Origin of the sequence: Psychroserpens jangbogonensis (assembly GCF_000797465.1) — a bacterium.
In the GTDB taxonomy this organism is placed as follows: Bacteria; Bacteroidota; Bacteroidia; order Flavobacteriales; family Flavobacteriaceae; genus Psychroserpens; species Psychroserpens jangbogonensis.
This window is the reverse complement of sequence record NZ_JSWG01000004.1, coordinates 1-115343: the sequence shown is the minus strand read 5'-3', so window position 1 is coordinate 115343 and position 115343 is coordinate 1. Positions and strand designations below refer to the sequence as shown.

Below are 115343 nucleotides of genomic sequence, written 5' to 3'. Positions count from 1 at the left end.
AGAATATGATAAACTACGTAAACGAGTGGTCAAGGTATTACGTGTTATACATCTGTTTAGAACCGAAAAAGACAATGAATCCTATCACAACACTCTAAAACGTTTAAAGCAACAAGCTCGTGACCATAAAGATGTTAGTAATTCTAATTTAGACAAACTCATTAGAGAAGATTTAATTACAGTTGACATGGCGTCTTCCCTAGTTAATGATACCGATAATGTCAATGATATTATAAAAAACTTAATTGATACTGCAGATCTATTATACGGTAAAAAAGACACCTTACTCGATAATGGAAATTAGCTATTTATATTACTTTTCTAAAGTATCTGTCGCCAAATAAGCATCATCTTTGTTATAATACCACGCTCTTTCTTTTGGTATTTTTATTTGATTGATGGTTTCAGTATCAGACAACATAATATACTCTCCACTTTCTGGCTTTAGTTTCCCATTCTCATCAGTTTTAAAAAACTGATAGATTTCCATGGCAAAGGTTTCAGGGTCAAAATAAAAATACCAAACATCACTACCTACAGCTTCATCATAGGTCGCTTTTAACACCAAGTATTCTTTTCCTTTAAATATTTTACGCTTTACTGTTTCAGAAATATTTGTGCCTTTATCTTTAAGTTTCATAGGCAAGCCATACAAATAAGTGTAATAATCTTTATACATATTGGCGCGTTCACAACTTAAATTATTTGAAAACAATTCAGCTTTACTTAAATCTGTTTTTCCGTTTAATGAAATCGTACACTTTCCTTTATCAACAGTATATTCAGTAACCAGAGTATCGCGAGACGCTTTAACTTTAAAATATTCTTCAGGAAGTTTGATAGTTATATGACTTATTCTTTTGGGATTGTCAGGCATTTCCATCACGATATCAAACTCACCTGCAAACGTGCTCCATTGATTATTTGGATCATGATAAGCTATTGATTTTTTTAAAAGTAATGAGCTGCTAATGCTTTGGGCAGTTATCAATTGAAAATTGAAAACCAAAACGACCAAGAGTGTGAGTAATTTCATGCCTGTTATTTTTTTAGAATCACTAATTTAAACTATTTGGTTTTAAATGAAGAATACTTGATTTGAAACACAAAAAATTAACCCAATAATCTTAATAAAAAAAGCCATCATTTAAATAATGATGGCTTAAATTAATTTATAAAATATGTATTATTCTTGTTCCGAAGGTTCAGAAGGTTCTTCAGGCTTTGAGGGCTCTGAGCTTTCAATGATTTCGTCTACAACTGTAATGGTTGCAGGTTCAACAGAACTGTCAAAAGAATTATGATACTCTTCTAATAAATTCATTGCTGCTTTAATTAAATCTTTAGTTTCTAACAACACACTAAAATATAAAGTGGTGTTTTTAGGACTAGATTCTTCTGTTCTTGTACGAGCAACTTGTTTCTTTATTTTCTCTTTTACGAGTTTGTAGACTTCAGTTCGTTCATCTAAAATAGCACCAATCTGTTCGAAAGATTCAGAATTAAAAGCAACTCTAGTGTCTTCAAATAAATTTTCTAGCTTATCATCAATTTCTTTCAATTCCTTTATTTGACTGAATTTTAGTTTCTTATGATTGTTATTTACATGCTTGTAACTTATTTTAGAAATATATTCTAATGACTGTGTCATATCCTGAAGGTATCCTAAAATATTAATATAGAAATCACTTGCGCCTACACTAGATTCGTCTAAATTTTTAATAAAATAAAACACATTATCACGTAAATCATCTACTTCATCGGCAAGTTTTAAAACTTGTTTCTTACTCTTTTTAAGTAACGCTAAATCTTGTCTTGCAAGACCAACAATTGAGTTTGAGTAAATTCGATTAGTACGTTTCACTACATTAGCAATATTATTTGCACTCTCATGAATAACACCTTGAACAGAGCTACTTTCTGCTCTAACCAAACTATCTTCAGCTTTAACTTCTTTAGATTTTTTATTATGAGAAATATAATTTCTTATTAGTAATGCAAATGCTACCACCAATAACAATGGGAACATTATAGGCAAGTTTAAATTTAATAAGTATGCCACTAATGCAGCAGCTGCAAATGCGCTAAAAGCAGTAAAGAACCAACCACCAATAACATTTAGAACTCCAGCAACTCTATATACAGCACTTTCTGCTCCCCAAGCTCTATCAGCAAGCGATGTACCCATAGCTACCATAAATGTAACATAAGTGGTTGAAAGTGGTAATTTATATGATGTTGCAATTGAGATTAGAACAGCGGCAACCATTAAATTCACTGCAGCTCTTACTAAATCGAAAGAAGGTAATTCGTGTACTTTATCTCTTGATAATTTAATGACTGGCGCTTCAAATTGTTTTTCAATTTTTGCTTGCCATGATTCTGGTAAAATATAAGATGACATTTGAGACATTCCCATCGCTGATCTTACAAATCCACGAGATAAGAAATTAGGCTGAAAACGCTCTTTAGTTTCACTTTGACTTGATAAATCTAAGGAAGTCTTTACAACACCTTTTGCTTTAGTAGAAAACCATAAGGTAAGGACCATGATCATTCCTGCACCAAATAATAACCAATTGTTAGTTGGAACTTTTTCAGCTAATACATCCATTGGAAAACTAGTAGCAGACACTCCAGAAGCTGTCCATTCTGTAAATGCATTAAAAGCGGCAACAGGAACACCAATAAAATTCACTAAATCATTACCAGCAAAGGCCAATGCTAAGGCAAAGGTTCCAATTATTATAATAAGCTTATAAATATTAGTCTTTAAAAAGGCTATGATTGCATATGATAATAATGACCAAAACACTGAACTCACTAGTACTATTGGTAAAACCTGAGCTTCTAGAAAGTCCTTCATTGTCCCACCATTTAAAATATCAAAGGATTGTTTGGCATATGATGTCCCTTTTAAACCTTTCATAAATATAAAGTAAGTGATCGCTGTTAGCGCTACTCCTCCAAATAAAGCACCAACCCAAGCTGCTTTCTTTTCAAAATTATAAGACAAAAGCAATCTTGAAACCCACTGAACAAGCGCGCCTATTGAAAAGGCGACGACGACCGAAAGCAGTATCCCGAATATAATTTGTGAGGCTTTAGATGTATTTATATAATTAATAACATCACTAAAATCTCCTCCATCATGACCAATTTTTATTAAAGCCATAGCAACAGCAGCTCCTAATAATTCGAAAACAATTGAGACTGTTGTTGACGTTGGCATACCAATGGTATTGAAAAAATCCAGCAATAAAATATCAGTAATCATTACTGCCATAAAGATGATCATGATTTCATTAAACATGAATTCACTTGGATTAAAAATACCTTTACGAGCAACTTCCATCATTCCACTAGAAAACACAGCTCCAACGGCAACACCAACACTGGCAACAATCATAATTGTTCTAAATGAAATTGCTTTAGATCCAATTGCAGAGTTCAGAAAGTTTACTGCATCATTACTAACACCTACTACCAAATCAGCAACTGCTAAAAGGGCAAGAGCAATAATCATATATAAATAAATATTATCCATAGTTTTTAATTAAAATAAGTTAGCAAATATCATTAGTCTATTTAATTGTTACGTTACCTAATTGTTATTTCTTTATTGTTTAAAAGTGAATATCGAAACCAAGTCTAAAAGTAATATTATTCTCATTACCATCAAGAGTAGTATAACTTATATCTGACTGCACTTTTAATTTATGACCAACAATAAATTTATTGACACCAAGTGTGTACTGTTCCGTTGGTAATTCTCCTGTTACGTTCTCATATTCTACTGTGGTAAAACGAGCAGCTATTTCATAGTTACTTTTAAATAAATAACCAGCCTGTAAATTAATTGCATTACCGGTTAAAACAACATCTCCTGTAGGTGTAGTTCCATCTATTTCTGTTGCAATTTCATCATTTGCAGTACGCTGAGCATACTCTCCCATAAATGAAAATCCATTGTATTTAAACATGGCATCCGCAAAAATTGTAGTTTGGTCTGTTTCGTAAAGGGAACCATCTGTTCTTATCATATAATCACCTGAAACACCTCTTTCTCTAACTGCATCTTCGTTATAGTTATATGTAAAACCTAACATCAATTTCGGTTTTTCTTCACGTTTTAAATCAGATTGGGAGTAATCTCCTTTAGATTTAAATGTTCCTAAAGGCAAGAATTCTAAACGAGCTGTATACTGAAGTCCACCTTCATTTCCTTCTGAAACATTTCGCCCTTCACCTTGAGAAATCGATACTTTTTCTCGCATTAAAAAATTATCACCTAAGTTCGTCTTGTGACGTATTTGAATTCCTAAATCACGATCAATATTAAATCGACTATTTAATTGAGAACGATCAATTAATTGAAGATTTGCGGAAGACACCACTCGCTCAACATTACCTGGTAATTTAGTCTGCCCTGCCCAAAGCTCCCAGTTTTCTGCAAAATCCCACATGATGACTGCATCCAAAATATAACGTGGTGTATTTCTGTTATAATCATTTGCTCCTGAGATGTCTCTACTAGATAACCCAAGCTCTATTTTGTACTTAAGCTTTGGGCTGTAAGCAAAACCACTGAATTTTAATCGTGCACGACGTAAAATAAAATTGTGCTCAGGACTACCATATTGATTTCCGTCATGCTTCCAAAAAGAAACTGATCGTACTTGAAAACGAGGTGCGAATTTTACACTGAAAGAACTGTCTTTAGCTACGAAGTTTATCATTCCTTTACCAAATGAAGTATCGCTTATTTCTTGGGCTTGAGCTGAATTGAAAGTTATAATGGCAATAAGAGCCAGTATGCTTAGTCGTAATTTCATTATAAGTATTAGTTTTTGTCAATGCAAATAACCTACTTATTTAAATTACGAATGTTTCCTTATTGTTAAATTTTCGCATAAAAAAACTGCCTTGGCCAAAGGCAGTCATTAGAATACATGATAATTAGTCGACAAAAACTAATAGATTATACGAAACTAATTTGTCTCATGAGACAGAACAAATGTAAACCAGCAGTTTAATTACATTGTAATCTAAGTATTAACTAATTATTAAGCTTTTCTGATAAATAAAAATATATAAAATACTACCATACAACAACTTATGGTTTTAATGTAAAATTAATGTTAATTAATTGTTGCCTGAATGTTAAGTAATCTTTATATTGAAGTATTAAGTAAATTTTAAACCCATAATTATGAACAAAAAAATTTTGCTTTTATTCGGTTTATTAATCAGTGTGGTTTCTCTTGCTCAACAAGAGAGAAAATTAAAACTCAACAATGACACCAATTTAATTGAAGTAACTTATTATCACGACAATGGAGTTATAAGCCAAACAGGCTCATATACTTTAGATGGTAAATTACAAGGTGAATGGTTAAGTTATGATACTGATGGTAAAAAGAGTGTTTCGGCGAATTATGATAATGGGAAAAAAGTCGGCAAGTGGTTTTATTGGAATAATACCACTTTAAAAGAAGTAGATTATATAAACAACGCTATAACTAGCGTTACTGATTGGAACAACAAAACACCTGTTGCAATTGGTAATTAGGAATTAATTTTTTACAAAAAAAGCATCCAAATTGGATGCTTTTTTTATACTCGAGAATCATTATTTACTGGATTGTCCAACCAGCTCCCCAAGTTACATAATCTGTAGGAATACCATTACCTAAGCCAGATATAAAATCTGCTTCAGTAAACGTCACACCTGTATCATTTTTTAAATTTAAAGTGACATCAACAAAAGTGACATCTGTAACAGTTAAATCTCCATTAAGAACTCCTGTTCCTGTAGGATTTGAACTCATTGCACCAGCGTCTCCATCTAAATCAAATGCTTCCTCAAATCCTTCGATATAAACATTTGTAAAAACACCTTGAGTTCCTGCTCTTAAACGCACAGCTTCATTGCCAGTTCCTGATCCATTTCCATAGATAGCAAGATTAGTTACAGTTGGTTTTGAGAAAAATATTGGATTTGAATTGTTTCCAATATCCGTGTTATATCCATCAGCTTCAACACCTTTATCGTGTTCTGAACCATGCTTTACATATGCATTAGTGATTGTTCCACTAAATCCTTCAGTCCAGTCAATAGAATCATCTTGAGCATTAACAACTGAAACAAAACTAGCATTTACAGTTCCACCAAAGAATTCAATACCATCATCTTTCCCTTCGTAAGCTTGAATATATTCAACTAAAGTTCCGTTTCCAACACCATAAAATGAGAATCCATTGTTTTCAGATTGTCCATCTGCAGCACCACCAGAATAATCTACTCTAACATACCTTAAAACACCTGAATCATCAGAAGCATCAGAACCTCCATAAGGTAAACTAGCAATTTCAGATGTAGATGTAGCTGTTCCAGACACTGAATTTATAGGAGCTCTTCCCAACAATATTAATCCTCCCCAATCTCCGGCAGCAGGAGAAGCCGCATCAGAAGTCAAGATAATTGGATTACCTGCTGTTCCATTAGCAACTATTCTAGCGCCTTGAGAAATTGCAATATATACATTTGCTCCATCAGCTAAGGCTTCAATAGTCATGCCTGCAGGAATAGTTAATGTTGTACCCGAAGCCATAATTAATGGTCCATTTACAACATAGCTGTTGTTTGCATCTAAATCTAAATCTGTAGTGTAAGTACCAGATAAGAAAATTGATTGTGATCCATTGTTACCTCCATTGTTATTATTTGTAACAGTATTATCATTAATGATAATATCTGCAGTATCATCTGAAGTACATGCGGTAACAAGCATTGCGATAATTGCGAATCCTAATATTAAATTTCTTTTCATTGTTTTTTGTGTGTTTAATTAAAGTTCTGATTTACGTTTATAGTTTATGTTTAAAATTTGTATTTAAGTTGTATTGACAAATCGATACCTCTTTCATAATTAGTAACATCTTTACCATTTGGAGAGGTTACTAATACATCGCCTACTGAAGTTCCTTGTCTGAAATATTGTACTGTTGGATTTAAAAGGTTTCTAGCTGCTAGATTGATTTCAAATTTTTTTGAAATTTTATTCTGAAGAACGAAGTCTAAATTTGGTAATCCTGTTTCAATTACATTACCTAATTGTCCTGAACCTAAAGCATCTATTCTGTCTGAGAAATAAGAAAACATTAAATTGGCAGAAGGTTTATAATTTCCAAAAGTTGGAGAATAATTAATATCTGCATTTATAATGAATGGAGAGGCACCTTGTAATTCCTCGCTATCATCTCTAAAACTAACATCGAATAATGAACCATCAATAGATTCATACAAATCCTGTTCAGTATGAATATATGTTGCATTTAAACCTACCGAAAGTTTAGCAGTATCATCATCTTCACCCGTGTTCAAAATGATGTTTTTTCTAACCTCTGCTTCAAACCCTATAACCTGAGCCTGATTTCCAGTTCTAAAAAAACGCTGTGTTCCAGTAGCATCAAATGCTACAACTTGGTTAATTGGGTCATTAATTTGTTTGTAGAATACTGCAGCAGATAGAATTTCAGATTTACTCATAAACCACTCATATTTCAAGTCTAAGTTTAAAATTTCTGAATAGCCTAAAACGTCTGGATTACCACCTATACGTTGTGAAACACCTTCATATACAAATGGTGCTACTTCTTTAAATTCTGGAAGGGAAATTGTTTGACTTGCAGAAAAACGCAAGTTTTGATCTTCAGTTAAGCTGTATTTAATATTTAAACTTGGCAAGTAAACAACATCAGAAAAAGATCTGCTTCCAATACCTTCATTACCTTGGTTAATAACATCATAATCTATGTTTTGTATAAAAGATTCTACACGAATACCAGGAACAAATAACCATTTATCACCTGCTTTTATTTCTGCATTAAAATACCCTGCATAAACATCTAAACTTCCATTGTATGTGTTTTCATTTAATCCAGGTCTGTTTGTTGTACCTAGAGTTTGATTCCCATCAGGAGAAATAGGTATTGGTCTAAATACTTTTATTGTATATAATCCATTTCCACTGGGATTTACTTGTAGATTATCTAAAGTAAAAAAGCTATTTAAACTATTAGGATTTCCTGCTTGCGTTTGAGAACTAAGAATATCATAACCATATCGATTATTATCGAAGCTACGCTCTTTACTTTTGCCGTTATAACCAAGGTTAAACTTTAATTTTTCAGAAACTGAATAGGCTAAATTCAAAGTACTATTAAGTTCATTATCCTCGATATTCTGAAAATAACGTTGGTTATCAAAATCTACGTTACTATAAAATATTGGATTAGTTGAAGGATCATTATCAAACACCGTATCATAATTTTCTAAAGTGATACGTTTTCTATCTGGTTCATGAGCGTTAACAACATTATATCCTATTGCCCAATCCAAATTTAATTTTTCAAAATTATGCTTACCCATTATTTGATTTACATAGATAAGGTTTTGATTAAATTGAACATTCATTTGGTAAAATCCCTTGTCTGTATCTGCTATGGCATCTCTGTTTCTTCCTAAGCCATCGATACCAAAATACCCAACCTTGTCTGATGAACTGTTAATGAATAAAGAATTAAAGCGGAATGAATGTTCACTATCTATTTTGAAATTTAATCCAAGCATACCTGTTGTTTGGGTTGAATATTCATACTCTTCAGAATCCTCAAATGATTTCTTTTCTACGTTGGTGTAGTCTGTTGTAACACCCCTTCTATACTCGAATCCATTATTAAAAGATCCTGTACCATAAATACTTAATCGACTTCCATTTTCGAAATCAAAAGATTTCCCAAACGAACCACCAAAATTAACTGCTATTGGAGTATAACCTTCAACAGGATCAATGCCATGAGACAACACTACAGCAAAAGGATTATTGTCATATCTATTGTAGTATCCAAAGTAACTAGTACCTTCACTCTTAACAAAATTTTCTCCTGCAGCATTGGTATTTATAGAAGATCCAATTTCAAAATCGAAAAAGCCTTTGCCTTTATAATCTTTAGAAGAAATATCTACATTACCAGCAGAGAAATCACCATAAAAACTTATTGAATATGCTTTACTGATTGAAACATTTTCAATAATATCAGATGTAAACAAATCTAAATCAATATTCTTTTTATTGATGTCATTTGAAGGTAAAGACAATCCATTGAAGGTTGTATTTTGGTAACGATCACCTAAACCTCGAACATATACATTACTAGAGCCTTCTTGTTTAGATACACCAGATATTTTAGCAACAGCTCCTGCTGCGTTACTAACACCTTTTCTTGATAATTCTTCAGCACCAATACTTTGTTTTATTGCAACAGCTTTCTTTTGATCAAGCAACAGAGCTGATTCACTTACTTTACGCTTAGTCGTTGTAATGACAACCTCATCTAAAGTCGCCGCACTTGCTGACATAAAAACATTAACTTCAGTTATACTTCCCGTAGTTACTTCAACTGAAATTTCTTGAGTTTCATAACCCACAAAACTAAATACAAGAACATAAGTCCCAGGAGATAAATTATCCACACCGAATAATCCATCAAAATCAGATGTTGTACCAGTTGTTGTTCCTTTAATTAATACATTACCAAAAGCTAAGGGCTCATCATTATATTCTTTATCAATTAATTTCCCAGCAATTGTTCCAGTATTTTGAGCAAACCCTAGGGTCGTATAAAACAGTATCGTAAGTAATACAAATATTCTCATTAGTCGTTTTAATTTGTTGATGCAAAGAAACTGTCATAGTGTAAAGTCAAGGTTAATATGAGGTTAAACCTAAGTCATAAAAAAGTTACCTCAATGTTACGAACGCTTCATTTTTTTTGTACTTAGGAAACGATAATTTAACATTGATGTGTTATCTTGCACATGCCTAAAAAATTTACTATGAATTGGGAACAACTTTTATCTCTTAAACGTTTTGGTGATACGCATAAAAGACTACGAAAAGAACAAGATGAAACACGCTTAGGTTTTGAGGTTGATTATGACAGAATTATCTTTTCTTCAGAGTTTAGAAGTCTTCAAGACAAAACCCAGGTTATCCCTTTATCAGAAACAGATTTTGTACACACGAGATTAACACATAGTTTAGAAGTTAGTGTTGTAGGAAGATCCCTTGGAAGAAAAGTAGGGCAAAAACTTTTAGAAAAACATCCGCATTTAAAAGACACTTTAGGCTATCGAGCCAACGATTTCGGTACTATTGTGGCTGCTGCATCTTTAGCTCACGATATTGGGAATCCACCTTTTGGTCACAGTGGAGAGAAATCAATTGGTGAATTTTTTAAGTCAGGTGAAGGCATGCGTTTTAAAAATGAATTAACCGCTAAGCAATACCAAGACCTTTGTGATTTTGAAGGGAATGCTAATGGTTTTAAAATTTTAACAGAAAGCAGACAAGGACGCGAAGGTGGTTTAAGACTTAGTTATACAACGCTTGGTGCTTTTATGAAATATCCTAAGGAATCACTTCCTAAAAAACCAACATCACATATAGCAGATAAAAAATATGGATTCTTCCAGAGTGAAACAGAAGCATTTACAGATGTGGCTAATGAACTCGGTTTAGTCAAAAGAGGAGCAGAAGATGATATCAGTTTTTGTAGGCATCCTTTAGCTTTTTTAGTTGAAGCGGCAGATGACATTTGTTATACTATTATTGATTTTGAAGATGGAATAAATCTTGGTCTCATACAAGAAGAATATGCTCTCGAATATTTAATCAATCTTGTAAGGGACACTATAAACACAAATAAATACAACTTATTATCTACTACTCAAGATAGAGTGAGTTACTTAAGGGCTTTAGCAATAAACACTTTAATTAATGAAGCTGTTGAATTGTTTATGAATAATGAAGACGACATTCTTAATGGAACATACTCTAAAGCTTTGTTAGACCAAAGTAAGTATGAAGCTCAAATAAAGGATATCATTAAACTCAGCATTGAAAACATTTATCAATCTAAAGATGTTATTGATAAGGAAATCGCAGGATTTAAGGTTATTAATGAGCTTTTGAATATCTTTACAACTGCTGTTTCAAATAATTTTGTAGGGAAACCATCCAATTTTGATAACCTAATTTTGAAAGTTTTCCCGAAAAACATAGACATAAAACAAGATACGTTGTACCAAAACTTATTGTCAGTGTGTTTTTACATTTCAAAATTATCTGATAGAAATGCCATATTAACATTTAATAAATTAAAAGGAAACCATTTATAATTAAAAAAAAAATTGAAAAAGATGAAAAACAAATTACTAATTTTTGCTTCAGTTTTGATAGTGTCTTCTATTGCAATATTCTTACTTAACAATAAGAATGAAGAGGAGAATGCTATTGCAAAATTGCAACAGCAACACGAAGAGTTTTTAGAAAACAGTCCCTTTAAAGAGACAAAAATGCTTCCTAGAGCAGAAAGAAAAGCTTTAGGCTTGCCTCCAAATGCTTTTAATGAGCAAATGTGGGAATTATCTATGGATCCTTCAACAGGAAAACCAATGCCTGAACGTGTTATGGAAGTTCAAGCAGAATTAAAAGCACAAAGGTCAGCTCTAAATAGAGGTGTTGGAGGCGATGCCAACAACCCATGGATTGATAGAGGACCAAACAATCAAGGTGGTCGTACAAGAGGTATTATGTTTGATCCTAATGATGTAGGTAATGCAAATCCAGCTGATGATTATACACGTGTGTTCGCAGGTGGAGTTTCTGGTGGTTTATGGGTGAATGATGATATCACAAATCAAAATTCATCATGGACTCAGCTAAACATTCAAGCTAACATTTCGGTAACTGCAATAATTTATGATCCTAATAACACCAATACATTTTATATAGGTTCAGGTGAATCTTTTACAACTGGAGATGCTGTAGGAAGAGGTATTTGGAGATCTACTGATGCTGGTATCAATTGGACTAATGTCCTTGGAGGTTATGATAGTTTTAATGTAGGGAATGGAGTTGTTAATGGTATTTTCTATGTGAATGACATTGTAGCAAGAGACAATGGTGGAGTTACTGAAATTTATGCAGGTATTGCTAGTGCAGGATATGGTTCTGCAAATAGCCCAAATAATTTCCATGGTACAGAAGAAATGGGATTATATAAATCTGATGATGGTGGTGACAACTGGAATCGCTTTGATATAACCCATACTAATGGTAATTTCAAGAATCCTTGTGATTTAGAATTAGATATCAATAACAATGTTTGGATGACTACAACAAGAAATCCTTTTGGAGATCCAGGTGGAGATATTTACAAATCTACTGATGGTGTAAACTTTACTCTAGAAGCAACCATTTCTGGTGCTGGTAGAACAGAATTAGAACCTTCTAGTACGAATGCTAACCTTTTCTGGGTAGCTGCAAATAGAGGTACGGCAGATTTGTTTTTCACTAACAATGGTTTTACAAGTGTAAGCTCTTTATCTTCAGAACCAGATGACGTAGGTACTGATACTCCAGCAAACGATTATACTAGAGGACAATCTTTTTATGATTTACCAATTGAAGCCGATGGAAACAACAGATTATATGTTGGTGGTATCAATTTACATAGATCTGATGATTTCGGAATTTCATGGGATCAAATCTCTAAATGGACAAATGGTTTTAATTTAGGATCATTACAAGTTCCTTTCGTTCATGCAGATCAACATGCTATTGTGTTTAGACCTGGAACGAATGATACTGAAGCTGTTTTCGGAAATGATGGAGGTGTGTTCTATTCTCCAGATATTTTAGCGGCAAATCCTAACCCAGGAAATACCAATGCTATCGTAGAAAGAAATAGAGATTTTAATACAGTTCAGTTTTACTATGGTGACATTAACCAAGTTGATGTGCCAGATGGAGATGACTTAGTTGCAGGAGCTCAAGATAATGGTAGTCAAATGGTATTTGATGCAGGTGCAGGTGCCAATTCATTTGTTGACCCTAGAGGTGGTGATGGTGCTTATACTGAGATTAGTAAAGATGGTACATATTTAATTACTTCATATTTTGGTCAAAATCATATTTATTCAGACTATCCAAATGTAAATTCAAACGCTTATACTATTGTCAATAATCAAAACGGAGATTTTATAAATCAAGCAGAACTTGACGACAACAGAAACGTATTATATACAAATGCTACTTCTGGAGGAAATCGTAGAATTGGAAGATATGTTAATGTTAATATTGAAGCGATACTAAATACTTCATTATTGACTAACGCTCTTCTTACTGCAGAGCCATCAGCATTTAAGTTAAATCCTCATGCTACTGGTGGAGTACTTCCTACAAATACAGCAACATTGTTAGTAGGATTAAAAAACGGAAATCTTGTTAAAGTTGTTAATGCAGATACTTCTCCTGGATGGAGTGAAATAAGTGGGCCATTTATTGGTAGTGTTTCTGATATAGAATATGGAGATGACGAAGATGAAATTTTTGTAACTATGCATAACTATGGTGTACAAAGTATTTGGTATACTGATGATGGAGGTACTTCATGGAGAAGTCTTGAAGGTAACTTACCAGATTTACCAGTTAAATGTATTTTAAGAAACCCTCTACTTCCTAATGAGTTAATTATAGGAACAGAATTAGGGGTTTGGGCAACAGGTAATTTCACTGTAGCTAATCCTAATTGGATTCAGGCCTACAATGGCATGAGCGATGTTACTGTATTAGACCTTGACTTAAGATCTTCTGATAACACTATTTTGGCAACAACTTATGGTAGAGGATTATTTACAAGTCAATTTACTGCTGCTCCTTTGAGTGTACTTGAAAGTCAGTTAGAATCTAACTTGATTTCAATATTCCCAACAATATCTAATGGACAAATTACGGTGGCTTCAAAAAATAATCTTGGAGATGCTGACATGAATATTTATAACATTAGCGGACAAAAAGTATATACTTCTAAAATCAATATTTCTAATTCAAGAAATGAGATTAATTTAAATCTTAATTCAGGAATTTACTTTGTGAATATTAGCGTTGGAAATGTTACTGAAACAAAAAAGATTATTATCAAATAAAGCATAATCTTAATGCTAAAAAAGGGGAACTGTCATAGTTCTCCTTTTTTTATTTAATGCATTTCGTCGATTAAATTTGCATTTTACCTTTATTATTGCATATATTGATAAGCCCAAATCATATAAACCTACTATCATGAGAAAAAATGTCGAGTTTATTGTTGTTATCTTTTTTGTGACCTTAGCCTTTTTAGTTATGCTAAATGATGTCACGAAAAACAGGAATCCAGAGTTTCAAAATTCTGTTGAATTATATAACTCTAGTGACCAGTCAGAATTAGCAACTACAGATTTAGAAAACGAAGAGTAGAATTTAAAACGTTACAAATACTTGATTCATCAATTTTCAAATGTGTTTGTAATTGTTCTTTACTGCCATGTTCAACAAATTCATCAGGAATCCCTAATACCTGTATAGTGTTTTTGTAGTTGTGTGCAGATGCAAACTCAAGAATAGCACTTCCAAAACCTCCGGAAATTGTTCCATCTTCTATGGTGACAATACTTGTGAATTTTTCAAAAACATTGTGTAATAAATGCTCGTCTAAAGGTTTCACAAACCTCATATCGTAATGAGCAATAGCGTCACTATTACTAACCTTTTTAAGTGCTTGAGTAATTATATCTGAAACAGTTCCAATACTCAAAACGGCTAAACCATTACCTTCTTTTAGTTGTTCTCCTTTTCCTATTTCAATTTTTGAGAAAGGTTGTTTCCAATCTAAAATATGACCTCTACCTCTTGGATACCTAATAACAATAGGCTTTTTTAATCCCAATTGAGCAGTATACATAATATTCCGTAACTCTATTTCATTCCTTGGAGCAAATAGAATTAGATTTGGTATACATCTGAGATACGCTAAATCAAAAACACCATGATGTGTTGCACCATCCTCACCAACCAAGCCAGCACGATCTAAACAAAAAATTACTGGAAGCTTCTGAATAGCCACATCATGAATTACTTGATCGTAAGCACGCTGTAAAAAGGTAGAATAGATATTACAAAACGGAATTAATCCTTGTGTAGCCATTCCTGCAGCTAAAGTGACTGCATGTTGCTCAGCGATACCAACATCAAAAGCACGATCTGGTAATTGCTCCATCATAAACTTTAAAGAACTACCTGTTGGCATTGCTGGTGTAATACCTACAATTTTTTTGTTTGCCTTTGCCAATTCAACAATTGTATGTCCAAAAACATCTTGAAATTTAGGTGGTTGTTTCGTAGTAGATTTAACGTGAACATCTCCAGTTGTTGCATCAAACTTTCCTGGTGCATGATATTTAACTTGGTCTGCTTCAGCTTGTCTTAATCCTTTTCCTTTAGTTGTGATAACATGTAAAAACTTAGGACCTTTAACCGTTTTTAAGCGTTCCAATTCTGAAATCAAAGTTGGTAAGTCATGGCCATCAATTGGTCCAGAATAATCAAAATTTAGAGCTTCAAAGATATTATCTTGTTTCTCTTTTCCTTTTTTTACGTTTGTCAAGTATTGTTTTAATGCGCCAACGCTCGGATCAATTCCAATTGCATTATCATTTAAAATCACCAATAAATTAGCATCAGTAACACCTGCATGGTTTAACCCTTCAAAGGCCATTCCACTAGCAATAGATGCATCACCAATAATTGCAATATGTTGTTTGTTTTCCCCTTTAAGTTTTGATGCAATAGCCATTCCTAATGCAGCAGAAATTGAGGTCGATGAATGTCCAACGCCAAACGTATCATAATCACTTTCATCACGTTTTGGAAATCCGCTAATACCTCCAAACTGTCTGTTAGTATGAAATACATTCTTTCTTCCTGTTAGTATTTTATGACCATATGCTTGATGCCCAACATCCCAAACCAAAAGATCATCAGGCGTATTAAACACATAGTGTAGCGCTAGCGTCAATTCTACAACGCCAAGGCTTGCTCCTAAATGTCCTTCTTTAGTAGCGACAATATTGATAATAAACTCACGCAACTCTTTAGCAAGTTGTGGCAACTCATCTTGATTTAATTGTTTTAAATCTGAAGGGAAATTGATATGGTCTAATAATTTTTTCATTCCATTACAAATGTACCATTTGAAATTGTATTTTTGATTACGAATTCTCTTCATAAATGGAAAACCCTTTTGACGATACTTACTTTATGAAAAAAGCCTTGCAAGAGGCTCAAGATGCTTTTGAAAAAGGCGAAATTCCTGTTGGTGCTGTAGTGGTTATTAAAGATAGAATTATTGCTAGATCACATAATCTTACCGAATTATTAAATGACGTAACTGCTCATGCCGAAATGCAAGCAATAACTGCTGCTGCAAACTTTTTGGGCGGAAAGTATTTAACCAATTGTACTCTCTACGTTACATTAGAACCTTGCCAAATGTGTGCAGGCGCTTTGTATTGGAGTCAGATTTCAAAAATTGTTTATGGTGCCAGCGATGACAAACGTGGATTTAAAACACTAGGCACAAAACTTCATCCTAAAACTGAAGTTGTAAGCGGTGTTCTTGCTGAAGAAGCCTCAGAATTAATGAAACGTTTCTTTGTTGAAAAAAGGAATTTAAATTAGGAACAAAAAAAACGCCTAACTTTCGTTAGACGTTGAAACTGTAATAAAGTATATCTCTTAGAGAACTTGCACGTTAGCGGCAACCACTCCCTTTCTTCCTTCTTCTTCGTTGTACTCTACACTATCGCCTTCACGTAACTCAACACCATTAAGGTTTGATACGTGTGCGAAAATGTCTTTTCCTGTTTCGTCGTTGGTAATGAATCCAAATCCTTTAGAATCATTGAAAAATTTAACTGTTCCAGTCATTGTAATAAAAATATATGTTAATAAAGTTGCAAATGTACGTCCTAAATTAATTCCCTTGTTAATAAATTGTAATTTTTTAAATTACTGACAGTCAGTACGTTTACTTTTTCTGATTTTCTCGCATCTTATCTAGATTCTCTTTAGTCAACATATAATCCTTAACATCCTTATCTTTCCATCGATAGTAAGAAAATAGAGGAAAAACAATTAGGAAAAGTCCTAATACACCAAAACCGATAAGTTTTTGAGAATATTCTACATCTAATAAAAAGCCACAAATAATGCTTCCTAAGGATGCTAAAAACGCGATAAGAATAATATATTTCATTGAAAATATCAGTTTTGTCAAATACTCCTTATGAGTCTAAGATGTAAAATTAATCAATTCACGTCGGTAAGCCGTTAACAACTTAGATTTAGAAACAAAACCATAGTAAATTCCATCTTTGATTACTGGAAGATTCCAAGCTCCTGTATCTTGAAACTTTTTCATCACAATTTTCATGGAGTCGGTTTCATAATAAATATGTTCTGGTGGATTATGCATAAAGGTTTCAACAGTTGTAGATTCATAAAGCGTTTGATCAAACATAACGTCTCTAATATTATCTAATAAAATAATCCCAACCATTTGTCGCTGTTCATCAACAACAGGAAATAAATTTCGACTCGACTTAGCTACTCCTTGATGCAACATGTCACCTAAAGACATTTCAGGATAAAGCACTGTAAAGTCTTGTTCTATAACATTATCTAAGCGCATTAAAGTTAAAACCGATTGATCTTTATTATGGGTAAGTAACTCGCCTTTTTCAGCCAATTCCTTTGTGTAAATTGTATGATCTATTGCGCTTTTAGTAATAATGAAAGACATTGAAACTGTAATCATTAACGGAACAAAAAGTTGATAACCTCCTGTGATTTCTGCTATTAAGAAAATTGCGGTTAGCGGTGCATGAAGCACACCTGCAATCAAACCAGCCATACCAATTAGCGTAAAACTCGATTCAGATACCTGAAATCCTAGTCCGATATTATTTATGATTTTAGCAACAACATTACCTAAGGCGCTTCCCATTACCATAGTTGGTATGATAATTCCACCTGCTCCACCTGCTGCAAAAGTCGTCGACATAGCAACGGCTTTAAAAATTGTAATTCCTATAAGCAATGCAATGACTACCCAAATATTATCTAAATAATTATCAAATGGTGTTTCTCCTAATGCGTGTAAATGATTTCCCTCGAGAAGATCATTTATAAACCCAAAACCTTCACCATAAAGTGGTGGAATAAAATATAGCATTACGCCAATTGCCAAACCTCCTACAACGAGTTTTTGTCCGTTAGATTTAAAACGTTCGAAAAATTTATAAACAGCAAAATATATTTTGGAGAAATAAATAGAGGCAATTCCAGTACCAATACCTAAAATAATGAAAAACAAAGTATCTCTTAATGCAAATGGTGTGGAAACACTATAGGTAAAAAGCACGCTGTTTCCAACGAAAAAATAGGATGTTAAAACTGAAGATACTGAGGCAATTAATAATGGGAGTAAGGAAGCAAAAGTTAGATCTAGACTAAAGACTTCTATAGCAAAAATGATAGCAGCAATAGGCGATTGAAAAATGGATGCAATAGCTCCAGCAGCGGCACAACCAATTAACAAAGTTCTTGTTTTTCTATCTACATGGAACAATTGACTAATATTAGAACTTACAGCTGATGCGGAAGCAATTGCTGGACCAAGTAATCCAACTGAACCTCCAAAACCTGCAGTTAATGGCGCAGTGATTAGTGGCAAATAGATTTTACTACGCTTAAGTAATCCATTCTTTTTTGAAAGTGAAAATAGTATGCTAGGTATTGCATGTTCAATTTTTTGTTTTGACACATATTTTACAAATAAATAGACTAACCAAAGTCCGACTATAGGTAGAATAAAATAAATACCATTTTTAGACACAATGGCTAATTGATCTAAAATCCATTCAATACCATACGTGATATTTTTAATAGTTACAGAAACCAAACCAGATAACAAACCAATAAGCATGGCTAATAAAAACACAAAGTTTTTCTGTGATATGTATTTATACCTCAGTACTAGTATACGTCTTATGATGGACTGTATTCGCATTGATTAAATCTACTAAAAAATCCTGCATGAAGCAGGATTTTTAATTTATGATTTTAGGTTAAGCTTTAAACTTAACTCTTTTAGTTGGTCATCATCAATTGGAGCAGGCGCATCAATCATGACGTCACGACCATTATTGTTTTTTGGAAAAGCAATAAAATCTCGAATTGTTTCTTGTCCGCCAAGTATAGCTACCAATCTATCCAATCCAAATGCTAGTCCACCATGTGGAGGCGCTCCATATTCGAAAGCATCCATAAGGAATCCAAATTGTGCTTTAGCTTCTTCAGGAGTAAATCCTAAATAATCAAACATTAAGGCTTGAGTTTCTTTATCATGAATACGAATAGAACCTCCACCTATTTCATTTCCGTTAAGAACTAAATCATATGCATTCGCTTTTACATCGCCTGGATTTGTTTTCAATAATTCTAACTGTCCGGGTTTTGGAGATGTAAATGGATGGTGCATCGCATGGAAACGTTCTGAGTCTTCATCCCATTCTAAAAGAGGGAAATCCATAACCCAAAGAGGTGCGAATGTTTTAGGGTTTCTTAGCCCTAAACGTTCTGCAATTTCCATCCGTAAAGCACTTAATTGTGCTCTTACTTTATTAGTATCTCCTGATAATACACAGACTAAATCACCAGGTTTTGCTCCTGTTACTTCTGCCCATTTTGCTAAATCATCCTGATCATAGAATTTATCTACTGAAGATTTATAACTTCCATCATCATTACATCTGGAGTATACCATTCCTAAAGCGCCAACTTGCGGACGTCTTACCCAATCGATTAGTTTATCAATTTCTTTTCTAGTATAACTATTTCCACCTGGAACAGCAATTCCAACGACTAATTCAGCAGAATTAAAAACATTAAATTCTTTATGCTGAGCGACTTCATTTAACTCTCCGAATTCCATTCCAAAACGAATGTCTGGTTTGTCATTTCCATAGATACGCATCGCATCATCATAGAGCATTCTTGGGAATTTTTCTACCTCAACCCCATTAATTTCTTTAAGTAAGTAACGTGTTAACCCTTCAAAAGCGTTTAAAATATCTTCTTGATCAATAAATGCCATTTCACAATCTATCTGTGTGAATTCTGGCTGTCTATCCGCACGTAAATCTTCGTCTCTAAAACATTTTACAATTTGAAAATACTTATCCATTCCACCAACCATAAGCAATTGTTTAAAGGTTTGAGGCGATTGTGGTAAAGCATAAAATTGTCCTTCATTCATACGAGAAGGCACAACAAAATCACGAGCACCTTCAGGAGTCGATTTTATTAAGTAAGGGGTTTCAACTTCAATGAATCCTTCTTTTGACAAGTAATTTCTAACCTCTTGAGTCACTTTATGTCTGAAAATCAAACTGTCTTTTACAGGATTACGACGAATATCTAAATAACGATATTTCATCCGCAGCTCTTCTCCACCATCAGTTTCATCTTCAATTGTAAATGGCGGTAACTTCGCTTCATTTAAAATGGTTAATTCAGAAACCAAAATCTCGATATCACCTGTTGGCATATTTGGATTCTTGGATGCACGCTCGATGACTTTCCCTTTCACTTGAATTACAAACTCACGTCCTAAATCTTGAGCTTGCTTCATCATTTCTTTTGAAGTACGCTCTTCATCAAACACTAATTGTGTCATGCCGTAGCGATCACGTAAATCTACCCAAACGATAAATCCTTTATCACGTGATTTTTGAACCCAACCTGCAAGGGTAATTTCTGTATTGATATGTGATGCTCTTAATTCACCACAATTATGACTTCTGTACATAGTAAAAAATTGAACTGCAAATTTAATGAAGTTAACGGACTATAAAAATGAAAAAGCCATAACATTACGTTATGACTTTTTCTGCTATTAATCAAACCTTTTTCATTCCAATAAAAGGTCCTTCCACATTGAAAAACTATCAAATGTGTCTCTTTAGAATTGAGTTTCAATTCTTTTATCCATATTAAATGCTTCTTTTGGTGCTGCTTCAGTAGTAGATTTAGCGCCTTTAGTCCACATTTTAAATCTAGTTACTAAGAAAAACAATATTGGTACCACTATTAAAGTTAAGAAGGTCGCAACGAACAATCCGTAAATTACGGTCCATGCTAATGGTCCCCAAAAGATCACGTTATCTCCACCTACATAAATATTTGGATCAAATTCACTAAATAAAGTAAAGAAGTTAATATTTAATCCTGTTGCTAATGGTATTAATCCCAAAATAGTAGTAATGGCAGTAAGTAATACAGGACGCAAACGCGCCTTTCCTCCTTTTACAATAGCCTCTAGTAAATCATCTTTTTCTAAATACTGATCTTCTTCAAGGTTTCGAGTTATTTTCTTTCTATCGACTAATAATTGTGTGTAATCTAATAGCACAACTCCATTATTTACTACGATTCCTGCAAGTGAAATAATACCCATCATGGTCATCATAATTACAAATGCACTACCAGTAATAATTAAACCTCCGAAAACTCCAATAAGGCTTAAGAAAATTGCAAGCATTATGATTCCTGGTTTTGAAATTGAATTAAATTGGAATATCAATAAGAAGAATATTAAACCAAGACCGATAAAAAAAGCAGACATCAAAAAGGCCATTTGCTTGTTTTGTTCTTCAATCTGACCAGTGAAATCAATTTTCACACCCTCTGGTTTACCTTCAAAGGATTTCATCTCATTCTGAATTTCAGATACAATAGCTCCTGCATCTGTAAATCCAGCTGCTAATGCAGAATATACAGTTACTACACGCTCTACATCTTTGTGTTTTATAGCACTAAATCCTGAAGAGTTACTTTGACTAGCAACTGCTGAAACTGGAATTTCTTTAATTTGACCAGAAGCCATATCTCTAAAGGTGATCTTCTGATTAAAAATGGCACTTTTATTATAACGATTAGCCTCATTAAAGCGAACATAAATGTCATAGTCGTCGCCATCTTCTTTATAAACACCTGCTTTAGCTCCAAAAATGGAGTTACGTAATTGCTGTCCTACTTGCCCAGAAGAAATACCTAATTCTCCAGCTTTTTTTCGATCAACATTAACTTGCATTGATGGTTTTGAGCGGTTAACATCAATTTTTAATTCTTCAATCCCTCTTACATTTTTGGTGTTTATAAAATCACGCATCAACTCTGCAGTAGCAATTAATTCTTCATAATTCTTCCCTTCTAGTTCAATATTAATTGGATATCCAGCGGGTGGACCAACAGCATCTTTTTCTACAGAAATAGCGACACCTGGATACACACCATCTAAATCATCTTGAACTTTTTTCAAAAGGGCATTACTATCTGCTCCTTCACGATATTTATACTCACGCATTGTTGCCGTAATCTTTGCTCGATGTGGCATTTCAGCTGCTGAACCTCCATCGGTTTGAGGATTACCAGCACCTTCACCTACTTGAGACACTGCACTTTCCATTAAGAAATTATAGTCTCCATTTTTATAAGAATCATCATTAATGATTTTATATAGACGTTGTTCAATATCTTTAGTAATTGCATTCGTTTTCTGAATATCTGTTCCTTCTGGATACTCTATGTAAGCTATAATTTGATTAGGTGTATTGTCAGGAAAAAATTCAACTTTGGTACGTTGACTTCCTATAGATGCTCCAAAACCTCCAAAAGCAATAAATAACAAGATTACTGTTGCTATGGTAATAATTATTGGACGTTTTCCTGATAATGAAGCCCTTAATGTTCTTTCATAAAAATTCTCCCATTTAGGTAAGGTTTTAGTTTGAAAATTATTTGCCCACTTTCTAAGAAATAAGCGATAAGCCCAAAGCAAGATAGAAGTCACAATCATCAAACTTCCTAAGCCTCTGTATTCACCTCCAAAAACCATAATTAAACCACCAATAATGGCAATAATACTCGTTATTTTTACAATTTCTTTCAATGGCATTTTATTATCTTCAATAGTCATATATCTTGACACCAATACCGAATTAAAGAAAATAGCAACAAATAAAGATGATCCTAAAACAACTGATAATGTTATCGGAAAGTATTGCATAAATTGTCCCATTACTCCAGGCCATAAGCCAAGAGGAACAAAGGCAGCAACAGTTGTTAAAGTCGAAATAATAATTGGAAATGCTATTTCTCCAATACCTTTTTTGGCAGCTTCAATTCGGCTCAATCCTTCTTTTTCCATTAAACGATATACGTTTTCAACTACAACAATACCGTTATCTACTAACATCCCAAGACCCATAATTAACCCGAAAAGAATCATCGTGTTCATGGTATAACCCATAAGGTTCAGAATCATTAATGACATAAACATAGACATCGGAATCGCAAATCCAACAAACAAAGCATTTTTAAAGCCTAAGAAAAACATCAAAACGGTTACGACTAAAATAATTCCGAAGATGATATTATTAACTAAATCATCTACTTGACCAATTGTTTTAGCAGATTGATCATTGGCTATGGTTATGGTTAAGTCTGGAGGGAATTTATTAGCTATCGCATCATCAACGATAATTTGAATTTTTTCAGCAGCTGCAACCATATTTTCTCCTGCTCGCTTTTTTACATCAAGCATTACAACAGGTGCTCCATACTCTCTAGCATATGTAGTTCTATCTTCATCTTTGAAGGTTACATCAGCAATATCTTTTAAATAAATAGGATTGTTTTTTTCACTTTTAACCACAAAGTTTTCTAGTTCTTTTGGATCTTTAATTTCTCCAAGAACTCTAATGGTTCGTCGTTGTCCGCTCGAAATGAAATTTCCAGCCGACATCGTCATATTTTCGTTATTAATGGTATTAATGATGTCATTAAAACTCACTTGAGCAGCCATCATTTTATAGATATCTACGGCAACCTCAACTTCTTTTTCTTGAGCGCCTCTAATATCTACTTGTTTAATTTCTAAAAGCCCTTCAATTTCATCTTCTAAATATTCACCATATTCTTTAAGCTTATCAACTGGATAATCACCAGAGATGTTTATGTTTAAAATTGGTATTTCCTCAGACATACTCAAGTCAAACACATTCGGCTCAACTTTAGCACCATTAAATGTTGGCCAATCTTCACTTGCTGTTTCAGAATCTATTTCGTCCTTAACCTTTTGTTTTGCTGCTTCAACTGAAATATTTTCATCAAACTCTACAATAACAATAGAGTAATCTTCTTGAGATGTAGAGATAATTTCAACAACGTTACTAACCGTCTTTAGTTTATCTTCAATAGGATCAGTAATCAGTTTCTCAACATCTTCAGCTGTATTTCCTGGGTATACCGAACTGATATAAATTTTTGTTTCCTTGATTTCAGGAAAGTTCTCTCGTGGCATACTAAAATATGCACCAGTACCTAATATTAAGATTAGGGTAATTAGGACATACATCGTGGTTTTGTTATTAATTGCCCACGACGATAGTATAAATTCTTTATCTACTTTTTTCTTCTTCTTCATCAGATGCTAAATTTATTTGGTAGATTGGTTAGATTCCATTTTAAGAATTTTTACGTCTTGTCCGTCTTTTACACTTCGTGCACCTTCTTGAATAATTTCATCGTTATTAGTTAAACCTGAAAGCACTTCGATATCGTCACCTTGGGTTTTTCCGGTTGTAATAATGGTACGTTTAGCAGTGGCTAGACTATCAGTTTTATTTATAATTGTATACACATACTGCTCGCCTTTAGCATTTTCTGAAATGATACTTAACGGAATTAAAATAGCTTTTTCGTTAGTATAATCGTTAATTCTTAATTTAGCCGTTAAGTTTGGCTTTATGTTTTTGTCTTTATTTGGAATTGCAACTTCAACCTTAAACGTACGGTTTGCAGGATTAATAAAACTACCTGCTTGACGAATTTTAGCGTCCATAGTAGTCCCTAAAACAGGAAAATCTACTTGTACAGTTTTCCCAACTGACACAGAAGTAATATAACTTTCAGGCACATCAGTTTCAATGTACATGTCATCAAGATTTACAATACGAAATAATGCAGTTTGACCTGGAGCCACAACACTTCCTTGTTCTGTTATCACATCATCTATAGTCCCAGAAAAAGGTGCTTTTACAATCGTCTTTGCAACTTGTTGTTGTATTTGATGTACAGCTTTTTGTTGAGCCTCATAGCTAGATTTAGCTTGCAAATATTGTATTTCACTACCAATATTTTGATCCCAGAGTCGTTTCTGACGTTCAAAAGTTGTTTTTGCTAAATCAGCTTGGATTTGCAATTGTATTACTTGCTGACTCAATCCGCCATCATCAATCTTAGCTAAAGTTTGTCCTTTAGTAACTTTTTGACCTTCATTAACATATACTCTAGTCATAATACCCGAATACTCTGGGTAAATCACTAAATTTTTCTTTGTATCTACATTACCTTGTAATTCTACGTAATGAATAAACTCACCTTCCTTTGCTGGGAATGTTGTTATTAATGGAATTTTTTCTTGAGGATCTAGCTCTTTAATTTTTAAACCTAATTGCTTCAACTGGTTTTCTAATTCCAGTTTTTGAGCATCAAGTTCTGATTTCTTTTCTCTGATTTGCTCCAAATCGCTTGAAGCGATTATATCTTCAACGCTTTTATTTTTATCACCTCCACAAGAGAGAATAAAAAGAGCTATAAATGTTAATGCTATGATTTGTTTCATTTGATTTTTTTTAATTGATTGGTGTATTTAGGACAGTTTCTAAGGCTGCTTTAGAATTAATAACATCTAACATCGCTTGCAGAAATTCTTGTTGCGCTGCATATAATTGTGTTTGTGCTTGTCTAAGTTCAAAACTAGAAGCAATACCTTCGAAGAACTTCGTTTGGTTTTTAGTTTCAATGCGCTCAGCTAAGCCTAAGTTTTCTTTTTTGTTTTGATAATCTTCAATAGAAAATTGATAATCACTTTTAGAAGATGCTATTTGAAACTTTAATTGTTGTTCGGTTTCAGTTAAATCATCTTTTGCTTTTTCTAAATTTATAGCCGCTCTTTGTGTCGATGCGCTTCGCATTCCTGAACTAAAAATTGGAATATTCATACTCAATCCGAGAATTGAAGAACCAAACCAAGGCTCACTGCTATTTGTGAAATTAAAAGATTCTCTATTGGCGGCATATCCTCCGTTTACAAAAGCATTTAGTGTTGGTAAGGCTTTACTTTTCTCTAGCTTTAATAACAATTCTTTAGATTCTGTATCGTTTGCAGCAATTTTAAAATCAATATTATTCTCAATATTGTCGTCTGCATTGATTAAATCAGATAATAAGTTTTGAGAAGTTAAACTTTCTAAACTATCTACTAATTTTATGTTGTCATTAATATCTAAACCCATTGTAATGTTTAACATTTGATACGCTAAATCTTTTAGCCTTGTGGCATTATTAAGGCTACTTTGTACACCAGATAAGGTAATCTGAAGTTGCTCCACACTTTCTTCTTCTTCTAATCCGTTTTCATAAATTTTTGTGGTTTCATCAAGATTTCTTTCTAGTACAGTAATATTTCTGTCTAAAATTTTAATACTTTCTTCAGCCAGAAGTACGTTTCCATAAGCATTAACAACAACTTTTCTTACTTCTAAATCTGTCTTTAACTTAGCATTTTCAGAGATTTCTAAAAAGACTTTTGCTGATTGCAATCCAACTATATAAGATCCATCAAATAATAATTGACTTAAAGTTGCCGTCGCAGTAAGAGATTGCTCTGCTCCAATAGGAAATGTTTCACCACCAAAAACGGCAACGTTTCTTTTAATAGCGTTTTGATAATCTACAGCAGCATTAAGTTGTGGTAAACCTGTTGCTATCGTTTCCCATTTTTGTTTTATAGCAGCATCGATATCTCGAGCTGCATTTTTAACTTGTCTGTTATTTTCTAAAGCATAATCTATAGCTTGCTGAAGCGAAAAACTATTAGTATTCTCTTGAGAAAACCCAAAAGAAACTGTGATTAAACTTATAATTAGTATGAGTGATTGTCTCATGATTTATGATTGATTCTTATTTATGAAATTATTTAAAATTGTCATCCCTTTATCGGATACAATAGCTCTTAAGTGATATTCGAGATAACTTTCCATGAGATAGTCCATCTGGAACTGTTCAGTTGGAAAAAACATGTTATCCTTAATGCCTGTCATACCTGTGAAATACATTCTAGATATAAAATCGACATCTATAGTGTTTCTAAAAACTTCTGTACTTACGCCATGCTCAAGACTTTCTTGAACAGATTGATGCATTTTTTCGAATTGTTTAAATTTTAATGCCGCATGAATCTGTGGGTAATACTTTTTAAGTTGATATTGTGGTGATGCTTTTTCATTTTTTAAATGATGCATCACAAACATTTTGATAGAGTATAATTCTTCAATTGGGTTTGGTGCTTTTTCACAAATGTCATCAATACCTACACAAATTTTGTCAAACAAATTGAATGTAACGGCTTCAACTAATTTAGTTTTATTGCTAAAATGGACGTAAATCGTCTTTTTAGAAATCCCCATTTCATTGGCAATATCATCCATTGTCACACTTTTAAAACCTAGGTTTAAAAATAGATCTGCCGACTTAAGTATAATTTGTTCTCTCATAATTTGAGTGCAAATCTACAACAGGAAACTTTAAAAACAAAAATAGTTTCCAAAGTTTTAATGTTTTTTTAACATATAGTTAAAGTGTGATTGTAGATTTACTCATTTACATTATTTTTGTACAATGCAGAATATCCAATCCTATCAAGAATCGTTTTTAAAACATTTAGAAACTTTTATAAAACCTAAAGAGCCTACTACTCTTTACGATCCAATTAATTATATCATTCAACTTGGAGGTAAGCGTTTACGACCAATCTTAACTTTAATGACTGCCGAAATTTTTGATTGTGATTATAAAAAGGCACTTAATGCTGCTTTAAGTGTGGAGGTCTTTCATAATTTCTCATTAGTTCACGATGATATTATGGATGATGCACCTTTACGACGTGGAAAAGAAACGGTTCACGAAAAATGGGATGTGAATACTGGTATCCTTTCTGGAGATGCTATGCTCATTATGGCTTATCAATTATTTGAAAACTATGAGCCAAAAACTTTTCAAGATTTAGCGAAATTATTTAGTAAAACTGCATTAGAAGTTTGTGAAGGACAACAATATGATGTTGACTTTGAAACTCGAGATGATGTGACTATTTCTGAATATTTAAAAATGATAGAATACAAAACGGCTGTTTTAGTTGGAGCTGCCATGAAAATGGGAGCTATTGTTGCAAATGCTTCAGAAAGTTGTCAAAATTCTATTTATGAGTTTGGTAAAAACTTAGGCATTGCTTTTCAGTTACAAGATGACTATTTAGATGCTTTTGGCAATCCAGAAACCTTTGGGAAGCAAGTTGGAGGTGATATTATTGAGAATAAAAAGACCTATTTATATTTAAAATGCTTAGAATTTTCTAGTAAAGATGACCAAAAGCAATTAGAGCATTTATACAGTGTAAATCCAACAGATCCAAGTGAAAAAATAGAAACTGTAAAACAATTTTTTATATCTAGCGGTTCTTCAGAAGCAACAAAAAAGGAAATTGAAAACTACACTAAAAAAGCATTCTCAGTTTTAGAACGCATAAAAATTTCTGAAGACAATAAAAATGCATTAAGAGCATTTGGAAACGATTTAATGACTAGAAATGTCTAATGCAGTTACCACAAACATTTGAAGATTTAGTTTCAGAAGCTGAAGGTTTAGAACTCTATTCAAAACTAATAAAGCAAATCAATAAAGATTTTTTGTTAGCCAATATAGATCTCGATTTTGAAGAAAACATCTTACCTTCAAGCCTCAAATACTTGTTGCATGAAATCGTCTTTAAACTCATACAAGAGAAATTTGCAGACTATCTAAACTTACTTTATATCATAGATGTTTCAGAAAATAAAATAAAACAACTAGATGGTAGTGATACATTAAAATTATCGGAAGTGGTCACATTTTTAATATTACAACGCGAGTGGCAAAAAGTTTGGTTTCGCAATACCTATTCTTAAAAAAACACTCTTACAAAAGGAACCCATGGATCTGCATAAGTGCTTTTTTCTCTATCATAAAGCACATCATATCTAATTCCGAAGGTGACATTTCCATTACCGTAACCTAAACCCATAAACAAACCAGGATACCAGTAATTTTGATCTTCAAAAGCAGAATCATCAAATTTACGGCTAACATTGAGTTCTTCAAATTCGGCAGATACTTGTAATTCTCTTATTGGATTAAATAATCCAATAACACTAGCTCCAAAAATGGTAGATTTGTAAAAATCATCTTGTTTATTATAGGTTGCATTTAAACCAACTCCAGCTGAAAACTTTGAGTTGAACTGATAAATTCCAGTTGGTGCCAATGTGCCACTAAAAAACCCATCACCAAAACTTAAGCCTATACCTCCTCCAAAACGAACATGATTCCAGAAATCACTTGTATTATCTTGATTTTGAGAAAAAGAAGTTAACGAACAGTTTAAAAAAAGAAAAACAATAAGGTAGGTTTTGCAATTAAAAAGAGACGAAAAATTCATTATATAAAATTTGAGTTAAATTACATCTATAAATATACCAAAAACATACCTATTTTTAGTAAATGTTGTATTTTTGACTAAATATTGTTGAAGCGAAAACGACTTACACCAAATAATGGATAAATATTCCTTTTTAAACGCAGCACATACGGCATACTTTGCTGATTTATACGAACAATACCAAAAAAATCCCGATTCTGTTGAACCAAGTTGGAGAGCCTTTTTTCAAGGTTACGATTTTGGCAGCGAAAGCTATGGAATGGATGGCGAAATTGCCGAAGGCGTTTCGACTCAAATCCCTGAACAAGTTCAAAAAGAATTCCAAGTAGTTAAACTTATTGATGGTTATAGAAATAGAGGTCATTTATTTACAAAAACCAATCCCGTTCGTGAACGAAGAAAATATGCTCCAACACTTGATATAGAAAATTTCGGACTATCGCAAAGCGATATGGATACTGTCTTTTCTGCTGGAGATATTTTGGGACTAGGTAAGGTAACCCTTAAAAATATTGTTGATCATTTAGAAAAAATCTATTGTGAATCTATTGGTGTTGAGTACATGTACATTAGGAAACCTGAAGAAATTCAGTGGATTCAAAATAAGTTAAATATTAACGACAATCAGCCACAATTTTCTCCAGATGAGAAAAAATATATTCTAAAAAAATTAAATGAAGCCGTTTCTTTCGAAAGCTTTTTACATACCAAATATGTTGGTCAAAAACGGTTTTCACTAGAAGGAAATGAGTCTTTAATTCCTGCACTTGACACTCTAATTGAAAGTGCTGCGAACCATGGTGTAAAAGAATTTGTAATGGGTATGGCACATCGTGGCCGTTTGAGTACTCTAACAAATATTTTTGGAAAATCCGCTAAAGATATCTTTAGTGAGTTTGATGGTAAAGATTATGAACAAAAAGTATTTGATGGAGATGTAAAATACCATTTAGGTTGGACTAGTAATCGTGTGACAGATGGAGGAAAGCAAATTAGTTTAAATATTGCACCTAATCCATCGCATTTAGAAACTGTTGGAGCTGTTGTTGAAGGTATTGTTAGAGCGAAACAAGATGACAAATACAGTGATGACCCATCACAAGTTTTACCAATTATAGTTCATGGTGATGCTGCTATTTCAGGACAAGGTCTCGTGTATGAATTGGTTCAAATGGCACAAATAGATGGTTATAAAACCAATGGAACAATTCATATTGTGGTTAATAATCAAATTGGGTTCACCACAAATTATCTTGATGGTCGTTCTAGTACTTATTGTACAGATGTTGGAAAAGTTACTTTATCACCTGTAATGCACGTCAATGCTGATGATGCTGAAGCTGTTGTTCATGCAATGTTGTTTGCGCTTCATTTTAGAATGAAATTTAAACGTGATGTGTTTATTGATTTATTAGGTTACAGAAAATACGGTCATAACGAAGGTGATGAACCTCGTTTCACACAACCGAAATTGTATAAAGCCATTTCAAAACATAAAAACCCAAGAGATATTTATGCTGCAAAACTTATTGCTGAAGGTATAATTGATACTGATTATGTTGCGGAATTAGAAAAAGATTACAAAGACAAACTAGAAGTTAAATTAGAAGACTCTAGAAAAACAGATAAAACAGTCATCACTCCATTTATGGAAGATGAATGGATAAACTTTCAAACGGTTGTTGAAGACAAAATGATGCAACCTATTGATACAAAATTTCCTAAAGAAGGCTTAGCTAAAATCACAAAAGTGATTTCAAACTTACCTAAAGACAAAAAATTTATTCGTAAAATTGAGCGCCTCGTTCAATCACGTCAAACTATGTTTGATGGTGATAAATTAGATTGGGCTATGGCTGAACATTTGGCTTATGGTACATTGCTAGAGGAAGGATATGACGTTCGTGTTTCTGGACAAGATGTAGAACGTGGTACTTTTTCACATAGACATGCTGTTGTAAAAGTTGAAGATAGCGAAGAAGAAATTTTATTGCTGAATCAAATAAGTGATAAACAAGGAAATTTTTATATCTATAACTCATTACTTTCTGAATATGGCGTTGTAGGTTTTGATTATGGATATGCTATGGCAAGTCCAAAAACATTAGTAATCTGGGAAGCACAATTTGGTGATTTTAGTAATGGTGCGCAGATTATGCTTGATCAATATATATCTGCTGCCGAAGATAAATGGATGCTTCAAAACGGATTAGTAATGTTATTACCTCATGGTTATGAAGGCCAAGGTGCTGAACATTCTTCTGGTCGTATGGAACGTTATTTACAATTATGCGCGAAAGACAATATGTTTGTTATGGATTGTACGACACCTGCAAACATGTATCATTTGTTGCGTAAACAAATGAAAGCAGAATTCAGAAAACCATTAATTGTCTTTACACCAAAAAGTTTACTGCGTCATCCGTTAGTAGTCTCTTCTGTAGATGAATTTGCAAACGGAAGTTTCCAAATGCTAATTCATGATACTGAAGTAAAAGCTACTAAGGTCGAAACATTAGTTTTTGTATCTGGTAAATTCTATTACGATTTATTAAAAGAACGTGAAAATCTTAAAAGAGATGATGTAGCATTGGTAAGAGTAGAACAATTATTTCCATTACCAGAAAAGCTAATCAAAGAAACAATTGCTAAATATAAAAACGCAAATGATATTGTTTGGGCTCAAGAAGAACCAAGAAATATGGGAGCTTACAGTCATGTACTAATGCATTTAGATGACGCAAAATCATTTAGAGCGGCTTCTCGTAGACCTTATGGAGCTCCTGCAGCTGGTAGTAGTGTGCGCTCAAAAATTCGTCATCAAGAAGTAATTGATTACGTATTTGATAAAACGAAAAATAACCAACGATAGATAATTACATTCCTTTTTAGGAAATTGACAAAATAAATAAACTGAAACAAACGCTTAAAAATAAAATTACAGAACGATGATTTTAGAAATGAAAGTTCCTTCTCCAGGAGAATCAATCACAGAAGTAGAAATTGCTGAATGGTTAGTTTCCGATGGAGATTATGTTGAAAAAGATCAAGCTATAGCAGAAGTTGATAGTGATAAAGCAACATTAGAATTACCTGCCGAAGCAAGTGGAATAATAACACTTAAAGCCGAAGAAGGTGATGCTGTTACTGTTGGAGCTGTTGTTTGCTTAATAGATACAAGTGCTGCAAAACCTGAAGGTGATGCTGCTTCTCCTGCAAAAGAAGAGAAAAAAGAAGAAGCTCCTAAAAAAGAGGCACCTAAACCAACTACAGAAACTAAAACGTATGCTACAGGAACAGCGAGTCCTGCTGCTAAAAAGATTTTAGATGAAAAAGGAATTGATTCTTCTGCTGTATCTGGTTCTGGAAAAGACGGACGAATTACTAAAGATGATGCTGTAAATGCAATACCATCTATGGGAACTCCAACAGGAGGAAATCGTGGTAGTTCTCACAGCAAAATGTCTATGTTGCGTCGTAAAGTAGCTGAGCGATTAGTAGAAGCTAAAAACACTACAGCAATGTTAACTACGTTTAACGAAGTTGACATGTCTCCTATTTTTGAATTAAGAAAACAATACAAGGAAGACTTTAAAGCGAAACATGGTGTAGGGCTTGGGTTTATGAGTTTCTTTACTCTTGCGGTCGTTCGTGCATTAAAAATGTATCCAGCAGTCAACTCAATGATTGACGGAAAAGAAATGTTAACCTATGACTTTGTTGATATTTCTATTGCAGTTTCGGGACCAAAAGGTTTAATGGTTCCTGTGATTAGAAATGCTGAAAATTTAAGTTTTAGAGGAGTTGAGGCTGAAGTAAAACGTTTAGCAATTCGCGCTCGTGATGGACAAATTACTGTTGATGAAATGACAGGAGGAACATTCACCATTTCTAATGGTGGTGTTTTTGGAAGTATGTTATCTACGCCAATTATTAATCCACCTCAAAGTGGAATTTTAGGAATGCACAATATTGTTGAGCGTCCAGTTGCAATTAATGGTAAAGTAGAAATTAGACCAATTATGTTTGTGGCTTTATCTTATGACCACAGAATTATTGATGGTAAAGAATCTGTAGGTTTCTTAGTAGCTGTTAAAGAAGCTTTAGAAAACCCAACAGAATTATTAATGGATAACAACATTAAGAAAGCTCTAGAAATGTAACCCATTTCAGCATAAGTTATTTAAATAAAAAAGCGCATTCCGAAGATTTGGAATGCGCTTTTTCTCCCTAATAAAAATAACTAACTAATAACTAAAAAAAATTAACAAGAATATTTACTGCAATGATTACAACAGCGCTAATAATTAAGCCTGTTATAAAAAATTTGTTGGTTAGACTCGTTTTGTGTTTCATTGTATCCATTTTGTTTCGATTTTGAATTGTTTTATAATAAAGTCCTGGGATAAAATACCCCAGAACTTTACACCCTATAACTAATTATCTTGTTAATTAAGATTAATTAGTTGCTATTCATAATCCCTATATAAATAACATAATGTAAAACTCGGCAATTAATCAAAGCGGCACAATACGTAGAACTACGTATAAGGCTTAAATAAATTTTTAAATCACTAAAAAACAGATATTTATTAAATGTTAAAATTTAATAATGCATAAAAAAAGCTCTGAGCTGTAAAAACTCAGAGCCTTTATCCTTTATTTCAAAAGGAAAATTGATTAATAGCATTACAAACTTCGGTATTAAATCAATGCAATACAATACGTAGAACTACGTATATTTTGGCTTTTTTTACTTTTTACCCATAAAAAAACCTTGAATCAATGACAATTCAAGGCTTTTTGTAAAATAACTCTCCCTAAAGAATTAATAGCAATACAAACTTCGGCATAAAATCTATACCAAACAATACGTAGAACTACGTATATTTTGCTAAAAATTCCTCTTGTCCTTTTGCATAAATTGCTATACTATTTGCATTAGAAGACAACTTTAACTTAGATCGAATATGACTTTTGTGTTTTTCAACAGTTCTATTTGAACAACCTATGATTGCTCCAATTTCTTTAGCAGTTTTATTTTTGGCTGTTAGTTGAAGCACTTTCATTTCAGTAACTGTAAGTGATTTCAACTCCTCAGGCGTTTGCTTTATTTCTAAATACTCTATCAACTCTGGACTAAAATATGAGCGTTCCTGCAACACATTTGCAATACAGTTTTCAACTTCTTCAATGGCAAACTCCTTAAGAATATATCCATATATACCGAGAGACTTAGCTTCGTTATAAATATCTTCACTTTTTTCGAAAGTGATAATAATAATTTTAGTTATTAACCCAGCATCCTTGCATTTTTTAGCAACCTGTAAACCAGTAAGATATGGCATTTGAATATCTAAAATAGCTATCTCAGGTTGATGTGCGTTGATAAGTGTAAATGCCTCCTTTCCATTTTTTGCACTTGCAATTACGTTAAATTCTTTTTCAAGAAGGAAGTCTTTGAGCCCTTTAAGGATTAGGGGATGATCATCTGCGATGATTATAGATGTAGGCATTTGCTATTAGTGTGAGGGATTTTTATAAAGATAATTAAAATCTTACAACTTTAGATATAAATACTTTTTTTCATAATCGATTACAGCCTTTCCTTTTTTAAGAACATCTGCTCCTATAATTCCGTCTACAGGTTTAGAATTATGATTGGTTAACGCAGTATTTACATGGGTTAAATTAAAAAGGATAAGCGCAACTTTATCTTCTTTCCATTTTCCTATCTTTAGTTTATTACTCTTAGAAATTTGAGTTAACATATCTGTAGCTCCTGCTCCTGCCGCCTTGATATCGCTATCTTTTGCCTTAAGGTTAAAAGTATCTATAGCCTCAAAACCAACACAAGAACTAGAAGCTCCTGTATCTAAAATAAATAAGCCGCGTTGACCATTAATTTTTGCTATAATCTCAAAATGATTGGTCTTTGTTAAGTGCAACTTTATTTTAGTATAGCCCTTATTTAAAAGGAATTCCTGTAAGCTTTCCATAACATTTACTTTTTTACAAATATAGTCTTATAAAACATTTATTTTTGCAACATGAAAATTACAGATACACATACACACTTATATAGCGAAGCTTTTGATGTTGACAGAAAAGACATGATTCAGCGAGCTTTAGATGCTAAAGTTACTCGGTTTTTTATACCTGCTATAGATTCTAGTCATACTGAAGCAATGCTTCAACTTGAGTCTGATTACCCAGATTGTATGTTTTTGATGATGGGTTTACATCCAACTTCTGTAAAAGAAAATTATAAAGATGAATTGCAACATGTTGAAGATATGCTTGCAAAACGTCAGTTCTATGCTGTAGGTGAAATTGGTATTGATTTGTATTGGGACACGTCAACTTTAGACATTCAGAAGAAAGCATTTAAGCATCAAATACAATTGGCTAAACGGTATAAATTACCAATTGCTATCCATTGTAGAGAAGCTTTTGATGAAATTTTCGAGGTTTTAGAAACGGAAAAAGGAGATGATCTTTTCGGGATTTTTCATTGTTTTACAGGTACTTTAGAACAAGCTCATAAAGCTATTTCTTATAATATGAAATTAGGAATTGGTGGTGTTGCAACCTTCAAAAACGGAAAAATAGATCAGTTTTTAAATGAAATAGATTTGAAACATATTGTTTTAGAAACCGATTCACCTTATCTCGCACCTAAACCATATCGAGGAAAACGGAATGAAAGTTCCTATGTTACAAAAGTTTTAGAAAAATTGTCTGAGATCTATGCCATTTCCGAAGAAAAAATTGCCGAAATTACAACTCAAAACTCAAAGGAAATTTTTAGTATTTAATCATGTCACAATCGCAACCTAACATTCTATTGATATATACAGGAGGTACCATTGGTATGATTAAAGATCCTGACACTGGAGCATTAAAAGCATTTGATTTTGAAAACTTACTTGAGCGCATTCCTGAATTGAAATTACTGGATTGTGACATTAATACCATCTCTTTTGACGACCCTATAGATTCAAGTAATATGAATCCTAATTACTGGACTCAAATTGCAGAAATTATTGAAAACGAGTATCAAAATTTTGATGGTTTTGTGGTTTTACACGGAAGTGACACCATGAGCTATTCGGCTTCTGCATTAAGTTTTATGTTTGAAAATCTAGCGAAGCCTATCATTTTTACAGGATCACAATTACCTATTGGAGATTTACGAACAGATGCCAAAGAAAATCTAATCACATCGATACAAATGGCGTCGCTTCAAAAAAACGGGAAACCTGTAATTCGTGAAGTCGGGCTTTACTTTGAGTATAAACTGTATAGAGGTAACCGAACAACGAAAATTAATGCTGAACATTTTGAAGCCTTTGAATCTTTAAATTATCCACATTTAGCAGAATCAGGTGTGCATTTAAATGTTTCAGAAAATGTTTTATTTAAACCTAATCTTAGAAAAAAATTGGTGGTTCACAAATCGTTTAACACCAATATTGCATTGATAAAATTGTTTCCTGGCATTTCTGAACCAATACTAGAAAGCATACTAAACACTGCTGATTTAAAAGGTGTCGTTTTAGAAACTTATGGAGCTGGTAATACAACCACAAGACAGTGGTTTATAGACCTTTTGAAACGAACGATTAAAAGAGGGATTCCAATTATAAATGTAACGCAATGCTCTGGCGGAAGTGTAATGATGGGACAATATGAGACCAGCTCTCAACTGAAACAAATCGGGCTAATTTCTGGGAAAGATATTACAACTGAAGCAGCACTGACCAAATTGATGTTTATGTTAGGAGAGAACATTTCTATGAAAACATTTAAAACCATTTTTGAAACGTCTTTGCGTGGTGAAATGAATTAATAAATTTCAAATCAAATTTTAAGCTTTAAAAAATTTTATAGTTCTTTGCATTCACAAAATTAAAGAGAGAGGTGGCCGAGTGGCTTAAGGCGCACGCTTGGAAAGCGTGTAAACGTTAATAGCGTTTCGAGGGTTCGAATCCCTTCCTCTCTGCAAAGGAAAACCTGCAATTTACATTGCAGGTTTTTTTTAAAATTGTAATTCTAACTCTTTATATACTTGTTTCTCAATAATCGTGTTGATATTGCTATCTACTTTTGGGCTAAATAAATCTTTACTTATTGAATACGTTTCTAGATTAGATTCTGGATAGTCTTTATTGATAATAGACATAATATCCTTTTCATTTAAGTCAGATGACAGCCAATTATTCAATTCAGAATCATTAATTATTACAGGTTGTCTTCTTTTTAAATTATGAACTCTTTCAAATAAAGGAGATGCTTTTTTAGTTAAAATAGTAAAGGTTATGTAGCTGTCTATTTTGGTGTAAATTCCGGCTAAACATAAGAGGTTTTCATCACTGTTTTTAAAATAGAAAGGATACTTTTTATTGTTTTGATCATGAGGTTCAAAAAAACCAGATACCGGAATTACACAACGTTGATTAAAAATAGAGTTCTTATAAATGAAATGATCAAACAACTTTTCAGAACGTGCATTTAAGCCTCCTCCATATTTTACAGCTTCCTTATAGTAAGGCTTAATGTCTTCTACAGGTTTATGGCTTGGTACTATTCCCCAAACTCCTGGTGCAAGAATCTCTGATTTTTCTTGTGGCACCAATAGCATGTTCGGATGAGAAAACCCATTAAGATGATAGTTTGGTGTATCAAATAAAGGTCTAAACTTATCATCACTCAACGTTACTTTTAATTGTTGCTCTATTTTTCTTGTTGGATGACTTATACTCGTATGAAAACACATGACAATTGGTTTGTAATAAAATTAGTGAAAAAGGACTAATTATTTCTGGGGTCTTTTACAATCGATAATTTCTTAGACCAAACAACACTCATACTATAAAAATCGAATCGATCTGTAATATTTCCGAAGCATGCATACACACCTAATCCGTGAATAGGATATTTGTCTACCACATCTGTAAAATGAACGGCATCAAAGTAATCGCCTCGTTGGTCAATAAATGTACTTAACCTCATCAGTTTCCCTTTATACGTTTTATTAAATCTTGTAATGACTAAGCTTCCGTAAATTAGGATTTTTTTATTGATATGGTTCTTCATTTCGGAAGCGAGAATACCACCTTGCATTTCTTCATTTACAAGTTCAAAATAATGACATAACGGAAAGCCCAAAAGTTCCATTTCGTCATAAGCGTCTTCCACCCAATTAGAATTAAGTTTCGGTAATTTATACTTCTTATGTTCAATTTTAAATAATTTCGATTGTTGAGTTTTTAATCCATTAGCATTTAACTTAAAAATGGCCTTCCACAGCAATTCTGTTTTAAGCTGTTTGGTAAATCTAAACGCATCAATTCTAATTAAAATGGTTAGCTGCTCTATACTAATAACAACTCTATCAATAAAGTCATCTAAAGACAAATAGCTGCCATGTAGTTGTCTTTCTGTGAGCAACCTTTGAATTGTAAATCGTTCTAGTTGTCTTAAATACCCAAAGCCCAAATAAATAGAAGTATCTATTAATCTATTGGGATGATCACTATTATTAATACAAGGCAAACATATATTTGCACCTTGCATTTTGGCTTCATGTAAATAGTGCTCTGCGCTATAAAAACCGCCTCCATTATTTAATACTGCAGTCATAAATTCAAGTGGATAGTAACACTTCAGAAATAAACTTTGGTAACTTTCTACTGCGTAAGATGCTGAATGCCCTTTAGCAAAAGCATAACCTGCAAAACTTTTAATTTGATTCCATACTTCAAAGATCAAATCATCACTAAATCCTTTATGTCTACAATTGTCTATGAATTTTTGTTCAACAGCTACAAACTCTTCTCTTGAACGAAACTTTCCACTCATTCCTCTTCTGAGCACATCTGCTTCTCCTAGTGTTAAATCTGCAAACTGATTAGCGACTTTAAGCACATCTTCTTGATACACCATAACACCATAAGTTTCTGGCATAATTTTCAACAAAATTGGATGGGCATTTTTTCGTCTCTCAGGTTGTCGATGACGTTTTATAAACTCATCCTTCATTCCAGAACCAGACACACCAGGTCTTATGATAGAACTTGCAGCGACCAAACCCAGATAATCTTGAGTTTGTAATTGGGTCATTAAACCTCGCATTGCAGGAGACTCTACATAATAAGCACCAATTGCGCCTCCTGTTTTTAAAAGCTTATTTATGTGTTTGTCTTTTTTAAAAGCCTCAACATTAGTAATATCAATTGGAGGAACTTCTGGTCTGTTTTCCTTAATAATCTTGAGAGCATCTTTGATTTTGGCAAGCCCTCTTTGCCCTAAAATATCAAATTTGAAGACACCTACGTCTTCAGCAATAATCATATCAAATTGAACCGTAGAAAATCCTTTAGGTGGCATATTTGTTGCTGAATAATAATGTACTGGTTGATCTAAAATTAGAATACCAGCAGAATGTACACTCAAGTAATTGGGGAAACCTTCTATGAGTTTACCATACTTTAAGACGAGTTTAGAAATATCATCTAAGCTTGAAATTTGAAAATGTCCTTTGCTTAATTTATCTATTTCTTCTTTCGGCAATCCGAAAACCTTACCTAACTCTCTAACAACAGCTCTATATTTGAAGGTATTATAAGTTGCTAGTAAAGCGGTGTGCTTAAATCTTCTGAAAATATAAGCGGTTACATCATCTCTGTCTTTCCAAGAAAAATCAATATCGAAATCTGGAGGTGATGCTCTAAACGGATTAATAAATCGTTCAAAATATAAATCTAATTCTATTGGGTCTACATCTGTAATTCCAATAATATAAGCCACAATACTATTCGCTCCACTACCTCTTCCGACATGAAAATAGCCTTGGCTTTTTGCATAAGAAACGATATCGTGATTAATTAAAAAAAACGATACAAAGGTCATCGATTTAATTGTATCTAATTCTACTTTTAACCGTTGTAAAACCGTTTTATTCGGATTTGAATATCGTTTTTTCAACCCTTGGGAACACAACAATTCTAAGAGTTCAAAATCTTCTTCAGGTGAATTGGTATAGCACTTTAGATTTTGTGAAATCCGTTTATCACCAAACCCAAAACTAATACTACAACGGTCTAATAGGTTTTTGGTATTGGTTATGATATGAGGAAAATCGTTAAAGGCTTTTTTTAGTGTTTCTGCAGATAGCATACTATCTGTAAGCCTACATTCTTGAGATTTTTCTAGCTTACTTAATAAAGTGTTATTATCTATAGCACGTAAAAGTCTGTGTGCATTGAAGTCTTTTTTGGTTCTAATGGTTACGGTTTGCAAGACAACCAACTTATCTTTAAAACGATGTAATCTTGAAAACGGAAGTTTCCTTAATTCTTCAACAGAAACACCAATATATTCATTGTCCTTGTAGACTTCAATCTCAAGTTCTAAGGCTCTTTCAAATGGATAAACAATGTAGCAGTTTTCAAATTTTGGAGCTACATCTGGTATATTGATCCGGTTTTCAGAATGGTAAGACAAAAAGGTATTTAACGCTTTAAATCCTTCGTTGTTTTTAGCAATCCCGATAAAATTCTGCTTGGCATTATTTCTAAAATCTATACCAATTACGGGTTTAATATCATACGCTTTTGCTTTCCGAACAAAATTTAAACAGGCAGATGTATTATTGATGTCTGTTAAAACCAAGGTATCTATATCGTGTTCTTTGGCAAGCTCTAAAAGTTGAACTTCAGAAAAAGTACCATATCGCAAGGAATAATATGTATGACAATTGAGATACATTATTGTTTTCTATGTGCCAATAAAACTGGTGGTTCGCCATTAAACGGATTTTGAAATCTTCCAATCGTCTTTGCTCCCATTGAAGACGCTCTCATAATACTTAACTCTCCATATCGATCTCTTATCGTGTCCATAGCATTATAGAGATTTATCATGTCTTCGGTATCATCAAAGAGATGTATTTGGTAATTACCGCTAACAATATCATTGATTTTCACACCAACCAAGCGAATTAATAAACGCCTTTGGTGTAGTTTTTCAAATAATTCTAACGCTTTTGGTATAATGATATGGTCTGCACTTGTGTATGGAATTTTAATCTGTTTGCTATAGGTATTAAAATCTGAATACCTGATTTTTACACTTATGGTACTGGCTAGTTTATTACCTCTTCTAAGCTGAAACGCCAAATTTTCTGCCATTGCAAAAATGGTAGTTCTTAGCTGCTTCATATTAATGGTATCCTTAGTAAAGGTTCGTTCTGTAGATATAGATTTTCGTTCATGATATGGTATTAATGGAGGATTGTCAATACCATTAGCTCTTTTCCATATTGTTCTTCCGTTGGCTCCCAAAGCACTTATCATCATATCTAATGGCATTTGCTGAACAACACTAACCTTATCAACACCTAGATTTCTTAGTATTTGATATGTTTTTACTCCTACGGAAGGGATTTTCCGAATAGATAAAGGTGCTAAAAACGATTTTTCATATCCTGAATCAATCTTTAATTGATTATTAGGTTTTGCTTCTCCTGTAGCTACTTTAGACACAATTTTATTTTCAGATAAACCGAAGGAAATCGGCAAACCACTTTCGTTTATGATTTTTTGCCTTAACTCTGACGCATATTTATAGCAACCGTGAAATTTATCCATTCCTGTAAGATCTGCGTAAAATTCATCAACACTAGCTTTTTCAAAAACAGGAACATTCTCTTTAACGATATCTGTTACTAAATGCGAATATTTTGAATATATACCTGAATTACCTTTTATAACAACAGCCTCTGGACATAGCCTTCTAGCAACTTTCATTGACATACCAGAATGCACACCAAATGTTCTTGTTTCGTAACTACACGCAGCAACTACACCTCTATCTCCAGTGCCACCAACAAGCAAGGGCCTGTTTTGTAACCTGCTGTCAATAAGACGTTCACAAGACACAAAGAAGGTGTCTAAATCAAAATGTAAAATACTATTTCGCATATGACAAAATTAGCTACATATTGTGGTATTAATTGCTTACATTTGTAGTAATATGAGTTTTATAGCAAAAAATATTAAACACTTAAGACGCTTAAAAAATTTGTCTCAAGAAGGTTTATCTGAAGAGTTAGGTATTACGCGCTCTCGTATAGGTTCTTATGAAGAAAGTCGTTCGGCACCTACTATCGAATTATTATTAAAACTGTCAGATTATTTCAAGATTCCTATTGATATCATTTTGCGAAATGATTTAACTAAAGCCAAGGATGTTTCATTTATTGAGTTAAATAACCAACGTGTATTATTTCCTATAACTGTAGATAATGATAATGAAAATTTAATTGAAGTGGTTCCAATCAAGGCTTCAGCTGGTTACCTATCTGGTTATGATGATCCTGAATATATTGAACAACTCCAAAAAATAAAGTTACCTTTTTTACCAACAGGAAAACACAGAGCCTTTCCTATTAAAGGAGATTCAATGCTACCTATGAAAGATGGCGCTTTTGTTATTGGTCGTTTTATTGAAAACAGAAACGAAATCAAATCAGGAAAAACATACATTTTAGTAACCCTAAATGATGGTATGGTTTATAAAAGGGTAAACAACGATATTGCAATTGATGGTACTTTGACGTTAATTTCAGACAACAAAACATATAACCCTTACAAAGTTCCTATTAATGAGGTTCTAGAATTATGGGAATTTACTTGTAGTATTAATACTCAAGAATATAGTGAAGAAGAATTAAAAATTAGTAGCATCATCAATATGTTTAGCGGTTTAGGTATTGAATTAAAAGCGCTCGAAAAAACGTTGAGATAATGTTTCTGTTTTAAAAAAATAATCTAAATTTATAGAGAACTATAAGCCTCCAAATACTATGTCTTTAAAATTCTTAACTCCAAAAAATGCTCTTGAGTTTTATACTCCAGACACTAGTAATCCTTTAGAAGTGGCATTAGCTCAAACAGGTATTTCGGCTGGACTCCCATCTCCTGCAAATGATTATGCTGAGTCTAAAATTAGCCTCGACAAAACGCTAGTAAGAAATAAAGACACAACTTTTTACGCCAAAGTTAGCGGACAGTCAATGATTGGAGCTGGGTTAGATGATGGTGATTTGCTGGTAGTTGATAAAAGTATCAGTCCACAACACAAACAAATTGCGGTGTGTTTTATTGATGGAGAGTTTACTGTGAAGCGTTTAAAAGTCACTCCTGAAGGTGTATATCTACAACCCGAAAACCCAGTTTATGATCCTATTTTAGTGACAGAAAATAATGATTTTCAAATTTGGGGAATTGTGACACATGTCATCAAAAGGATGTGAAAATAAAAGCTCCAAGTAAGTGTTTCTCTGCTTTTTTAAATCTTGAATTAATCGATAATTAACTTTTTAGATATTTTTCCTTCAGATGAATTAAAACTCATTACATAGATTCCTTTTGCCAAATGCGAGACTTGAATTTGATTATGATTTTCATCTAACTTTCCTTGTAATACGTTTTGACCAAGACTATTAACAATCTTATATTTCAATGGAATTTTTGTTAAAACAGTAACAATATCATTTGTTGGGTTTGGATAAACCTTAATTTTATTAGTAATCGCAAAATCTTCTATGGATAATGCTGTTACGGTAACCGAATTAAAATCTTGCCAAACTGCTGTAGCTTGGTACGCAGTTACTGCTGCCTCATCTACGACATATAAAGGGATATTAGCTATAGGTGCATCTTGAAAAACATTAGCATTGATGGTTATAGGTGTGGGATTAAGTGCTGTTACAGACGTTAAGGCTGTACAATATCGGAAAGCATAATCACCAATACTCGTTATCGAATTAGGTAAGGTGATAGATGGTAAGGAGGTACAATAATTGAAAGCAGAATCCCCAATACTCGTTAGCGTATTTGGCAAGGTGACAGATAGTAAGGAGGTACAACCTGTGAAAGCCCCAAAACCAATACTCGTAATCGAATTAGGTATGGTGATAGATGTTAAGGAACTACAATCAGCGAAAACACTATCACCAATACTCGTTATCGAATTGGGTAAGGTGATAGATGGTAAGGAGGTACAAACAGCGAAAGCCCCAAGACCAATACTCGTTAGGGAATTAGGTAAGGTGATAGATGTTAAGGAACTACAACTTACGAAAACACGATCACCAATGCTAGTTAGCGAATTGGGTAAGGTGATAGATGTTAAGGAACTACATTCTCGGAAAGTCTCATACCCAATACTCGTAATCGAATTAGGTATTGTGATAGACGTTAAGGAACTACAATTATAGAAAGCATTATCACCAATACTCGTTATCGAATTAGGTAAGGTGATAGACGTTAAGAAACTACAATAATAGAAAGCCCCATAACCAATACTTGTTAGCGAATTAGGCAAGGTAATAGACGCTAAAGAACCACAAAAGTAGAAAGCCCAATCCTCAATACTTGTTATCGTATTAGGTAAGATGATAGATGTTAAGGAACAACCATCGAAAGTTGAATTACCAATACTCGTTACTGTGTAAGTCGTTCCGCTATCTATAACCGTCTCAGGGATGGTAATATCTCCACTATAACATCCAGTAATTTGGGTGACACTGGCAGTGTCATCTGTGGTGTTAAGGATATAGTTTATACCGTTTATTTCGGTTTGCGAAAAGGTTAAACTGGTGCTTAAAAAAGAGATGATAAGTAATAATTTTCTCATAACATTCAGTTTTTAAGGGTTAAAAATAATCTTGTTTTCATAATATGGTTATTGGTTAATTACATCATTGTTGAATTGGTCGGAAAGGCTTTCAAAATATGAAATCCTTCCAACTATACAGTGGGAATAAAATTGGTGTGGGAATTAATTAGTAGAAAAACAACTATTAACTGATTGTAAGGTAGTTAAAATCTTACAGACTTCCAATTTTTATGGATATCCTTACAAAAACCGCAAATAAAAAACTCTGTTAATTAATATTAATTAACAGAGTTTTTGTACTCAAGGCGGGAATCGAACCCGCACGTCTTGCGACATTGGATTTTGAATCCAACGTGTCTACCAATTCCACCACTTGAGCAATTTTGGACTGCAAAACTATAAAATAATTTATTATAATCATTCAAAAATAGTCCTTTTATACTTTATCAGTAGGAATTAATTCCTAAATTTGAGCATCGTTAATTAAAATGATAAAAACACAACAAAACAGTCCTTTTACCAATGTCAAACTCAGTCACAGAAGCCAAAATTTTCGCCTGTAATCAAAGTAAAACACTCGCACTTAAAATAGCTGATTATTTCGGTGTGCCTTTAGGTAATGTTATTACTTCAACCTATAGTGATGGTGAGTTTCAGCCGTCTTATGAAGAATCTATAAGGGGAACTCGAGTATTTCTTATTGGATCTACGCATCCTGGTCCAGAAAATTTAATGGAAATGCTATTGATGATTGATGCTGCCAAACGTGCTTCTGCTAGACACATTACAGCAGTTCTTCCATATTTTGGTTGGGCAAGACAAGACAGAAAAGATAAACCAAGAGTTCCAATTGCTGCAAAACTCGTCGCAAAGATGTTAGAAGTAGCTGGAGCAACTCGTATAATAACAATGGATTTACACGCAGATCAAATCCAAGGGTTTTTCGAAAAACCTGTTGATCACTTATTTGCATCCACTATATTTTTACCTTATTTAAAAGAGCTTAATTTAGACAATCTTACTATCGCTTCTCCAGACATGGGTGGATCAAAAAGAGCCTATGCCTATTCTAAAGCGTTAGCAAGTGATGTTGTTATTTGTTATAAGCAACGCGCAAAAGCCAATGTAATTTCTCACATGGAACTTATTGGTGATGTCACAGGGAAAAACGTAGTTTTAGTAGATGACATGGTTGATACTGCAGGAACATTAACAAAAGCTGCAGATTTAATGATGGAAAAAGGCGCTCTAAGTGTAAGAGCTATCTGCACTCATCCTATTCTATCTGGTGATGCTTATAAAAAATTAGATAGTTCTAAACTAGAAGAATTAATAGTCACAGATTCAATTCCATTAAAACAGCAAAACAAGAAAATTAAGGTTTTAAGTTGTGCTGAGCTTTTTGCAGACGTGATGCACAATGTACATTACAACAAATCGATAAGCTCTAAATTTATTATGTAACGGAATGTAATTCTACATTAAAAACATTTCGTTAATATACCTTGACTTCAAAGTAATTCTTGGCACCAATTTAACACCTATTAAAAACTGCAGTAAAAGGTGGTGCTTTTAAATATATTTACTAAATTTGCAGCCCTCAAAACGAGGGATTTACTAAATATTAAATTAAAATTTCAACAATGAAATCAATTACAATCAATGGATCTCAAAGAGAAAGCGTAGGCAAAAAGGCAACTAAAGCCTTACGTAATGCTGGTCAGGTTCCTTGCGTATTATACGGAGGAGACGAAACAGTACATTTCTCAGCAGCTGAATTAGCATTCTCTAAACTTGTATACACGCCTAATGCGCATACAGTTGTGATTGCTTTAGACAATGATAATACTTTCGATGCAGTATTACAAGACATTCAATTTCATCCTGTAACGGATAAAATCTTACACGTAGATTTTTACCGTTTATTCGAAGGAAAAGAAATTGCTATGAATATTCCTGTACACGTTATTGGAACATCTAAAGGTGTTTTAAATGGTGGTGTTCTTCGTAAGAACAGACGTAAATTAAGAGTAAAAGCTTTACCTAAAAATTTACCAGATTTCTTAGAAGCTGATATCACACCTCTAAAAATTGGTGACAAGTTATATGTTACAGAATTGGCAGGTGCAGATTTCACATTACTACATTCTGACAATACTGTTGTCGTTCAAATCAAAACTGCAAGAACTGCCGTTGTTGATGAGGAAGAGGAAGAAGAACTTGAAGAAGGAGCAGAAGGAGCAGAAGCAACTACTGAAGGAGGAGAAGCAGCAGCAACTGAAACTCAAGAATAGAACACATTTATTCTTTAAATATAAAAAGCATTCTATTTATTTAGAATGCTTTTTTATTTTTACATAAACTTTGTGTTATCTGGACGTTTATAAAAAATCTATTTAATTGGAATTCGACATCCTTAGATATCGAAGAGACTAATCCTATGAAAAAATTTCTAATTGTTGGACTTGGTAATATTGGAAGTCAATATGCAAATACAAGACATAATATAGGCTTTAAGGTTTTAGATGCCTTAGCAGATAAAGAAGACCTTAGATTTGAAACACAAAAATTAGGTGATTTAACCACCTATAAATTTAAAGGAAGAACTTTTATTCTTTTAAAACCAAGTACGTTTATGAATTTAAGCGGAAAGGCTGTACTCTACTGGTTAACAAAAGAGAAGATTCCTCTAGAGAACTTACTTATTATAACCGATGATCTTAACCTTCCCTTTGGAAGTCTTAGAATGAAAACAAAAGGAAGTGATGGTGGTCATAACGGATTAAAAGATATCCAAGACAAACTGCAGACAACGAAATATAATAGATTTAGATTTGGTATTAGTGATGAATTCGGCAAAGGAAGACAAGTAGACTATGTCTTAGGAGAATGGACAAATGAAGAAGCTGAAAAACTCAAAGAACGCTATGAGAAATCTATTGAACTTATAAAATCTTTTGGCACAGCAGGTATTAATAATACCATGAATACATTCAATGGAAAATAAAAAGAGAGGCTAATTAGCCTCTCTTTTCTTATAATAAAACAGTAATTAAACTAATCGATTATGATTCGTTTAGTTACTTTACTTGTTCCGTTTTCAATAGTAACTAAATACACTCCAGATTGTGCATTCTCTAAACTTATTGGTTGATAAAATGATGGTGATCCATCATATATATTATCAAAAATTCGCCTTCCTCTAATATCGAATACAGAAATTTTCACATCTTCAGAATTTGAATTTTTAATGACCACATTAAATGCTCCTTTATTAGGATTAGGGTAAATCACAAAATCTGAAAGATTAATACTTTCTTCACTAACCGAAAGGGCTCCTTCAATACAAAGCTCTAATGTAAATATCAAAATTTGTCCACCATCTGCATATCCGAAATCATCGTCTACAGATAAAATCCAATCACCACCAGACATTTCGCCATAAAGTGTAGATAAATCCCCTTCAGGAATAAACGTTCCTGTAAAAGGAGAAGTGCCAGCAGTAATTAATGTTCCTGCCTCTTGGTCAAACACTGTATTGGTGTAATCTTCTTCGCCATCGTTACCATTATCTTCAGAAAGGACAATGACTGTTCCAGACGGACTAATTAAAGAGATATCTAAATCATTATTCCAACCATGCTGAATACTTATTGTAACGTTAACATCTGTAATTGGAGCGTCATTGGGAACATTTAGAACTGAAGTATATGTATCTGTAGCATTTCCAGTCTCTAAAATATCAATGGGTAAGTCTGTGACATCAAAAAACCCACAAGAGATTTCTGCTGTAGTAAAACTAAACACAGAAGATGCTGGAGCAGTATTACATAAATTAGATGCCGTAACTCTCCAATAATATAATGTGCTAATATTCAAATTACTTGCTGTATAAGAGGTAGATTGAACCGTTCCGCTATCTACAATAGTTGTGAAATTTACATCTGAAGATACTTCAACTAAGTAATCTTGTGCATTATCATTTCCTGTCCATACCAATTCAGGCTCAGAACTTTGATCTATAGCACCATCAGCTGGTGAAGTAAGAACTATTGCATCAATTACATCATTATAAACATTCATTATTAGATCTACACTTTGTGTAATAGACCCTGAAGTTCCCTGAAATTCAAAAGGATAGCTGCCAACAGCTAAACTTCCTGTACCATTTACAGTTATAGTTCCCACTGTACCATCTGCAGTTGTAGATGTTGGGTTTATAACTGCAGATGCTCCAGCAGGCAAGCCTGTCACAGAAAAATTTGTCAAGTTACTAAACCCTAAAAATGTATTGTATGTGAAATTATATACTAGACTATTTGGCTCACATATATCTAATTCTGTAGTATCTACAGTTATAATAAATTCAGATTCTTGAATGCTGAAATTTGAAGCATTTACTGCATAAAATATATTGTCATTTCCTTCAACAATAACTCTTGCCATTGTTGTGTCTCCTCCTGTAACTGGTACAGTCACATCATGTGAACCATCATTTGGTACATTAGATGCCATTGTAAATGGAAACGTTTGACCACCATCTACAGATAATAAAATATTTACGGTTGGTGTATTTACATTACCACTATCAGTTCCTGCAACATCCCAATTAATGGTTTGTGAAGATCCAGCGTCCCAACTTACATTTGTAGCTTGTGAAGTTACAGCAAAAGGACCACTAGCATTATCAACAGTAACAATCATTGTGTCAAAATCTGACTGAGGTGTTTGACCTACTCCTCCAGCTTCAGATCGATCTCTAACGGTTAAGGCAAAATTTAAAACTCGCCCAACAGTAGATACTGTTTCCCACGAACTATTATCGGCAGTTTCAACTGGATTTGTTTCTGTAAGTTGGCCATTTAAAACGCGCTCAAAAATTGGCATATATCTATCTGGTGACGTACTTGGAGGTCTTGACCTCCATAAAGCTCCTGTCGTTTTAGTTGGTCCGAAATTATTGTTATTTGTGACACCATCGTCAATTTGCTCCCAACAATAGGTTTGTACATCCGAAGCATCTGCATCTGTTGCGCTACCTTTAAGAATAAAAGCCGTCCCATTTGGAATTGTAAAATCAATACCAGCATTTGCAACTGGAGGACTATTAGTAATTACTGTTGTTGTGGCACAATTATTTGGCGCTGATGAGACGTTGTTCAAAATTTGTGTGATACTATAGTAATGAAAATACGGATCAGAATGATCTTGAACGTCGTTTGGACCTGTGATTCCCGCATATCCCATAATTGAAGTTCCACTTCCTGGTTCTGCATTTACACCAGTACCTTCACTGAAATTTGAATACGTATGGTTCGCTCCCATTTGGTGACCCATTTCGTGTGGTACATAATCAATATCAAAGAAATCTGCCATATAAGGTCCATCATCATTATCTACAAATGAATGCGCTGAAAATGCACTTCCTTTTCCGTTTTGACAAACACATCCTATACAACCTGCATTTCCGTTATTACCGGCAAAATGTAATAAATGACCAATATCATAGTCTGAATTACCAACGGTTGCTGTTAAGTTAGTTTGTAAATCTCCATTTAAATCTCCTCCGTAAGGATCTGTTCCAGAATATACTAGATCTATGGCTAAATCATCAGCTGTGTTAACTAATACAAAGGTAATTGCCATATCAACTTCGAAAACCTCATTTATTCTATTTAATGTTGACACCATTTGAGCTAAAGCATCTTCTTGAGGTCCACCATTACCAGCATTGCCATCATCCCAAAAACCTGTATACTGTGATGTTGTAGATATCGCTATTCTGAATGTTCTTAATAATTGATCATTAGCATCTCTTTGCATTGAAGGTGTGGCAGACCTTGATAGCACTTCTAAATCTTCAGTTAAACATTCAAATGTTTCAGAAGAATCAACTTTGGCGTCTCTATTATAAATTAAATACTGACCATTAGATACTTTTGTTACTGGTTGGATATAAAACATGTCTTTACCAGGTTCTGAAATCATTGCTTTTAAACCTAAAGGCGTAACACTAAATCTAATGCGTGTTCCAGAATTATCAGTTTTAGAGCCAAGATATGTTTTGATGTTTGGAGATGCATTCGCTCCAAATTCTGAAGAAAAGACAGCAGTTTCAACTACGCGGTAATCTTCTATTTCGCCCTTGAAATTAGGAAATTGAACAACCGTATTTGACTGCCCGTTTGATTCCCTTCTAAGAGGTGCATTAAGTAATTGTTGTTTTAGGCTCTCAATGTTTAACTGAAAAACCGAATATTTTTTTGAATCCAAATGTTGTAGTGTTACATCATCTGTTCCGTTTCTAAATTGGGAGGTTTCCCAAGTTTTCTCTTGTGCAAGCATCGAAAATGTCGCAAAAAAGAAGATTATCATTCTTGTTAAGTGTGGAGAAATTTTCATGTAATTTTTAATTTTTTTTTAAAAGATAGTATAATTTTCAAAAAGCTAGGATATAAAAAAAGAGGCAACAAGTGCCTCTTTTTTTATAGAAAGGAATTAGTGTGTTATTCTACAATAATTCTTTTTGTAATTTCATTATTACCGTCATTAACAGTCACTAAATACATTCCTGCTTGAACGTTGTTTAAATTAACTGTTTCATTAAAGTCACCATTATTTGTATAAGCATTATTAAAGATTCTTCTACCTCTAATATCAAATACATTAACTTTAATATCGCTTCCTGAATTAGAATTCAACTTAATTGTGAATTCACCTTTATTTGGATTAGGGAATATTGCGAAACCATTTAATTCAAACTCAGAGATACTTAATGCATCTTCAAGACAAAGTTCTATTTCGAAGTTTGTTAAATTCCCACCATCTAAATCAAAATTATCAGTAATAGTTAACACCCAATCACCAGCAGACATCTCTCCATAAATTAGAGATAAATCGCCTTCAGGCGTATATGGTCCTATAAAAATATTCCCAGGAGGAGTTGCTCCTGCTATATCTGTTCCTGCTCCTGCTTCTTGATCAAAAACAGTATTTTGATATTCTCCAGCACCATCAACTCCATTAACTGAAGTTAATTCTACTACTGTACCATTTGGACTTGTTATTGTTGCAGTGATATCACGAATCCAAGTATGGTCTATTGCAAAAGTAACATTGATGTCGTCAATTGGTAAGTCTTCAGTTATAGTTATAGTTGAAGTATAGTCAGTTGGTCCACCAACTGGAGATATCACAACTGGTAAATCTGTTGCTACATAATCGTCACAAGTAACAACTGCACAGTTATTGAATAATTCAACATCTACTGATTCTGTAACAGTGTTTGATGTACCAGTAACTTCAATTGTATATACTCCTACAGCTGTAGCACCTAAATTACCTACAGTCATAACAAAATCACCATCGTTATTTAAAGTTGAAGGTGTAAAATCAACTGTAGCATTAGCTGGCAATCCACTTGCTGAGAACGTAGTTGTTTCATTAAAGTTTGCAATTGTTGTATAGCTAAGATTAAAACTAGCTTCAGTATCTGTATTAGGACAACTATATATTGGACTATCGTTAGCCGTTAATGTAAATCCTGGATTTCCAGGACCACATACGCCTGGCTTAAATTGAGATGCCAAAACAGCAGATACATATGAATCAACATTATTCATTTGGCTTGGAGTAAACATATACATACATGCATCATCTACATAATCCATATAATTCATTGTTAATCTTCTTTCTGGTGCGTTACAAGCAAATGGAGTCGGATTACTAGGACATCCATAAGTACTATTAGCAACTTCAGGAGTATCAGCAATACCATCACCACCAGCTCCACAAGATCCACCACCATCGGCATTAAATGTATGGTTTAATCCATAAAAATGTCCTAATTCGTGAGTGACTGTTCTACCAAGGCCATATGTAGAGTTAGGAACAATCCCAGAAGCAGGACAGCCTGGTCCAGAACCAAAGGCAAATGTATTTAAAACTACTCCCATACCTTGCGTTACACTACCACCAAGTGGCGAATAACCTAATCCTCCAATACCCTTAACTATAAAGTTCATGTAGCCTTGGAAATTTGCATCCATTTCAGGAAAACCAGATCCATTTGAAAAATTATAACCAATCGTTACTGCTGGTTGACCTTCTATTAATTGAGGTACAGCTGCTGGGTGATTTGATGTAGCCAAACAAAATGAAATATTAGCAGATCCAGGATTTAAACCTGGAAAATATTGACCTGATTGATTATTCCATATACTAAGGTCTGCATTAGTAGCTGTATAATCTGCATTTAAAATATCGATCTGATTTTGTGCTAATGCTTCTAAACAAGCTCTATCAGCCGTATTACCTGTCATAAAATGTACTGCAACTGGAATTACTATAGTAGCCCCTCCTCTTGCGTTGAAATCTGCATTTAACCTATTTGCAACTTCAGCTTTGAATAATCTCTGATTTGCTTCGTATTCTTTCGCTAAAACCGGATCTTTTAGCATCTCTTCCATGTACTCCATCATTCCACAAGTACGACCTTGGGAATAACTAGTTACAGCAAGTAAAAGGGCTAGAACTGTGAAAATTGATTTAAAAGTAAAGTTCTTCATGTGTCATTGATATTAGTTAAAAATTTTTCTTATCACTACGTTTTTTGTAAATAGTGACTCCAAATCTAATGAAATCATATGATTTTTTTATAATTTTTTTAACAAAAATTCAGGTTTTAACAGTAAATACATCGTTTTTCTTGATTTTCAATAATTAGGCACGCAATACCTTTCCTTTCAGCTTATTGTATCTTTTTATTACAATTAAAATAGCGAATGCATAAACTAATATTTCATAGGCTTTAGGTTTATAACTATTTTTACCAAAATAATTTTCAGTTTTGAAACTTTACGATAATCAAAAATCATATTCTAAGAATCCCTCTGTAATAACAATTGGAACATTTGATGGTGTTCACATTGGTCATCAAAAAATTATTGAGAGATTGGTTAAAGTGGGGCAAAATAAAGCCCTTGAACCTGTAGTTTTGACTTTTTTTCCACACCCAAGAATGGTGCTTCAGAAAAATTTAAATATTAAACTTTTGAATACGATTGATGAACGTAAACAGTTACTCTCTAAGCTAAATTTAGAAACACTTGTCATTAAAACCTTTAATAAGGGATTTGCCGATCTTTCAGCAAGAGACTACGTGAAAACCATTTTAGTAGAAGAACTTAACGCCAAACATATTATTATTGGGTACGACCATCATTTTGGAAAGAATAGAAGTGCCAATATTGATGATTTGAAAAGCTTTGGAAAAGAATTCGGTTTTGAAGTTGAAGAAATTTCTGCTCAAGACATTAAAGATGTTGCAGTTAGTTCAACAAAAATAAGGAATGCCCTTTCCAATGGAGACCTTCAAACCGCAAAATCGTACTTAGGTAATCCATATTTTATAACAGGTACAGTAATTAAAGGAAAGGGTCTGGGTAAACAAATTCAGTTCCCAACTGCTAACATTCATATTAAAGAAGATTATAAACTTATTCCAAAAAATGGTGTTTATGTAGTATCATCAATAATTGATGATATTACGGTATTTGGAATGATGAATATTGGAATAAACCCAACTGTTAATGGCACTAAACAATCTATTGAAGTTCATTTTTTCAATTTAGACAAAGACCTTTATGGTGACACTCTTGAAGTGACTATTTTAAATCGCTTGAGAGACGAACATAAATTTGAATCTGTAGCATTACTCAAAGAACAGCTTAAGCTAGATCAGGACAACGCATTAAAATTCATTAATAATTTTGAATAAATTTTTGTTTAAACATATCGACAATAGCGCTCTAATTGTATTTAGAATGATTTTTGGTGCATTAATTAGTTTAGAAAGCTTTGGAGCTATTGCAACTGGTTGGATTACACGCACACTTGTTGAACCTAAATTTACATTTAGTTTTATTGGTTTCGAATGGCTTCAACCTTTACCAGGACCCTGGATGTATGTCTATTATGCTGTGATGGGAGTCTTTGGGATATTTGTAATGATAGGTTATAAGTATCGATTGAGTATACTCAGCTTTACCATTCTTTGGGCTGGAGTTTATTTTATGCAAAAATCATCTTACAACAATCATTATTATTTCTTAATGATTTTAAGTGCCGCTATGATTGCAATGCCTGCACACAAATTTGCTTCTGTTGACGCCAAACTAAATCCGGAAATAAAAAGTATCTCAATGCCTAATTGGTGTAGGTTGTATTTCTTCTTACAATTATTCATTTTATATACTTACGCTTCAATAGCGAAAATGTATCCTGATTGGATAAATCTTACTGTTCCCGAACTATTAATGCAAAGCAAGCAACACTATTATGTAGTGGGTGACTTACTTCAGTATAAAGCTGTTCATTATTTTATAGCTTATGGTGGGATTTTATTTGACGGACTTATAATTCCGTTGTTATTATGGAAACCTACACGTAAGATCGCATTTTTTGCATCTGTATTTTTTCATCTCTTTAATTCAATCATTTTCCAGGTTGGGATATTTCCGTATTTGTCATTATCATTTGCTGTTTTCTTTTTTGAGCCTAAATACATTATCAATTTATTTCTAAAGAAAAAACCACTTTATGATGCAAATAAAACAATAACTCCAAACTATGCGTCAGTTATTAAAACTGTATTTATTGTATATTTTTTAGTGCAAATCGCACTTCCATTAAGGCATCATTTTATAAAAGATGATGTACTCTGGACAGAAGAAGGCCATAGAATGTCGTGGCGAATGATGCTCCGAACAAAAAATAGCGCTACAACATTTACTGTTGTAGATAAAGCTACAAGCAAGTCGACAATTATAAACTTTGACGATTATCTTTCTAAAAAACAACGTAAACCTGTAAGCGCTAAACCAGATGTCATGTGGCAATTCGCCCAACATCTAAAAAAGGAATATGCTAAAAAAGGAATAGATATAGAAGTATATGTTAGAGCATTTGTGAGCGTTAATGGAAAACCAAGAAAACAGCTAATTGATCCTAAAGTTGACTTGGCTAACGCTAAATGGAATCCTTTTAAACATCAAGAGTGGATTTTACCTTCAAAACAAGACGAGAATAACTGACAATTCATTAAATTAGCGGCTTAAATTTTTTACTCATGTTACAAGTTGCTTTTATTAGAGAAAACAAAGAGGACGTCATTAAAAGATTGGCAAAACGAAATATTGATGCCACTGAAATGATTGAAGACGTGATCACCTTAGATGAAGACCGAAGAGCCTTACAAACTCAATTGGATAACACTTTGGCTGAATCTAATACCATTTCTAAAGAAATTGGTAATCTTTTTAAATCTGGAAAAGCTGCTGAAGCAAACGTATTAAAAGAAAAAACATCACAACTCAAAGAGGATTCTAAAACCTTTGGTGACCAACTTAACGCGAAAGCTGAAGAACTTACTACTTTACTTTATAAGATTCCTAATGTGCCTCACGAGAGTGTGCCTAGTGGGAATTCTGAAGAAGACAATGAAGAAATTTTTACTGAAGGTAATATCCCAAAACTTCATGAAGGAGCACTTCCTCATTGGGAATTGGCAAAAAAGTATGACATCATCGATTTTGAACTTGGTAATAAAATTACTGGAGCAGGTTTTCCTGTATATAAAGGGAAAGGTGCCAGATTGCAACGTGCATTAATTGCTTATTTTTTAGATAAAAACATTAATGCTGGATATACAGAATACCAATTACCACTTTTAGTAAATGAAGCATCTTGTTATGGTACAGGTCAATTACCAGACAAAGAAGGACAAATGTATCATGACTCTACCGATGATTTATATTTAATTCCAACAGCAGAAGTTCCCGGAACAAATGTATTTAGAGATGTTTTATTAGCTGAAAGCGATTTACCAAAAAGTATTACAGGCTATACGCCTTGCTTTAGAAGAGAAGCAGGTAGTTATGGAGCCCATGTAAGAGGTTTAAATAGACTACACCAATTTGACAAGGTTGAAATCATTCGAGTGGAACATCCTGATAACTCATATAAAGCTTTTGTTGGTATGGTTGATCATGTAAAAGATATTTTACGTGAATTAAAACTACCTTACAGAGTTTTACGTTTGTGTGGTGGTGATACTGGTTTCCCTGCTGCAATGACTTATGATTTTGAAGTATTCTCTACTGCTCAAGATCGTTGGTTAGAAATTTCTAGTGTTTCCAACTTTGAATCTTATCAAGCCAATCGTTTACGTTTACGTTTTAAAAACAGTAACGGTAAAAACGAATTGGCGCATACTTTAAATGGAAGCTCTCTTGCCTTACCAAGAGTTTTAGCCGGAATTTTAGAGAACTATCAAACCGAAGACGGAATCCAAATTCCAGAGGTTTTAATTCCATACACAGGATTCGATAAAATTTAATTTTGTAAGAATATTCATATATCTAGTCGTTAAAATGCTAAAAAAAGACGTTGTTCAACGAATTTTTAGCAAATTCTTTTGATTTTTCGAAAATATTAAAGAAGTTAGTATTCCCAATTAAGAACTAACCTACTTATTATGAAAAATATTAAACGCATCGTACTCCTTGTAACTCTGATTGTTATGGCAAGTAAAGTATTACTGTAATAATCATATTACATTTAGATAATCCCAAAAAATAGCCACAGCAGAATAATTGAATCATTTTTATATAGTGATTAATAGCACATTTATTTTGGTTGGTAATGCCTAAACTTGCGTTTAGGCATTTTTTTATAAAAACATTCACAATATGTACGCACTGCATAAGTTATATTTACATAAATTAGTGGCATGAAGCAGTTTTTACTTATCATCTTTCTTTTTAGTTGTGCATTTGGATTTTCGCAAAATGACCAACTGGCAGACAACTATTTTAAACGTGGTGAGTTTGAAAAAGCACTTATTTCCTACCAAAAATTATACGAGAAAAATAAAGGCAACTATAAATATGTCTACAAGCTAGTTGAAACACATCAGCAACTAGAACAATATGATGAAGCTCAAATTCTTTTATTACAACACATTGCTAAAAGTAATAACCCTTCGTTATTAGTCGAATTAGGTTACAATTATCAATTAAAAGGCAATACCGAAATTTCACAAACCTACTACACTGATGCCATTATTGCAATTGACGAAAATCCAGCTTTTACTTATAGTGTCGCTAAACGATTTCAAGATCACAGCCTTTTAGAAAAAGCTATTATCGTTTACAAAAAAGGAATGGTGCTCAACGTAAAACAAAACTATAACGTGCAACTTGCTCGTATTTACGGTGAACTTGGAAATATTGAACAAATGTTCTCCAATTACATCGATTATATTGAATCAAAACCAACGTTTCTCAATAATGGTAAACGAGCGTTTAGTGATTTTATCTCAGAAAGTAGCGACAATGAAAACAATGTCTCTCTTAGAAAACTACTACTTAAAAAAATACAAGCACAACCAGACGAAATCTGGTATGACATGCTAAGTTGGCTCTATATACAAGAGAAGGCTTATAACAAAGCCTTTATACAAGAGAAAGCTTTATACAGAAGAAATCCTGAAAGTTTAACACGTATTACAGATTTAGCACTCACAGCCATCAATGAAAAAGATTACGACACAGCTAATTCTATTTTCAATTACATATTAGAGAATTCACAGGATATAGAAACCAAACTAGTTGCGCATCAATACCTTTTAGATATTGAAACTACTAATGCATCCAAAAAAGAATTCAAAGACATTCAAGATAAATACTTAGCTCTCTTTGAGCAATATGGAACTTACGAACAAACCATTGCGCTTCAAATTGCATATGGTGATTTTTTGGCGTTTAATCTTCATGATCCAAAAGCAGCAAGCACATTTTTGAAAAAAAGTCTAAAATTAGAATTGTCTTTATTTCAAGAAGCAACGGTTAAATTAAAGTTAGGGGACATCTTAGTGTTTCAAGAAAAATTTAATGAAGCCTTGATCTACTATTCTCAAATTCAGGCGAATTTAAAGAACAGTACAATTTCGCAACAAGCAAGATATAAGGTTGCGAAGACAAGTTATTATAAAGGTGATTTTGAATGGGCAGAGTCGCAACTTAAAATCTTAAAATCATCAACATCGCAACTCATTGCCAACGATGCTTTAGATTTAAAGCTTTTGATTTCAGACAATATTGAAGAAGACTCCTTGCATACATCTCTACGGTTATATTCCAAAGCTGACTTGTTTGCATTTCAGAATAAAAACGAAGAAGCCATTTCTCTATTAGGTAAAATACTAACAGAACACAAAGGCGAAACTATAGAAGATCAAGCATTATTTATGCAAGCTAAATTGTTTGAAGACACAAAACAATACGACAAAGCTGTTGCTAATTACGAATATATAATTGCCAATTACAGAGATGAAATTTTAGCTGATGACGCTCATTTTTATTTAGCGCAATTATACCAAACACAACTTGGTGAGCCTGAAAAAGCAAAACCACTCTACGAAACAATCATTTTTAATCACGAAGACAGTATTTACTTTATTGAGGCTAGAAGACGCTTTAGGATGTTACGTGGTGACGCGATAAATTGATCCGTTTTTATCAAAATTTCCTATGATAATAGCCGAAACCGACAGACTACTACTTTCTAAAATTACAGTTGAGGATGCGCCTTTTTTATTAGAATTAATGAATACGCCAGGTTGGTTAAAATACAATGGAGATCGCAATGTGAAGACGCTTGATGAAGCTATAAGTCATATCAAAAACAATCAACTAAAATGTTATGAAACACATGGCTTCGGTTATTATAAATTTCAAGTAAAAGCTGAAAATTTAAAAACCATTGGCACGAGCGGCTTACTAAAACGAGACCAATTAGAACATGTTGATATAGGCTTTTCAATTCTTTCAGATTACCATAGTAAGGGCTACGGTTATGAAGCGGCTTCAGAAATTATGAAACTCGCAAAAGACACATTTAATATCAAAAAGCTTTACGCAATAACGCTTCCAATAAACCAGCCATCCATTAATCTTTTGGAAAAATTAGGCTTATCTTACCAAAAAATAGTAAAACTCTTTGAAGACGACAAAGATCTTCTGTTATTTGCAAAGAATTTATAAATAAATCACATGTACATATATAACGTGACTGTCAATGTTGAAGACAGTATTCATGACGAATGGCTACTTTGGATAAAAGAACATATTCCTCAAGTTCTATCCACAGGTAAATTTGATAAAGCAACCTTAACCAAAGTTTTGGTTGAAGAAGAGATGGGTGGACAAACCTATTCTGTTCAATATCGTTCTTATTCAAGAGAAGCTCTCGATGCCTACTATAAAGAAGATGCCGAAAGACTTCGAAGTGAAGGCTTAAAAAAGTTCGCAGGAAAATTAATAGCCTTTAGAACAGAGCTTCAAATTATCGATGAATATTCAGTGAAATTCAATTAAATATTATGTCAGTAAGAGCAAAGAAACATTTAGGTCAGCACTTTTTAACCGACGAAACCATCGCTGAAAAAATAGCAGATAGTTTAAGTTTGAACGGCTATAAACATGTGTTAGAGATTGGCGCAGGAATGGGAGTTCTTACCAAATATTTACTGAAAAAAAACACCAAAATTCATGTCATAGAAATTGATAGCGAATCTGTAGATTATTTAAAAGCCAATTATCTCAATCTAGCAGATCGCATTTATGAAAAGGATTTTTTAAAGTATGATTTGACAGAGATTTTTAATGAAGAGCCCTTTGCTATCATAGGTAACTTCCCATATAACATTTCTACACAAATTGTGTTTAAAACCTTAGAAATGCGCGAGCAAATCCCTGAGTTTTCAGGAATGTTCCAAAAAGAAGTTGCAGCACGAATTTGCTCGAAAGAAGGCTCAAAAGTTTATGGTATTCTTTCTGTTTTAACGCAGGCGTATTACGATGCAGAATATTTATTTACAGTGCCTCCAACAGTTTTTAATCCACCACCAAGAATAGACTCAGGAGTTTTACGACTTACTCGAAAAGAAAACTTCACGTTACCTGTTGATGACAAACTATTTTTTAGAGTCGTAAAAACCGCTTTTCAACAGCGTAGAAAAACATTGCGTAACAGTTTAAAAACATTCAATCTTTCAGATAATTTAAAAGCAAATGTTATATTTGACAAACGTCCTGAGCAACTCAGTGTCGATTCATTTATTGAATTAACACAACGCATTGAAAACGACGAAAACGAATAACAAATTCATCAAGCTTGTTAGAAGAAAAAGAAAATATCCAATTTGAACTTACCAATGATCTCATTGAGAAAGTAGAATTGCTTGTCTCTAATTCTGATGACCAGGAATTAAAAGCGCTTTTAAATGAGTTTCACTTTGCTGATGTTGCCGAAATTTTAGATGAATTAGATCTAGACGATTCGGTTTACGTTATCAAATTGCTGGATTCTGAAACGACTGCTGATATTCTAACCGAACTTGATGAGGATACCAGAGAAAAAGTACTAGAAAATCTATCTGCAAAAGAAATTGCAGAAGAAGTTGAAGAGCTCGATACCGATGATGCTGCCGATATTATTGCCGAATTACCTGAAGAACGTCAGGCTGAAGTTATCTCAAGAATTGAAGATGATGAACATAGGGAAGAAATTACTGAACTATTAGCTTATGATGAAGATACCGCTGGAGGTCTTATGGCAAAAGAACTCGTTAAAGTTTATGAAACTTGGACCGTTGCTGGTTGCTTGCGTCGTATTAGAGGACAAGCTAAAGAGGTAACCAGAGTTCATTCTATATATGTTGTAGACACACAAGATAAGCTTATTGGTCGTTTATCTCTTAAAGATTTAATCGTTGCTAAAAGCGAACAAAAAATTTCAGATATTTCTAAAGATACTGTTGATTGGGTTTATGTAAATGACGATGTTGAAGATGTTGCTAAAGTCATGGTTAAGTATGATTTAGAAGCTATTCCTGTTGTAGATGATAACCAAATATTATTGGGCAGAATTACGATTGATGATATTGTAGATGTTTTAAAAGAAGAAGCCGATAAAGATTACCAAATGGCTGCAGGTCTTACAGGTGATGTTGAAGCAGATGATAGTATTTTTGAACTTACCAGAGCAAGACTACCTTGGTTGTTTTTAGGACTTGTTGGAGGTATTGGTGCGTTTTTAATTATGGAAGGTTTCCAAGGTATTTTTGAAAAGTATGCGCTATTATTCTTTTTCACACCACTAATTGCTGCAATGGCAGGAAATGTAGGAGTTCAATCTAGCGCCATTATTGTTCAAGGTTTAGCCAACGATGATGTTAAAGGAAGTATCAATAGCAGACTCATTAAAGAAATGTTATTAGCTGCTTTAAACGGAACCATTTTAGCGGTATTCTTATTTCTGTTTGTTTGGGCAACGAAAGGTCATATCGCAACAGCACTTGCTATTTCAGTGTCGTTAATTGTGGTGATTATTGTCGCGGGAATAATAGGAACGTTTGTGCCATTATTTCTTAATAAAAGAGGCATTGATCCAGCAATCGCTACAGGACCATTTATTACAACAAGTAATGATATCTTCGGAATTCTTATCTATTTCTGGATTGCTAAACTAATTCTTAATATTTAGGGCGTTACCTTTTAGGTCGTGCTTTCACTACTCGCTTTGTCTTTCAAGAAAGAAAAGAGCTCAAACAAATCGTTTAATCACTAACGCAAATCTTTGTAACTTTAAACACACAAAAGCCGATAAATTATGCATTCAATAAATATAAAAGATAAACATGCTTTGTTCACCAAACAATGGCATCCGCATCGCATTGCAACTGTAGATAATATGCAAGTGATATTAGCTAAAATAAAAGGCGAATTTGTATGGCATAGTCATGATGATGAAGACGAGTTGTTTCAAGTCATTAAAGGCACATTATATATGCAATTTAGAGACCGAACAGAAGTTGTTAAAGAGGGTGAGCTTATTGTTGTACCAAAAGGTGTTGAGCATAATCCAACTACAAAAAATGATGAAGTAGTCCACTTACTTCTATTCGAAAAACTTGATACAGCGCACACTGGAAATGTAGAGCACGAACGAACACAAACCGAATATCCTCAAATTTGAAAATTCTCCACTTAGATACCAATCATCCGTTATTAATAAAGCAACTTAATGCTTTAGGATTCATCAATGATGAAGACTTTAGCTCCTCAAAAGAAGCCGTTGAAGAAATAATTGAGCAATATGATGGCTTTATCATTCGTAGTCGATTCAAAATCGATAAACGCTTTCTAGATGCAGCTAAAAACTTAAAATTTATTGGTCGTGTAGGTGCTGGATTAGAAAATATCGATTGTAATTATGCAGAACAAAAAGGCATCAAACTTATTGCTGCACCAGAAGGCAATTGTAATGCTGTTGGTGAACACAGTTTAGCCATGTTGTTGTCTCTTTTTAATAAACTTAATAAAGCAGATCGTGAAGTTCGCAACGGCAAATGGTTACGTGAAGACAATCGTGGGCTAGAACTCGACGGGAAAACCGTTGGTCTCATTGGATACGGAAATATGGGCAAAGCTTTTGCTAAAAAACTTAAAGGTTTTGATGTAGAAGTCTTGTGTTACGATATCAAAGCAACTGTTGGAGATCAAAATGCAAAGCAAGTCAGTTTAGAAGAACTCCAAGCCAAAGCAAACGTATTAAGTTTACACACACCTGAATCACTACTAACTATAAATATGGTTAACTCAGAATTCATAAATGCATTCCAAAAGCCATTTTGGTTGATTAATACAGCTCGTGGAAAAAGCGTTGTCACACAAGATTTAGTTTCGGCCTTAAAGTCAAGTAAAATTTTAGGTGCTGGATTAGACGTTCTAGAATATGAGAAATCATCGTTTGAAAATCTTTTTTCTTCAGAAATGCCTGATGCTTTTAAATATCTTATTTCAGCAGAAAACGTTTTACTTTCACCTCATGTCGCAGGATGGACTTTAGAAAGTAAAGAAAAACTAGCTCAAACTATAGTAGATAAAATTAAATCAGAATTTTGCTAAATTTAACGCATGAGAAAAACTATTATCGTTTTTGGATTGCTCATTTTAGGACTGTTATTATTGTTTCAGTTAAGTAAATATGCTGTTATTTCTGGCGATTTAGATTCAGAAGTTGTCATTGCAATAATCGCCATCGTTTTCTTTTTCGTTGGTGTGTATTTGAATAAAAAAAGTCTTCACAAACAAAAGGTCGCTTCCGAAGACATCAATCATAAAAAAATTAAAGATCTTGACATTAGTAAACGTGAATATGAAGTGCTTTTAGGTATTTCGGAAGGGCTTTCAAATAAAGAGATTGGTGAGAAACTTTTTGTTTCAGAAAGCACTATAAAAACGCATGTTTCGAATCTTCTTTCAAAACTTAATGCAAAACGTCGCACACAAGCATTGCAAATAGCAAAAGACTTCAATATTATATAAAAAGCCTACTTTTAAACTAAAGTATGAGTGGTTTGGTACTTTAGTATGAACTGTTTCTAATGGACTTCTCATAGTTTTGTGTTGTATTAATCTAAAACTAATTATTATGAAATTAGGTGCATTTTCGGTGAGTTTGAATGTAAAAGACATTCATGCTTCAAAATCATTTTATGAAACTATCGGCTTTTCAGTATTTGCTGGAGACATTGAGCACAACTATTTAATCATGAAAAATGGTGATTCTATAATTGGTCTTTTCCAAGGTATGTTTGAACAAAATATTTTAACCTTTAATCCAGGTTGGGATCAAAGTGCAAATACCTTAGAATCATATGATGACGTTAGGACAATTCAAGAGCATCTAAAAACGAATGCCGTGAAACTAGAAAAAGAAACTGATGGCAGCGATTCTGGTCCTGCAAGCTTAGTGTTTTACGATCCTGATGGAAACACAATTCTTATTGACCAGCACATTTAATTAAACCACAACACACAACTTAAATCATCATATTATGAAACAAACAGTTCTAAAATACGGTCTTTACGGACTCCTAACCGGGTTTATAATTTTTACGATTCATCTCGTTATTGGAATCAATAACTTTGACTATTCAACCAACGAGATTCTTGGTTATGTCTCTATTTTCTTATCACTTTCATTTATCTATTTTGGAATAAAACATTATAGAGATCATATAAACAATGGTATGATTTCCTTAGGCAAAGCCATCGTAATTGGTATTCTAATTTCATTATTGGTTGGTTTAGGAATCGCAATGGCAGATTTTATCTACACGAAATTTATAAACCCCTCATTTTTTAGTGACTTTGAAAAAGCACTAATTGATCAAGGAAAAGCTGATGAAATCTTTGAAATGACTAGTACAACTGCTGCAGTATTTATGCTTACGCTTGTAACTATTATAGGATTTATTATATCTTTAATTTCAGCATTAATCCTTCAACGTAAATAAACTAAATCAATATGCAATCAGATTCAACTTCACCTGACGACTATATTAGTCAGCTCCCAGAAGATAGAAAAGCACCAATTACAAAATTGCACAACCTTATTAAAGATCATATGCCTAAAGGTTTAGAGGCTGGAATGGGTTATGGTATGTTAGCATACTATGTTCCAAAATCTATTTATCCAAATGGCTATCATTGTAAACCATTTCCACCGTTGCCCTTTATAAATTTGGCATCTCAAAAGAACTTTATTGCGCTATACCATTCTGGTATGTATGCAAAAAAAGAATTGTACGACTGGTTTGTTTCAGAATATCCAAAGCATAGCAAATACAAACTAGATATGGGGAAAAGTTGTGTTCGGTTTAAAAAAATCGATGATATTCCATATGATTTAATAGAACAGCTTTTAGGAAAAATGACTGTGGAAGAATGGATAGACATTTATGAAACTGCACTAAATAAAAAATAAAATGAAAAATAGAGTTACAGGAATAGGAGGATTGTTTTTTAAAAGCAAAGACCCAAAAGCTTCAAAAGATTGGTATAGAAAACATTTAGGTTTCAATACAGACGACTATGGTTGTACGTTTTGGTGGAAAGACAAACAAGGAAAAGATTGTTCTACACAATGGAGTACATTTCCAGAAGACACCAAATATTACGAGCCTTCAAAAAAGGATTTTATGTTTAATTATCGTGTTGAAAATCTTTATGAATTAATTAAGGTTTTAAAAGAAGAAGGAGTTACTGTAGTTGGTGAAATAGAAGAGTATGAATATGGGAAATTTGGTTGGATCCTTGATAATGATGGTAATAAAATCGAATTATGGGAACCCATAGACAAAGCTTTTATGTAACAAATGATTACGTTTATAGACTAATATATTGAACAAATTTGTTAAATTTATAACCTAACCATTTAAAAATCAAAAAATTATGTCTGACGATAACAAAAATTTAAGTGACGATCTTAACGATATGTTGGGAGATGCAAAAGAAGGCGCAAAAAAAGCAGCTGATAAAGTAAGTGAAAAAGCAAGTGATCTTGCAGATGACGCAAAAGAATTTGCAGGAGAAGCTAAAGAAAAAGCTAATGAGTTTGCTAGTGAGGCAAAAGAAACAGCTTCCGAATTTGCAGATAGCGCGAAAGAAGCATTTAATAGTGCTTCGGGTGACAATAAAAAAATATTAGCTGGCATCTTAGGTATCATTTTCGGTGGTTTAGGAGTTCATAAATTTATTTTAGGCTACAACAAAGAAGGTGGTATTCTATTAGGTATTTGGATACTTGGTGCTGTTTTATCTTGTGTAGGTATCGGGCTTCTTCTAATTTGGATTCCCGGAGTTATTGGATTAATTGAAGGTATTATTTATTTAACAAAATCAGACGAAGAATTTTATAACACGTATCAAGTTGGTAAAAAACCTTGGTTCTAAATAAATAATTAAAACCAGAGAATTCACTTTTCTGGTTTTTTTATATTATTTCATATCGTAATATTGCAATATTACGATACAATGTGTATATTTGTATTCAATTACGAATAATCACAATTAATATGGGAGCTTCAAAACTTGACATTTATACAGATCAAATTATTGAAATTGCTGCTTTTGCAAAGGTGTTTGCTCATCCTGCTCGAGTAGCTATTTTACAATATATAAGCAAACAAGAAAACTGTATCTGTAATGATATTGTTGATGAAATTGGATTAGCACAAGCTACAATTTCACAGCATCTTAAAGTCATTAATGAGGCTGGTTTGCTCAAAGGAAACTTTGAAGGTAAAAGCGTTTGTTATTGTTTAAATACCATTCGTTTTAAAGAATTTCAAGATGCATTCAACTCCTATTTCAATACCACTCAAACAAATTGCTGCTCCATTTAAAAGGGAGTTAGTTATCTCAATCAGACGAAACTTAAAATTTATAAATTATGAAAACTCAAGAATTTTTTAATCTACTAGAAGAACATCAAGATAAAACACTACAATTTGAATATACAACAAATCAATTCGTAGCTGCCAATTATCATATTACTGAAGTGAAGCATATTGCCATCGAATCTGTAGACTGCGGAAGTCAATCAGACCAATGGAATGAAACCATTGTACAACTTTGGGAAAGTCCTGCTGAAATTTTAAAAACAAAACACATGTCTGTTTTAAAAGCTTTAGGTATTCTCAATAAAGTAGGTACAATGAAAGCATATGACCTTGAATCTGAAATTAAATTCGAATATAGTAATCGTACCTTCCATACTGCGCAATTATTTGTTAATGATTTCGTCATAGACAATGGCAACTTATTTATTAAGTTAGCATCTGAAAAAACAGACTGTAAAGCCAAGGAATTGTGTGGTGTTCCAGAAAAGGTTATACATACCTTAGAGAAAACTAAAGAAAAGGTTGAAGCATGTTGCTCTTCAACTAGCAACTGTTGTTAATATAAATTATGAAAAACATATTAGTGCTGTGCACAGGAAACTCATGCAGAAGCCAGATGGCTCATGGCTATCTTAATCTATTTGCAAGCGAAAAAGCCAATATTTATAGTGCTGGAATTGAAACTCATGGATTAAACCCAGGAGCTATAGCCATCATGAAAGAAGATGAGATTGATATTACAACTCATACTTCAAATAATGTAGATGAGTATAAAGAGGTGAGCTTTGATTTTATCATAACAGTTTGTGATCATGCGAATGAAAACTGTCCTTATATTCCAAGTGAAAATGCTTTGAGATTACATCACAACTTTTTTGATCCATCAAAAGTGAATGGCACAGATAGTGAAAAACATGAAGCCTTTTTAAAAGCTAGGAATGAAATAAAAGACTATTGTAAAGACTTTGTGAGCACGTATTTGTCTTAAGGTAATTCGTAATCAAAAGGTAACGAATCACCAACACGTTGATTCCCCATATACCCAATAAAGTAAAAGGCATCAATCGGACTGTAATTCCCATAGGAATCAACAATAAATTCTACGTTGTAATAAGGTTCAGCATTAGATGTTGAGCCTTTAACTTGTATCGTTCTTTTTAAAGTATCATTTGTAGTAATAGTAACTTCACTTATTTTTTGCTTAAAACCTAATGGTAATTCAATTTCGGATTGAAATTCTCGTTTATAAAGCACCGATAAAGGCGCTCTTAATTTTACATTAAAGGAATCTGTATTTCCTACTTCGGATACAGAAATATATTTATTTGGATCTACTCGAAAACCTTTACTGAAAATAAAATACTTGTCTTTTTTTAATCTCTTGTTCGTCAATGCACGCATAAAGTGTAATACAGAACCTTTATACACTTGCTCTCTATTCTTTTCTGCTTGTTTAGGCTTATCGTTTTCTAGTGGTTTATAAAACGATGTTCCTGAATATAACATAGACTTAATTTGATAATTGCCTCTCAATACATCTATATAAGAGTAATCAATTACAAAATCGATAATATCGAAATTAACTTGGTATTGAAGACTATTGTTTTGAACAATTACAGGCTCTGTTGCACTCACTGAAAGTTGTTTGCTGTCTTGATCAAATCTCAAAATAAGGGCGTCTTCATTTAGGATCATACAGGATTTTGCAAATTTTGAAAACCCTAAAAATTGTTCTCTAAACTGTTGTAATTTTATGGCTTTTGGCATGCCATCATCAGTATAAATTACAACTTCATCTAAAGAATCAGCAGATTCATTTAATACTATTTTATAAAACTGTTTTGAGTTATAAGTGTCAAGTAATACTTTTTCGTAGCCTAAAAATGAAATTACCAAAGCAGACGTCACACCTTCTTTCAGTTGAATTTCAAATTCCCCCTTATCATTTGTTGAAGTGCCAATAGTTGTGTTATCAAAATAAACTGAAGCACTTTCAATGGGTTGATTGGTGTATGCATCTAAAACGACTCCTCTTATGTTTTGAGCAACTAAATTATATGAGAATAAAATTAATGTCCCTAGAACAAACCCTTTAAGCCTCATCATTTGTTCCGTTAGAAAATTTACGTTCCAACTCGGCTTGAAATTCTTCCATAACAGGTTTAACGGTGCTTTCAGGTAAGTCGGCAATTTTAATATACATCAATCCATCAACAGAGTTGTTGAATAAAGGATCGACATTAAACGCAACTAAGCGCGCATTTTGTTTGATGTATTTTTTAAGCAGAACAGGTAGACGCAATGCTCCTGGTTCGACCTCATCAATAATCTTATCAAACTTATTCAAATCAGCTTCGGTTTCATCAAACACAAAGTCTTTATCTGCATCTTTAAGTACAACCTTGAATTCTTTTTTAGGATGCACATATTGTGCGACATATGGATCGTAGTAATGTGACTTCATAAATTCAATCATCAACGATTTTGAGAAGTTAGAAAACTGATTACTAATACTCACACCACCAATAAGATATTTATGCTCTGGATAACGTAATGTTGTATGCACAATTCCTTTCCAAAGTAAAAATAAAGGCATTGGTTTTTGTTGATATTCTTTAATGATAAATGCGCGACCCATTTCGATTGACTCACTCATCATTTTATAGAGTTCTGGCTCAAAACGGAACAAATCCTGAAGATAGAATCCGTCAATACCATACTTTGCAAAAATTTGAGAACCCAATCCCATTCTATAAGCTCCAGCTAATCGATTGGCATCAGTATCCCATAAAAACATATGATGGTAGTAAGTGTCAAAATCATCTAAATCAATAGCTTCATTTGTACCTTCTCCAATAGCTCTAAAAGTAATTTCACGCAAACGACCTATTTCACGTAATATGTTTGGGATCTGTTTAGCACTACCTAAAAACACTTCGTAATTTTTACTTTGTAATAGCCTGCAATCTCCTTTTCGAAGTGCTTCAACTTCAGAAATCATTACATCTTGACTTACAGATCCAACAATTCGTTTTGGAGATTTAGGTGGCGTTTTTAATGTATTAGACAGGTTATCTAATATTTTTGATTTGTCTTCAAAAGCATTTGATAATATATATGTTTTACGTCTTACAAATTCTGAAAAACTAGCAAGTGTTGTATGTTCTTTTTGATCATTTACAGAAATTGGCCTTCCAATTCTCACCTTAATAATTCGATGCTTTTGAGTAAGGAGTTCTGATGGTAATTTAGCCGTTCTAAACGTATCACTAATTTTTGAAAGCTTATAAAACAATTTACTATTCTTTGCATGAAAGTAAATTGGTACCACTGGTACTTCTGCCTTTTTTATAAGTTTCATCGCAGCTTCTTCCCAAGGTTTGTCCACCACAAGTTTGCCGTCTCTATATGTAGACACTTCTCCAGCAGGAAAAATTCCTAAAGGATGACCTTCTCTTAAATGTAAAATTGCATTTTTGAAACCAGCAATACTAGATTGCACATCCTTTCGATCTTCAAAAGGATTAACTGGCATAATATAAGGCTTTAGCGGCTCAATTCTATGTAATAAAAAATTAGCTATAATTTTAAAATCCTTTCGTTGTTCTATCATTAACTTTAATAATAGAATACCATCAATTCCTCCTAAGGGATGATTAGAAACGGTTATGTAAGCGCCATCCTTTGGTAATCGTTTTAAATCTTCTTCTGGAATTTCGAATTTTATTTTAAAATCGTCTAAAATGCCATCTAGAAATTCACCATCACTTAAATGCTTATTACGCTTGTAAATTTTATTAAGTGTTGAAATTTTAAGAAGTTTCATTAACAACCAACCAACAAAAGTTCCTATAAAACCATACTTATCTACATTGATGGCTTTTGCAACTTCTTTTGCGGTAACTAATCCTATATCTGGTGGTTTGGTCATGACTGTAAATGTACTAAATTGTTTATTTAGTTACGATTTGAATTGTTTCTTGTGTTAATTGTTTTAATAACAATGTTTTATCCTTTTCTATAGACGTTATTGCTTGTTTATTATAATGTCTTACTGTATAAAGACTAACGTTTTCGTACGACGTTACATTAAATTTTGCTTTTAAATGCTGAAGCAATTGCTCAAGATTATTATATGAGTTTTCAAAACATACTGAAAAACTAATTGCAGAATTTTGAATAACATCAACTTTCATCTTATAATAGTGTAATAACTTAAAAATCTCACTAATATTCTCTTCGACGATATAACTAAAATCTAATGAGGATAGTGAAACTAAAACCTGATTTTTCTTCACGATATAACAAGGTATATTTGGTGATAACCTAATGTCTTTAACAACTTTTGTCCCTTCATCTTTTGGGTTTAAAAAAGATTTTACAAATAACGGAATTTCCTTTTGTTGTAAAGGTTGAAGTGTTTTAGGATGAATTACAGATGCACCATAAAAGGCTAACTCGATAGCTTCTCTGTAAGAAATACTATGAAGTAACTGAGCATTTTCAAAATAACGTGGATCTGCATTTAGTATTCCAGGTACATCTTTCCAAATCGTAACGTTTTGAGCATTTAAACAATATGCAAAAATAGCAGCAGTATAATCACTTCCTTCTCTTCCTAAAGAAGTCGTGAAATTATTAGCGTCACTCCCTAAAAATCCTTGAGTAATATTTAATAATTTATTATCAAAATTTTCTTTTATAGCGATTTGTGTTCGTTCCCAATTTACATTTGCTCTTCTATAGTAGCTATCTGTTTTGATGAAATTTCGAACATCCAACCAATTATTTTGGATCCCAATGGAATTTAAATATTCACTGATAATTAGTGTTGAAGTCAACTCACCAAAGCCAATAGTTTGATCGTATACAAAATTATAATCTGGAGATTTATTGCGACTTAAAAAATGATCTAAATCTTCAAAAATAGAAGCTACTTTTTTAAATATTGGATGTTGCGTATTTTCAAAAAGGTCTAATAAAATTTCGTTGTGATATTTTTTTACATCTTGTATTGAGCTTTGTAATTCACTTTTATTTTCAAAATAGTTTTTAATAACTAATTCAATTGCATTGGTCGTTTTTCCCATAGCAGAAAACACAACTAATGTATTATCATAACCGACATCTTGTAAAACTTTTGCTAAATTTTTTACACCATTAGCATCTTTTACTGAAGCACCTCCAAATTTAAATACTTGCATGTTATAATTTTGATAAATAATTTTTTATTCCGTCTTCATCTAAGTGAACAACATCCCAATCACGCTTCACGTCTGCTCCTTTTTTCTCATAAAACTCTATAGCTGGTTCATTCCAATCAATGACTTCCCAACTCACGCGTTTCACATCTAACTCGTTGCCATATTTAACAACTTCGTCTAAAAGCGCAGTACCTAAACCATGACCTCTCATGTCTTGCTTAACAACTAAATCTTCTAAGTGCAAAATTGGGCCTTTCCATGTTGAAAAACGCATATAAACCAAAGCCATCGCTTTTACTTTTCCATCAACATCAGCAACAAAACAATGAAATTTAGGATGATTTCCAAACCCATAATTCTCTAAATCTTCAACTGTAATAGAAACGGCATGAGGCTCTTTTTCAAAAACAGCCAATTCTTTAATTAGGTCAAAGATTTCTGGCATATCTTTTTTTACAGCTACTCTTACGTTAATATTCATTTAAAATTAATTTAGGTAAAGATAGTTTAAAAGTTATGTTTAAGAAAACATTAAAAGCCTAGCGAAAACGTTGTAGTTTGTTAAAAAATACGATATTTGCATAAACTAATCATTTAGAATAAATGTCTCAAAAAAATCAAACTCTTGGAGAGTTTATTATCGAAAATCAATCCTCGTTTAAATACACATCTGGAGAGTTATCAAGACTTATAAATTCAATTCGACTAGCTGCTAAAGTGGTAAATCACGAAGTAAACAAAGCTGGTTTAGTTGATATTATTGGGACTGCAGGTGATACAAATATTCAAGGTGAAGATCAGCAAAAACTAGATGTTTACGCAAATGATAAGTTTATTCAAACCATGACCAAACGTAATATTGTTTGTGGAATCGCAAGTGAAGAGGAAGATGATTTTATTTCTATAAATAGTCAGGATGAAAACCACCAAAACAAGTATATCGTTTTAATTGATCCTTTAGATGGATCTTCTAATATTGATGTTAATGTGTCTGTAGGAACAATTTTTTCAATCTACAGAAGAGTAACACCAGTAGGAACACCTGTAACAATTGAAGATTTTCTTCAAAAAGGGAATCAACAAGTAGCAGCTGGATATGTGGTCTACGGAACATCAACTATGCTCGTATATACGACAGGTGATGGTGTTAACGGATTTACTTTAAATCCTGCAATTGGATCATTTTATTTATCACATCCAGACATGGAATTCCCAGAAGATGGTCAAATCTATTCTGTAAACGAAGGAAATTACATTCACTTTCCACAAGGGATTAAAAACTATATTAAGTATTGCCAAGAGGAAGAAGGCGATAGACCTTATAAGAGTAGATACATTGGATCATTAGTTTCTGATTTTCACAGAAATATGATTAAGGGTGGAATTTATTTATATCCTAAAAGCTCTCAAAACTCTAATGGTAAATTGAGATTGCTTTACGAATGTAATCCAATGGCGTTTTTAGCAGAACAAGCCAATGGTAAAGCTAGTGATGGGTTTACAAGAATTATGGATGTAGAACCTACCGAATTACACCAACGTGTACCTTTTATTTGTGGTAGTAAAAACATGGTAGAAAAAGCTGAAGAATTTATGCGTAACGCATAAAAAAAAGCAGTCTTTTCAAACTGCTTAAATTCTATAACTAAGAATCGTTTATTGATTCATGTGTTTCATTTTATTTATAAAGTCATCAAGATCTACTTCATAATGCACTAAAGTCAGTGCCTTATCTGTAATGTATTTTACATTGTCTTGATTAAAACCTAACCCTATAGATAATTTTTCTAACAAACCTACTTGATCTGGTCCTTCAATATGATCTGCCCAAACCATACGAGCTAAATCATAAAGACGTTCTAAACGCATATCGTACGATAATGGAGGATTAATTGGATGACTCTTGTAATCTTTAAGTATATCTTTATAATCGATCTCTGTAATATCTAAACGTGTTGCTAGACGGTCTAAAAATGCTTTTTCTGCTTCATTAATAATTCCATCACTCATGGCAACTCTTACAATTGCTGCAAAATGATCTTCATTACGTTTTTTAAACCCGCTTTCGAATAATTCTGAAAATGACATATATTTTGATTTTTTTAAGTGTCACAAAGATAGTTTTATTAATACATTTTAACAATACGCCATAGCACAAATATTTTATATTTGCACAAAATAAAATGTCTTGAGTAAAACCATTCTCTCGCAAACGTATGCACAGGCTTTGCAAATGCAAAATCTGCAGACTTCTATTGCTCAAACTGGAGCAAAATTACATATAAAAGGTTTAGTTGGTTCTTCATTATCGCTAGTAATTAGCGAAGCATTTAAAGCTTCCGAACTCCCATTTTTACTGATATTTAATGATAAGGAAGAAGCCGCTTTTTACCTCAACGATTTAGAAGTACTACTAAATGATAAGGATGTCCTTTTTTATCCTGGTAGCTATAGAAGACCTTATCAAATTGAAGAAACTGACAATGCGAATGTATTATTAAGAGCAGAAGTTTTAAATCGAATCAATTCTCGAAAAAAGCCTGCTGTTATTGTCACCTATCCTGATGCACTTTTCGAAAAAGTTGTAACGCGTCGTGAACTTGAGAAAAACACGTTAAAGATTTCGGTTGGTGATGAGTTGTCTATTGATTTTGTTAACGAGGTATTATTTGAATACCAATTTAAGCGCGTAGATTTTGTGACTGAACCTGGAGAGTTTTCAGTTCGTGGTGGTATCGTAGATGTTTTCTCCTTTTCTCATGACGAACCCTATCGTATTGAGTTTTTTGGTGATGAAGTAGATAGCATTAGAACTTTTGATGTAGAAACGCAACTCTCTACAGAACAAATTAAAAAGATAGGCATCATTCCAAATGTTGCTAATAAATTTTTAGAAGAAAGCAGACAGAGTTTCTTGAAATATATCGCTCAAAAAACCGTGATATTTTCTAAGAATACTGATTTACTGTTTTCAAGAATTGATGAGTTCTTTGGAAAAGCAGAAAAGACATTTAAAGCCTTGTCTTCAGAATTGAAACATTCAGAACCTGAAGAATTGTTCTGTAATTCAGAATTACTGAAACGACAACTTCTTGATTTTAGTTTGATTGAATTTGGAACAACAAGCGTTTTTTCCGCAGAACAAATAATATATAATACAGCTCCTCAGCCATCATTTAATAAGCAATTCAACTTATTAATTGAAGATCTTAATACGAACCACGATAGAGGATATTCAAATTACATCGCTTGTGTTAGTGAACAACAGGCAAAGCGATTTCATGATATTTTTGAAGATGTAGAAGAAAATGTGCACTACAAAACTATCGTTTTGTCTTTATATCAAGGGTTTATAGATCATGATAAAAAAATCACCTGTTATACAGATCATCAAATCTTTGAACGCTATCATAAATTCCATCTCAAAAATGGATATGCCAAAAAGCAAGCCATCACACTTAAAGAATTAACCAATTTAGATATTGGAGATTATGTGACACATATTGATCATGGTATTGGGAAATTTGGTGGACTTCAGAAAATTGATGTTGAGGGCAAAAAACAGGAAGCTATTAAATTAGTATATGGCGAACGAGATGTGCTTTATTTAAGTATTCATTCGCTTCATAAAATCACCAAGTTTAATGGTAAAGATGGTAAGCCACCAAAAATCTATAAACTTGGAAGCAAGGCATGGAAAACACTTAAGCAGAAAACAAAATCTCGTGTTAAGGAAATTGCATTCAACCTTATAAAAGTTTATGCAAAGCGAAAACTAGAAAAAGGTTATCAATACAAACCTGATAGTTACCTTCAGCATGAGTTAGAAGCGTCATTTGTTTATGAAGACACTCCTGATCAAATTACATCTACTGCAGATATTAAGGCAGATATGGAAAGTGAACGACCTATGGATCGTTTAGTTTGTGGTGATGTAGGTTTTGGTAAAACTGAAGTTGCTATTCGCGCGGCTTTTAAAGCAGTAGACAACGGAAAACAAGTTGCGATATTAGTGCCTACAACAATTCTAGCCTATCAACATAATAAAACATTTACCGAACGTCTTAAAGATTTTCCGGTTACTGTAGATTATCTCAACCGTTTTAGAACGGCTAAAGAAAAAAGAACCACTTTAGAAAAACTTGAAAAAGGACATGTAGATATACTTATCGGAACACATCAATTGGTTAATAAAAATGTGAAATTCAAAGATTTAGGTTTGCTAATTGTCGATGAAGAACAAAAGTTTGGTGTCGCTGTAAAAGAGAAACTAAAAACGCTCAAAGACAATGTGGATGTGTTGACGCTTACGGCAACACCAATTCCAAGAACCTTGCAATTTAGTTTGATGGCAGCACGTGATTTATCTGTGATTACAACTGCACCACCAAATCGTTTCCCTATAGAAAGTAATGTGATTCGTTTTAATGAAGAAACCATAAGAGACGCGGTCACATATGAAATTCAGCGTGGTGGACAAATCTTCTTTATTCATAACCGAATAGAAAACATTAAGGAAGTTGCTGGTATGATTCAGCGTTTAGTTCCTGATGCGAAAATTGGTATTGGTCACGGACAAATGGAAGGTAAAAAACTAGAACATCTCATGCTTGCTTTTATGAATGGTGAATTTGACGTTTTAGTAAGTACAACAATTGTTGAAAGCGGATTAGACGTGCCTAATGCGAATACCATTTTTATAAATAATGCGAATAATTTCGGACTTAGTGATTTACACCAAATGCGAGGTCGTGTAGGTAGAAGTAACAAAAAAGCCTTTTGTTATTTTATCACTCCTGAATATTCAGCAATGACCAATGATGCTCGAAAACGTATTACAGCTCTTGAGCAATTTACTGAGCTTGGAAGCGGTTTCAACATTGCAATGAAAGATTTAGAAATTCGTGGTGCAGGTGATTTATTAGGAGGTGAACAAAGCGGATTTATTAATGATATTGGTTTTGACACCTATCAGAAAATCTTAAATGAAGCCATTGAAGAACTCAAGGAAAATGAGTTTAAAGACTTATACCAAGATGACGGAAAAGAGAAAGATTACGTCAAAGACATTACTATAGATACTGATTTTGAATTGCTATTTCCAGATGATTATGTAAACAATATTACGGAACGTTTAAATCTGTACACCAAACTCAATACTCTTAAAACCGAAGAAGAACTTCATACGTTCGAAACTGAAATTATTGATCGCTTTGGAGAATTACCAATTCAGGTTGTTGATTTATTGAATAGTGTACGTGTGAAATGGATTGCTACCAAAATTGGATTAGAAAAAATCATTATGAAGCAAGGCCGTTTTGTTGGTTATTTCATAAACGATCAGAAAAGTGCATTTTACCAAAGTGACAACTTTACTAAAGTTTTGAAGTATGTTCAAACAAGGCCTAAAGATTGCAAAATGAAAGAAAAGCAAACCAGAAATGGCTTACGATTACTCTTGACCTTTGAACATGTAAAATCAGTTAAGCAAGCCTTGAAAAGGATTCAAGACATATGAAAAGTGCACATCTAAATCATGTACTTTGGTTAACAGTTGCTACTATCTTTATAAGTACATCTGGAACATTAGGCAAATACATAGATATGCCAATTCCAGTAATTATTTGGTGGAGATGTGCATTAGCTTCGGTTTTTTTATTTGTGTTCTGTAAATACAAAAAAATTAAACTCAAAATTCATACTGGTCCTGACAAGCTTACCTTTATTATTTCTGCAGTTTTTTTAGGTACACATTGGATTACGTACTTCTATGCACTAAAAGTTTCAAACGTCGCCATTGGAATGTTGTCGTTATTCACTTTTCCTTTAATTACCGCTTTTCTCGAGCCCTTGTTTTCAAAAGTAAAGTTTGACCTAATGCACATATTACTTGGAGCTTTGGTTTTACTTGGCATTTACTATTTAGCTCCCGAATTAGATTTACAAAGTTCAGCCTTGCAAGGTGTTTTATTCGGAATGCTTTCAGCAGTTTGTTATGCCATTAGAAACCTAATGCTAAAACAACATGTAACCACCTACAATGGGAGTTTGTTGATGTTTTATCAAGTATTAATTTTAACAGCGGTATTGATTCCAACGTTATTTATAATGGATACTTCAACAATTGAAACTCAATACCCTTATGTGATTCTTTTAGCACTACTAACTACAGCAATAGGCCACACTTTATTTGTAAATAGTTTAAAGTATTTTAAAGCTAGTACTGCCAGTATTATTTCTAGCACACAGCCCATTTTTGGGATTATTATTGCATTTTTCTTTTTGAATGAAATTCCAACTTGGAATACCTTTATTGGAGGAACTCTGATAATTTCAACCGTAGTTATTGAAAGTATCCGATCAAAAGATAAATCAAAACAATAAATTTCAGATATTTGGCTTAATATTTGAAATCATTATGGTTGTGAAATACAAAGCGTTTCACTTTAATTAATTCATACCTATGAGATATTTATTTATTTTCCTGTTATTCATTCCAATTAGCATGTTTTCACAACATACTATCAATGGTACATTTGCGCCTGCTTCAGATTATACGTATGCATTTTTATATCATGCAACACCTACTGGTTCAGATTATGTTGATAGAGCAAAAATTGATGAAGAAGGTAACTTCACAATTCCTTTAGATTCTTCGGTAACCGCTGGGATTTATAAAATAGTTTATGCGCTTCCACCAGAAGAAAACAATTTTGACCTGATATTTAATGGAAAGGAAAGTGTCTCGCTAACCTTTAGTACAGATAAAGGTTTAGAGTTTACAGATAGTAATGAGAATAAACTATGGTCATCCTATACTAATAGTATGGATATGGTGAATAGAACTATTAGCAATTATTACACCCAAGAAAGTACCGATAAAAAAGGATTTCATGATATTTTTAAAACCTTAAAGGATACTCAGATTGCTTTTGAAGAGGCATCAAAAGGAACTATGGCTTCTAAATTCATTAAGGCAAATACACCTTATATTCCTGAAACTTATGAAGATGTATCAACCTATTCTTCTAACTTAAAACGCACCTTTTTATCTCATGTAAACTTTAGTGATACCTTATTACAAAGTTCTGATTTTTTGGTTGATCGTGTATTAGCCTATATCTTCGGAATGACCGCAAGCACAAGCAATGAAACGTATAAAGCAGATGTAGATCATGTAATGAATAGTATTGGCGAAGGTAAAGTCGAAATCAAAACAATGCTTCTAGAAATGGTGTGGAGTCGTTTTAAAAACATGGAAAATCCGGAAGTTGCAAATTACATTTCTGACAACTATTTAATGGAATTAAGTAAAACAGGCAACTACTTAATCTTAACCGAAACACAAATCGTTTATCAAAATAATCAAATTGGTAAAACAGCACAAAACTTTGATTTAGCCATTTCAGAAAATGGAGAAACAACGACGACAACACTCCACGATTTAGATATGGCTGAGCAATATCTAATTATATTTTGGAGCAGTACATGTGGCCATTGTCTTGACGAATTACCAAAAGTAAAAGCGATACTAGATTCAAAACCGAATTTAAAAGTGATTGCTATTGGTCTTGAAGAAGAAGTTGAAGGTTGGCAAAAAGCCATTTCTGAGTACACAGACTTTGTACATGTGCTTGGTTTAGGTAAATGGGATAATCCTATAGCAAATGCTTACGGAGTAGGCGCAACACCAACTTATATCTTGCTAGATACAGACAAAACCATTACAGCTAAGCCATATGACTTTGAAGGTTTAGAGAAAATTTTGGAATAACCTAAAACAAAAAAAAGCGCAACTTAAGGTTGCGCTTTTTTTTTGATACTATTTTACGTTTAGTCCATATGTGGAATACGTAATACTTGACCAGGATAAATTTTATCAGGATCTGTCAACATTGGTTTATTTGCTTCAAAAATCACAGGATATTTCATAGCGTTACCATAATAGTTTTTTGCTATTTTACCTAAAGTGTCTCCACTTACAACTGTATGAAACTGAGCTTCTGGCTCAACATGTTCAACCGTCATTTGATCATCAACTGTTGCTATTCCTGCTGTATTTCCAACCACTAAAATTACTTTTTCTCTTGTTGCTTGATCATAAGCCATTCCAGAAATTCTAGCCATATCATCGTCTATAAATACTCTAAGACCTTCAACGTGTAATTGTAAGTCTTTAATTGTCCCTTCAAGGTTTCTTGCTGCTGCATCCTCAATTCGTAATTCTTCCATAGCTACTTTTGCTGTAGCTGTTGCTTTTGCTTCTGCTGCTTCTTCATCTGTTGTTTTACCAATTCCGAAAACTTTAGCCCCTGCGTTTTTAATAAATGAAAATAATCCCATAATGTGATATTGATTTAAAGTTAATAGTTAATTATAAAGTTATAGATATCTCTTAGACATCTATCCTTTAGACACACTAAATTTCAAAAAGTCACATTAAAAGAAAACGCCCAGCTCAAATTAATGAGGTGGACGTTTCTGGAAACTAAATAACCAACCAAAATTTAGCTCCTTTTATTTACCCTAGGGTTATCTTTTTTAGCAGTTTTCTGCTTACGTTTTTTAAGTTCTTTTTTTCCTTCAATTTTTCTTCCTTCTGCATCAGTCTCACGTAAGAATTGAATATATCCTCTTCCTGTAAACTCGTATACAGTACCAGATGTTGGATGGTACAATTCTATTCTTTGATCATTTATAACGCTCAATTCGAAGAATTCATTGTCGAAAAAGTCATAATCTAATGTTAATGTTTTCAAGTACATATTATTGCTAATATTTCCTACGCCATAAATTCCAGTATAATCCCAGTAAATATTATCTGGATTCCCGATGTTTACATCTTGAGAGCTTCTAAACTCTGAATCGTTTCCACCAGCTAAAAATTGTAAATAGTTTTCATTATCAAACTCATTTAACATACCCATTTGACTTGTATATGTTTTGTCCCAAGCTTCATATTCCTGAAGGAAATAATGAATGTTATCATAAAACACATAGTCATAATCAAAATTGCTTCTTTGGTATCCATTTAAAAAATAAGACGTGTCGTTGTAAGGATTATATAACTCTATGGTATTATTATCAATTTGATACACATCAAACGTTTGGTAACCATCAATATCATGATACACATCTAAAATCATATCATATGCATCGTAAGTTCCAACATCAATTCCAAATCCGTTACCTTGATTTCCAAAACCAACTAAATTGTTATTAGCGTAAACCAATCCGTTTTTAAATGACATTGTAAATGCAATTTGCAAGAAAGGAGTTTCACCAGATCCTAAAGTTTGATTGATATCTACATACCAAAGCTCATAAGAACCTAATAATTGATTTAAAGAAATACCTGGTTGATTATCAAAATCGTTAATAATCACTTCTTCGGTATAACAAGACGTTAAAAGTGTTGCACTTAGAACAAAGCCTAAAAGTATTTTTATCGTTTTCATAATCTTGAATTTTTGGGTTACTATGGTATCTAATCCAAAACGCGTGCCATAAATAGAAGTCTCTATATTTTGTGTATTTTTGAATAACTAAAAAATTGATGATCCATTTATGAATCAACCTTTAAAATACGCCGTTTTTGGAGCAGGAAGTTGGGCAACAGCTATTGTAAAGATGCTTTGCGAAAATTTAGATGAAGTGGGTTGGTACATGCGAAGCGTGTATGCTAAAGAGCATTTACTAAAAGAACAACATAATCCGAGTTATTTAAGTTCGGTAGAATTTAAAATTGAACAGCTCAAATTAAGTAATGATATTAATGAATTGGCGGAATGGGCTGATGTTTTGATTTTTGTAATTCCTTCAGCTTTTATGCATTCTGAATTAGAAAAACTCTCTGCTGATATTTCTCAAAAAACCATTGTATCTGCCGTTAAAGGGATTATGCCTCAATCTGGTTTATTGGTTGGTGAGCATTTTCATGATATTTATAACATTCCATTTGAAAATATTGCAGTTATTGCTGGACCTTGCCATGCAGAAGAAGTTGCGCTTGAGCGATTATCTTATTTAACGATTTCTTGTGCAGATGCTGAAAAAGCACAAACTATTGCGGATACCTTATCTAGTAATTATATCAAAACAAAAATCAGTGATGATATTATTGGTACTGAATATGCTGTAATGCTAAAAAACATTTATGCTATTGCTGCTGGAATTGCTCACGGATTAGGTTATGGAGATAATTTTCAAAGTGTCCTTATGAGTAATGCCATTCGTGAAATGAAGCGTTTTATTAAAAAGATGCACAAAATGAAACGAAACATTAATAATTCGGCCTATTTGGGTGATTTATTAGTGACTGGTTATTCTACATTTTCACGTAATCGTATGTTTGGAAACATGATAGGAAAGGGTTACACTGTTAAGTCTGCTCAAATGGAAATGAGTATGGTTGCCGAAGGTTATTATGCAACAAAAAGTGCACATGAGCTTAATCTCAAAAACACAAAGAAAACACAGTTACCAATCATAAGTGCTGTTTACGATATTTTATATGAGAATAAAGACCCTAAAAAAGTCTTTAAAAAGCTAACTGATAAATTAGATTAAAATAATCCATCGCAAGAATTGGCTACTTCACCAAAACTCCTTTTAATTGCATTAACGGAACAGTTTGCAATGCTTTAGTATTTATAGTATTCTTTCTGAATAGGTACGTTTTGTCAAGCATTTGATTGCCTTCAAAAAAAGTGACTTTAAACTCGTTGTTGAGCTCAAGCACATCATTTTGCATAAACTCTATTTTAGCATAACTCCTTGCAGGTAAGAGTTTTATCGTATGACGCATGATCGGTGTAATCTTTTTTTCTGAATAGCCATTTGTAACAATTAAAACGGTTTCTAAATCCACATCTTTATTATTGATAATATAAGCGTTCCAGTCATCTGTTTTGTATTCTGGATGTTGTTCTTGGACTACAGCTACAAAAACGTCTTTTACTTCAGGAATTTCAATATCTTTTCTCATGTCATTTCGTGGGTATTGTGAAATACTTTATTTTAGAGCAAAAATAATCCATTTAATACTTTCTGATGATACAACGCTCATTTTTCCTACTGCTTTTCCTTACAAGTTTAAGTTTTGCTCAAGTTAAAAACGATTCAAAGCTAACCATAGATCAAATTATGCAAGGAGAAGATTTTGTAGGTTATTTACCTACTAATGTCTCTTGGTCGAACGATAGTAATCACATCAATTTTAGTTGGAATCCAGATAATGATACCATTAGGTCTACATATCAAGTAAATATTAATTCAAAACAAATTGAAAAATTATCATTTAAAGCTTTAAAAGCAAGTGATAATGATGGTGATTTCTCGAAAGATTACAGTCTGAAAGTATATCAAAAAAGTGGTGATTTGTTTTTATTAGATCTCAAAAACGACACGACTAAACGCCTTACAAGCACAACTGCATATGAGTCTAATCCACAATTTTCTGGTGATGAAAAATCTATTCTTTATGAGTTAAGCAACAATCTCTATCAGTGGAATATTGAAGATGGTACTTTGACACAATTAACCGATTTTAAATCAGGTAACAAACAATCAGAGCGTGCACCAAAAGAATTAGACCAATGGCTCATGGATGATCAATTAGAAAATATCAACATCTTAGAAAAGCGTAAAAATGAGAGTGATGCTAAAACCTATAGAAGCGAGCAAAGTCAATTGGATAAAATAGATCCTGTTTATATAGGAGATAAAAATTTATTTGGACTTTCGGTATCTCCAGATTTAAATTATGTGTTTTATAACTTGTATGTTACACCCAGCGACAAAAAAACTATTGTTCCTGATTATGTTACCGAAAGTAGTTACACAACAGATTTAAAAGCAAGGTCAAACGTAGGAAGTCCGCAATACACTAATGAATCTTGGATTTTAAATCTGAAAACAGGAACACATTACCAAATTAATACAGATACTATTGAGGGCATCAAAGATAAACCTGAATTTTTAAAAGATTATGCCGTAAACTTATCTGAATACAAAGACACTTACGAAGACGAAAGAGAGGTTACCATTAATAGTATAAATTTTTCAGAAGACGGAAAAGCAGTTGTAAACATTGTATCTGCCGATAATAAGGACAGATGGATTATGTTAGTAGATTTGAGTAATGGTAATTTAAAATTGATAGAAAGACAACATGATGATGCTTGGATTGGTGGACCTGGAATAGGATGGTTTTCAAATGGAGACATTGGGTGGATTGACACTGATAATATTTGGTTTAAATCTGAAAAAACGGGATATGCACATTTGTATTCTGCTAATGTGAATTCTGGAAAGATAATAGCATTAACTCAAGGTGCTTTCGAAATTCAAGAGGTGAGCTTATCTAAAGACAGCAAAACCTTCTTTTTAACGAGTAATAAAGTGAGTCCACATGAGCAGCATTTTTACCATTTGCCTTCAAAAGGTGGTAATATGAAACAAATAACTTCACAAGTTGGAGGTCATGAGGTTACAGTATCTCCAGATGAAAAATCTTTAGCTATTCGGTATTCTTTCACAAACAAACCTTGGGAGCTTTATGTCATGCCAAATAAAGCTGGTGCAAAAATGACTAAACTCACAACGTCTACTACAAAAGCATTTGATTCTTACAATTGGATTAATTCTGAAATCATAAACTTTACAGCTCGTGATGGTGCAGAAGTACCTGCTACATTATACAAGCCTACAGAGGCTAATAAAAATGGAGCTGCAGTGATATTTGTTCATGGCGCAGGATACCTTCAAAACGTGCATCGTTGGTGGCCTTCATATTTCAGAGAATACATGTTTCATAATATTCTAGTCGATAATGGTTACACAGTCTTAGCTATAGATTTTAGAGCAAGTTCTGGTTATGGTCGTGATTGGAGAACTGCTATTTATAGACATATGGGTGGAAAAGATTTAAACGACCAAATTGATGGTGCTCAATATTTAGTTGAGAATCAAGATATTGATAAAGACAGATTAGGTATTTATGGCGGATCCTATGGTGGCTTTATAACTTTAATGGCAATGTTTAACTCACCAGACACTTTTAAAAGTGGTGCCGCTTTACGATCTGTTACAGATTGGGCTCATTATAATCATGGTTATACTTCTCCTATTTTAAACACGCCTGTTGAAGATCCAAAAGCATACAAACAAAGTTCTCCATTATATTTCGTTGAAGGTCTTAAAGGGAATTTATTAATGTTACATGGTATGATAGATACCAATGTGCATTTTCAAGATGTGGTACGTTTATCACAACGCTTAATTGAATTGAAAAAAGAGAATTGGGAACTATCTGTATTTCCTTTAGAAGGACACGGATTTAAAGAAGGTTCAAGCTGGTCTGATGAATACAGACGTATTTATAAATTATTTGAAACCACAATAAACAAGTAGATAAGAGTGCGTCTTATTAACTTATAAGGCGCCTTTAAACTGCTCTAAGAAACGTACATCATTTTCACTTAGCAAACGAATATCGCTAATTTGGTGAAGCAATAACGCAATACGATCGATTCCCATACCAAAAGCAAAACCTGAGTATTCTTTAGAATCAATACCACAGTTTTCTAATACATTAGGGTCTACCATACCACATCCCATAATTTCTAACCAACCTGTTCCTTTGGTCATCTTATAATCGGTTTCGGTCTCTAAACCCCAATATACATCTACCTCAGCACTTGGCTCAGTAAACGGGAAATATGATGGACGCAAACGAATTTTAGACTTCCCGAACATTTCGGTAGTGAAGTATTGCAAGGTTTGTTTTAAATCGGCAAAACTCACATCTTTATCAATATATAAACCTTCTACTTGATGGAAAAAACAGTGTGAACGACCTGAAATTGCTTCATTACGAAACACACGACCAGGAGAAATAGTACGAATTGGAGGTTTATTATTTTCCATATAACGAACCTGAACAGAACTTGTATGTGTACGTAATAACACATCAGGATCTGTCTGAATAAAAAACGTATCCTGCATATCTCTAGCTGGATGATATTCTGGTAAGTTTAATGCTGTGAAATTATGCCAATCGTCTTCAATTTCTGGACCTTCACTTACGTTAAATCCAATACGAGAAAAGATATCTATAATTTGGTTTTTTACGATAGAAATAGGATGACGAGCACCAATCTCAATTGGTTCTCCAGGACGTGATAAATCACCATATAATCCAGCAGTCTCCTCTTTATTTTCTAACTCTTCTTTTAAGGCATTTACTTTTTCTTCAGCTGTTTTTTTAAGCTGATTGATAGTTTGCCCAAATTCTTTCTTTTGTTCTTTAGCTACATTTTTAAACTCGGCAAAATAATCGTTCAGTAAGCCTTTTTTACCTAAATACTTAATACGGAATACCTCAACTTCTTCCTTAGATTGTGCTTTAAATGCTTCGGCTTCTGCAATGAGTTCTTTTATCTTATCTATCATAATACCATAAAAATGAACCGCAAATTTAATGAATTAGGAACGTAAAAACACAAAAAGGACAGAAATACCTTCTGGATTTTCATCTGTTGTATCTACTCTGAATTTCATAATAAGAGTAGTTTCAGTAAAAGTAACTTGAAAAACACGATCATCGTCTGTCAATTCTGCTGTTGTATTATCTATGTTTTCCCAAGTACCAGTGGCTGGAGGTGTTATTGGAATACACTCATAAGAAGAATTGATTCCGTATAGTTGCCACACAAAAGTATTATCATTTAAAAACGTCATGTTTTCTAAATGACCACATTCTCCCCATTGTACTGGCACACCATCATAAGTTAGTTCTGAAATGATCCAATTTCCTTCAATTCTTGTTTCATTTTCAGATGAGTCATCATCACTACCACATGAAACCACCAACAGTACTGAAATCATTAAGAATATAAAACGTCTATAATAGGTCATGTTTTGGTTTTAAATTTTAATACTAATCAAATATAGCTAACTGAAAGTATAGTGCGTTAAGGATGGAGGTTCTGCTGGAGCTCCTCAAAGAGAGCGACTACCGAGAGCCTGACGATTTAGTGCTAAGTGCATTAAAGGGTAACGCCCAACTTTTAATCTATAAACTTAGTTTCTATAAAATAGTTAACAATAGCGTCTTTCATTAAAACACTTTGCTCTCCTGCTTTTAAAGTTGGTAACTGTTCATTAACTTTATAATGAGGCCATCCATCTTCGTCAACAAATTCAAATTCATAATAACCATAAGGTGACAGCAGCTTACAAATAGCAATATGCATTAAATCGATCTTGTGGTCTTTTTTGAATTTGCGATCAAATTGTCCTAATTCTTGGACTCCAATTAAATAAATAATGGCATCTAAATCTAAGGTGTCTCCATCTGCAAATTGAGTAGATAATTTTTTAACTACTAAATCCCATCGCTCTTTTAATTGTTCATCTCTCGCCATATTGTATCCTTTAAAAATGGAATGCTTTAAATTATAATTTGCGAAGTTAATAAACTATAAGCTCTTGAAAAGCGTTATTATTTTAAAATGAGAAAATTTATGTACGTTTGCTAAAACTCATACACTATGGCTTTAATTGATATTATTCTAGGTTCGCTTTTACTTTTCGGGCTTATAAGAGGTTTTATGAAGGGACTTTTTGTTGAAGTGGCTTCTTTAGTAGCCCTTATTGCAGGTGTTTATGGCGCGATACATTTTAGCACTTTTGCTGCAGAACTTTTGGACAGCAAATTAGATTGGGATGAAAAATATATTAATCTAGTAGCTTTTGCAGTCACGTTTGTGATTATTGTTTTGGTAATTGCACTTGCAGGAAAAGCATTAACTAAACTAGCAAATTTTGCAGCTTTAGGAATTTTAAACAAATTACTAGGTGGTGTATTTGGAGCTTTAAAAATTGGTTTAATTTTAAGTGTGTTGCTTATTGTATTTAATAATATGAATAATACCATTCCTTTTGCAGATGAAGAAGATTTGAAAGAATCTATTCTTTTTGAACCTGTAAAAAGCTTGGCTCCAATGATTTTTCCAAGTATTTTAAATAAGGGAAAAGAAGTTCCAAATGAGGATACGGAAGGTGACTCATAAGCATAAAAAAACTGCCTATATAACATAGACAGTTTTTATTTATATGGTGAAATACTTAAACCATTTCTACTTTTCCTGAATGCAAACTATATACAGCTCCAACTATTTGGATCTCTCCTTTATCTTCCATTTCGGCTAATATTGGACTTTTCTCTCGAATTCTATCCATAGTAAGAATTACATTATACTTTACAGTTCTGGCAACAAAAGCACTGTTTTCTGAAGTTGTTAAGCCATCTTCTTCTTCAGTAGCTTTTCTAACTGCAGGCACAATATTATCTAGCATTGCTGTAATATTACCAAGCTCTACACCATCACAAGCAGCTTTTACTGCACCGCAACTTTCATGACCTAAGACTAAGACAAGTTTACTACCTGCTACTTTGCAAGAGTATTCTAAACTTCCTAAGATATCTACGTTTTCAAAATTTCCAGCTACTCGAGCTACAAAAACATCTCCAATAGCTTGGTCTAAAACTGTTTCAACTGGCACGCGAGAATCAATACAAGACAGCACAACTGCCTTTGGAAATTGACCTCCTGTAGTTTGATTTACTAAAGCCGAATTATCTGTAGATTGAGAATTACCGTCAACAAAACGGTTGTTTCCTTCTAATAAATCTTGTAAAACCTGACTTGGTGATAATGCGCTTTGTACGTCTTTTGTTATTGCTATATTTTTCATTTGTTTATGTTTTTAATAATTATCCTTTGCATTTGCCTTAATCCAAGTCAAACACTCTTTAAATGATTTGAAGATATGTTCATTTGGAATGAAATCTGGAATAATATCGATACGCTCCATCATATAACGAGGCTGCTTCAAAAGTCCAACGAACAACACTTCTATATCATTTTTTTTAAGTTCCTGTAACATATCTTCCATTGCATATAATCCGGATTGGTCCATATATTGCATGCGTCCCAATCTTAAAATTACAATAGAAGCTGTATCTGGTATTTGTAAAGTGAGTTGCTGAAAATCTGAAGTTGATCCAAAAAACAATGGTCCTTTTAAGTGTTTTATAAATACTTCTTCTTTTAATTTATTAGGAAAATTAATCTCATCATCCCAAACTTCTTCTTTTAGTGGTTTTACATCTGAACGTTCTCCTGTAAGGTCGCCAATTTTTTTCATGAACATTAATGATGCAATCACCAAACCAATTCCTACAGCATAAATTAAATCCCAGAATGTAGATAGTAATAATACAACTATCATAACTAATACTTCAGAACTCAATTTAAATGGTCCTAATTTGATGTCTCTAGGCAAACTTGGAATTGCTTTTAGGCCTTTATAATCCATCACTCCAATTCCTACAGTTATTAATATTCCGGCTAATACTGCTGCTGGAATTTTAGATGCTACTGGTCCTAATGCCAGCATAATCATTAATAACATCACACCTGCAATCATGCCAGAAAGTTTTGTTTTTCCACCTGCATTAATATTTACAACTGTTCTAATAGTAGCACCAGCACCTGGTATTCCTCCAAATAAAGCTGCAATACTATTTCCAATACCTTGACCAACTAATTCTTTGTTAGGGTTGTGTTTAGTTTTGGTCATATTATCTGCTACCACACTTGTTAACAACGAATCTATTGCTCCTAAAAGAGCTAATGTAAGTGCTGAAAATATGTATGGTGTTATACTTCCTAAGTCAAAACTGGTAAACATTTCTAATTTTGGAATTGGAATCCCTCCAGGTATTTCTGAAATTGGTCTATATCCCAAATTAAAACCGTAAGCAATCCCAGACATAACAATAAGAGCAACTAATGTACTAGGTATGGCCTTCGTTATTCGTTTAAATCCATAAATAATAATAATGGTTCCAAGTGCTAATAACAACTCTAACCAATTAATATTTCTTAAGGCTCTTGGTAATACTTTTAATGCTCCAATTGTACCTGAAGCTTCTTTTGCTGCTAAGGTTTGAGATTCATTCAAAATTTGTTCTGGAGAAATTTGATGAGCACGCTCAATCGTTTCTTTAAAATTTTCAAGTACCAAGATACCTTCTCCTGCTTCTTCTTTTAATATATTCTCAAGCATAAGTTCTTCCGCTTGAGGTTTGAACTGCTCAACAAACTCCATATCTTCCTTAGGATAATATCCTATAGATGGTAATATTTGAGTTAATAGAATTATTACACCAATGGCTGTCATAAAACCAGAAACTACAGGGTAAGGAATATATCGTATATATTTCCCTAAGCCAATCAATCCTAATCCTACTTGTATCAATCCTGCGAGTAAGAATACAGTTAAAATTGCTGGTAAAGCTTTCTCTACACTTCCATCATTTGTAGCAATAATTCCTGCAATAATAACCATACTCACAGCAGTCATGGGTGCTGTTGGCCCAGAAATCTGAGTAGCTGTTCCTCCAAAAAGTGCAGCAAAAAAACTGATGAATATGGCGCCATATAAGCCAGCTTCTGGACCCAAACCAGAAGACACACCAAATGCTAAAGCAAGAGGTAAAGCGACAATTCCGGCTGTAATTCCTCCAAAAGCATCTCCTTTTATATTTGAAAATAAATTTTTCATATGTAATTATTGGTTTAATATATTAAATAAGTACTGAATTAAATAATCTATATTCAATTCAAACTTAAATTTTAAAAGTAAGTTTTAGTAGTAAAATAATGCCATTGTATAAGAGGCAATAGATAGATTGTAATGATTTTAAAATAATTCGGGAGGTGGGAAAATTAAATTAAGATGAGGTTTCTGATAAGTTTTAAAGGCATACTCAAGATGCTCTCTATTATTTGAAGTAACAAAACCCTCTATTTCTGTGTCTGAATCAACTACAAATTTCTCAAACTCTATCGTGCCTTCTTTTCCTTTCTCCTCTTCTTCTTCAGAAACATCATAGATATAAGAGATGTCAATTGAATCATCTATAGCCAATAGAATAGTTGGCGCTGTAACAAGCGACAAAAATACGAATGAAAAGAAAATGGCTACTATACTTTGGTTCATGGTTGAATTAGAAAGGAACAAATATAAAATTAGATTATTAGAATCTTGTTAAATAATATTTAAAAATTCTTCAACATTTTGATATCATCATTTGCGATCCAACCCACTTTACCATCAGATAATTTGATTTTTTTCCAGTTACTAACCGTATCTAAGACTTGAACTTTTGTTCCTTCATGAAGGACAAAAGATTCAGTGCTTCTCAAATTTGGTTCGCTTTTAATCTTGGTTTCCTGAGCAAAAATAATCGCTGGTTGATCATTGCTAACCAATTTAAATTTATGAAAAGCAAAAACTAAAGACACTATTGCTAGTACAAATGAAAGATTACTAGTTAAAAAAGTTAATCGCTTTTTTGATGTAGAGTGCGAAAAATAATAAGCTATAAATAGCATAACAAAAAGCATAACAAAAACAATTGCGGTTTTAGCCCAACCGTCAAAACTCATCATATTTGTTACATTTTTTATGAGTTTTGAGATGCCTACTTCAGGCACTGAATCAATGGCATCAACTGTCATATTTCTAGCAAAAGCAATATTATTTTTGATGTCTTTATCGTTGGGTTTTAATAACAGTGCTTTTTCATAGTAATAGATACTAGGCGCAATGTGATTCAGTTTGTAATGTGCATTTCCAATGTTGAAATATAATTCTGCAGAATGCTCTCCTGAATTTAAAACTGTTTTATATTTTTCTAAAGCTTCGGTATAATTTGCATCATTATATAAAGCGTTTGCGTCGTCAAAAAGTTGACTGTTTTGAGCAAATGTTAGTATGCTTCCAAAAAATGCTAATATGTAAATTAGTTGCTTCATTAATGTTTTAACTATCTCAGTTCTTTATCAATTATTGAAATTGTTTTAGCAGCATTATCATAATCCTGTTGCATTTCCACATTCGTAATTGGCGTATATCTAGCCAATTCACAATGTTCAAGAATATTTATAAACTCTTGTATTGAATCTGTATTAACTTGTCGCTCAGTTAATGTCACTTGTATTTTTTCTTTACTAAAATCACTAGTTTCAATATGCAACTTAGCCTTAAGATAATTATGCAGTGCTTTCTCTAAAGCGATATAAAAAGCTTCTTTTTGACCTAAGGCTTTTTTTGCTTCGGTTAAGTAACGTCTAGCAAGTTTATCTGCTTTTCTAATTCTATTTCCAAAGACATCTGCATTGCGTTCTTCTTTTTTCTTACGATAAACCAATGCTAGTGGAATGGCTAAAAAAGGCAATAATAACGAAGTCCAAAATACCGAGCTTTTAAAGTAATAATTAGAGTTTATAGGTTCCAAATTGGCATCTGATTTTACAAATGCAAACTGATCTCCGCTTAACACTACGTTTTGCTTTCCATTATTACTTGAAGCAATATTATTATCTGAATTTGAAGTATTTACTGGTCCTTCAAGTACATTAATTACAATCTCACCTGACGATACTGTTTTATAACTTTCAGTTTTAGGATTAAAATAAGAAAACGAAATACTCGGTACAGGATATTTACCTTTATACTGTGGAATAATGGTGTAATTATCTGAAATAGATCCATACATTCCTCCCAGATTTGTCTTTACATTTTCATTGTGTTCCGGCTCATAAACTTCAAGTGAATTAGGCAACGTCAACTTAGGTAATTCGAAGAGTTTTAAATTTCCATTTCCAGTAACCTCAACTCTAGCTTGTAACGATTCTGAAGCATTTAATTCGGTTTTAGATGCTATGACATTAAACTTAAAGTCTCCTACTGCTCCTGAGAAATTATCAGGTTTATCGTTTTCTGGTAATGGCTTTACATTTATCGTTCTACTTCCAGCTGAAACACGCTTATTAACCTGTGTCATTAATCGACCACCAAAAATATCTCTACGTTTAGTTGGCACTTCAACAGTAACATCTAAACTTAGTGGCTCTATTTCTAATTTTCCTGTTTTTTGAGGATACAAGACTGTTTTTCTAAGAACAACATACCTATAGTTATCATTACCATTATAGCTACCGTTCTGAATTTTCAGGCCTTTAATATTAATATTCTGGCTCCAGAAATCATTAAATCTTGGATTGTCAATCTCTCTCCAATTACTTACGCCTGTGCTCTGTGAAACATAAAGCTTATACACAACAGTAATAGCTTCGTTTAAGTATGGATTTGGCTTAGAAATTTCTGCAACTAAATGTATGTTTTCAGAAGCAACATTTTCAGCATTATCAGGATCGTTAGGTCGTTTTACAGCAGATGTAACATTTACAGTTACAACTTGTGTTTTATAGACTTCACCATCAATTTCTATAGTAGCTTGTGTAATTCTAAGAGGTCCTCTTTTTTTAGGTGCAAGAAAATAACTATATGTTTTTTTATAAGACCTTTTTCCATTTAACCAGGACTGGCTAACAGCCGTATTTGGTCCACCAACTACAGTAAAGAATTTGAAATCTGGCGGATTAAAGTTATCGCCATCTTTATTCATTTCAAAATCGATACGTAACCGTTCATTAATACCCAGCTTAGTCTTACTCACTTTAGCTTCAAACTTTATTTGCGCAGAAGCTATGCTAGTACCTAAGATTACTAATAATAACGTTATGTGTTTTATGAGTCTCATTTGAAAAGCGTTACCAATCTTTTTCTGTTTTTACTTTTGCCCCTTTTTGTTTTTCGGCATTGATTTTTTGCTGAACCTTTTGCTCTTGGTTATTCATAGCCTCTAACAAGTTCTTTATTTGCTGAGGAGATAATTGGCCTTGCTTTGGTTGTGGCTTCCCTTCTTGGTCTTTATTTTTGCCTTCTTTCCCGTCTTTTTCATCTTTAGGTTTTCCTTGATCGTCCTTTTGATCATCACCTTCCTTTTTATCTTCGTCGCCTTCGTCTTTTTTATCTTGATCGTCTTCCTTTTCTTCGTTTTCTCCTTTATCCTTTTCTTCGTCCTCTCCTTCTTTTTCCTCTTCTTTTTCTTGTTTATCGTTTTCATCCTGCTGTTGTTGCTCTGCACATTCTTTTGCAATAGCAAAATTATAACGTGTTTCGTCATCAGTTGGATCATTTCTCAATGCGCTTTTGAATGCTTCAACAGCTTCTTTACACATTTTGTTTTTCATAAGAATATTACCAATGTTATGATAAGCCTTATGTTTTTCTTCTTTGGACGTTGCATTTTCAGCAGCTTGATTATGACGAAATAATGCTTCATCATATTGCCCTTTTTCGTAATATGAGTTTCCTAAGTTATAGCTTCCTGCTATATTGGTTGGTTGCTCTGAAATGGCTTTTCTATATTCCATTTCTGCAGAAATGTAATCCTCTGAATCAATGAGTTCATTGCCTTCATGAACATAATTATTTGCTTTTTGAAGTTGACGTTCTTTCTCTTTGTTTTTATCTTGAGCAAATGAAACAGCAGATCCTAAAACCATTAAAATGATAAACAATTGTTTCATCTTATAATCAAATTTAAACCTAGGATAATATGTTATTGTATTGACTTTCATGTTATGTAAACAGCAATATAAAAAACTGTTAGACGTGTTATAGTTAAAGATTTTATAAAATATTCTAATACTATTTTAAAGGTTAAAAATTCTCGTTAAAAAGGTTCAATCGTTTTAACCATCCTGTTTTTCGTTCTAAAAATAGAATATCAATGAATAAAAAGAAGATTGCAAATCCTAAAAACCACTGAAATTGATCTTTAAAATCGGCGAACTCTTTTGCCTCAAATTCCGTTTTGTCCATTTTATTGAGAATACCTCTAATAGCATCAACTACTTCGATTGTATTACTTCCATTGATGTAAGATCCATTTGCTTCCGCAGCAATTTCTTTAAGTGTATCTTCATTTAATTTGGTAGTAACGACTTCTCCATTATTATCTTTTTTATAATTTAAAAGAACCCCATTTCTTTTAATTGGAATTGGTCCTCCTTTGACATCACCAACACCAATCGTGAAAATTCGAATGCCTTCATTATTCGCCTCTTCTGCTACACTTGCAGCTTCATCTGTATGATCTTCACCATCTGAAATAATAATGAGAACTCTATTGGTTTGCTCTTCATTATCAAAATAAGTCTTTGCTAATTCAATAGCTTCACTAATTGCGGTTCCTTGCGAAGACAACATATCAGTATTCATATTCTGTAAGAACATTTTTGCTGAGGCGTAATCTGTTGTAATTGGTAACTGCGGAAATGCTTTTCCCGCATAAGCGATAATACCTACGCGATCACTTGCCAAATTATTAATGATTTGAGTGACGAGTTGTTTAGATTTTTCTAAACGATTAGGTGCAATGTCTTCAGCTAACATACTTTTAGAAACATCAAGAGCAAACACAATATCAACACCTTCTCGTTTAACGGTTTCTAGTTTAGTTCCAATTTTTGGATTAACTAATGCAATCGACAAACATGCAAAGGCTAAACACAAAACAATAACCTTTAAAATAGATTTAAACAACGATTGGTTAGGGCTTAAGCGCTTAAGAAGTGCTTTATTAGCAAAACGTTTTTGAGCTTTATACTTCCAAATTTGAAGCACAACAAAAAGCAGGATAATTGCTGGAATTATCATTAAAACCCAAAGCCATATTTTTTCTTCTAATTGAAACATGTTTTTTACTTTCTAAACAAAACTTCTAAAAATTGTGTATCGCAACATTAATTCTAATAATATGAGCAAACCAGCCAAAATAACGAGTGGTCTATATTTCTCTTCGTAATTATAGAATTTAAATTCTTCAACTTCTGTTTTTTCTAATTTGTTGATTTCGCCATATATTTCTACGAGCTTTTTATTATTGTTAGCTCTAAAATATTTACCGCCTGTTACTTCTGCTATTTCTTTTAATAAATCTTCATCAATTTCAACTTGAACTCTTCCATATTGAAATGATCCATTTGGTTTGATCCTAATTGGAGACAATGCCATACCATTAGTTCCTAAACCGATTGTATAAGTTTTAATACCATACTCAACGGCTAGTTCACTTGCAATTTTTGGATCTATAAAGCCCGAATTATTAACTCCATCAGTTAGTAAAATAATGACTTTACTTTTGGCTTTACTATCTTTTAATCTATTCACAGAAGTTGCTAAACCCATTCCGATAGCAGTTCCTCCTTCAATAATCGTATTGTATTTAATATCTCTAAGTGATCGTAACACAATTGCTTTATCACTTGTAATTGGAGTCTTTGTATAGCTTTCTCCTGCATACTCGACAAGACCAATTCTATCATTAGGTCTTCCTTGGATAAACTGAGCAGCAACTTTCTTTAAGGCTTCTAGTCTGTTGGGTAATAAATCTTTTGCCAACATACTTGCCGAAACATCAATTGCCATAACAATATCAATACCTCTAGTTGTTTTTGTCTTTGAAGACACATCAACAGTTCTAGGTCTTGCTAGTGCTGTAATTAGTAATCCCAATGCTAAAAGTCTTAATATAAATAGAACTGGTTTTAAATGTGACAGCCATGATGTAGAGATTTTAAATCCTTTTATGCTAGACATTTTAAGTTCTGCCGTTTGCTTTTTCATGGTAAACAAATACCATACTATAGCTATTGGTATTATTAATAACAACCAGAACCATTCTTTATTTAAAAACTCTATTCCTTCTAACATTATTCCTCTGCTTTTTTAAGTTCTAATGAATTCAAAATACGTTCTACCATCTGACCTGCATAATCATCATTTTCTCTCCATTGAATGATAATTTGTTGTCTTACATTTTCAGATTTAAACAAAATAATAATATAACTAGCTGGTTTAAGATCACCATCAATCTCAAGTGTCATTGTTCCATAGGTCTTTAAGCCTTCCGCAGCATTAGGCGTAATAAACTGTTCTCTTTTTACCGTAATATCTTTGGCACCTAAAGACTCTAAACGCTCTATGAATTTTTCAGAAGCAGATAATAACTCTTTCCCTTTTGCTTCATCAGTCGCAAATAGTTTTTTCTCTTCTTCAGTATAGTTGAATCCGGTTGTACTCACTTGAACATCTAGTCCAGAATTAAGAGAGATGTATCTAAATGTGGTATTTGATATTTTATCTTTAAGTTCATCTGGCAACTCTATCACTTCTCGTTTAAGAACCTTAGGTGTACTAATCATTACAGGTGGTACGCCATATTCACTTCTTACCCAATTACCTTCTAAAAGTTCTTTACTTTCATGACCAATTAGCGTGTCTTTAACGTAAGTAAATCCATATTTAATACCAAATCCAACAAAGGTTGCAATTATTAAAAACAGTGAAATAAATACAGTAATTAGTACTTTTCTGCGTTTCTTTTTGCGCTCTTGGTTTTCCTTGTATTGTTCGTTCAGTAATTTTTCTTCTTCGGTTGGCTCTGGTAAGGCTTCTTTTACATGATCTATTTCTATATCAATAGTATTTCTATCCAATTTGGCGAGTTCAACATCTGGAGCAGACTTAGCGAATTTCACTAAATCGGCACGTTTTAAAATGGTTTCGAGGTTTCGAATATCATTTTTGCTTAATTCAATCTGATTGGCATCTTTTAGAAGATTCAATCTTGAAATTAATTCATCTGTTGTACTCTCAAGAGATTTTTCATAAACTTTTTCATCCAGATATTTCCTTATAATAAAGGTTAATTCTGAATAATAGTCTTTCAATTCTGAATTTTCCAAATATGTACTTTCATCTAACTGTTTAAGAGCTAATTTCGCTCTGTCATAAGGTGGAAGCAATGCTATTTTAGCTTCTTCAGTTAAAGGTTTTTTTCTCCAAATAAACCAATACAATAAAAACGCAACAAGAGCTACTGCTAATAGAATGCCTAAAATTATTAACCATCGATTGCTACTGCTCTTTTCTACTTCTATAAAAGGCTTAATATCGTAAAGTCCTTGTTTTGTTGTGTCTACTTCAATATTTGATACTTCAACACGTAACGAATCTGTAAAGAAGGTTTTAGTACCTATTATAATTTTTTGTTTCGGAATGGTATAAGAACCAGAATCAAATTGTGTTAATCCGTAGGTTTTAATTAATTGGTACTTAGCATCATTTTTTGTTGTGTCTACCTTATAAGATTCAATCATTTCCAAAGGCGAAAATGTTTGCCCTTCAGGAAAAACAACCAAATCAGTAGTGTCAGCTTCAACCTCAACCTTAAATGTTATTTGTTGGCCAATTTTTATTTTAGTAGAATCTATAGAAGATTTGACTTGAGCTAACAAATTAAAAGGCACAAGTAAAAAGGCAATAGCAAATAACCATAGCAATTTAGCCATATCATTATTTTCTTTTTTATGCATTTCTATTCTCTTCACTTTTAACTTTATTTATCTTCTTTTAAAATAGCCTAACAGCTTTTTTACATAACTTTCATCAACGCGACAGTGGATTGTTCCAGCTCCAGACTTTGTAAACGTATTTTTATAGAATTCTACTTTTTCTTGGTAATACGAACTATAATTAGATCTAACTTTTTTAGAACTCGTATTTACTAGAACTAGTTCTCCTGTTTCTTCATCTTGCATTTGAACCATTCCTAAATTCGGAATGCTTTCTTCATGCTTATCATAAATTCTAATTCCTGTAATATCATGTTTACCTGCAGCAATTTTAAGCGTTTGTTTATAATCGTCGGCAATAAAATCACTTAGCACAAAAACAATAGCTTTCTTTTTCATCACATTAGACAAAAACTTTAAAGCCACAGAAATATTAGTCAGTTTACTTTTAGGTTTAAATTCAATAAGTTCACGAATAATTCTCAATACGTGAGAACGTCCTTTTTTTGGTGGAATGTAAAGTTCTATTTGATCTGAAAACAAAATCAATCCAATTTTATCATTGTTTTGTGTTGCAGAAAACGCTAAGGTAGCTCCGATTTCAGTTGCAATTTCATTTTTAAATTGTTCATCTGTTCCAAACAATTTTGATCCCGAAATATCTACCATAAGCATCATAGTGAGCTCACGTTCTTCTTCAAAAACTTTCACATATGGTTCGTTATAACGCGCTGTAACATTCCAATCAATGTTTCTTACATCATCACCAAATTGATACTGTCTTACTTCAGAAAAAGTCATACCTCGACCTTTGAAAGTCGAATGATATTCGCCTCCAAAAATATGATCAGACAATCGTCTTGTCTTAATCTCAATTTTTCGTACTTTTTTTAGTAATTCCTTAGTATCCATTATTCAACCTATGTCGTAGATTTTTTTGATTTACGATTATATAATCGTGATTCTGTATTCTAAAATCTATATATACTATGGCACTTCAATTTCATTAACAATCTTATTAATGATGTCTTCTGAAGTTACATTTTCAGCTTCAGCTTCATAAGTAATCCCAATTCTATGACGTAATACATCGTGAACAATCGCACGAACATCTTCAGGAATCACATAACCACGGCGCTTTATAAACGCGTAACATTTTGCGGCAACAGCTAAATTGATACTACCACGAGGTGATGCTCCAAATGAAATTAATGGTTTTAATTCTGCCAATCTATATTTTTCTGGATAACGAGTTGCGAAAATAATATCAAGAATATACTTCTCTATTTTCTCATCCATGTATACTTCTCTAACTGCTTCTTGAGCTTTTAGAATTTGTGCAACCGAAACTACTGGATTCACCTTGTCCCAAGACCCCTTAAGATTAGCTCTCATAATGAGTTGCTCTTCATCTTGTTTTGGATAATCAATAACCGTTTTAAGCATAAAACGATCGATTTGAGCTTCTGGTAAAGGATAGGTTCCTTCTTGCTCAATAGGGTTTTGAGTTGCCATTACTAAAAATGGTTTATCTAAAATAAAAGTCTCATCACCAATAGTTACTTGCTTTTCTTGCATGGCTTCTAATAATGCCGATTGTACTTTTGCAGGCGCTCTATTGATTTCATCTGCTAAAACAAAGTTAGCAAAAATAGGTCCTTTCTTAATTGAGAAATCATTGATCTTCATGTTATAAATCATTGTACCAACAACATCTGCAGGAAGTAGATCTGGTGTAAACTGAATTCTACTAAAACTTCCATCGATAGCTTTTGACAACGTATTAATGGCTAAAGTTTTTGCAAGACCAGGAACACCTTCAAGTAAAATATGTCCTTGTCCTAATAATCCAATTAGTAATCTTTCGACCATATGCTTTTGGCCAACAATTACTTTGTTCATTTCCATCATTAACAAATCAACAAAAGCACTTTCTCTTTCAATTTTCTCATTGATCGATTTAATATCGATTGTACCTGTTTCTTCCATTATATATAAATTTTAAAGGCTATAATTCTATCTAATTTATTTAGGTACGCAAATTGTTAAAATTTTTCTTTGTTTGCTGTTAAGAATTGGTTAAAAAATAAAGAGCAGTGCTGGATTGCACTGCTCTTTTAAGATATATATTTTATAAATTGTCTAATACAAATTATAAAGTCGCATTTCAGTATTCATTTTTGGATTTAATTTCGCTTCATTTTGAGAAGGAAAACGCACAGATTCATCAATATTTAATTCTATTGTAAAATCATAGAGTTTGTTTTCAACTAGTTGTTTCTCAAGCACATTGACTGAAGCATGGTCGTAATCAGATTCTATATCAATGATATACTCAACACCATTCTTAACCAAGGTATTCTCGTCTCCAAGAACTAATTTTATATTATAAATAAATTCAGAAGGTACTTGTTCAAAATCAACCAAAGTAATAACTTGATTACCTGTGAAATCTGTTAAATCATGGATGCCTGTGTTAATTGCATTTAAACTTAACCAAGCATTTGGATCGGTTTCGTCTTCTAAAACTCTTAGTTGTACATCTAATATTTCAAGATTAAATCTATTTAATTGTGATTGAGTTCCTAAGAGTTTAACATTAACTAAACTATTTTCTATTGGAGAAGACTCTTCTTCTTTTGTGCAATTAGTAAATAGTGATAAGAAAATTAAACAGAGTAAAACTATTTTGATTTTTAAGAGGAATTTCATGATTTGGAGTCAATTAATAATTACAAAACAATGATACCTCATTACACAAGATTTGACTATTTTTATACATGAATTGCATAAAAAACTATATAAACTGAAAAAAAAGTGAAATATTCTCGATTAATTGCAGGTGCCATGACTTGGGGAAGTTGGGGAAAACAGTATTCAAAAAAAGACATGATTTCATTAATGCATCATTGTCTTGAAAATACCATTACAACATTTGATCATGCAGACATTTATGGTGACTACACTACAGAATCCGACTTTGGAAATGCTTTTGCAGAAAGCGGTATAAAACGAGAAGACCTTCAACTCATCTCAAAATGCGGTATTCAATATATGAGTGAAACCAGAAAAAATACTGTTAAACATTATGATTATAGTAAAGACTATATTGTTTGGTCTGCAGAAACCTCTTTAAAACAATTAAAAACAGATTATTTAGATCTCTTTTTACTTCATAGACCGAGTCCTTTAATGGATCCTGATGAAATTTCTGAAGCAATTACCACGTTAAAGCAACAAGGTAAAATCAAAAATTTTGGAGTATCAAATTTTACACCTTCACAGGTTGAATTAGTATCTAACGCCGTAGATGTTTCAGCAAATCAAATTGAATTTTCTTTAACGCAACCTTCTGCAATGCACAATGGCTCATTGGACCAAATGTTGCTTAAAAATATTAAACCAATGGCCTGGTCTCCTTTGGGTAGCGTATTTAGAGAAGACAACGAACAAACACGACGTATCCACAAACAACTTGGAGAGCTCAGAGACGTTTATAATGCAACTGAAGATCAATTGTTATTAGCATGGATTTTAAAACATCCTGCTAAGATTCATCCAGTGATTGGCACAACCAGTAAAAACAGAATTACAGATGCTAAGAAGGCAGAAAGCATAGACTTAAAACTCGAAGATTGGTTTAAAATATTAGTGGCTTCACAAGGTCATAAAGTTCCTTAAAAAGGACACCAACACAAAATAAGACTTAAATATTAATGATCAACAAACGTCTTTTAATTAAAAACTTATTAGCTCATAATGATGAGAACAGTTTTTATGATAAAAAACGAAAAATAGACATTACACATAAAGAAGGAAAAGCAAAATTTTTAAAGCACATCTGTGCACTTTCAAATAGCAACCCGAAAAACAATTCTTATATTGTAATTGGTGTTGAAGATGAGGACAATAAAATTATAGGTGTTGATTTTTTTGACGATAGTAAAATTCAGAATCTCATCAACGCATATTTAGCTCATCCACCTATTGTTCAATATGAAAACATTCCGTTTCCACATTTGCCAGACAACAAAGTCGTAGGTCTAGTTACTATTAGAGCCATTGATAAAATCACATCGCTTCGAAAAAACATCTGGAAATATTATGGTGGCTCTGTCTTTTTTAGAGATGGCAGCATGAGCATGCCAAAAGTATTTGACATAGAAATTAAAGATGTAAACTCAAAAATTGTTTCTGCAATTGAATCTCATGCTCAAAACAATATTCAATACACGCTTGATGGAGTCTTTGATTTTCTTAATAAACGAAAAGACTTTAATCCGCAGTACAAAGTATTTAAAGAGTATTTTGTGTTGTGTTGGTCTGGACAGAAAAAAACAGTTAAAAATAAAGTCTATTATTCTAGAGTAGATATTGAGTTGGTTAATGAACAAGTGCGTTTGTTTTTTTCTACGTTAGACGAAGTTACTATAACCTTTAATGATAACTCTTTCCAAATTATTGAATATGTGAGTCTCGGACTTCAAAACTCGTTTAAGTATTATGAATTAGAAGAAACCATTATTCATTTTGAGGACAATGCGCATTACAACATTGAAACCAATCTTTTATTTGAACCTCCTCAGTTTGATAAAAAGGTATTACATCACATTTACAATTCTAATAATGCTTTATTAGAAAAACTTAAAAAAGGCTTATCGTTAAACAAAAATGAAATGCTGGATTTAAGAAACCTTCCTGCTACTTATCTTATTTGCTATCTCAATTTATTTCATGAAGCTATTGACAAATTAAATGAAGCAAAACCTTATTTAAAAAAACACAGTGAAACAATTTACGATTCATATCAAGAAGTGACACGGATTTTAAGGAAAGTCAAATACAGTTAATCGAAGAAATTTAGCACAAATTGTCATTCGACCATTTTTTTCTGCTAATTGTAGTATTTATTATAAATGAACTCTACTTTTCACGATGTTTGCCTTGCTATTAATCAATTACACATAACCTTATTTCAAAGTCGACTTGTCGAATTAGAAGTAAGGTTTTTGTTTTTTGTAGGATTATTTTTCTTCTGAAATTATCCAAAAGATTCTTTTATTACTAAGATGAATCGAATAAATGCCATTCATACAGTTTTTTTTACCACTCATAGTTTTATTTGAAAAGCGACTCTTTTTTTTACGATGTTTGCTTTGCTATTAATCAATTACAAACAATCTTGTTTCAATCGGGTTTCCGATAAAGAAACGAGATTTTTGTTTTTTAGGGCATTAAATGAAATCTAACTTTGGAAAGTTTTTGTTTAATATAGTTTTGTCTTCAACGGCAAGCCACTTTCCTAATACTGTAGCATAAATAGATCTGAAGTCTACAGAGTATTTTAAATCTCCGTTATCATCTAAGTTTGATAAGCTAGCCAATTCGTTATAGAAACCTGGTTTTTTTAATTGATTACCAATGATGAAAAGATTACTTGCTGCTCCATGATCTGTACCATTAGCAGCGTTTTGTTTCACGCGTCTGCCAAATTCAGAAAAGGTTAAGATAAGCGTGTCGTCAAATGTTCCTTGCTGTTTCAAGTCTGAAACGAAAGCTTCAATCCCTTCTGCATAAATTTTTAGCAATCTCGATTGTTTGTTTGGTTGTCCGGCATGCGTATCAAAACCTCCTAATGACGAATAAAACACTTTAGTTTCAATTCCAGAATTAATTAGTCTTGAAGTGGTCTTTAACTGATTTGCGAATTCGTTATTTGGATACTCCTGTTTGTTTGAGGTTGTTTTATGCTTTTCGAAAATATATTTTGCTGAAGACTCTGCAGCAATTATTGTTTTATATAAGTATCCCAAATTATGTTCGCTCAAATGCTCATCTTGATAATGCTGAAGTACATTTTTAAAATAAGGATCTTGAGAAGTTCGAAATAGGGTTTGCGGATTTTTAGTTGCAATTCCATTGATATTTTGCCCTTTCAATGCTAAAGATAAACTATCATCAATCTCAATGGCATTATATGGTTTATTGCCATATGCATCTAGATAGCGACCAATCCAACCTGTTTGTAAATACTGATCCGAATTACTTGCGGTTTGCCAAATATCTGTTGATCTAAAATGAGAACGATTAGGATTTGGATACCCAACATTATTGATAATGGTTAAATGGCCTTGATCGTATAACTTTTTTAAAGGCTGCAAATTAGAATGAAAACCTAAGTCATCTGTAACTTTAATTATTTCATTTTTTTTAATACCAATGGTTGGTCTATTACGATAATACACATCATGATTAAATGGAATAATTGTATTTAAACCATCGTTACCACCAGCAAGCTGAATAATTACCAAACGTTTATAACCTAAACCAGTCGTGGCTAAATTTTCGAAAGCCTTTACAAAATTTGGCACGAAAAATAGACTACTCGCTAATGTGGATTGTTTAAAAAAATGTCTTCTATCCATAATTAACACATTTGATATTCTGGTAATGACATGAGTTGCACACAAAAATTTCGTTTTGAGTTTTGACTTAATGTCTTTAAATAGGTTTCTGTTCCGTCGCTTAATTCTGGGATAATAAGTTGATGATTTAAATCTTCAAAAGAAGAATTACTGAATTCCTTATCAAAAGTCTCCCAATCTATCTTTGCTGAAACAAACTTGTTTATCTTCTTTTTTGAGTAGTATTTCTCAAAATTATCTTCAAAGTCACCCTTTTCTTTAATCGATATTTTAGCATTTGATAATATGATTGAAGGCAACTTTAACCGCAGCATAATCGTATTACTATCAATCCAACTTTTTCCACCTTTCCATCCTGCAACATTTGGCGGATTTAATAATATCTGTCCTAATAGTTTCTGAATTTTAAGTACATCTTTAGTTTTTTTAAACTCTACAGGAACCGTTCTAGTCATTCCAACCAAAAACTCAATAGGTGATTTAATTTTTGTGCCTTTATTTTTTTCTTCATAAAACCAATCAGACATAAACACATGTCTCATTAGATTTTCAATATCGTAATCTTTATAAAAAACGTTTGCTAATTCTTCAACTCTCTCTTCATTAATGGTATCATTAACAAAGTAATTGTAGATTTTTCGACAGACAAAACGAGCGCATTGTTTTTGGTCTAATATCATATCAATAATATCATCACCATCATATCGTCCTGTATGACCAAAAAACGTTTTAAAATCATAGTCATGCTGAAGTTTTCGAAATGCAAATTCTCCTTCATAATTATGACTATAACCAGTAAACGCTCTAGCACTTTCTTTAATATCTTCTTCTGAATAATGGCCTTCACCAAGTGTAAACAACTCCATTAATTCCCTTGCGAAATTCTCATTTGGTTTTTGTTTCCGGTTTTGCTTATTATTTAAATATTTAAGCATTGCAGCTTCCTTAGAAATGGCTTTTACAAAGTCTCCAAAATTCCCTAAAGCATTATTTCTTATAATATTATTGTATTGTTTTACATGAAAAATATTATTGTCTCGACACACAAAATGGTTTGCCCAAAACAAGGTCATTTTTTCTCTTAAAAGTTCATCAGTAGTTACAAGTCTGTTAACCCAAATCGTGTTGAATACTTTTAATTTTTCTGTGCTTTTATTAATGAACTCACGTCGTTTACTTTTATCTTTTAAAACAGATTTCATAGTAAAATGGTCTAACTCTGAAGTATCAATTTCTAATCGACTTGGACTTGAAGAATTTTGAAACAACTCATTTACCACCTGGTGCTTATCCATATTAGATAAGGTTTTAAGCTGATTTGGTGTAACTCCAAAACCGGCTCTCCAATATAAATGCTGAATATCTTGTTGTTTCATACGTATATGACTCGATAACTAATGCTAAGTTTAATTATATACATTCAAAAATGATTCCAAAGATTAACGCACAAAAAAACCGTCTCAATATTTGAAACGGTTTTTCTAAGTCAATTGTTATAAACTAAAATCTATAAATCAAATTTTATTCCTTGAGCTAAAGGCAATTCATCAGAATAGTTTACTGTATTAGTTTGTCTTCTCATGTAAACTTTCCATGCATCAGAACCAGACTCACGTCCACCTCCAGTTTCTTTTTCACCACCAAAAGCACCACCAATCTCAGCACCAGATGTTCCGATGTTTACGTTGGCAATTCCACAATCTGAACCAGAATAAGACAAGAATTTTTCTGCTTCTTTTAAATCGTTTGTCATGATAGCAGAAGATAAACCTTGTGCAACACCGTTTTGTTTGCCTATAGCATTCTCAACTTCTCCAGAGTATTTCATTAAGTATAAAATTGGAGCAAATGTTTCGTGTTGTACTATTTCATAATGGTTTTCAGCTTCAATAATAGCTGGTTTTACGTAACATCCACTTTCGTAACCTTCACCTTCTAAAACTCCACCATCAACTAAAACGTTTCCGCCTTCAGCTTTCGCCTTTTCGATTGCAGCTAAATATGTGTTTACAGAGTCATGATCAATTAATGGTCCAATATGATTCTTTTCGTCTAAAGGGTTTCCAATAGTTAATTGACCATAAGCACCAACAATAGCATCTCTTACTTTATCGTAAACAGATTCGTGAATAATTAATCGTCTTGTAGATGTACAACGTTGTCCACAGGTTCCTACAGCACCAAATACAGCACCAGGAACAACTACTTTTAAATCGGCAGTTGGTGTAATAATAATGGCATTATTACCACCTAATTCTAATAAAGATTTACCAAAACGTTCAGCAACAGTTGCACCAACTATTCGTCCCATTCTTGTTGAACCAGTTGCAGATACTAGAGGAATTCTAGAATCTGTTGTCATCATTTCACCTACTTTGTAATCTCCATTTATAATACAAGAAATACCTTCTGGTAAATTGTTTTCTTTTAAGATGCCTGCAATTATGTTTTGACAAGCAATTGAGCATAAAGGTGCTTTTTCAGAACCTTTCCACACACATACATCACCACAAATCCAAGCTAAAGCTGTATTCCAAGCCCAAACTGCAACAGGGAAGTTAAATGCAGAGATAATACCAACAACACCAATTGGATGCCATTGTTCTCTCATAACATGTCCTGGACGTTCAGAAGGAATTGTTTGACCATTTAGCTGTCTTGATAAACCAACAGCAAAATCACAGATATCAATCATTTCTTGAACTTCACCATAACCTTCTTGTAAAGATTTCCCCATTTCGTAAGACACTAACTTACCAAGTGGTTCTTTTAAATCTCTTAATTTGTTTCCAAATAGACGAACTATTTCTCCACGTTGTGGAGCTGGCACATCTCTCCAAGACATAAATGCTTTGGTTGCTACGTCCATTACTCTATCGTAATCTGCTCTTGTCGTTGTTTTTACTTTTCCAATTAATTGACCATCAACAGGAGAATATGACTCAATAATTTCTCCATTAGAAAAATTATCAGAACCTGTAGACGTTCCGTCATTAATGTCATGAACACCTAGTTGTTTTAAGGCCTCTTTTATTCCGAAATCGGTAGCGATTGCTTCCATATATGCTTGTATTTTATGAATTATTAAATTTTGACGCGAAGTTACTAATAAAAAGTCAGTTTTCTTTTGAACACGCCTACTTAATAATGTAACTTTAAAGCACTTATAAATACTTTCTAATTATGAGAAAATCTATCCTTTTAAATTTCCTGTTTTCAGTCCTAATAAGGAATAAAAAACGAATACTACCTAATTCTCAACGAATACTATTTTATCAATTACACATAACATAAACTAAATGTTTAAGCGCTTTGAATACTTTACATTTATAGTATTCGGCTACCAAAATGGTGATTTGAATTTTAAACACAAACCATTAAAACATTACTAAATCATGAGACTAAATCAGCTTTCTATACTCGTATTATGTCTGACCCTTGTGTTTTCTTGCAAGCAAAAAGACAGCATCACACAAGACACTGATAACCTATTTAAGTTTAGAGATTATATAAGCTATACCTCTTCAGGGTTACAATCGGTAACAGAACCTATCACAATTAATTTGGCTAAAGATGTTGATGGTTGGGAAATGGGACAGGAAATCACCGAAGATATAATTAGTGTTTCTCCTCATGTTGAAGGCACCCTTAAAACCCTAAATAAGCATACTTTGCTATTTACTCCAGACGAATACCTAGAACCTGCAACAGAATATTCAGTCTTGGTAAAGTTAGATGAGGTTTACAAGAACATGCCTAAAGACTATGAAGATTATGTGTTTCGGTTTAAAACTATAACACCTAGTTTTAGTATGAATACTAAAGATTTGCAATCTTATTCTAAAAAATGGCAATACTTAGAAGCCGTCATAAAATCGGCTGATATCATTTCGATTGAAAATGCCAAAACTTTGGTTGAAGCCTCACAAAATGGAAAACCTTTAAAAATTCATTTCAATGAATTAAATGATAATTCAAAATATTTTGAATTTAGAATCGATAGTATTAATCGTTTGGTTGAAGATTCAGAAATCATTGTAAAATGGAATGGAACACCCATAAAAGCAGATAACAAAGGTCAAAACACCTTAGCCATTCCTGGTATTAATAATTTCACCATAATTAACGTCGAATCTATAAAAAGTCCAGAGCAATATCTTTCGGTGAACTTTTCGGATCCATTAAAAAAGCAACAAAATTTTGAAGGTTTAGTGGTAATTGAAAACACCAAAGATCCAAAATTTAGTGTTGATGGAAATGTTTTAAAAATCTATCCTGAAAGAAAATTAGTTGGTGATCTTCAAGTACACATTTTTGAAGGTATTAAAAATACAGATGGTTATAAATTGAAAAAACCTTTTTCAGAAACCATTTCGTTTGAAGAATTAAAACCTATGGTTCGACTCATTAGTAACGGAACCATTTTACCAAATTCAAATGACCTCAAATTCAATTTTGAAGCCGTAAATCTGAGTGCTGTTGATGTGCGAGTAATTAAAATATTTGAAGATAACATCTTACAATTTCTTCAGGATAACCCAATGAATAGCAACAACCAAAATGAAATAAAACGTGTTGGTAGACGCATTGCTAAACAAACAATTGAATTACAAACTGCCGCAGAAAATTCTGGAAAATGGAAAGCCTACAGCATTGATTTATCAAAATTCTTTAAAGCTGATGCAGGAGCCATTTATCGTTTAGAACTCAGCTATAATAGGAAGTACTCATTGTTCGATTGCGAAACCAATCCCAATAGTGATTCGGGTGAAGATGATGAATATGACGATTACTATTATGAAGAAGACTATTATTACGAAGGTGATTACTCTAATACCAATACGGAAGATGACGATTTAAGAGAAGAAGAGTATTGGGATAATCGCACTTATAGATACCGAAACTACACACATAATTGGAGGCAACGCGAAAACCCATGTAACGATGCCTATTACAATGAAAATAAAATCGTATCTCAAAATCTACTAGCATCTAACCTAGGTGTGATTGCAAAACAAGGAGCAGATAATACTTATTATTTAGCTGTGACTAATATCTTAAATACAAATCCTGAAACTGGAGCATCTATAAAATTGTTCAATTTTCAACAACAAGAAATTGCTTCAGTATCTACAAATGGTGAAGGTTTAGCAACTATAAAAGCTAATAAACATGCGAATTTTGCTATCGTTACAAAAGGTAACAATACAAGTTATCTAAGGCTTACTGATGGCAATTCTTTATCCTTAAGTAAGTTTGATGTCTCTGGAAACAGATTACAACGCGGACTTAAGGGTTACATTTATGGTGAACGTGGTGTTTGGCGACCTGGAGACTCATTATTCTTAACCTTTATGCTGAATGATAAGGCAAATGAACTTCCTAAAGATCATCCTATAAAACTAGAAGTGACTGATCCAAACGGAAAACTTATCTATAAAAATGTCACTTCAGATAACCTGAATAATTTTTACAAGTTTATTGTGCCAACAGCTAGCGAAGGCAAAACAGGAAACTACAATGCAAAAGTATCTGTAGGAGGAGCTCAGTTTTACAAGGCTTTAAAAGTAGAAACCGTAAAGCCAAACAGACTTAAAATTAAAATTGATTTTGAAGACGAGGTACTTTCTGGAGCAAAACCTTTAGAGGGAACATTGGACGTGAAATGGTTACATGGAGCTCCAGCTAAAAGCATAAAAACTGAGGTGAAAGCAAAGTTTAGCGCTTCATATACAGGTTTTAAAAATTATAAAGGTTACATCTTTAGAGATCCTACACGTCAATTCAATTCTGAAGAACTAAATGTGTTTGAAGGCAATCTCGATGAAGATGGAAAAGCAATTATCAATACTAAACTGGATATTGGCAGAAATGCACCAGGAATGTTAAATGCTCAGTTTTTAGTGAGAGCATTTGAAAATGGAGGTGATTTTTCTTTAGATGCTTTTACCAAAACATATTCTCCATATGAATCCTACGTAGGCTTAAATTCGCCTAAAGGAAACTATTATGGTTCTTATTTTACAGATACCAATCAAACTTTTGACTTGGCTGTCGTTGATAAAAACGGAGAACCTATAAAACGTGATAATCTTGAAATAAAAGTATATAAAATTGAATGGCGATGGTGGTGGAATTCTTCTTACGATAACTTATCCAATTATGTGTCGAGTAGCTATCACAGACCTATTCTTGAGCAAAAAGCATCAACAGGAAAAAACGGAAAAACATCGTTCACTATAAAAATTCCTGAAAACGACAGAGGTCGTTACCTCATAAGAATTTATGATCCTGTGAGTGGTCATGCTACAGGTCGTACAGCTTACTTCTATAAAAACTGGTCTGGATTCTCAACTGGAAACGATAAAGAAGCTGCAAAAATGTTAGTATTTGCTTCAGATAAGGATAAATACAATGTTGGTGAAACTGCAACCATAAAATTTCCATCAGGTAGTGAAGGCAGAGCATTAGTGAGCATTGAAAATGGCTCAGATGTTATTGAATATAAATGGGTAAAAACAACCAAAGGTGAGACCACTGTTGAGATACCTATTACTTCTAAAATGGCTCCTAATGTATTTCTCAATATTTCGTTATTGCAACCTCATTCGATAACAAGTAATGATTTACCTATTCGATTGTATGGTGTAATTCCTATTTTAGTTGAAGACCCTAAAACCATTCTCGAACCAGAATTACGAATGGCTAGTGTATTACGACCAGAGCAAGAATTTGAGGTGTTCATTACAGAAAAAAACAATAAATCAATGACCTATACAATCGCAATGGTTGAAGAAGGTTTATTAGACTTAACACGTTTTAAAACACCAAACGCATGGCAGGAATTTTATTCTCGCGAAGCTCTAGGTGTAAAAACTTGGGATATTTTTGATGATGTTATTGGAGCATATTCAGGAAGTATCGATCAGGTATTTGCCATTGGTGGTGACGGGAGTGCTGCAAAAGGTAAAAACAAAAAAGCAAATCGATTTAAGCCTGTAGTTACCTATTTAGGACCATTTAAACTGGAAGCTGGTGGACGAAAATCACATATGATTAAACTACCAAATTATATTGGTGCTGTTCGTACGATGGTAATAGCAGGAAACAACGAAACGGAAGCTTATGGTAGCACGGACAAATCTGTAGAAGTTAAAAAGCCATTAATGGTATTAGCAACCTTACCAAGGAAGTTGAGTCCAGGTGAAAAAGTAACACTTCCTGTAACCGTTTTTGCAATGGAATCTAAAGTTAAAAGTGTGAACTTGACCTTGAAATTAAGTGACGGCATTTCAGTAGTTGGTGATTCTTCACAACAGTTATCATTTTCTAAGCCTGATGAGAAAATGGCGTATTTTCAATTGGATGTTAGCAAAGCTAAAGGCATTAATACTGTTGAAGTTATTGCAACGGGAAATGGAGAAAAATCGACATATAAGGTGGAATTAGATGTTGTAAATCCAAATCCGATTACTTCAAAATTCGAAAATGCTGAATTAGAAGCAGACGCCATTGAAGTCTTAGAGTTTTCAACTTTTGGAGTGCCTGGAACAAATTCAGCAACCGTAGAATTTTCCACATTACCTCCTATGGATTTCTCCAAACGGTTACAGTACTTGATTCGGTATCCTCATGGATGTGTCGAGCAAACGACCTCTGGAGTGTTCCCACAATTATACTTGAACGATATTTTCGATTTAAAGTATGAGAAGAAGCAAAAAATTCAATCTAATATCGAAAATGGTATTAAGCGTTTGGGTAATTTCCAAAGACCAAATGGAGGATTGAGTTATTGGATTGGAGAAAATACAGCCAATGATTGGGGATCAAGTTATGCTGGACATTTCATGATTGAGGCTGAAAAGAAAGGCTTCGTATTGCCATTAACCTTTAAAAGTAACTGGTTAAGATATCAAAAGCAAGCCGCTCGTGATTGGAGACCAAGTTACAGACGATACAATTCTGATTTGGCCCAAGCCTACAGATTATATACGTTGGCATTAGCTGGTAGTCCAGATTTAGCATCTATGAATAGACTACGTGAGTTTGAGGAGATTTCAAATGAAGCCAAATGGCGTTTATCCGCTGCTTACGCTTTAGCTGGACAAAAAGAAGCAAGTGAACAATTATCAAGAATTGCTAATATTGATTTTCGACCTATAGACAATAATTATTACACGTATGGTTCTGTAAACCGAAATAGAGCTATGGCACTTGAAACTATGATAATTACTAATGATCCAAAAGCAAGAGCACTTTCACAAGAGATTGCTAAAGATTTATCTAGTGACCGTTGGATGAGCACACAAACTGCTGCCTACAGTCTTTTAGCTATGGCAAAATTAGTAGAAGCAAATGGTGGGAAAAACATGAAATTCAAGTATACATGTAATGGTAAAACTGAAACTATAGATACAAAAAGTTCTATTGCACAGCGAGAGCTTACTATTGTTGATGGCTCAAATACATTGACTTTAGAAAATGGTGATAGTAATTTGGTTTATGTTAGAGTTTTAAATTCTGGGAAACTACCTTTAGGAAAAGAGTTAACTGAACAACGTGGTTTAGGTGTGTCTGTAATTTATCAAGATTTAAAAGGGAATCGTATTGATATATCCAAACTACAACAAGGTCAGGATATTATTGCAAGAATTAGTGTTAGTAATAAAGACGACAGAAGTTTAAATGACATAGCACTAACTCAAATTTTTCCATCAGGTTGGGAAATTGTAAATACGCGATTTACTGATTTTGGAGATACAACAACAAGCAATGCTAGATATACAGATATTAGAGATGATCGTGTAAACTTTTATTTTGATTTAAGAGGAAATGGAAGCAGTCATGACACTAAAGTCTTTACAGTTATGCTGAATGCGGCATACTTAGGACGTTATTATTTACCAGGAACACAAGTAGAAGCTATGTACGACAATGATTTCTTTGTAAGAACCAAAGGGCGTTGGATTACAGTTGAAAAATAATTTATGAAAAACGATACAGCATATTACGCAGTCATTTTTACGTCTACCCATTCTGAAAACACAGAAGGCTATATTGATATGGCAAATCAAATGGAAACTTTAGCAAAATCACAAAATGGCTTTTTAGACATTGAAAGCGCAAAAGATTCAATTGGAATCACAGTCAGTTATTGGGAAAGTTTGGAGGCTATTAAAAATTGGAAACAACACACTGATCATTTGGTCGCACAACAAAAAGGCAAACAAGATTGGTACAACTGGTATAAAGTAAGAATTTGTAAAGTGGAACGTGAGTATGAATTCTTTAGAGACTAATCTACCTTTTCAGGGTGAAATGGGCTTTAAATTCTTTACGTTCTCCGGTATTTGGTTCATTGTACTCTACTACAAACCAGTAGTCACTCGTTGGCATTGGGTTTCCATTATAGGTACCATTCCAACCTTCACTCGAGGGACTTATCTGTTTTATTAGTTTTCCGTACCTGTCAAATATATAAATTTTTGCGCTTGGTTGGTCCGCAATACCTTTAATGTTCCATGTGTCATTATAACTATCTCCATTTGGTGTGAAAAACTTCGGGTAATCCATTACAGTTACCTTATCACTCGCAAATCCACAGCCTATCTTATCTCGTACATCTATATCATGCTCGCCGGCTGATACATCTGTAAAGGTATTACTATCCTGCCATGCTCCATCATCTAATCGATACTCATAATCACCAGGTCCTGTAACTGTAACAACTATAATATGCAATTCTGAAAAGGCATCTGTTGTT

Annotated in this window: 97 protein-coding genes and 2 tRNA genes (1 of these 99 running past the window's edge); 48 read left to right on the top strand and 51 right to left on the bottom strand. The window is 33.0% G+C overall.

The window, feature by feature from the left end; genetic code table 11:
- On the top strand, nt 1-304 hold the final stretch of the coding sequence (locus RH81_RS02800) for a Na/Pi cotransporter family protein (protein ID WP_033957382.1). Its footprint begins 1442 nt before the window's first position; only the last 304 of its 1746 coding nucleotides appear in the window; its start codon lies off the left edge, out of view; its stop codon occupies nt 302-304.
- A gap of 9 nt (nt 305-313) precedes the next feature.
- On the opposite strand, the gene RH81_RS02795 is transcribed toward RH81_RS02800, so the two are convergent.
- The 3 genes from RH81_RS02795 to RH81_RS02785 form a co-directional block, all read right to left on the bottom strand.
- Nucleotides 314-1036 carry a DUF6503 family protein gene (locus tag RH81_RS02795; protein ID WP_033957378.1) on the bottom strand — a complete coding sequence of 241 codons (723 nt, stop codon included), beginning with the start codon at nt 1034-1036 and terminating at the stop codon, nt 314-316.
- Nucleotides 1037-1186: 150 nt separating this feature from the next.
- Nucleotides 1187-3547 (bottom strand): inorganic phosphate transporter, encoded by a 2361-nt coding sequence (locus tag RH81_RS02790; RefSeq protein ID WP_081988179.1) that lies wholly within the window; start codon nt 3545-3547, stop codon nt 1187-1189.
- Nucleotides 3548-3626: 79 nt separating this feature from the next.
- Nucleotides 3627-4835, bottom strand: a complete 1209-nt coding sequence (locus RH81_RS02785) for a porin (RefSeq protein WP_033957377.1) — start codon at nt 4833-4835, stop codon at nt 3627-3629.
- A 377-nt stretch (nt 4836-5212) separates the two neighbouring features.
- Between RH81_RS02785 and RH81_RS02780 the strand changes: the two genes are divergently transcribed.
- Nucleotides 5213-5572 (top strand): toxin-antitoxin system YwqK family antitoxin, encoded by a 360-nt coding sequence (locus tag RH81_RS02780; RefSeq protein WP_033957375.1) that lies wholly within the window; start codon nt 5213-5215, stop codon nt 5570-5572.
- A 64-nt stretch (nt 5573-5636) separates the two neighbouring features.
- Here RH81_RS02780 and RH81_RS02775 read toward each other — a convergent pair whose 3' ends face one another.
- Both RH81_RS02775 and RH81_RS02770 read right to left on the bottom strand, forming a co-directional pair.
- The gene (locus RH81_RS02775; protein ID WP_033957373.1) at nt 5637-6833 is read right to left on the bottom strand and encodes a hypothetical protein; all 1197 of its coding nucleotides are present in this window, start codon (nt 6831-6833) and stop codon (nt 5637-5639) included.
- Nucleotides 6834-6883: 50 nt separating this feature from the next.
- On the bottom strand, nt 6884-9721 hold the full coding sequence (locus RH81_RS02770; RefSeq protein WP_033957370.1) for a TonB-dependent receptor: 2838 nt from the start codon (nt 9719-9721) through the stop codon (nt 6884-6886).
- Nucleotides 9722-9901: 180 nt separating this feature from the next.
- On the opposite strand from RH81_RS02770, the gene RH81_RS02765 reads away from it, so the two are divergent.
- The 3 genes from RH81_RS02765 to RH81_RS16985 all read left to right on the top strand — a co-directional run bounded on the left by RH81_RS02765 (nt 9902) and on the right by RH81_RS16985 (nt 14366).
- Nucleotides 9902-11245 (top strand): deoxyguanosinetriphosphate triphosphohydrolase, encoded by a 1344-nt coding sequence (locus tag RH81_RS02765; protein WP_033957733.1) that lies wholly within the window; start codon nt 9902-9904, stop codon nt 11243-11245.
- Between the two features lie 21 nt (nt 11246-11266).
- Nucleotides 11267-14056, top strand: coding sequence for a T9SS type A sorting domain-containing protein (locus RH81_RS02760; RefSeq protein ID WP_033957367.1), 2790 nt, complete (start codon nt 11267-11269; stop codon nt 14054-14056).
- Between the two features lie 136 nt (nt 14057-14192).
- Nucleotides 14193-14366, top strand: a complete 174-nt coding sequence (locus tag RH81_RS16985; protein WP_161791968.1) for a hypothetical protein — start codon at nt 14193-14195, stop codon at nt 14364-14366.
- Here RH81_RS16985 and dxs read toward each other — a convergent pair.
- A complete protein-coding gene (gene dxs, locus RH81_RS02755; protein ID WP_033957730.1) occupies nt 14341-16119 on the bottom strand; it encodes a 1-deoxy-D-xylulose-5-phosphate synthase in 1779 nt (592 codons plus the stop codon). The two genes, RH81_RS16985 and dxs, sit on opposite strands and share 26 nt — an antisense overlap.
- A gap of 56 nt (nt 16120-16175) precedes the next feature.
- On the opposite strand from dxs, the gene RH81_RS02750 reads away from it, so the two are divergent.
- Complete coding sequence (locus RH81_RS02750) at nt 16176-16625, top strand: nucleoside deaminase (protein ID WP_033957364.1); 450 nt, start codon at nt 16176-16178, stop codon at nt 16623-16625.
- A 57-nt stretch (nt 16626-16682) separates the two neighbouring features.
- On the opposite strand, the gene RH81_RS02745 is transcribed toward RH81_RS02750, so the two are convergent.
- The 8 genes from RH81_RS02745 to RH81_RS02710 all read right to left on the bottom strand — a co-directional run bounded on the left by RH81_RS02745 (nt 16683) and on the right by RH81_RS02710 (nt 27628).
- Nucleotides 16683-16874, bottom strand: coding sequence for a cold-shock protein (locus RH81_RS02745; protein ID WP_033957361.1), 192 nt, complete (start codon nt 16872-16874; stop codon nt 16683-16685).
- A gap of 100 nt (nt 16875-16974) precedes the next feature.
- A complete protein-coding gene (locus RH81_RS02740) occupies nt 16975-17202 on the bottom strand; it encodes a hypothetical protein (RefSeq protein ID WP_033957358.1) in 228 nt (75 codons plus the stop codon).
- 36 nt (nt 17203-17238) lie between these two features.
- Nucleotides 17239-19017, bottom strand: a complete 1779-nt coding sequence (locus RH81_RS02735) for a chloride channel protein (RefSeq protein WP_033957355.1) — start codon at nt 19015-19017, stop codon at nt 17239-17241.
- Between the two features lie 45 nt (nt 19018-19062).
- A complete protein-coding gene (gene aspS, locus RH81_RS02730) occupies nt 19063-20817 on the bottom strand; it encodes an aspartate--tRNA ligase (RefSeq protein WP_033957354.1) in 1755 nt (584 codons plus the stop codon).
- 153 nt (nt 20818-20970) lie between these two features.
- Nucleotides 20971-24495, bottom strand: a complete 3525-nt coding sequence (locus RH81_RS02725; protein WP_033957353.1) for an efflux RND transporter permease subunit — start codon at nt 24493-24495, stop codon at nt 20971-20973.
- 12 nt (nt 24496-24507) lie between these two features.
- Entirely contained in the window at nt 24508-25695 is a 1188-nt protein-coding gene (locus RH81_RS02720; protein ID WP_033957352.1) for an efflux RND transporter periplasmic adaptor subunit, read from the bottom strand.
- A 10-nt stretch (nt 25696-25705) separates the two neighbouring features.
- Nucleotides 25706-27019, bottom strand: a complete 1314-nt coding sequence (locus RH81_RS02715; RefSeq protein ID WP_033957350.1) for a TolC family protein — start codon at nt 27017-27019, stop codon at nt 25706-25708.
- 3 nt (nt 27020-27022) lie between these two features.
- Entirely contained in the window at nt 27023-27628 is a 606-nt protein-coding gene (locus RH81_RS02710) for a TetR/AcrR family transcriptional regulator (RefSeq protein WP_033957349.1), read from the bottom strand.
- Nucleotides 27629-27752: 124 nt separating this feature from the next.
- Here RH81_RS02710 and RH81_RS02705 point away from each other — a divergent pair, with 124 nt between their 5' ends.
- Entirely contained in the window at nt 27753-28727 is a 975-nt protein-coding gene (locus RH81_RS02705; RefSeq protein ID WP_033957347.1) for a polyprenyl synthetase family protein, read from the top strand.
- Nucleotides 28727-29077 (top strand): hypothetical protein, encoded by a 351-nt coding sequence (locus RH81_RS02700; RefSeq protein WP_033957345.1) that lies wholly within the window; start codon nt 28727-28729, stop codon nt 29075-29077. Before RH81_RS02705 ends, RH81_RS02700 begins: the two co-directional genes overlap by 1 nt.
- On the opposite strand, the gene RH81_RS02695 is transcribed toward RH81_RS02700, so the two are convergent.
- Nucleotides 29074-29607, bottom strand: a complete 534-nt coding sequence (locus RH81_RS02695) for a hypothetical protein (protein ID WP_033957344.1) — start codon at nt 29605-29607, stop codon at nt 29074-29076. The two genes, RH81_RS02700 and RH81_RS02695, sit on opposite strands and share 4 nt — an antisense overlap.
- 115 nt (nt 29608-29722) lie before the next feature.
- Between RH81_RS02695 and RH81_RS02690 the strand changes: the two genes are divergently transcribed.
- Together RH81_RS02690 and odhB are read left to right on the top strand one after the other, a co-directional pair.
- Nucleotides 29723-32479, top strand: a complete 2757-nt coding sequence (locus tag RH81_RS02690; RefSeq protein WP_033957343.1) for a 2-oxoglutarate dehydrogenase E1 component — start codon at nt 29723-29725, stop codon at nt 32477-32479.
- Nucleotides 32480-32555: 76 nt separating this feature from the next.
- Nucleotides 32556-33770, top strand: a complete 1215-nt coding sequence (gene odhB / locus RH81_RS02685; RefSeq protein WP_033957341.1) for a 2-oxoglutarate dehydrogenase complex dihydrolipoyllysine-residue succinyltransferase — start codon at nt 32556-32558, stop codon at nt 33768-33770.
- 717 nt (nt 33771-34487) lie between these two features.
- Here the strand turns inward: odhB and RH81_RS02680 are convergent.
- Complete coding sequence (locus RH81_RS02680; RefSeq protein WP_033957339.1) at nt 34488-35123, bottom strand: response regulator; 636 nt, start codon at nt 35121-35123, stop codon at nt 34488-34490.
- A gap of 42 nt (nt 35124-35165) precedes the next feature.
- A complete protein-coding gene (locus tag RH81_RS02675; RefSeq protein WP_033957338.1) occupies nt 35166-35606 on the bottom strand; it encodes a retropepsin-like aspartic protease family protein in 441 nt (146 codons plus the stop codon).
- A gap of 51 nt (nt 35607-35657) precedes the next feature.
- On the opposite strand from RH81_RS02675, the gene RH81_RS02670 reads away from it, so the two are divergent.
- The 3 genes from RH81_RS02670 to RH81_RS02660 all read left to right on the top strand — a co-directional run bounded on the left by RH81_RS02670 (nt 35658) and on the right by RH81_RS02660 (nt 37612).
- Nucleotides 35658-36425, top strand: a complete 768-nt coding sequence (locus tag RH81_RS02670; RefSeq protein ID WP_033957335.1) for a TatD family hydrolase — start codon at nt 35658-35660, stop codon at nt 36423-36425.
- Nucleotides 36426-36427: 2 nt separating this feature from the next.
- Nucleotides 36428-37459 (top strand): asparaginase, encoded by a 1032-nt coding sequence (locus tag RH81_RS02665; RefSeq protein WP_033957330.1) that lies wholly within the window; start codon nt 36428-36430, stop codon nt 37457-37459.
- A 65-nt stretch (nt 37460-37524) separates the two neighbouring features.
- Nucleotides 37525-37612: transfer RNA gene (locus tag RH81_RS02660), tRNA-Ser, on the top strand.
- Nucleotides 37613-37648: 36 nt separating this feature from the next.
- Here the strand turns inward: RH81_RS02660 and RH81_RS02655 are convergent.
- From RH81_RS02655 to dinB, 3 genes are read right to left on the bottom strand one after another with little or no spacing between them, the layout of a single operon-like run.
- The gene (locus RH81_RS02655; protein ID WP_033957327.1) at nt 37649-38386 is read right to left on the bottom strand and encodes an SOS response-associated peptidase; all 738 of its coding nucleotides are present in this window, start codon (nt 38384-38386) and stop codon (nt 37649-37651) included.
- Nucleotides 38387-38421: 35 nt separating this feature from the next.
- Nucleotides 38422-41379 (bottom strand): DNA polymerase III subunit alpha, encoded by a 2958-nt coding sequence (locus RH81_RS02650; RefSeq protein WP_033957325.1) that lies wholly within the window; start codon nt 41377-41379, stop codon nt 38422-38424.
- Complete coding sequence (gene dinB, locus RH81_RS02645) at nt 41379-42593, bottom strand: DNA polymerase IV (protein WP_033957323.1); 1215 nt, start codon at nt 42591-42593, stop codon at nt 41379-41381. Before dinB ends, RH81_RS02650 begins: the two co-directional genes overlap by 1 nt.
- Nucleotides 42594-42645: 52 nt before the next feature.
- On the opposite strand from dinB, the gene RH81_RS02640 reads away from it, so the two are divergent.
- Nucleotides 42646-43419 (top strand): XRE family transcriptional regulator, encoded by a 774-nt coding sequence (locus RH81_RS02640; RefSeq protein WP_033957322.1) that lies wholly within the window; start codon nt 42646-42648, stop codon nt 43417-43419.
- A gap of 58 nt (nt 43420-43477) precedes the next feature.
- Nucleotides 43478-43927: a LexA family protein gene (locus RH81_RS02635; RefSeq protein WP_033957321.1), complete on the top strand. Its 450-nt coding sequence runs from the start codon at nt 43478-43480 to the stop codon at nt 43925-43927.
- 47 nt (nt 43928-43974) lie between these two features.
- On the opposite strand, the gene RH81_RS16720 is transcribed toward RH81_RS02635, so the two are convergent.
- Entirely contained in the window at nt 43975-45312 is a 1338-nt protein-coding gene (locus RH81_RS16720; RefSeq protein WP_081988176.1) for a leucine-rich repeat domain-containing protein, read from the bottom strand.
- Between the two features lie 279 nt (nt 45313-45591).
- Nucleotides 45592-45673 (bottom strand) — tRNA-Leu (locus RH81_RS02625).
- A 143-nt stretch (nt 45674-45816) separates the two neighbouring features.
- Between RH81_RS02625 and RH81_RS02620 the strand changes: the two genes are divergently transcribed.
- The 3 genes from RH81_RS02620 to pth all read left to right on the top strand — a co-directional run bounded on the left by RH81_RS02620 (nt 45817) and on the right by pth (nt 48301).
- Nucleotides 45817-46758: a ribose-phosphate pyrophosphokinase gene (locus RH81_RS02620; protein WP_033957320.1), complete on the top strand. Its 942-nt coding sequence runs from the start codon at nt 45817-45819 to the stop codon at nt 46756-46758.
- A gap of 179 nt (nt 46759-46937) precedes the next feature.
- Nucleotides 46938-47588, top strand: coding sequence for a 50S ribosomal protein L25/general stress protein Ctc (locus tag RH81_RS02615; protein WP_033957319.1), 651 nt, complete (start codon nt 46938-46940; stop codon nt 47586-47588).
- Between the two features lie 146 nt (nt 47589-47734).
- Nucleotides 47735-48301 (top strand): aminoacyl-tRNA hydrolase, encoded by a 567-nt coding sequence (gene pth / locus RH81_RS02610; protein WP_081988174.1) that lies wholly within the window; start codon nt 47735-47737, stop codon nt 48299-48301.
- Nucleotides 48302-48351: 50 nt separating this feature from the next.
- Here pth and RH81_RS02605 read toward each other — a convergent pair whose 3' ends face one another.
- Nucleotides 48352-51696, bottom strand: coding sequence for a zinc-dependent metalloprotease (locus tag RH81_RS02605; protein ID WP_081988173.1), 3345 nt, complete (start codon nt 51694-51696; stop codon nt 48352-48354).
- A gap of 104 nt (nt 51697-51800) precedes the next feature.
- Nucleotides 51801-53861, bottom strand: a complete 2061-nt coding sequence (locus RH81_RS02600) for a zinc-dependent metalloprotease (RefSeq protein ID WP_033957313.1) — start codon at nt 53859-53861, stop codon at nt 51801-51803.
- 281 nt (nt 53862-54142) lie between these two features.
- On the opposite strand from RH81_RS02600, the gene RH81_RS02595 reads away from it, so the two are divergent.
- From RH81_RS02595 to RH81_RS02505, 19 genes are all read left to right on the top strand, one after another.
- Complete coding sequence (locus tag RH81_RS02595; RefSeq protein ID WP_033957311.1) at nt 54143-55072, top strand: bifunctional riboflavin kinase/FAD synthetase; 930 nt, start codon at nt 54143-54145, stop codon at nt 55070-55072.
- Nucleotides 55062-56387 carry an HTTM domain-containing protein gene (locus RH81_RS02590; RefSeq protein WP_033957309.1) on the top strand — a complete coding sequence of 442 codons (1326 nt, stop codon included), beginning with the start codon at nt 55062-55064 and terminating at the stop codon, nt 56385-56387. Before RH81_RS02595 ends, RH81_RS02590 begins: the two co-directional genes overlap by 11 nt.
- A gap of 35 nt (nt 56388-56422) precedes the next feature.
- Entirely contained in the window at nt 56423-57691 is a 1269-nt protein-coding gene (gene serS / locus RH81_RS02585; protein ID WP_033957299.1) for a serine--tRNA ligase, read from the top strand.
- Nucleotides 57692-58084: 393 nt separating this feature from the next.
- A complete protein-coding gene (locus RH81_RS02580) occupies nt 58085-59863 on the top strand; it encodes a tetratricopeptide repeat protein (protein WP_033957298.1) in 1779 nt (592 codons plus the stop codon).
- Between the two features lie 22 nt (nt 59864-59885).
- The gene (locus tag RH81_RS02575) at nt 59886-60398 is read left to right on the top strand and encodes a GNAT family N-acetyltransferase (protein ID WP_033957297.1); all 513 of its coding nucleotides are present in this window, start codon (nt 59886-59888) and stop codon (nt 60396-60398) included.
- 9 nt (nt 60399-60407) lie between these two features.
- Nucleotides 60408-60731, top strand: a complete 324-nt coding sequence (locus RH81_RS02570; RefSeq protein ID WP_033957292.1) for a DUF4286 family protein — start codon at nt 60408-60410, stop codon at nt 60729-60731.
- Nucleotides 60732-60736: 5 nt separating this feature from the next.
- Entirely contained in the window at nt 60737-61516 is a 780-nt protein-coding gene (gene rsmA / locus RH81_RS02565) for a 16S rRNA (adenine(1518)-N(6)/adenine(1519)-N(6))-dimethyltransferase RsmA (RefSeq protein WP_033957283.1), read from the top strand.
- Between the two features lie 14 nt (nt 61517-61530).
- Nucleotides 61531-62901, top strand: coding sequence for a magnesium transporter (mgtE, locus tag RH81_RS02560; RefSeq protein WP_173424363.1), 1371 nt, complete (start codon nt 61531-61533; stop codon nt 62899-62901).
- Nucleotides 62902-63027: 126 nt separating this feature from the next.
- Entirely contained in the window at nt 63028-63393 is a 366-nt protein-coding gene (locus tag RH81_RS02555; RefSeq protein WP_033957282.1) for a cupin domain-containing protein, read from the top strand.
- Nucleotides 63390-64325: a 2-hydroxyacid dehydrogenase gene (locus tag RH81_RS02550; RefSeq protein ID WP_033957281.1), complete on the top strand. Its 936-nt coding sequence runs from the start codon at nt 63390-63392 to the stop codon at nt 64323-64325. The genes RH81_RS02555 and RH81_RS02550 overlap by 4 nt, the downstream gene beginning before the upstream one ends.
- A gap of 9 nt (nt 64326-64334) precedes the next feature.
- Nucleotides 64335-64745, top strand: a complete 411-nt coding sequence (locus tag RH81_RS17290) for a response regulator transcription factor (RefSeq protein WP_033957280.1) — start codon at nt 64335-64337, stop codon at nt 64743-64745.
- A 106-nt stretch (nt 64746-64851) separates the two neighbouring features.
- Nucleotides 64852-65223: a VOC family protein gene (locus RH81_RS02540; RefSeq protein ID WP_033957277.1), complete on the top strand. Its 372-nt coding sequence runs from the start codon at nt 64852-64854 to the stop codon at nt 65221-65223.
- 34 nt (nt 65224-65257) lie between these two features.
- Entirely contained in the window at nt 65258-65719 is a 462-nt protein-coding gene (locus RH81_RS02535; protein ID WP_033957272.1) for a DUF4199 domain-containing protein, read from the top strand.
- An 11-nt stretch (nt 65720-65730) separates the two neighbouring features.
- A complete protein-coding gene (locus RH81_RS02530) occupies nt 65731-66189 on the top strand; it encodes a DUF1801 domain-containing protein (RefSeq protein WP_033957271.1) in 459 nt (152 codons plus the stop codon).
- Nucleotide 66190: 1 nt separating this feature from the next.
- The gene (locus tag RH81_RS02525; RefSeq protein WP_033957270.1) at nt 66191-66577 is read left to right on the top strand and encodes a VOC family protein; all 387 of its coding nucleotides are present in this window, start codon (nt 66191-66193) and stop codon (nt 66575-66577) included.
- Nucleotides 66578-66656: 79 nt separating this feature from the next.
- Nucleotides 66657-67157: a hypothetical protein gene (locus tag RH81_RS02520; protein ID WP_033957268.1), complete on the top strand. Its 501-nt coding sequence runs from the start codon at nt 66657-66659 to the stop codon at nt 67155-67157.
- A 122-nt stretch (nt 67158-67279) separates the two neighbouring features.
- Nucleotides 67280-67609 carry an ArsR/SmtB family transcription factor gene (locus RH81_RS02515; RefSeq protein ID WP_033957264.1) on the top strand — a complete coding sequence of 110 codons (330 nt, stop codon included), beginning with the start codon at nt 67280-67282 and terminating at the stop codon, nt 67607-67609.
- A gap of 47 nt (nt 67610-67656) precedes the next feature.
- The gene (locus tag RH81_RS02510) at nt 67657-68166 is read left to right on the top strand and encodes a DUF6428 family protein (protein WP_033957263.1); all 510 of its coding nucleotides are present in this window, start codon (nt 67657-67659) and stop codon (nt 68164-68166) included.
- 8 nt (nt 68167-68174) lie between these two features.
- Nucleotides 68175-68594 (top strand): arsenate reductase ArsC, encoded by a 420-nt coding sequence (locus RH81_RS02505; RefSeq protein ID WP_033957262.1) that lies wholly within the window; start codon nt 68175-68177, stop codon nt 68592-68594.
- On the opposite strand, the gene RH81_RS02500 is transcribed toward RH81_RS02505, so the two are convergent.
- The 4 genes from RH81_RS02500 to RH81_RS02485 are packed head-to-tail and all read right to left on the bottom strand — an operon-like array spanning nt 68591 to nt 73291.
- On the bottom strand, nt 68591-69712 hold the full coding sequence (locus tag RH81_RS02500; protein ID WP_081988172.1) for a carboxypeptidase-like regulatory domain-containing protein: 1122 nt from the start codon (nt 69710-69712) through the stop codon (nt 68591-68593). The genes RH81_RS02505 and RH81_RS02500 overlap by 4 nt on opposite strands.
- Nucleotides 69699-71537 carry a GNAT family N-acyltransferase gene (locus RH81_RS02495; RefSeq protein ID WP_033957256.1) on the bottom strand — a complete coding sequence of 613 codons (1839 nt, stop codon included), beginning with the start codon at nt 71535-71537 and terminating at the stop codon, nt 69699-69701. Before RH81_RS02495 ends, RH81_RS02500 begins: the two co-directional genes overlap by 14 nt.
- A gap of 22 nt (nt 71538-71559) precedes the next feature.
- Nucleotides 71560-72810: an aspartate kinase gene (locus RH81_RS02490; RefSeq protein WP_033957253.1), complete on the bottom strand. Its 1251-nt coding sequence runs from the start codon at nt 72808-72810 to the stop codon at nt 71560-71562.
- Between the two features lies 1 nt (nt 72811).
- Nucleotides 72812-73291, bottom strand: coding sequence for a GNAT family N-acetyltransferase (locus RH81_RS02485; protein WP_033957251.1), 480 nt, complete (start codon nt 73289-73291; stop codon nt 72812-72814).
- 122 nt (nt 73292-73413) lie between these two features.
- On the opposite strand from RH81_RS02485, the gene fbp reads away from it, so the two are divergent.
- Nucleotides 73414-74418 (top strand): class 1 fructose-bisphosphatase, encoded by a 1005-nt coding sequence (fbp, locus tag RH81_RS02480; RefSeq protein ID WP_033957249.1) that lies wholly within the window; start codon nt 73414-73416, stop codon nt 74416-74418.
- 48 nt (nt 74419-74466) lie between these two features.
- Here fbp and RH81_RS02475 read toward each other — a convergent pair whose 3' ends face one another.
- Complete coding sequence (locus RH81_RS02475) at nt 74467-74898, bottom strand: tellurite resistance TerB family protein (protein ID WP_033957246.1); 432 nt, start codon at nt 74896-74898, stop codon at nt 74467-74469.
- A gap of 100 nt (nt 74899-74998) precedes the next feature.
- Between RH81_RS02475 and mfd the strand changes: the two genes are divergently transcribed.
- The 3 genes from mfd (at nt 74999) to RH81_RS02460 (ending at nt 80584) form a co-directional block, all read left to right on the top strand.
- Entirely contained in the window at nt 74999-78328 is a 3330-nt protein-coding gene (mfd, locus tag RH81_RS02470; RefSeq protein ID WP_033957245.1) for a transcription-repair coupling factor, read from the top strand.
- Nucleotides 78325-79194 carry a DMT family transporter gene (locus tag RH81_RS02465; RefSeq protein ID WP_033957244.1) on the top strand — a complete coding sequence of 290 codons (870 nt, stop codon included), beginning with the start codon at nt 78325-78327 and terminating at the stop codon, nt 79192-79194. The genes mfd and RH81_RS02465 overlap by 4 nt, the downstream gene beginning before the upstream one ends.
- A 79-nt stretch (nt 79195-79273) precedes the next feature.
- The gene (locus RH81_RS02460; protein WP_033957241.1) at nt 79274-80584 is read left to right on the top strand and encodes a TlpA family protein disulfide reductase; all 1311 of its coding nucleotides are present in this window, start codon (nt 79274-79276) and stop codon (nt 80582-80584) included.
- 59 nt (nt 80585-80643) lie between these two features.
- Here RH81_RS02460 and lysM read toward each other — a convergent pair whose 3' ends face one another.
- A complete protein-coding gene (gene lysM, locus RH81_RS02455; RefSeq protein WP_033957239.1) occupies nt 80644-81153 on the bottom strand; it encodes a peptidoglycan-binding protein LysM in 510 nt (169 codons plus the stop codon).
- A gap of 164 nt (nt 81154-81317) precedes the next feature.
- Nucleotides 81318-82268 carry a hypothetical protein gene (locus RH81_RS02450; RefSeq protein ID WP_033957237.1) on the bottom strand — a complete coding sequence of 317 codons (951 nt, stop codon included), beginning with the start codon at nt 82266-82268 and terminating at the stop codon, nt 81318-81320.
- Nucleotides 82269-82377: 109 nt separating this feature from the next.
- Between RH81_RS02450 and RH81_RS02445 the strand changes: the two genes are divergently transcribed.
- Nucleotides 82378-83379, top strand: coding sequence for an NAD(P)H-dependent glycerol-3-phosphate dehydrogenase (locus RH81_RS02445; protein WP_033957236.1), 1002 nt, complete (start codon nt 82378-82380; stop codon nt 83377-83379).
- Nucleotides 83380-83401: 22 nt separating this feature from the next.
- Here RH81_RS02445 and RH81_RS02440 read toward each other — a convergent pair whose 3' ends face one another.
- On the bottom strand, nt 83402-83797 hold the full coding sequence (locus RH81_RS02440) for a hypothetical protein (RefSeq protein ID WP_033957235.1): 396 nt from the start codon (nt 83795-83797) through the stop codon (nt 83402-83404).
- A 65-nt stretch (nt 83798-83862) separates the two neighbouring features.
- On the opposite strand from RH81_RS02440, the gene RH81_RS02435 reads away from it, so the two are divergent.
- Nucleotides 83863-86223 carry a S9 family peptidase gene (locus RH81_RS02435; protein WP_033957234.1) on the top strand — a complete coding sequence of 787 codons (2361 nt, stop codon included), beginning with the start codon at nt 83863-83865 and terminating at the stop codon, nt 86221-86223.
- A 21-nt stretch (nt 86224-86244) separates the two neighbouring features.
- Here RH81_RS02435 and pheS read toward each other — a convergent pair whose 3' ends face one another.
- From pheS to RH81_RS02420, 3 genes are all read right to left on the bottom strand, one after another.
- Complete coding sequence (gene pheS / locus RH81_RS02430; protein ID WP_033957233.1) at nt 86245-87264, bottom strand: phenylalanine--tRNA ligase subunit alpha; 1020 nt, start codon at nt 87262-87264, stop codon at nt 86245-86247.
- A gap of 33 nt (nt 87265-87297) precedes the next feature.
- Nucleotides 87298-87729 (bottom strand): lipocalin-like domain-containing protein, encoded by a 432-nt coding sequence (locus tag RH81_RS02425; protein ID WP_033957231.1) that lies wholly within the window; start codon nt 87727-87729, stop codon nt 87298-87300.
- A gap of 152 nt (nt 87730-87881) precedes the next feature.
- A complete protein-coding gene (locus RH81_RS02420) occupies nt 87882-88238 on the bottom strand; it encodes a hypothetical protein (RefSeq protein ID WP_033957228.1) in 357 nt (118 codons plus the stop codon).
- Nucleotides 88239-88364: 126 nt separating this feature from the next.
- Here RH81_RS02420 and RH81_RS02415 point away from each other — a divergent pair, with 126 nt between their 5' ends.
- Nucleotides 88365-88886, top strand: a complete 522-nt coding sequence (locus RH81_RS02415) for a CvpA family protein (protein WP_033957224.1) — start codon at nt 88365-88367, stop codon at nt 88884-88886.
- Between the two features lie 55 nt (nt 88887-88941).
- Here the strand turns inward: RH81_RS02415 and RH81_RS02410 are convergent, their stop codons facing one another.
- The 12 genes from RH81_RS02410 to RH81_RS02355 form a co-directional block, all read right to left on the bottom strand.
- Entirely contained in the window at nt 88942-89571 is a 630-nt protein-coding gene (locus tag RH81_RS02410; RefSeq protein WP_033957220.1) for a carbonic anhydrase family protein, read from the bottom strand.
- 12 nt (nt 89572-89583) lie between these two features.
- Nucleotides 89584-91446: a SulP family inorganic anion transporter gene (locus RH81_RS02405; RefSeq protein ID WP_033957216.1), complete on the bottom strand. Its 1863-nt coding sequence runs from the start codon at nt 91444-91446 to the stop codon at nt 89584-89586.
- 138 nt (nt 91447-91584) lie between these two features.
- Complete coding sequence (locus RH81_RS02400; RefSeq protein WP_033957213.1) at nt 91585-91884, bottom strand: hypothetical protein; 300 nt, start codon at nt 91882-91884, stop codon at nt 91585-91587.
- A gap of 59 nt (nt 91885-91943) precedes the next feature.
- On the bottom strand, nt 91944-92702 hold the full coding sequence (locus tag RH81_RS02395) for an SH3 domain-containing protein (RefSeq protein WP_033957201.1): 759 nt from the start codon (nt 92700-92702) through the stop codon (nt 91944-91946).
- 11 nt (nt 92703-92713) lie between these two features.
- Complete coding sequence (locus RH81_RS02390) at nt 92714-94492, bottom strand: BatD family protein (protein ID WP_033957190.1); 1779 nt, start codon at nt 94490-94492, stop codon at nt 92714-92716.
- 10 nt (nt 94493-94502) lie between these two features.
- Nucleotides 94503-95324, bottom strand: a complete 822-nt coding sequence (locus RH81_RS02385; RefSeq protein ID WP_033957187.1) for a tetratricopeptide repeat protein — start codon at nt 95322-95324, stop codon at nt 94503-94505.
- A 133-nt stretch (nt 95325-95457) separates the two neighbouring features.
- Complete coding sequence (locus tag RH81_RS02380; protein WP_033957184.1) at nt 95458-96495, bottom strand: vWA domain-containing protein; 1038 nt, start codon at nt 96493-96495, stop codon at nt 95458-95460.
- A gap of 12 nt (nt 96496-96507) precedes the next feature.
- Nucleotides 96508-97512, bottom strand: a complete 1005-nt coding sequence (locus RH81_RS02375) for a vWA domain-containing protein (RefSeq protein ID WP_033957183.1) — start codon at nt 97510-97512, stop codon at nt 96508-96510.
- The gene (locus tag RH81_RS02370; RefSeq protein ID WP_420912073.1) at nt 97512-99152 is read right to left on the bottom strand and encodes a BatD family protein; all 1641 of its coding nucleotides are present in this window, start codon (nt 99150-99152) and stop codon (nt 97512-97514) included. The genes RH81_RS02375 and RH81_RS02370 overlap by 1 nt, the downstream gene beginning before the upstream one ends.
- 51 nt (nt 99153-99203) lie before the next feature.
- Entirely contained in the window at nt 99204-100067 is an 864-nt protein-coding gene (locus RH81_RS02365; protein WP_033957180.1) for a DUF58 domain-containing protein, read from the bottom strand.
- Between the two features lie 75 nt (nt 100068-100142).
- Nucleotides 100143-101144, bottom strand: coding sequence for an AAA family ATPase (locus tag RH81_RS02360; RefSeq protein WP_033957177.1), 1002 nt, complete (start codon nt 101142-101144; stop codon nt 100143-100145).
- Nucleotides 101145-101297: 153 nt separating this feature from the next.
- The gene (locus RH81_RS02355) at nt 101298-101867 is read right to left on the bottom strand and encodes a DUF4382 domain-containing protein (protein WP_033957173.1); all 570 of its coding nucleotides are present in this window, start codon (nt 101865-101867) and stop codon (nt 101298-101300) included.
- 105 nt (nt 101868-101972) lie between these two features.
- Here RH81_RS02355 and RH81_RS02350 point away from each other — a divergent pair, with 105 nt between their 5' ends.
- Together RH81_RS02350 and RH81_RS02345 are read left to right on the top strand one after the other, a co-directional pair.
- Complete coding sequence (locus tag RH81_RS02350; RefSeq protein ID WP_033957171.1) at nt 101973-102836, top strand: aldo/keto reductase; 864 nt, start codon at nt 101973-101975, stop codon at nt 102834-102836.
- A gap of 35 nt (nt 102837-102871) precedes the next feature.
- On the top strand, nt 102872-104005 hold the full coding sequence (locus RH81_RS02345) for an ATP-binding protein (protein WP_033957170.1): 1134 nt from the start codon (nt 102872-102874) through the stop codon (nt 104003-104005).
- A gap of 384 nt (nt 104006-104389) precedes the next feature.
- Here the strand turns inward: RH81_RS02345 and RH81_RS02340 are convergent, their stop codons facing one another.
- From RH81_RS02340 to amaB, 3 genes are all read right to left on the bottom strand, one after another.
- A complete protein-coding gene (locus RH81_RS02340; RefSeq protein WP_033957690.1) occupies nt 104390-105580 on the bottom strand; it encodes a DUF1501 domain-containing protein in 1191 nt (396 codons plus the stop codon).
- A 2-nt stretch (nt 105581-105582) separates the two neighbouring features.
- Entirely contained in the window at nt 105583-106956 is a 1374-nt protein-coding gene (locus tag RH81_RS02335; protein WP_033957169.1) for a DUF1800 domain-containing protein, read from the bottom strand.
- Nucleotides 106957-107087: 131 nt separating this feature from the next.
- Complete coding sequence (gene amaB / locus RH81_RS02330; protein WP_033957166.1) at nt 107088-108641, bottom strand: L-piperidine-6-carboxylate dehydrogenase; 1554 nt, start codon at nt 108639-108641, stop codon at nt 107088-107090.
- A gap of 334 nt (nt 108642-108975) precedes the next feature.
- Here amaB and RH81_RS02325 point away from each other — a divergent pair, with 334 nt between their 5' ends.
- Together RH81_RS02325 and RH81_RS02320 are read left to right on the top strand one after the other, a co-directional pair.
- A complete protein-coding gene (locus RH81_RS02325; protein WP_033957163.1) occupies nt 108976-114564 on the top strand; it encodes an alpha-2-macroglobulin family protein in 5589 nt (1862 codons plus the stop codon).
- Nucleotides 114565-114567: 3 nt separating this feature from the next.
- Nucleotides 114568-114879, top strand: coding sequence for an antibiotic biosynthesis monooxygenase family protein (locus RH81_RS02320; RefSeq protein WP_033957154.1), 312 nt, complete (start codon nt 114568-114570; stop codon nt 114877-114879).
- A gap of 1 nt (nt 114880) precedes the next feature.
- Here the strand turns inward: RH81_RS02320 and RH81_RS02315 are convergent.
- Nucleotides 114881-115343: T9SS type B sorting domain-containing protein (locus RH81_RS02315; RefSeq protein ID WP_033956740.1), on the bottom strand; the 463-nt coding region annotated here is incomplete at its 5' end.

Bases quoted from the DNA above. Each gene is read 5' to 3' on its own strand.
- RH81_RS02465 (WP_033957244.1), top strand. From the start codon at position 78,325: ATGAAAAGTGCACATCTAAATCATGTACTTTGGTTAACAGTTGCTACT.
- RH81_RS02770 (WP_033957370.1), bottom strand. From the start codon at position 9,721: ATGAGAATATTTGTATTACTTACGATACTGTTTTATACGACCCTAGGG.
- RH81_RS02540 (WP_033957277.1), top strand. From the start codon at position 64,852: ATGAAATTAGGTGCATTTTCGGTGAGTTTGAATGTAAAAGACATTCAT.
- RH81_RS02375 (WP_033957183.1), bottom strand. From the start codon at position 97,512: ATGTTAGAAGGAATAGAGTTTTTAAATAAAGAATGGTTCTGGTTGTTA.
- RH81_RS02520 (WP_033957268.1), top strand. From the start codon at position 66,657: ATGTCTGACGATAACAAAAATTTAAGTGACGATCTTAACGATATGTTG.
- RH81_RS02745 (WP_033957361.1), bottom strand. From the start codon at position 16,874: ATGACTGGAACAGTTAAATTTTTCAATGATTCTAAAGGATTTGGATTC.
- RH81_RS02580 (WP_033957298.1), top strand. From the start codon at position 58,085: ATGAAGCAGTTTTTACTTATCATCTTTCTTTTTAGTTGTGCATTTGGA.
- dinB (WP_033957323.1), bottom strand. From the start codon at position 42,593: ATGCGAAATAGTATTTTACATTTTGATTTAGACACCTTCTTTGTGTCT.
- RH81_RS02785 (WP_033957377.1), bottom strand. From the start codon at position 4,835: ATGAAATTACGACTAAGCATACTGGCTCTTATTGCCATTATAACTTTC.
- RH81_RS02795 (WP_033957378.1), bottom strand. From the start codon at position 1,036: ATGAAATTACTCACACTCTTGGTCGTTTTGGTTTTCAATTTTCAATTG.
- RH81_RS02475 (WP_033957246.1), bottom strand. From the start codon at position 74,898: ATGTCATTTTCAGAATTATTCGAAAGCGGGTTTAAAAAACGTAATGAA.
- RH81_RS02710 (WP_033957349.1), bottom strand. From the start codon at position 27,628: ATGAGAGAACAAATTATACTTAAGTCGGCAGATCTATTTTTAAACCTA.
- RH81_RS02510 (WP_033957263.1), top strand. From the start codon at position 67,657: ATGAAAACTCAAGAATTTTTTAATCTACTAGAAGAACATCAAGATAAA.
- RH81_RS02725 (WP_033957353.1), bottom strand. From the start codon at position 24,495: ATGAAGAAGAAGAAAAAAGTAGATAAAGAATTTATACTATCGTCGTGG.
- RH81_RS02385 (WP_033957187.1), bottom strand. From the start codon at position 95,324: ATGAAACAATTGTTTATCATTTTAATGGTTTTAGGATCTGCTGTTTCA.
- RH81_RS02605 (WP_081988173.1), bottom strand. From the start codon at position 51,696: ATGAAAATTTCTCCACACTTAACAAGAATGATAATCTTCTTTTTTGCG.
- RH81_RS02320 (WP_033957154.1), top strand. From the start codon at position 114,568: ATGAAAAACGATACAGCATATTACGCAGTCATTTTTACGTCTACCCAT.
- RH81_RS02440 (WP_033957235.1), bottom strand. From the start codon at position 83,797: ATGAGAAAAGATATTGAAATTCCTGAAGTAAAAGACGTTTTTGTAGCT.
- RH81_RS02570 (WP_033957292.1), top strand. From the start codon at position 60,408: ATGTACATATATAACGTGACTGTCAATGTTGAAGACAGTATTCATGAC.
- RH81_RS02530 (WP_033957271.1), top strand. From the start codon at position 65,731: ATGCAATCAGATTCAACTTCACCTGACGACTATATTAGTCAGCTCCCA.
- RH81_RS02675 (WP_033957338.1), bottom strand. From the start codon at position 35,606: ATGGAAAGCTTACAGGAATTCCTTTTAAATAAGGGCTATACTAAAATA.
- RH81_RS02695 (WP_033957344.1), bottom strand. From the start codon at position 29,607: ATGAATTTTTCGTCTCTTTTTAATTGCAAAACCTACCTTATTGTTTTT.
- RH81_RS02420 (WP_033957228.1), bottom strand. From the start codon at position 88,238: ATGGCGAGAGATGAACAATTAAAAGAGCGATGGGATTTAGTAGTTAAA.
- RH81_RS02790 (WP_081988179.1), bottom strand. From the start codon at position 3,547: ATGGATAATATTTATTTATATATGATTATTGCTCTTGCCCTTTTAGCA.
- RH81_RS02740 (WP_033957358.1), bottom strand. From the start codon at position 17,202: ATGAAATATATTATTCTTATCGCGTTTTTAGCATCCTTAGGAAGCATT.
- RH81_RS02715 (WP_033957350.1), bottom strand. From the start codon at position 27,019: ATGAGACAATCACTCATACTAATTATAAGTTTAATCACAGTTTCTTTT.
- odhB (WP_033957341.1), top strand. From the start codon at position 32,556: ATGATTTTAGAAATGAAAGTTCCTTCTCCAGGAGAATCAATCACAGAA.
- RH81_RS02450 (WP_033957237.1), bottom strand. From the start codon at position 82,268: ATGAAAACGATAAAAATACTTTTAGGCTTTGTTCTAAGTGCAACACTT.
- RH81_RS02340 (WP_033957690.1), bottom strand. From the start codon at position 105,580: ATGGATAGAAGACATTTTTTTAAACAATCCACATTAGCGAGTAGTCTA.
- RH81_RS02460 (WP_033957241.1), top strand. From the start codon at position 79,274: ATGAGATATTTATTTATTTTCCTGTTATTCATTCCAATTAGCATGTTT.
- RH81_RS02490 (WP_033957253.1), bottom strand. From the start codon at position 72,810: ATGCAAGTATTTAAATTTGGAGGTGCTTCAGTAAAAGATGCTAATGGT.
- RH81_RS02665 (WP_033957330.1), top strand. From the start codon at position 36,428: ATGTCACAATCGCAACCTAACATTCTATTGATATATACAGGAGGTACC.
- RH81_RS02525 (WP_033957270.1), top strand. From the start codon at position 66,191: ATGAAAAATAGAGTTACAGGAATAGGAGGATTGTTTTTTAAAAGCAAA.
- RH81_RS02370 (WP_420912073.1), bottom strand. From the start codon at position 99,152: ATGGCTAAATTGCTATGGTTATTTGCTATTGCCTTTTTACTTGTGCCT.
- RH81_RS02445 (WP_033957236.1), top strand. From the start codon at position 82,378: ATGAATCAACCTTTAAAATACGCCGTTTTTGGAGCAGGAAGTTGGGCA.
- RH81_RS02390 (WP_033957190.1), bottom strand. From the start codon at position 94,492: ATGAGACTCATAAAACACATAACGTTATTATTAGTAATCTTAGGTACT.
- RH81_RS02415 (WP_033957224.1), top strand. From the start codon at position 88,365: ATGGCTTTAATTGATATTATTCTAGGTTCGCTTTTACTTTTCGGGCTT.
- RH81_RS02500 (WP_081988172.1), bottom strand. From the start codon at position 69,712: ATGATGAGGCTTAAAGGGTTTGTTCTAGGGACATTAATTTTATTCTCA.
- RH81_RS02705 (WP_033957347.1), top strand. From the start codon at position 27,753: ATGCAGAATATCCAATCCTATCAAGAATCGTTTTTAAAACATTTAGAA.
- RH81_RS02395 (WP_033957201.1), bottom strand. From the start codon at position 92,702: ATGAAGCAACTAATTTACATATTAGCATTTTTTGGAAGCATACTAACA.
- serS (WP_033957299.1), top strand. From the start codon at position 56,423: ATGTTACAAGTTGCTTTTATTAGAGAAAACAAAGAGGACGTCATTAAA.
- RH81_RS02765 (WP_033957733.1), top strand. From the start codon at position 9,902: ATGAATTGGGAACAACTTTTATCTCTTAAACGTTTTGGTGATACGCAT.
- RH81_RS02615 (WP_033957319.1), top strand. From the start codon at position 46,938: ATGAAATCAATTACAATCAATGGATCTCAAAGAGAAAGCGTAGGCAAA.
- RH81_RS02640 (WP_033957322.1), top strand. From the start codon at position 42,646: ATGAGTTTTATAGCAAAAAATATTAAACACTTAAGACGCTTAAAAAAT.
- RH81_RS02360 (WP_033957177.1), bottom strand. From the start codon at position 101,144: ATGGAAGAAACAGGTACAATCGATATTAAATCGATCAATGAGAAAATT.
- RH81_RS16720 (WP_081988176.1), bottom strand. From the start codon at position 45,312: ATGAGAAAATTATTACTTATCATCTCTTTTTTAAGCACCAGTTTAACC.
- RH81_RS02345 (WP_033957170.1), top strand. From the start codon at position 102,872: ATGATCAACAAACGTCTTTTAATTAAAAACTTATTAGCTCATAATGAT.
- aspS (WP_033957354.1), bottom strand. From the start codon at position 20,817: ATGTACAGAAGTCATAATTGTGGTGAATTAAGAGCATCACATATCAAT.
- RH81_RS02620 (WP_033957320.1), top strand. From the start codon at position 45,817: ATGTCAAACTCAGTCACAGAAGCCAAAATTTTCGCCTGTAATCAAAGT.
- lysM (WP_033957239.1), bottom strand. From the start codon at position 81,153: ATGGGATTATTTTCATTTATTAAAAACGCAGGGGCTAAAGTTTTCGGA.
- RH81_RS02435 (WP_033957234.1), top strand. From the start codon at position 83,863: ATGATACAACGCTCATTTTTCCTACTGCTTTTCCTTACAAGTTTAAGT.
- RH81_RS02720 (WP_033957352.1), bottom strand. From the start codon at position 25,695: ATGAAACAAATCATAGCATTAACATTTATAGCTCTTTTTATTCTCTCT.
- dxs (WP_033957730.1), bottom strand. From the start codon at position 16,119: ATGAAAAAATTATTAGACCATATCAATTTCCCTTCAGATTTAAAACAA.
- RH81_RS02735 (WP_033957355.1), bottom strand. From the start codon at position 19,017: ATGCGAATACAGTCCATCATAAGACGTATACTAGTACTGAGGTATAAA.
- pth (WP_081988174.1), top strand. From the start codon at position 47,735: ATGAAAAAATTTCTAATTGTTGGACTTGGTAATATTGGAAGTCAATAT.
- RH81_RS02690 (WP_033957343.1), top strand. From the start codon at position 29,723: ATGGATAAATATTCCTTTTTAAACGCAGCACATACGGCATACTTTGCT.
- RH81_RS02365 (WP_033957180.1), bottom strand. From the start codon at position 100,067: ATGGATACTAAGGAATTACTAAAAAAAGTACGAAAAATTGAGATTAAG.
- RH81_RS02780 (WP_033957375.1), top strand. From the start codon at position 5,213: ATGAACAAAAAAATTTTGCTTTTATTCGGTTTATTAATCAGTGTGGTT.
- rsmA (WP_033957283.1), top strand. From the start codon at position 60,737: ATGTCAGTAAGAGCAAAGAAACATTTAGGTCAGCACTTTTTAACCGAC.
- RH81_RS02760 (WP_033957367.1), top strand. From the start codon at position 11,267: ATGAAAAACAAATTACTAATTTTTGCTTCAGTTTTGATAGTGTCTTCT.
- RH81_RS02335 (WP_033957169.1), bottom strand. From the start codon at position 106,956: ATGAAACAACAAGATATTCAGCATTTATATTGGAGAGCCGGTTTTGGA.
- RH81_RS02380 (WP_033957184.1), bottom strand. From the start codon at position 96,495: ATGTTTCAATTAGAAGAAAAAATATGGCTTTGGGTTTTAATGATAATT.
- RH81_RS02750 (WP_033957364.1), top strand. From the start codon at position 16,176: ATGGAAAACCCTTTTGACGATACTTACTTTATGAAAAAAGCCTTGCAA.
- RH81_RS02485 (WP_033957251.1), bottom strand. From the start codon at position 73,291: ATGAATATTAACGTAAGAGTAGCTGTAAAAAAAGATATGCCAGAAATC.
- RH81_RS02700 (WP_033957345.1), top strand. From the start codon at position 28,727: ATGCAGTTACCACAAACATTTGAAGATTTAGTTTCAGAAGCTGAAGGT.
- RH81_RS02325 (WP_033957163.1), top strand. From the start codon at position 108,976: ATGAGACTAAATCAGCTTTCTATACTCGTATTATGTCTGACCCTTGTG.
- RH81_RS02555 (WP_033957282.1), top strand. From the start codon at position 63,028: ATGCATTCAATAAATATAAAAGATAAACATGCTTTGTTCACCAAACAA.
- RH81_RS02655 (WP_033957327.1), bottom strand. From the start codon at position 38,386: ATGTGTTTTCATACGAGTATAAGTCATCCAACAAGAAAAATAGAGCAA.
- amaB (WP_033957166.1), bottom strand. From the start codon at position 108,641: ATGGAAGCAATCGCTACCGATTTCGGAATAAAAGAGGCCTTAAAACAA.
- RH81_RS02425 (WP_033957231.1), bottom strand. From the start codon at position 87,729: ATGACCTATTATAGACGTTTTATATTCTTAATGATTTCAGTACTGTTG.
- RH81_RS02680 (WP_033957339.1), bottom strand. From the start codon at position 35,123: ATGCCTACATCTATAATCATCGCAGATGATCATCCCCTAATCCTTAAA.
- RH81_RS02495 (WP_033957256.1), bottom strand. From the start codon at position 71,537: ATGACCAAACCACCAGATATAGGATTAGTTACCGCAAAAGAAGTTGCA.
- RH81_RS02775 (WP_033957373.1), bottom strand. From the start codon at position 6,833: ATGAAAAGAAATTTAATATTAGGATTCGCAATTATCGCAATGCTTGTT.
- RH81_RS02635 (WP_033957321.1), top strand. From the start codon at position 43,478: ATGTCTTTAAAATTCTTAACTCCAAAAAATGCTCTTGAGTTTTATACT.
- RH81_RS02505 (WP_033957262.1), top strand. From the start codon at position 68,175: ATGAAAAACATATTAGTGCTGTGCACAGGAAACTCATGCAGAAGCCAG.
- RH81_RS02600 (WP_033957313.1), bottom strand. From the start codon at position 53,861: ATGAAGAACTTTACTTTTAAATCAATTTTCACAGTTCTAGCCCTTTTA.
- RH81_RS02515 (WP_033957264.1), top strand. From the start codon at position 67,280: ATGGGAGCTTCAAAACTTGACATTTATACAGATCAAATTATTGAAATT.
- RH81_RS16985 (WP_161791968.1), top strand. From the start codon at position 14,193: ATGAGAAAAAATGTCGAGTTTATTGTTGTTATCTTTTTTGTGACCTTA.
- fbp (WP_033957249.1), top strand. From the start codon at position 73,414: ATGTCTCAAAAAAATCAAACTCTTGGAGAGTTTATTATCGAAAATCAA.
- RH81_RS02400 (WP_033957213.1), bottom strand. From the start codon at position 91,884: ATGAACCAAAGTATAGTAGCCATTTTCTTTTCATTCGTATTTTTGTCG.
- pheS (WP_033957233.1), bottom strand. From the start codon at position 87,264: ATGATAGATAAGATAAAAGAACTCATTGCAGAAGCCGAAGCATTTAAA.
- RH81_RS02575 (WP_033957297.1), top strand. From the start codon at position 59,886: ATGATAATAGCCGAAACCGACAGACTACTACTTTCTAAAATTACAGTT.
- RH81_RS02355 (WP_033957173.1), bottom strand. From the start codon at position 101,867: ATGAAATTCCTCTTAAAAATCAAAATAGTTTTACTCTGTTTAATTTTC.
- RH81_RS02650 (WP_033957325.1), bottom strand. From the start codon at position 41,379: ATGTATCTCAATTGTCATACATATTATTCCTTGCGATATGGTACTTTT.
- RH81_RS02535 (WP_033957272.1), top strand. From the start codon at position 65,258: ATGAAACAAACAGTTCTAAAATACGGTCTTTACGGACTCCTAACCGGG.
- RH81_RS17290 (WP_033957280.1), top strand. From the start codon at position 64,335: ATGAGAAAAACTATTATCGTTTTTGGATTGCTCATTTTAGGACTGTTA.
- RH81_RS02670 (WP_033957335.1), top strand. From the start codon at position 35,658: ATGAAAATTACAGATACACATACACACTTATATAGCGAAGCTTTTGAT.
- RH81_RS02410 (WP_033957220.1), bottom strand. From the start codon at position 89,571: ATGAAAAATATAGCAATAACAAAAGACGTACAAAGCGCATTATCACCA.
- RH81_RS02405 (WP_033957216.1), bottom strand. From the start codon at position 91,446: ATGAAAAATTTATTTTCAAATATAAAAGGAGATGCTTTTGGAGGAATT.